Genomic DNA, 112,832 nt, shown 5'->3' with positions numbered 1-112,832 from the left:
AGATAACGAAATAAGCAGTCTCACCAGCACTGCCTTCATATGTACAGATCGAACCTCCGCTGCGGGCATCAATCAACCCGACTCTTTACGGCGGTCCCGTTTACCGGATTCACATAAACTTCCACTTTATGTCCTGCCTTGTCGGTACCATAGATCTCGACGCAATGCTTGACCACCTTGAGCTTTTTGACTTGATACCCTTGGTGCTTTAACTGGGCTCTCAGGTTTGCTTCACTCATCCAGCGCGCACGAGATTCGGATGTGCATTCCGGCGCCGCGTATGCAATGCCAGCCAGACAGGTGGCGATCAGGACGAAGGAAATGGCACGCATGGCAGCTCTCGGAAACAATAGACTGCCACCCATTAAAACGTGCATTTCTTAGCGGAGCCTTAATGCACGCGAAATAGGCATTGTTGTTTTCTGTCCAGGTGCTTCGACCTGTTTGCACCACGGCTGACCGGCTACGCTGCCGCATTGCGGCAACCTAACCTTGCGTGGCCGTCGTAGGCAGGTCGGTGCGGATTCGATAAGCACGACATCATCCGCACTATTTCCGGGCCTCCCTAGAGATAGCGTGAGTGAGCAGCTATGCTAGCCGCAGAGGGAAGCAATGCAACATGGCCCCGCCGTTCGAGCACCGCGGGGAAGACAAGCCCTCGATGCCACGCCCCCGCACCAGCCCCGTTGATGCAAGGAAGGAGCAACCGTGAGCCTGCCGCGTGACCTGATTGCCGATCTGCACCTCTCCGATCTGGCCGCCGAACCCTGCTGGCCTTCGGCCCTGGTTGCCGGCGCGGCACACTATGCTGATGCCAGCTTGCGTGCCATGCGCTCGCCGATCGATGGGGCCTCGCTGGGCAGCTTTGCCCCGGCGACGGCTGGTCTGGTCAATCATGCGGTGGAGGCTGCCCATGGTGCCTACCTGAAATGGCGGACGGTACCCGCTCCCTTACGCGGGGAGCTGGTCAGGCGTATCGGCAGTAAGCTCAGGGAACGCAAGTCGGCGCTGGCAAGCCTGATCACGCTCGAGGTCGGCAAGATCAGCGGTGAGGCAGAAGGCGAGGTGCAGGAGTGCATCGACATCTGTGATTTTGCCGTGGGCCTGTCCCGGCAGTTGCACGGCTTGACCATGGCCAGCGAGCGCCCGGATCACCGCATGATGGAGCAGTGGCTGCCCCTGGGTGCGGTCGGGGTCATCACCGCGTTCAATTTCCCCATGGCGGTCTGGGCCTGGAACAGCATGCTGGGCCTGGTCTGCGGTGATGCCATCGTCTGGAAGCCCAGCGAGAAGACACCGCTGTGCGCCATTGCCCTGCAGCGGCTGGTGGAAGAGACCGTGGACGAGATGAGCGATACGGTCCCGGCGCATGTCTGCCAACTGGTCCTGGGTGAGCAGGAGGCTGGCGAGCGTATTGCGGCCCATCCGCTCTTGCCGCTGGTATCGGCCACCGGGTCCACCCGGATGGGGCGTGCCGTCGCCCAGGCCGTGGCTGGCCGACTGGGGCGTCAGCTACTGGAGCTTGGCGGCAATAACGCCATGATCGTCACCCCCAGCGCGAACCTGGAGCTGGCCCTGCGCGCCATCGTCTTTGCTGCCGCCGGCACGGCCGGCCAGCGTTGCACCAGCCTGCGGCGACTGATCGTGCACGACAGCCTGATCGATAGCCTGACCGCCCGGCTTGCCGAGGCCTTCGACAGCCTGCCGGTCGGCGACCCCAGCGAGGAAGGCACGTTGGTCGGCCCACTGATCGACGCGGATGCCTACTGGGCCATGCAGCAGGCTTTGCAAGCTGCGGAGCAGCAGGGTGGGCAACGCATCACCGGCGGGACCAAGGTGGAAACCGGCGTCCCCTTGCTGGGCAACTACGTGCGCCCTGCCCTGTTGCGCGTGCCAGGCAACCTGCCAGTGGTGCGGGACGAAACCTTCGCGCCGATACTCTATGTCATGCCCTATACCGAGCTGCAGGACGCGATCGACCTCAACAATGCCGTCGGGCAGGGGCTGAGCTCCGCCATCTTTACTGACAGCGTGCGGGAGGCGGAGACCTTCCTTGGTCCTTGTGGCTCCGATTGCGGCATCGTCAACGTCAACATCGGCACCAGCGGCGCCGAGATTGGTGGCGCCTTCGGCGGTGAGAAGGAAACCGGTGGCGGGCGGGAGTCCGGCTCCGATGCCTGGAAATCCTATATGCGCCGCGTCACCAACACGGTGAACTACGGCGAGACACTGCCTTTGGCGCAAGGGGTACGGTTCAGCGTCTAGCTCGAACGCGCCCCCCCGATTCCCCCTGCTACCAGGTCTCGAAGGTCATCAGCCGCGTCAGGCGGCCATCCTCGAAGTTGCTGCCGAATACATTGTCCACTGCGTGGAAGTGGTTGCCCTTGTACAGCACCAGGCGGTTGTATTGCATGGGCACGGTAAACAGGTGCTGCCATTTTTCCCGTTGCTCGGCAAAGCGCTGGAATTCCCGCATTTCCCCCAACGGTGTTTCCCGCCGCAGGAAGGTCTTGAAGTCGGCAAAGCCAGCGGCCCGTACCGTGGCATCGTCCGGTCGCTTGAACCAGCCGGTCTCCCGATGCCGCCAGAAACTGGTGCCGCCCTGGCAATACGGCGGCAAGGTCAGATAGAGCACGGCCGCGTAGCGCTGGGTTTCCACCGCCGTCTCGTCATCCACATGGATATCCGTGCGGGCACGCGCATTGGCATAAGTCAGCCTGACCACCCCATTATCCGGCGATGACCATTTGATCCGCCGCCCGAGGCGGTCGGCAATCCTTTGCATCAGCTCGTCGCAGCGCAGGGGACCGGTCTGGGCGCCCGGATAGTTGCCATTCTGTACGACATAGTCGAGGCCGGCGGCCCATTGCCTGGTCTCATCCGGATCAGGCAGGAAATTGTCCAGGATGACGAGGTCCGCGCCGGCCAGTACCAGCCTGATCTCATCGTCATCCGCCGCGGCATCCCGTTGCAGCAAGGGGTAGGCGTCTGCAACCGACGGGGGCAGGACCGGCTCGGCAAAGCCCAGGTAGGCCTGGTCCAGCGCAGCCGGGTGCTCTGCCAGCATGGCCTCGAAGTACTGACGGGTTTCGTCTACCCGGTTGTGTCGCCAGGCATGGCGGGCCATTGCCAATTGCGTCGCCAGGTGGCCGGGGCGCAACTCCAGTAGCTGGGCCAGCGCAGCCGCTGCGGCGGCGGCGTTACCCAAGCGTTCCTGGACGCGTGCCAGCGCTTCCCAGGCGTGCAGGTTCTGCGGCGCCAGCTCGGCGGCACGCTGAAAATGCCGTGAGGCAGTCTCCATCTGACCGGCCCGTTCCAGCATCAGGCCCAAGTCCAGCCGCAGGGCGGGGTGATCCTCACCGCCGGCCAGCGCCTTCTCTATCATCAGCCGCCCCATGTCGACCATGCCCTGCTGGGCGAGCGACAAACCAAGGTAATACTGGGCCGGGCCGAAGTTCGGCTGCACGCCCAACGCCTGCTGAAAATAGCTGCTGGCCTCCCGCACCTTGCCCTGCTGATGCAACAGTACCCCCTGCTCTACCAGTTGCTGCGCTTTGCTCATGGACATCCCTGTAATGAAAACGGCCCGCGAGACGCGGGCCGTTCGACTACCAGATCAGATCATTCCCACTCGATGGTCGCGGGCGGCTTGCCCGAGACATCGTAGACCACCCGGTTGATACCGCGTACTTCGTTGATGATGCGGTTGGACGCGCGGCCAAGCAAGGCGTATGGCAACTCGGCCCAGTGCGCGGTCATGAAGTCGCTGGTTACCACCGCACGCAGAGCAACCACCCACTCGTAGGTACGGCCATCGCCCATCACGCCGACCGACTTGACCGGCAGGAACACCGCGAAGGCTTGCGAGGTCAGTTCATACCAGGTCTTGCCGCTATGTTCGTCACGGGTGTTGCGCAGTTCTTCGATGAAGATCGCGTCCGCGCGTTGCAGTAGCTCGGCATATTCATGCTTGACCTCGCCCAGGATGCGCACGCCCAGGCCCGGGCCCGGGAAGGGATGGCGATAGACCATCTCGTGCGGCAGGCCCAGTGCCACGCCCAGCTCGCGGACTTCGTCCTTGAACAGTTCGCGCAGGGGTTCCAAGAGCTTCAGGTTCAGTGTTTCCGGCAGGCCGCCCACATTGTGGTGGCTCTTGATCGTATGGGCCTTCTTGGTCTTGCTGCCGGCCGATTCGATCACGTCGGGATAGATGGTGCCTTGCGCCAGCCACTTGGCGTTAGGCAGCTTGGCCGATTCACGCTGGAACACCTCGACGAACTCGCGGCCGATGATCTTGCGCTTGGCTTCCGGATCGGTCACGCCGGCCAGGTGGCCCATGAATTCGGCGCTGGCATCGACACGGATCACCTTGACGCCCAGACCGCGGGCGAACATGTCCATGACCATATCGCCTTCGTTCAGGCGCAGCAGGCCATGATCCACGAAGACGCAGGTGAGCTGCTCGCCGATGGCACGGTGGATCAGCGCTGCTGCGACGCTGGAATCGACACCGCCCGACAGGCCGAGGATCACTTCCTGGTCACCCACCTGTTCGCGGATCTTCTTGACCGCTTCGTCGATATAGTTGGGCATGGTCCAGCTTGGCTGCGCACCGGCGATACCCAGTACGAAGCGATGCAGCATGTCGGTGCCGCGCTTGGTATGCGTCACTTCAGGGTGGAACTGTACGGCGTAGAATTTGCGATCTTCGTCCGCGATGGCGGCGATCGGGCAGGAGGTGGTCTCGGCGATCAGCTTGAAGCCTTCGGGCATGGCCGTGACCTTGTCGCCGTGGCTCATCCACACATCCAGCAGGCCGTGTCCGGCTTCGTTGCTGCGGTCCTGCAGGCCATTGAACAGTTGCGAATGGCCGCGGGCGCGGATTTCGGCGTAACCGAATTCGCGCGTGGTACCGGCTTCCACCTTGCCGCCCAGCGATTGCGCCATCCACTGCATGCCGTAGCAGATACCCAGGACCGGCACGCCCAGTTCCAGCAGACCGGCATCGGCCTGATAGTCGCTCTCGTAGACCGAGTTCGGGCCGCCGGAGAGGATGATGGCCTTGGGGTTGAAGGCCTTGATATCCGCCAGCGACATGTCGTAGGGGTGCAGTTCGCAATAGACATGCGCTTCGCGCACACGACGGGCGATCAATTGGGCGACTTGCGAGCCGAAGTCGAGGATGAGGATTTTGTCCATGGGCGAGCGGCTTTCCGTGCAAAAACCGGATTTTACAGGAGCAGCGCCAGCAAGCCCACCCATAGGGTGCTTTCCGTGCTGCCGACTTCGGCATGCGTGCCGGGCAATCAGGCGCCCGCAGCCGCTTCCCGGTAGATTTCGACCCGGTTGCGGCCGGCTTGCTTGGCCACGTATAACGCCAGATCCGCCTCTACCAGCAGGGGTTCCAGGTCGCGATCATGCTCGGCCAGCACGGCGACGCCGATGCTCGTGGTGAACCAGATCGGGCCGCTGGCGGTATGCAGTACCAGATCTTCCACCCGCTTTCGCAAGCGCTCCGCCACCTTGTGGGCGCCAGCTTCCGGTGCATTGAGCAGCACGATGGCAAACTCCTCGCCGCCGAGCCGGGCAAAGACATCGACGTCGCGCAGCTCCTCCCTGACCATATTGGCAAACTGCACCAGTGCTTCGTCGCCCGCAGCGTGGCCGTAGCGGTCATTCAGCGCCTTGAAATGGTCGAAGTCGATGGCCAGCATGGAGGTCGGCGACCAATTGCGGATCAGGCGACGGCCCTCCAGTTGCAGGGCCTCGGCAAAACCGCGCCGATTGAGGCAGCCGGTGAGCGGGTCACGCTTGGTGGCAAACAGCAGGTCTGCCGCGATGCGCTCGTGGATCAGCAGCAGACAGGCCAGCGCCAGCCAGATGCCAAACAGCAGTACCAGGATGAAGAACACCAGTTCGCGTACATCGAAACCGGTGCCGTGTACCGGATAGACAAAGCGGATGAACAGGCGGAACAGATTTACCGCTCCCCAGGCGTAGGCCAGGCCCCTGAGCAGGCGGATACCCAGGCGACGCTGAACCTGCACATGCAGGTTCAGCGCCGAGAGGAAGGCTGCGCTGAAGACGATCTGTACCAGCGAGAACATCACCAGCCGCGCCATATCGTCCGAACCGAAGGCGTTAAGGATGACGACGCCCAGCAAGTGGCAGATCAACACGCCGCAAACCAAGCGCCAGCGCCTGGCACGTTCGGTGAAGTCGTACAAACCGATCAGGAAGCTCGCACAGCCGACGCTGGCCAGGAAGTCGGTCAGGAAGGCGGCTTCCGGAATGTTGTTCCACTCCATGCTCAGGCAGAACTGCGCCAGCGCATAGGAGAACAAGCCCAGCGACCAGGTACGCGGGCCCTGCATGATGTCCTGCACCCGCTGACCGATCAGATAGACCAGCGCCGCGAGCTGCAGCAGCATCAGCGATTCAGCCAGGATCAGGGTCGGGATATGGGGTTGGGTCATGCCGTATCTGGGCAACCGGTTGCGGCACGGCCAAAGAGCACGTGTCCAGCCCCTTTATAGCCAAAAACCCGGGTGGTAGCCGCACGCCGAGCCCCAGAAACGACAACAGCCACCCTGGGGTGGCTGTCGTATCTATCAGGCTGGCGATCAGCGCCGGTTTTTCATGGCCCGCTGGATCTCACGCTGGGCATCCTTGGTGCGTTCGCTGTCGCGCTTGTCGTGCAGCTTCTTGCCCTTGGCGAGGCCGATCTGCAATTTGATCCTGCCCGCCTTGTAATGCATGTCCAGCGGCGCCAGCGTATAGCCCGAGCGCTCGACGCGACCGATCAGCTTGTTGATCTCGGCCTGGTTGAGCAGCAGCTTGCGGCTGCGTGTCGGGTCCGGCAGCACATGCGTGGAGGCGCTGGTCAGCGGCGAGATGTGCGCACCGATCAGGTAGAAAGCCCCGTTGCGCAGGATCACGTAGCCTTCCTTGATCTGCACCTTGCCGGCACGGATGGACTTGACCTCCCATCCTTCGAGGACCAGGCCGGCTTCATATTTTTCCTCGATGAAGTAATCGTGGAAGGCTTTACGGTTATCAACAATAGACATGGCTGGAAACGGAGTGGATGACGCGGTAAAGTCCGGCGGGTCGCGGTACCGACACGACGCAGAACGCTCCCCCTTATATTGGGGCGACATCGTTCTTTTCGAGTGCGGCCGGCCTTTTACATAGCGTTGAAATCAAAGCGCGGATATTACCCTAACATGCCTCAACAGCGTCTCTTCGTCATTTATGCCGGCGGCACCATCGGCATGCAGGCCGGTCCAGGCGGCTATGCCCCTACGCCCGGCTACCTGCCATCCGAGCTGGCCAGGATCGCCGCACGTACGCCCGGCTTTCCCGCCTATACGCTCAAGGAGTACGCGCCGCTGATCGATTCGTCGAACCTGCGGCCCGAGCACTGGAACACCATGGTGGCCGATATCGCCGCCAACTATGCCGATTACGATGGCTTCGTGATCATCCATGGCACGGATACGCTGGCCTATACCGCCTCTGCGCTGAGCTTCATGCTGGAAAACCTCGGCAAGCCGGTGATCGTCACCGGTTCGATGGTGCCGCTCGCCGAGCAGCCGAACGACGCCGAGCAGAATCTGGTGGATGCTTTCCACTGGGCCACCGAACGGGGCCTCAACGAGGTCTGCGTCGCCTTCAACCGGCAGCTCCTGCGCGGCAATCGCGCCCGCAAGCTGTGGGGGGCGGAGATCGGCGCCTTCGGCTCACCCAACTATCCCATATTGGGCCGGGTCCAGGGCCAGTATGAATTCAACCCGGCGCTCTGCCTGCCCAAGCCACGCGCCGAGTTCCAGCATCACCTGATCGACCCTGCGCTTGCGGTGGTCGGCCTCAAGCTCTACCCTGGCCACACCGTGCGCATGATCGAGCAGTTGCTACATGCCGACGGGTTGGCTGCGGTCGTACTGGAGAGCTATGGCGCCGGCAACGCACCGGATGCCGACACAGCCCTGCTGGCCGCCTTCCGCGCGGCAAGCGAACGCGGGGTGGTACTGGTCAATGTGACCCAGTGCATTTCCGGCAAGGTCAGTGACAGCTATGCCGCGGGCTCTGCACTGACGCGTGCAGGACTGATCTCGGGCCAGGACATGACGCCGGAAGCCGCCGTGGCCAAGCTCTACTACCAGCTCTCCCGCCCTGCCGACATACTGGGGCCGGAAGACCTGCTGACCAACAACCTGCGCGGCGAACTCAGCCCACCCTGAGCGCTCGACCGGCCCTTAGGTGGGCCAAGTTGGACACGGATCAGACAGCGCGACTGAAACAAACGTCTGTTTGAACCCACCCCTAGCTGATTCGTATAAAATCAGTAACTGCTTATGTCCAACGTCACCCCCTACCAACTTGATGCGCTACTCGGCTTGCTGGAATCCCATGGTTCCCAGCATGTGGCGCATCACGCCAGCTTCGTGCTGCACAGCCATTTCCAGCCTATCTACAGCTTTGCGCACAAGCGCGTGGTGGGCCATGAAGGACTGATGCGGGCCTGGTCACCGGTGGGCAAGGCGCTCTCGCCCTATACCGTGTTTGCATCGGCCCGCTCGGAAGCCGAGCTGGTCACGCTGGACCGCCTGTCGCGCCTGCTGCATACCCGCAATTTCCTGGACCTGCTCAAGACATCGGGCGAGCAACCGCACTGGTTGTTTCTCAATGCCGAGCCGAATGCGTTCTCCCATGCTGGCCAATACGGCCGTTTCTTCCCCGAGATGCTGGCCCTCCTGGGCATGCCGGCCGAGCGCGTGGTGGTGGAAGTGCTGGAGACCGCGATCGAGAACAACCGGGCCTTGGCGCGGGCGGTGGACTACTTCCGCGAAATAGGCTGCCTGATCGCCATTGACGACTTCGGCGCCGGACATTCCAACGTGGACCGGGTGTGGCGGCTGCGCCCCGATATCGTCAAGCTGGACCGGACCCTGATTGCCGATGCGGCAGAGAACCGCGAAGCCCGGCTTATCCTGCCGGGTCTTGTCAGCCTGCTGCATGAGGCCGGTGCCCTGGTACTGGCCGAAGGCATCGAGACCGAGGCCGAAGCCTTGCTGGCCCTCGAAGCTGATTGCGACCTGGTACAGGGCTACTACTTTGCCAGGCCAGGCCCCGGCCTGGTCGGCTCGGAACCGGTCGACCCTTTGTTCGATACCCTGTGGCAACGGTTCAACAGCCATGTACGGGAAGAAATCGAACATACCCAGCAGCAACTGGCGCCTTACAGCACTGCGCTACTCAAGGGGGCGGCCCGCCTGAGCGATGGTATTGCCTTCGACGACGCGGCGCAGGCCTTCATGGCGGAGACCTCGGCCATCCGTTGCTTCCTGCTGGATGCGGAAGGTCGCCAGGTTGGTGCCAACCTGTCGGGCGTCGCCGGTAGCGATGGCGCCCTACCCCGGTTTTCACCGCTCGACGACGCGCGCGGCGCGGTCTGGTCCCGCCGTCATTACTTCCGGCAGGCCATGAAACGCTTTGGCGAACTGCAGGTTTCCCGCCCTTACCTGTCGATTGTCGGCGAGGAACAGTGCGTCACCTTGTCCCTGGGCCTGATGCTGGATGGCAAGCCCCACGTGCTTTGCGGCGATTTGCACTGGCAGAATTCGACGATCTGAGCGGGCGGTGTTACAATGACCTCGTTCATCGCGCTGGCGGTGAATGTTGTTACCAATGGCGGGTCTCCTCGCATTGCCAAGTCGTGAATCTGGTCAGGTCCGGAAGGAAGCAGCCACAGCGATGCAGGCAAGTGCCGGGGGTCGGGCTCGCCACCTCCCCCCCCTCCTGCCTTACCCAGACACGCCTGCCCTAGCGCAAGACGCTACGCTGCAGAACGTATCTTCCTTATTTGCCGCAGCAATTTAGAGTTCAAGCTCAAGACGTAGTAAACTTACGTCATTCTTACGTATCGACTACGGCCATGAAGACCTACGACCGCATCATCCAGGAAAGCCTGCAGCTCTTTAACGAGCACGGTGAGCGCCCGATCACGACCAATCATATCGCGGCGCACCTCGGCATCAGCCCGGGCAATCTCTACTATCACTTCCGCAACAAGGAAGAGATCGTCTACCAGATCTTCCTGATGTATCTCGAATACATGCGCGAGCATCTGCGTGTGCCGGAACATCGCTTGCTGGAACCGGAAGACCTCGGTCGCTACCTGGATGCCGCCTTTGCGGCCATGTGGCAGTACCGCTTCATGTTCTACGACCTGCCCGGCCTTTTGAGCCGCAGCCCGCAGCTGCAAGAGGACTATCACAGCTATGTGAAGAACGAGCTGGCGCCGATCCTGGCCAAGGCATTGGGGCAGTTCGCCGCCATCGGCTTCATGGACATGAAGCCCAGCGAGATCATGCCGCTGGCGACCAATACCTGGATGGTGGTGAAGTTCTGGTTTGCCTTCCAGCAGACCATCCATCCCGACCGCCCTATCAGCGAGGAAACCGGCAAGCAGGGCGCGCGCCAGGTACTGTCGCTGTTCAAGCCCTATGTGAAGCCCGACTATCTGGCACAATTCGAAGCCATCGAAGCCCACTACAAAACCGTCTGACAGATCGTACGAGGATGATGCAATGCGCTTGTTGATTGCCCTGCTGTTGCCTTGGCTCCTGTTCTTCACCATTGGCCGTCCGATTGCCGGCTTCATCTGCCTGGTATTGCAGATCACGGTGCTGGGCTGGATACCTGCAGCCATCTGGGCGGTGTATTCGCTTTCCCAGTACAAGACTGACCAGAAGATCGAAGCGGCGATGAAGCGGCTCTAACCGCGGTGTAGATCTGAGACTGCATCTGAGCGCCCGGCATAGCCGGGCGTTTTGCTTCCTATGCGGTCTGACGCGGGCTTTTGCTTCTATATCACCCATCCCCCTGCAGGGGAGCCTCGCTGACGCTCGGTAGCGGAGGCTCGAGTTGCTGTATCGACCGGATACGGTATCTGCTGAGGTCGTAATTTCGCACGCGGTCGGCAATTCAGGGATTGCCGCGAGGCATAGCTTTAACCAAAACGCCCGGCAGTACCGGGCGTTTGTTTGTGTCGCGTCAAGGGACCTTAGCTGGCGCTTGCTGGCCAGGGGTTCGGTTTGCCGGTGAGCGTCCGGGCCAGTTGGCTCGCGTTGCGGGCGGTCAGGCCGTAGATCGAGAGCTGGGGGTTGGCGCCGATCGAGGTCGGGAATACCGAACCATCCATGACATGGAGCCCGTCGAGCTGGTGGAAGCGGCCGTCGCCATCCACCACGCCCTGATCGGCCTTGGCGGCCATACCGGCCCCGCCCATCACATGCGCCGAGACCACCTTGGCGCGCAGGATCTCGAGCGGCAGGGACTGAATGCTGGCGCGGGCCTCGGCCCAGCTCGCATAGCCTTCAGCCGGTACATCCTCATGGATGGGCATGACGCGGTTGGCGCCCGCCGCGAACTGCAGCTCGGCCATGGTCAGGTAGGACTGTCGCATGCCCTGCCAGACATAGTCGCTGATCGGGTAATCGAGCAAGGGCGTGCCGTCGGCCTTGAGACCGACCGTCCCACCCTGGCTACCCTCATGGAAACCATCCCGCAGCAGTGCCAGGATGACCTGCAAGCGATCGAAACGGGCCATCAGGTGGCGGTGCTTGTCGCCAAAGCCACTCATGGTGATGCCGGTCAGCACCGGATGCAGCGGTGGCACTTCCAGCTTGTAGCCCATGACGCCGTCGACCGGCTGGGTATCGAGGAAGTGATCGGAATAGATACTCTGCGGTGCGCCGCTCCAGCCTTCGACCTTGAAGGGCATGATGGCGCCGGAAATATTGACCGGGTGCAGGAAGGTACGCCGGCCGATCAGGCCATGCGGGTCCGGCAGGCCGGAGCGCAGCATCAGTGCCGGCGTATTGATCGCGCCGCCCGCCAGCACCACGGTTTTGGCCTTCACCGTAATGCGCTGCGCCTTGGGATGGATGCCACCTGCATCCATCGCCACGCACTCCACGCCGGTGGCGCGGCTGCCCTCGAACAGCACCCGCTCGGCCCGCGCGTGGGTCAGCAAGGTCGCGCCATGGTTCAACGCGGCAGGGATGGTGGTGATCAGCATGGACTGCTTGGCATTGGCGGGGCAACCCATGCCGCAGTAACCCAGGTTCAGGCAGCCGCTGACATTGCGGCGGATCTTGGCCCAATGGATGCCGACGCGATCCGCACCCTTCATCAGGACCTGGTTGTTGATATTGGCGTCGACCTGCCAGTCGATCACGCTCAATCTTTGCTCGGCCTTGGCGAACCAGGGCGCCATGGCGTCCTCGGTCAGCCCTTGCAGGCCAAAGCGGGACTGCCAATGGGACAGGGTCGTGGCGGGGGTGCGGAAGCTGGAGGTCCAGTTCACCACGGTGGAGCCGCCGACGGTGCGGCCCTGCAAGATGGTGATGCCCTTGTCCTTGGTCTGGCGGCCGGCTGATTCCTGGTACAGCGCAGGGTAGGCGTCCGCCTCGCTGAGCTTGAAGTCGCGAGAGGCGTAGTGCAGCCCGCCCTCCTCCAGCAGGACGACCTTCAAGCCGGCCTGGGCCAGTATCTCGGCGCTGACCCCACCGCCTGCACCGGTACCGACGATGACGACGTCGGCTTCCAGCGTCAGATCGGTCGTCATGGTGGCGGCATCGCGCACATCCCAGCGTCCTGCCGCCAAGCCCTCGGCGATGATGTCCTTAGGCATGCCAAAAACCCTTCATGAATTCTGGTGGTCCCTGATAGCCAATCCCGACCCAGGAGCGAGGATTGCCATACCAGGCTGCAAATACGATCTGATGCAAGGCCTGGTAGCCGCTGCGCATCAGGGATAGCGAGGAGTAGCGCCAACGGTTCAGGAAATGCGCGATATCGTCGTCCGTGGCGGTGGACCAGTCGGCACTGATACCCACCAGCCAACGCCGGCTCAGCCGACCGTTCAGCAAGGCCAGCAGATCCTTGACCTCTTCCTGCACGGTGCCCGGCAAGCCGGCGATGGCCCGATCACACCCCTGCACCGCCTCGTACAGCGCAACATCGAATTCCGCCTTACCGGACGGCAAGGCGCCCTTGAGCATGACCCGCGCGATGGCCGCGAGGGCGGTACGGCTGCGCTCATCCAGTACCTGGAAGGCAGCCCCCGCTGGAACGCCATAGCGGGGATCAGGCGTGAACGGCCCGTAGGCCAGCCGGGCGCCCGCCAGCAAGGCGGCACCGGCCACACCTGTTTTCAGGAGTTGGCGACGACTCAGCATGATGGCCCCCTCAGCGCAGCATCAATCGGAGCAAGGCATTGATACGCTTGCCGTAAGGCGGATGAAACAGCTTCACCCCATTGAGGCGGGACTGTGCAAAGACCGGCTTCATCTTCGAGAAGGTCTCGAAGCCTTCCCTTGCATCGCAATTGCCCATGCCCGATGCGCCGACACCGCCGACCGGCAGGTCATCCTGGCCAAAATGCAGCACCGTCTCATTGATGCCGACGCCACCAGAAACGGTGTTGCCGAGCACCTGCGAGATGCGTGCGTTGTCGTAATCGAAATAGTAGAGGGCCAGGGGGCGGGGCCGTGCGTTGACATAGGCTATCGCCTCCTCCAGCGCCTTGTAGCCCAGCACCACCAGGATGGGGCCGAACAGCTCGTCCTGCAGCACCTTCATCTCGTCGGTCGCGCCAAACACCAGTGTCGGCGCGAGCTTGCCGCTGGCCGGATCGCACTCTGCCAAGGGGACGACCCGTGCGCCCTTCTCTGTCGCGTCCTGCAGATAGCCCTGCAGGCGCTCAAGATGGCGCCGGTTGACGACGGCGGTGTAGTCCGGATTGGCGGTGATGCCGGGATAGCATTGCTGCACGGCCTGTTTCGCTGCCGCCTCGAACTCGGCTTCCTTGCCTTCCGGCAGCAATACGTAGTCCGGTGCGACACAGGTTTGGCCGGCGTTGAGGCATTTGCCATAGAGGATGCGCTCGGCCGCTGTTTTCAGCGGGAAGTCGCGGTGGATGATGGTCGGGGACTTGCCACCCAGTTCGAGCGTGACTGGCGTCAGATTGTCCGATGCAGCCCGCATTACATGCTTGCCCACCGCGGTCGAGCCGGTAAACAGCAGGTGATCCCAAGGCAGGGCGGAGAAGGCTTGCGCTACCTCGACGCCTCCGTTGATGACGGCTACCTCGGCTTCGTCAAAATATTCGCTGAGCGCCTGCCGGAACGCCTCGCCAAAGCGGGGGGTGAATTCCGACATCTTGATGATGGCGCGATTGCCGGCCGCGAAGGCCGAGACCAGGGGCCGGGCAGCCAGCAGCAAAGGATAGTTCCAGGGCACGATGATGCCGATCACGCCCAGGGGCTGCGGCACCACGCTGTTGCTGGCCGGCATGAACCAGATGGAGACGCCACGTCGCTGCGGCTTCATCCAGCGGCGCAGGTGCTTTTCGGCATGGCGCAGGCTGGACAGGGTGGGCATGAAATCCAACGCGCGGGTTTCATGGGCGGACCGATGACCAAAATCCGCCGAGATGGCGGTGCAGAAGTCATCCATATGCTGCAGCAGCATCTTGCGCAGGCGGGCCAGCCGATCGCGCCGGATCGCTTCGCCCTGATAAGGCTGCTGCGCGTAGGCCGCTCGCTGGCGATCAAACAGTTCCTGCAGCCTGGCTTTCTCTGCCTGGCTGTCGTGGGGCTCGAATATGGCTTGCATGTCGTCCTCCGCCTACTTTTTGGGCGTTTGTCCTAACAGCCATTCTAAAGCACCCACCCTCGGGCCTGTCGAGCGTTTGCTCGAAATAGCGGAAAGCGCGACAGACCGCTCGCGAACCCAGCCTGGCGGCCGGGCTCGCCGTATCCCTCGCGCAACAGGCTAGCCGGCGCTGGCTGTCTTGCCAAACGCCGCACAGGGGTCCGGCCGCGTTGCGGCGGGATAAACCTGGTCAAGATCGTAGGCTTTGGCATCGGCCTGCTCCAGCAAGCCGACCGACACGGTCCCCGGCAGCCAGCGCGGTACGCCGATGTCGCGCCGGACATGACCATTACCCGCCAGCAGGACCGCGCCCCGGTCGATATAGGGCCGCAACACCTCTGCCATGATCACGTCGCGGGCAATCTGCGCCTTGACCATGCCATCGAGCACGGTGGCCGGCAGTTGGCCGCAATGGCCCTTGTCGATTGCCTCGCGCTGGCCGGCAACGATATCGGCAGACACCGGGCGATCCAGGCCGACACGGCTGATCAAGGCCTCGGGCAAGGCAGCGCCGTAGCCCTGTTTGACCACCTTGCTCGCATCGGCACGCGAGAGGTTGGCCGCGACAATAGGCAGATCGTACTGCAGTGCCAGTGCGATGACGGGCCGATAGTAGGTCCAGTTCCAGCTGTTCTTCGCCGGGGCGGCCTGCTGGATCAGATAGTCGGCATCGCCGGGGCGCTGCTTGCGGGCTTCGTCGATCAAGGCCTGCCGTTCATAGTCGAACTGCTCCATGGCGATCGCCGGTCGCCAGCCCTGCTGGACTGCGCGCTGGATTGCCTCAAAGCGCGCCTGATGGATGCCGGCGTTGTCATGTACCTCACCCAGCAATACCAGCGAGCGGCCCTTCAGGGCCGTGTCGAGCTGCTGGGCCCGGGAGGGCTGGGCCGGGAGGCCGGCACAAGCGGCCAGCAGACCGAGCGCGGGCAGAGAAAGGCAGAGTCGGGAAAGGGGACAGATAGACATGGGTAATGGCAGGTTTCAAATGGAAATAAGTCTCATTATTGAACAATGCCGCCGTAAAGTTAAGCCTCTTGGGCGCGTGCCGGTGACAGCGCAGGACATACCGGCGAAAATGGGTCGCCCCGTCTCACTGTGCCTTCCCCATGCTGATCGATTTTTTCTACCAACTACGCGACGCCAAGCTGCCCGTTTCGGTCAAGGAGTTCCTGACCCTCCTGGAGGCACTCGATGCGCGCGTAGTGAGTGGCAGCCTGGAGGAGTTCTACTTCCTGTCCCGTACGGTGCTGATCAAGGACGAAAAGTACTTCGATCGCTATGACCAGTTGTTCGGCCACTACTTCCACGGGGTGGAAACCCTGCTGGAGAAGCTGGAAACCGCCATACCGGAGGACTGGCTGAGCAAGCTGATCGAGAAGCAACTGTCCGAAGAGGAAAAGGCACAACTCAAGGGCCTGGGCTGGGACAAGCTGATGCAGACCCTGAAGGAGCGCCTGGCCGAGCAGAAGGAGCGCCACCAGGGTGGCAACAAATGGATAGGTACCGGCGGCACCAGCCCGTTTGGCGCCTATGGCTACAACCCGGAAGGCATACGCATCGGCCAGCAGGAATCCCGCCATCGCCGGGCGGTCAAGGTCTGGGACCAGCGCGAATTCAAGGATTTTGACGATAGCCGCGAATTGGGCACCCGTAACTTCAAGGTCGCCCTGCGCCGGCTGCGGCAATTTGCCCGGCAGGCCGAAGCGAACACACTGGACCTCGACGGCACGATACGGGCGACGGCCGACAATGGTGGCTGGCTCAACCTGAAGTTCGCGCATGAGCGGCATAACGCGGTCAAGGTATTGCTGTGCCTGGATGTGGGCGGCTCCATGGATGACCACATCGAGGTGTGCGAGGGCTTGTTCTCCGCTGCGCGCAGCGAGTTCAAGCACCTGGAGCACTGCTACTTCCACAATTTCTTTTATGAATCGGTATGGCGCAACAACCGTCGCCGTCACAGCGAACGGCTGGCTACGCTGGACCTCTTGCACACCTATCCCAGTGATTACAAGCTGATCATCGTCGGCGACGCCACGATGAGCCCGTATGAGATCAGTTATCCCGGTGGCTCGGTCGAGCACATGAACGAAGAAGCCGGCCAGGTCTGGCTACGGCGGCTGCTGGATCATTTTCCCTCTGCCGTCTGGCTCAATCCGGTCGAGGAAAACTACTGGGAATACACCGAATCGTTGCGAATGACGCGGGAACTGATGGGGGACCGCATGTTTCCGTTGACGCCGGCAGGCCTCGATGCCGCCATGCGTCGCCTGCAGAGCGCGGGCTGAGCGCTAGTCCGCCCTCGCCGCCCGCTTCAGGCGCTCACCGGCCTCGCTGCTCCCCTCGGCCAGGTGTTGCAGGCTGCGGGTGGTCAGCTCGCCCAGGGTCTCCAGCCATTCCGCCGTCAGGCTACCGGCTGACGGCCCATGGGCGGCCAGGCGTGCGATCCCTTCCCCATTACCGACACTGAGCCGCATGCCTTGCGTACGCGCCAGCTCGATCAATTCGGTGTTGTAGGGCAGGAAGTACATGACGACCTCGGCCACGCCATCGTTGCGCGCATGCAGGATGGCACGCTTGAGCATGCGGCCGGCAATGCCACGGCGGCGGTAGCCCTCCTCCACGCTCACGCCGATCTCGGCAACGCGGCGCTGCGGATCGACCGCCAGATGGGTCAGGCCGATCAGCGCGCGTCCCTCGTCGCTGGCGGCCCAGACGCCGTAATGGCTATCACGCGCGTAGTCGAGCCGCGCGACGTAATCCTCGATCACGCGGTCACTGACGGCCTGGGCGAAGCGCTGGGTGCGGTCGACTTCATTCAGCCGCAGCAGATGGGCGAGCATGGCGCCCGCATCGACCTCGTGCAACTGGCTGACCAGCAGCAGGTCAGGATTGGCAAATTCATTAGCGGACATGGCGCGCTCCTGGTGATAAGCAGGTGCCGTGTTGCCTCCGTGCAGCGTGGCCTTATGGGCTTTGTGCGCTGCACAATCCACTGTTTATCGTGAGTCGATGACGATTGCAATCGGGGGCGACCGTGGTTGTTGTCGTGTTGCAACCGAGGGGAGGGAATCGCCAATGCAGGCTGTTGATGGGTGTGACGGGAATGCGACAGGATAGTGGGGGTAATGTCGTTTAATGGGGCGGGGCGAGGAATTTCAGCTCGCAGCTCGGAACGGCCGGTGGGCGTCTCATCAACTCTCGGGAGTGACTTTGCATGAGGTTTGTCGAGGGACCCCGTTGGGCTTCGCTGCACTCAACCCAACCTGCCGGCACATTCCATGGGGCGTCGTTGCCGGGTTAGCTTGAGACGCCCGTCAATACGGCGTAATGCCCTTCGGGGATTGCGCCCTACGGTGGGTGTTTTCCATCCCACAGGAAGAGGTGGTGGTTCCTAGGGGACCAGGGGCTTGGCCATCTGCACGGCGGTCGGCGAATAGCCGAGGTTGCGATACAGCGCGGCGGCGGGCTCATTGTAGGCAAACACGTTCAGGCCCAGGCTGACGGCCCCCAGGCGCAAGGCCTCCGCTTCGAACGCCATCATGGCGGCCCGGCCCAGGCCCTGGCCGCGATGGGCTTCGTCGATGAATATCTCGTACACCCAGGCTTGCGGGCCGTTGGCGGTCGGGTTCAACGCGAACCACAGTACCCCGACCTTGCCACTTTCCTCGGTGACGACGTCAAAGAAGTAGTGATGCGGCGTCGCCAGCCCCTGCGGCAGCAACTGGGCAACCTGCGCCGCGGCCTTGGCCGGGGCTTCGGCCTCGGTCCAGCGGCCGGACTTGATATTGCTGACGGCGTAGGCCGGCGTACTCCAGGCCTGGAAAGCAGCGAACCCCGCCTCCTCCATGGGGATCAGGCGCACACTCATGCGGTACCGCCGACGGTCAGGCCGCCATCGATACGGATCGTGGGCTGGCCCACGCCGACCGGCACGCTCTGTCCTTCCTTGCCGCAGGTGCCGACACCGGCGTCCAGCTTCAGGTCGTTGCCTATCATGCCGACGCGGGTCAGTACGTCCGGCCCGTTGCCGATCAGGGTCGCGCCCTTGACCGGGTACTGGATCTTGCCGTCCTCCACCCAATAGGCTTCGCTGGCGGAGAACACGAACTTGCCGCTGGTGATATCGACCTGGCCACCCGCGAACTGCACGGCATACAGGCCGCGCTTGAGGGAGCCGATGATTTCTTCCGGTGTCTTATCGCCATTCATCATCACGGTATTGGTCATGCGCGGCATGGTGATGTGGGCATAGCTCTCCCGACGGCCATTGCCGGTCGGCGCCACGCCCATCAGGCGGGCGTTGAGGCTGTCCTGCAGGTAGCCCTGCAACACGCCGTCCTCGATCAGCACGGTGCGCTGGGTCGGATTGCCTTCATCGTCCACGTTCAGCGAGCCGCGCCGATCCGGAATGGTGCCGTCATCCACCACGGTCACACCCTTGGCGGCCACGCGCTGGCCTACCCGACCGGCAAAGGCCGAGCTGCCCTTGCGGTTGAAATCCCCTTCCAGGCCATGGCCGATGGCTTCATGCAGCAGAATGCCAGGCCAGCCGTTCCCCAGCACCACCATCATCTCGCCGGCCGGCGCGGGACGCGCCTCCAGGTTGACCAGTGCCTGGCGAACCGCCTCTCGGGCGTAAGACTGCAGGACTTCGTCTGTGAAATAGCTGTAGTCGAAACGTCCGCCACCGCCCACATGGGCGGATTCACGCCGGCCGTTCTGCTCGACGATCACCTGCACCCCTACCCGCACCAGCGGTCGTACATCGGCAGCGCGATGGCCGTCATGGCGGGCAACGTAGATCACCTCGTATTCACCGGCGAGGCTCGCCATGACCTGGATCACCCGCGTATCCAGGCTCCGGGCGTAAGTCTCGAGTCGTTCCAGCAGGACAACCTTGTCGGCTTCCGCCAGGCTGGCGATCGGGTCTAGCGGCCGATACAACGACTGCACCGGCGCCAGGGTGCGGGAACCGACCCGACCATGCCCACCTTGTCGGCCGATGGCACGCGTGGCATGGGCGGACGCCTGCAAGGCAGGCAGGCTGATATCGTCCGAATAGGCAAAGGCCGTCTTCTCGCCACTGACCACGCGGACACCCACGCCCTGGTCGATATTGAAACTGCCCGACTTGACGATGCCTTCTTCCAGGCTCCAGCCTTCGGCCCGGCTGTACTGGAAATACAGATCGGCGTAGTCGACCTCATGCGACATGATCTCGCCGAACACGCCATCCAGCGCGGCGTCGTCCAGTTCATAAGGACTCAACAGGAAATGATCGGCAGTCGCGATGGCGCTGTTAGTCATTGTGGGCATCTTCAAGGTAAAGGGGTCAACGCCCGGGCCGTCTTGGCATCGACGTAGCGGGCAAACAATTGTTCGATAGTGCCGTCGCGGCGCAGTTCGCGCAGCAATTCATCCCAATGCTGCAGCGCTTCCGGGCTGAAACGGCGGCGTGCCAGCATCAGGCCGCCGATGACGGCGGGTGCATCTTTCGCCCATTCCCGTACCGTAACACGATCAGTCAACTGGAACTTGACCAGCAGGGCATCCATGACGATGGGGTGGGAAATCAGGCCCTGTATGCGGCCCAATTTCAGCCAGCGATACAGTTGCTCGACATCCGGCGACTCCATGACCCGATCCGCTGCGCGCAGTTGCCGGATCAGATCATCGTAAGGCTCACCGTGAATAAAGCCGCGCACGACACCGAGTTTCAGCGCAGGACGGGCCAGGAATTCGTCGGGCGTATGGACCTCCGCAGACAGTTCTCTCGGCAGGATAAAGCGATTCCGGGACACAAGATAAGGCAGGAAATGCAAATAGGCCTCGCGCTCCCTGGTCGGCAAGCCGGCCGTGGCCATATCCAGTTGGCCCTCCTGCAAGCCCTGGAAAATCAGCACGCGCGACAGTTCCCGCGCAATGAAACGGCAGCCAGTCCGCTTGGTCAGCTCCGCGATCAGATCCACATCGAAACCAAACGGGCGACCGTCGACCTCGGTACCGTACAGAAAGCCAAAGCGCATATAGGCCACGTTCACCGGCTTGCTACATCCATAGCGCGCCGGTGAGGCCGCTTGTGCACCCAGTGCGGTCGCCAGCAACAGGGCGGCGACCACAGCGGGATTCAGCACGTCAGGACCCGATGATTCAAGGCCGGCAGGCTCTGCCGCAATCGTGCCTTGTAGTCATGGTCGAGCTCAGCCACCACCACGCCGGAACCGCGCGGCAGGCGGTCGAGGATGATGCCCCAGGGATCAACGATCATGCTGTCGCCGTGGGTTTCGCGACCATTGCGGTGAAAGCCGCCCTGGGCGGAAGCGATGACATAGGCCAGGTTCTCGATCGCCCGGGCACGCACCAGCGTCTCCCAATGCGCCCGCCCTGTCGTCTCGGTAAACGCCGCCGGCACCACGATCAGGTCGACCGGCTGCATGCGCCGGAACAGCTCGGGGAAGCGCAGGTCGTAGCAGATCGCGAGACCAACACGGCCAAAGGGCGAGTCGAAGACCACGATGTCTTCGCCGGCCTGGATGGTTGCTTCCTCGCGGTACTTCTCCGCACCCATCTCGAAACCGAACAGGTGGATCTTGTCGTAACGGGCGACCTGATGGCCCTGGTCGTCAAATACCAGAGTGGTGTTCTTCACCTTGGCCGGGTCCTCGGTCCATAGCGGCACGGACCCCCCTACCAGCCAGATGCCGAGCTTCTTGGCGATCTTGGACAGGAAATCCTGGATAGGGCCGTGACCGGGTTGCTCACGCACGGCTACCTTGTCGGTGTCCTTCAGTCCCAGGATGGCGAAATATTCGGGCAATACCACCAGTTTGGCGCCTTGCTTGGCCGCCAGCTTGATCAACACTTCCGCTTCGGTCAGGTTGGCCGCCACAGACGGGCCGGAGGCCATCTGCACTGCCGCCACCCTCAAACCGCCCTTGTCGAGGGCGCCGGCGACTGCTTTATGACTGCTATGGGCTCGGGTCGACATGTTGAACTCCTTTGCTCTTGTGGCCCTGATGCGCTGTTACCTGCCTAGCGTGCCAAGCGGTGAACTGACCCGCACCGCCTGCGGATCGTCCCAGCGACCTGTGATGTCGTATTCGTAAGCGATCAATTGACCGAATGGGTCCTTCAGTACCCGCTGCAGCAGGAAGGCCCCCACTGCCAGCGCCGGATTGGCCAGCGCCACCCCGGCACCCACGGCCAGACTGTCGCCCACGGTCGGCACGATACGCACGCGCAATTTCTGCGTCTCCTTGGCGATATCGGCCTCTCCACGGAACAGCACCTGGGCTGCAGGCCCCACGATGACGAGGTTGTCCGTCGAAATCACGCCCCGAACAATCTTACTATCGCCCTCGATACGGTCGAAGGCAAAACCCTCGCTGAAGATGTCGCGGAAATCCAGCGTCAGCCGGCGTTGCAGCGACTGCAGGCTCAAGATGCCCAGCAAGCGGCCTACCCCGGGCTCCACCTTGGCGAACTGACCGTTCTCGGCCTTTAGCGACAGATTGCCGCTCATGCTGGGGTAATCCGGCGAGAGCGGTGAACCGCGCCAGGCCAGTTCACCCTTGAGTGAACCACTGCCGCGGCGCATCGTTTCGGGGTAGCCAAAACGGCCCAGCAGCTTGCCGACGTTGTCGGAATCAATGTCGACCTTGACCTTGGTCGAGCCATCCTCGCCGCCGGCCTGCCAGATGCCCTGCATGCCCAACCGTCCGTCGGGATTCACCAGCGTCAGGCTCTCGATCAGCCAGTTTTCCTTCTGCTGTTGCGCCTTTACGTCAAGCTTGCCCAGGCCGTGGCCCTTGTAGCGGAAGTCCTCGGCGACTACGTCCAGTGCAGGCAGTTGCCGATCCGTCTTACCGCCTGGCCCGATTTCGCCCGGTGCCGCCTCAGGCAAGGGCAGGATCAAACGCGCCAGCCTGGCATGCAGCCGTCCCTTACCTTGTGGTGCCCATTCGGCGCGCCCTTCGATCTGCTTGCTGCTGGCCGTGAGCTGCCAGGCATTGTCTGCCTGCGGTACCGCACGCAGCATCAGGTCATCGAGCTGGTTGCCCGCCACCAGCAATTTGCCGGTACGCAATTCCACGCCGGCCAGGGCCGGGGCATCGGCCGAGGCCTTGCCGCCGTCCAGCAACTGGAGCCAGGGGTCCAGCGCCAGTTCGGGCAGGTTGGCAGTCAGCCACAGGCCGCGGTTGGCGGTGTTGGGCAGGCCGGAGCCCAGGTGGACCTCGCCCCGTTCGATGCGCCAGCCGCTGGCACCCTGGCTGCGCAGGAGGTCGACATTCAACTGGTTGCCGAGCACCACCTTCCACTGCTCGGACTTGTCGGTGGCATCGAGATTGATCTTCAGCAGCCGGGCTTCTCCGGCGCTCTTGCCCAATGGCGCGGGCAGATCAATGCGCGACTCGCGCAGCGGCGCTTCTACCGCCAACTGCCAGCCTTGCTTGGGCAGGCTGACATTGACCTTGTAGTCGCTGCTACCACTCAGGCGATCGGCAAAGGGCACGGCATAACGACGGGCAGCCACATTGCTGTCCATGCGGCCCGTCGCTGCAATCTGTACGGTGCCGCCAGCTACAGTACTCAGGTCCACCCGTACCGGGCCGCCCAGGGCCTGGGCCGTCAGCCCCTTGGCGCTGACGCCATGCTCGGTGAAGGCGACATCGCCTTTCAGGTCGGTCAGCTCAGGCATCGCATCACTGATCTGCAGGCGATTGCCCGCTACCCGGAAGGTACCGGCCACCTTGGTTGCATCGGCATTATCGAAGGGGATATCGAGCTTGAGCGCCAGCCTCCCCTCGCCTGCCGACTTGGCCATGCTGCCCAGGCCACCCAGCGTCTTGTCCAGCGGACTGGCGGCGATAAAGCGGAAGAACTCGGCGCTCGGGCCTTTTACGTCGCCGTCGATATGCACGCTATTGCTGTGCGCCAGATCTTCGATCAGCGCGCCAGCGCGCTCCACGCGCGTCCCCAGCATGGTGCCGGCGGCGGCGATGCTCAAACGGTTGCCCTTGATATGCAGGTCGCCATCCACCTGCTTGAGCGCGGGCCAGCCGGGGCCGTAGTCGAGGGTGACACCCGCGACCTTGGTCGCGACATCCCAAACGCCGGTTTTACCATCGGCAAACGGGAAATCGGCCAGCGGGCCGTTCAGGACAAAGCTTGCGTCGCGCGCTTCGCCCTCGGTCAGGCTGGCCTTGAGCCAGGCTCGCGTCTCGGGGCCGAGTTCGATCGGCAGGTAATCCGCCACCTTGTTGGCTGCGAGGCGGCCAACCTTGCCATTGAGGCTGAGGTTGCCCTGCCCTTCGCCGGCCCAGCGCCAGGTTGCGGTTGCCGCAGCGTCCATATCGACATTGCTGGCGGCAAAATCGCGCAGGTTGACAGTCCAGTTGCTGCCGGCATGGGTCCAGTCCGCCGCGAGACGCAGGGAATCGAACGCCAGCGGGGCCTCAAACACATTCGCCGCCGTCAACCGGAAGCGCTGGCCGCGCACCGACAGCTTGCCGCCTTGGGCATCGAAACTCAGCTCGCCATCCAGCGGCCCCAGGCTGGGCATGGGCGCTGGGGCATTCAAGCCCAGGCTGGTGAAGGCCATCTGCCCTGCATAGCCGGCTGGTTCACGCCAGTTACCCTGCCAGCTGGCACGCAGCTTGTCGATACGGCCGGTGGGCTGCATGCCCTGCAGATGTTGGCGCAGTGCGCGTGGCAAGGGGATTGCCGGTGGCAGGTTGGCCAGCGTGGGCAGCGTCAAGCCATCGATCTCCACGCTACCGCCGCCGGCCTCTTGCAGTTGCAGGCTAGCGTGGCTGCCATCCAATAGCTTGCCACCCTCGGCGCTGAGCTTGATCTCGCTCAGTGTCAGTTGTCGTTTCTTGCCTTCGTTCAGCCAGCGGACGCGCGTTGACAGCGTATCGAGATCCAGCATGGCGAGTTCGGGCGCCAGTCGGAGGCTGGTCTTCTGCAGTGCCAGGCTGGCGTCGATTTCCATCGGCGCCAGCCCGACGAAATCGATGGCGACGCGCAAGGCACCGCGGCCACGGCGCACTTCGACCGGATAGGGAAGCCACTGCCCCCAGGCGGCGAGATCGACATCGGTCAGCTCGGTCGCCAACTTGCCCCGCCATTGGGCGAACTGGGCCATGTCGTCGCCCTGCCAGTTGAGGTCCAACCGGAACGGCGCGGCGATATGGGACGGCGGCGTGGCGGCGATCTGCGCCCGGTGGTGACCGAACAGCTGGTTGACCAGCATCAGGTCCACATGGTCCAGGCGCAGCAGCGGCGCCGCCTGCACGGCGTCCTGCCAGGTCACCGTGCCATCGACGATGGCGATGTCGTGCTGGCGCAGCACCCAGTTGCCCAGCGTGCTGTCCTTGTTGTCCTTCTCGTTCAGGGGCAAGCCTGCCAGGCGGATCATGCCGTCGGTATCACGCGTCAGCGCCAGGGTCGGCCGGTGGAGCGTGAGCCGGGCGAAACGTACTTCGCCGATCAGCAGGGGCCACCAGGCCAGGGTGGCATCCACCTTGTCCAGCGAGAGCGCGGGCCGGCCGTCCATGTGCTTGAGCTTCAGCCCCTGAAAGGCCAGATAGGGCAGGCCCGCGTGCCAGCCACCGTCGATACTGGCGATCTCGATCGGACGGCCTGCGCGTTGGCTCAGTTCTGCGACCAACTTGGGGCGATAACTCTCCAGATGCGGGAAGAACCACCACTGCAACCAGGCGGACGCCCCCAGCCAGACCAGCAGGAAGGCGCCCAGCAGCCAGACCAGTAGCCGGCCGTGCCAGTGCAGCACGCTAAAACACAGGCGGCGCAAGGGCGCGAGGTATTCGGAGTAGGAACGGGGACGGGCTGTCGACATCAAGACGGAACATGCCCGCGGAGGCACACGCAAGGGGATGGAAAGGGCTCGGATTCTAGCGGGGTCGCCATGAGCCGTCTTGGCTGTTTATGCCGGTTGACACTTTTGCCACAAGGCCGCCCTGCCCCCGCTACTCCGCCTTATCAGGATAGACCCGCCATCCGCCGATGCGGTTCCGGGGGCAGATCCCAGTTTGTACCGCTTGCCCCTAGTTATTTATACAAGCGACCTCGACTTCCGTGGCACGACAGTGAGCAGATGGCGGTGTTCGCCACCCTCGTGCTGCCAGGCAACGCCAACCGGGCAATCAGGCACTGCTATCGCAAGTTTGCCAAGAATGAGCACATCGACCGGCTGGACGATATCGACGAGTGAGTAGCCTGACCCAGCGCAGCCAAACGGGGCGTCGCAAGACGCCCTTTTTGCTGTACCGGGCCCTGCGGCAAAGCACGGCCTGCATGCAGTGCTTCCGCAGCGGGTGAGCCTCGCCCTATGATGGAGGTGATTCCAACCAGCGCGGCCGCCTTGATGCAGGCACGCCAGCCCTCCCCATGACCACACGCCTCGCCCCCGCCGTACGCCATAGCCGCTACCTGCAGCGTTTGTTCTCCGCGCAGGCCGGGCTGCAATCGAGTACTGAAGCGCAGATTGACCAGCCTTTCAGCCGTGCGGCGATGGAGGCGATGCTGCCTGCGGGCGCCGATGACGCCACCCTCAAGACCGCCCTGCGCAAGCTGCGCCAGGCTGTGATGGCGCGGGTGTTCTGCCGTGATCTGTTGGGCCTGGCCCAACTGGATGAAGTGATCAGCACCGTTAGCGACTTGGCCGAGGTGGCGATCCTGGCCGCGCTGGAATGCGTGACGCGGCCGGATGAGCGCACCGGCGAGCCGATTGGTGCCGACAGCGGCGAAGTGCAGCGCCTGATCGTCGTTGGCATGGGCAAGCTGGGTGGCCGTGAACTCAATGTCTCCAGCGATATCGACCTGATCTTTGTCTACCCGGAGGACGGTGAGACGAATGGCCCCCGCGCGATCTCCAACCATGAATGGTTCGCCCGTGCCGGCAAGCGCTTGATCGCCCTGATCCATGACGTGACCGCCGACGGCTTTGTATTCCGCGTCGATATGCGTCTGCGGCCCTTTGGCGACAGCGGCCCGCTGGTCTCCAGCTTTGCTGCGCTCGAGAACTACCTGCTGACCCAGGGCCGCGAATGGGAGCGCTATGCCTGGATCAAGGGCCGCGCCATCACCGGTGAAAACGGCCTGGGGGGCGATGCCAACGGCCTGATGCAACTGGTCACGCCCTTCGTCTACCGCAAGTACCTCGACTACGGGGCTTATGCCTCGATGCGCGATCTGCACGGCCAGATCCAGCGCGAGGTGGTGCGCCGCGACTTTGCCGACAATATCAAGCTTGGCCCCGGCGGCATCCGCGAGGTGGAGTTCATCGCCCAGGTGTTTCAGTTGATCCGTGGCGGTCGCCGCCCTGCCCTGCGCATCCGCCCGACCCGGGAAGTCCTGCGCGAGCTGGTGAGCATGGGGCAGTTGGAGGCCATCACCGTGGCGGAGCTGACGGCGGCGTATGTTTTCTTACGTGATCTGGAGCACCGGTTGCAGTACCTGGACGACGGCCAGACCCAGATGCTGCCGAGCAACGAGGCAGACCGCCTGCTGATTGCCGAAAGCATGGGTTTTCTGGGCTGGACTGCGTTTCAGTCTGCACTGGATGGGCACCGGACTACTGTCTCCCGTCACTTTGAACAGGTCTTTGCTCTGCCCCAGGCCGAGGGCGATGCGGTGCATCCGCTGGCCGGCGTATGGCTGGGCATTGCGGAAGGGCAATCCGGCCAGGACAAGCTGGCCGCACTCGGTTACCACCAGCCTGCCGAGATGGAGCGGCTGCTGGCGGCCATTGCCCAGGGTGGGCGCTACCAGACGCTGGCTGACAAGAGCCGGCGCCGGCTCGACGCCCTGATCCCGCCGCTGGTAGAGGTCTGCGCGCGCCAGCCCAACCCGGACGAAACCCTCAGCCGCATCCTGCGCTTTCTTGATGCCATCGCCCGCCGCGAATCGTATCTGGCGCTGCTGGCCGAGCACCCGCAGACCCTGAGCCGGCTGGCCGCGCTGCATAGCGCCAGCCCCTGGGTGGCCGACTATTTGCACCGCCATCCTATCTTGCTCGACGAACTGCTCGATGCCCGCCTGCTCTACACCCCGCCCGATCTGCCGAAGCTGGGCGAGCAATTGCGCGCCGAACTCGCGCTGCACGAGGGCGATACCGAAGCCGAGATGGATGTGTTGCGGCACTTTCAGCACCAACAGGTTTTCCGGCTCTGTGCCCAGGACCTGGCTGGGCAGTTCTCGCTGACTACCCTATCGGACCATTTGTCCGACCTTGCCGACCTGGTGCTCTCTGTCACGCTAGAGCGTGCCTGGGCGGAACTCAGCGGCCGGCATCGCGACCAGGCCCAGTTCGCTGTGATCGGCTATGGCAAGCTGGGTGGCAAGGAGCTGGGTTACGGTTCGGACCTGGACCTGATCTTTGTCTATGACGACGACCACCCGGATGCCGCTGAACTCTACGCCAAGCTGGCACGCCGCCTGATGAGCTGGCTGAGCACCACCACCGCTGCCGGTGCCCTGTATGAAGTCGACCTGCGGCTGCGGCCCAATGGGGCATCCGGCCTGATGGTTTCGAGCACCGACACCTTCGAGCACTATCAGCGCGAGGACGCCTGGGTGTGGGAACACCAGGCTTTGACGCGCGCCCGCTACGCCGCCGGGGACCGGCGCGTGGGTGACCGCTTTGAGGCCGTGCGCCGCACCATACTGAGTGAGCGCCGCGACAGTACCAAGCTGGCTGAAGAGGTGGTCGCCATGCGCGACAAGATGTTGCAGACGCACCCCGCCGCCCCGGATGACGTAAAACATTGCCGTGGCGGTTTGGTGGATGTGGAGTTCATCGTGCAGTACCTGGTGCTGGCCTATGCGCACCGGCTGCCCGAGCTGCTGGCCAATAGCGGCAATATCGCCTTGCTGAAGGCGGCGGCCGAGGCCGGGCTGATCCCCGCCAATCTGGCGCAGGACGCCCAGGAGGCTTACCGGCAGCTACGCAATCTGCAGCACAAGGCGCGGCTCAATGGCACGGCGCCGAGTGCGGAAGCCTTGGCGGCGGTGGCGCCGTCTTGTGAGGCGGTACGGTGTTTGTGGCATTTGGTGTTTGATTGAGACGGGCTTGGCCTGCACAAACAAAATTGAGCGCCGAATATCGCTAGTAAGCCCGATCTCTTGTCTAGGACTTCTCTGGCCCAGAATCGGAAAGTCAGCTCGGTCACGTTGAATGACCGGTGCTTGCTCTTGGTAGCCAGACAACGAAAATGCCACTCCATACCTGTGTCCGCTTTTGGAAATAAAGGCAAATTTTGGGGGCCGGTTGCTCAAGGTTGTCTGATATGAATACTTGGCAAACCCCATGTCAAAATCTAGTGCGTATTCGTCACAAGGGGATGTATGCATTCCAATAGGAGTCAATAGATGAGCATTGCAGGTATTCGTTCCAACCGGGGTGATGGTTATCAGACACTTGTAGCATTTGATTGGGCTTTGACAGTCCTGAACGATCCAGACTTCCTTTGGCTTGAAATCGATTCAATAACGTACTCGGTGGATGATGTAGTAGTCGGCAAAGCCGATGGCACACTGATTGCATGTCAGTGCAAAAAGAATCAGACCGATTTCAAAGCATGGTCAATAGCTGACCTCGCAGACGAGTTGGATAAAGCATCTAGCTTACTAAGCACGAATCAGAACGCCGAGGTGCGCTTCTATTCACGTAACAATTTTGGCGACCTCGCGAAATTGAGAGAGCACAGCTCGACTCAGAATAATGAAGCCAGTTACCAAACGAGTTTAGGCAAGGAGCACCAAGCAACAGATGCGACCTTGGCTGCACGGCTTGCTGCTTCTACCTCAAACCTTTCTGCCTTCGAATTCTTGCAGCGTACTCAATTTGTGGCTACTGATGCATTGGGACGCATGGTCGATTTGCTTAACGAACGCTTGCGCAACATGGCGAGCAATCCGGATGCTGCATTCAGTGCCCTGTGGATACAACTCGATCAACTCGGGGGGCGCATGGGCGGCGGTAGTACATCCGCTACACGGTACCGTTTAACAAAAGACGACATTGAGGCCATTCTTAGTAAGGCTGGAGCCACGTTGGTTCCACCTATGGACCTTACCGAAGTGCGCCTGTCGTTTACCGGCACCTCAGTTATCGGTAGATCGTGGCGAAGAGACATTGCGGGGCAGTGTATTCCCAGTCCGGTGGTGAATGAGCTAGTTGCCGCCATCAATGCAAAGAAGCGTTCCATATTGCTCACCGGGCTGCCAGGTTCTGGAAAGACTTGTGTGATGCTCGCGTTGCAAGAGACATTGGAGCAACGCGCACAAATCTGTTCAGACATTGCGCCGATTTTCATTCAGTCGCGCGAATTCGCCGACTTGGCTACGGCGCAAGATCGACAATCCCAAGGCTTGTCTGAACACTGGGTAGAACAAGCCGCCCGTCTGGCTGAAAGCGCACATGTAGTCGTGATAATTGATTCCCTTGATGTGCTGTCCATCGCTCGCGACCATCGCGTGCTGACCTACTTTTTGGCACAGATAGACCGCTTACTATTGATTCCCAATGTCTCCGTGGTTACTGCCTGCCGCGACTTTGACAGGCATTACGACCGTCGAATTGCCGAAAAGAAATGGGATTGCGAATTGAAGTGCCAGCCTTTGGCCTGGGATGCCGAAATTGTGCCCCTGCTCGGTACTCTGGGGATTGCTACGGCCTCCATCGATTCGGTTACTCGTGAGCTGATAAGGAATCCGCGCGAACTAGCATTGTTCGTCGAATTGGCGCAACGAGAAGGCAGCTTCAACGTGGTGACCAGCCAAGCTTTGTCGCAACGCTATCTCGATACCATCGTACGAGCCAACAAAGCGCTGGGGGATAAGGCAATACAAGCGATCGAAGCAGTTGCCTTAGAAATGCTGAGTTCACGCAGCCTGTTGGTGCCGCATCAACGCTTCGGCGCATCGCATGAAGTTCTACTGGCGCTTTGCAGCCTCAATGTGTTGCAAGAAACCCAGGATGGGAAGCTGACGTTTGGGCATCAGACATTACTGGATGTGCTGGTCATCAGTGCAGCAGTGCGCAGTGGCGTTACGCTAAATGGATTCATTCAGGGGCTGCCGCCCGTTCCTTTCGTTCGGCCCAGCATTCGTAGTTTTGTCGCCCAGTTGGCGCTGGGCGAGCGCCGCGAATTCAGGAAGCAAATACGTACCGTGTTAAAGGGTAACGCAGCCTTTCACATTAGGCGCTTGGTTGCTGAATCATTTGCGGAACAAAAGCCGCAGGATGAGGACTGGTTATTGATACGCGACCTGCTCGATAACCATCGCGACGTGTTTCAGGTGATCTATGGTGCCGGAACAATTGAGTGGCACCACTTCTGGTTAAAGCATCTGGTTCCAGACTTGATGAGTGAACGAAATGCCGAAGGAATGACAAGGCATGTTTATCGAATCGCACAATGGGTAAACGAAGATGCCTCCAGCGTGCTTGCGCTATGGATTGAAGCTCTGTCATTGGATTGGCTGGACAGTACTAGCATTGCTGATCAACTGAGGTTCCAACTGCCTGACATCACATCCGAAAATCTTTCACTGATTGTTCCCCTGCTGGAACGGTTGCTCAAACTATCGCACTCCGAGCACAGTTTCCTTGGAAAAAAGATAGCGAGTTGCGTGGTAGCAGGTGCTGCTGACGATGCCATGCTTTGGCGATATATAGCAGGTGAAATTAGCGATAAAGACCTCTTGGAGTTCGGCTTCGAAAAGAAATTGCGTTGCCATGCACATGAGTTCGGCGATCAGAAGGGTAATTTCATTTATCAACGCATGAAGCAATCCACGGCATTACTGGATTTGGCTTTGGACTCGATTGAACGTTGGAGCAAGGTTCGCTTATCCCGTCATGGCAAAAGCCGCATTGGCTACCGATATGGATTCTTGGACAAAACCTCATTCGAAGTTACTCATAGCCTAAGAGATATTAGGCACACGGACAGTATGAATGTTCTGCTTGATGCAATGGAGGCCGCCATCCATCATCACGCAAAAATAAACTCAGACTGGTGGAGAATTAATTGTGAACATCTGTGTTCTAGTCACGAAGGAGCATTGATTTACTTCGGCATCCTCGCTTGCGCTGCGTCACCTGAAGCAAACGTTGAGTTAATTGGACGCATGTTATGCGATAAAAACTTACTGGAGTTTTCGCTTTCCTACGAATTGGGGACATTGATTCAATCGGCATTCTCGCTCCTTGATCCCGAAAATCAAGACGCTGTGATGGCAACCATCTTGCGTGTGCGGGAAGAAAAACTTGCTAATGAACATCACCATTTCTTGATATTGAAGGAACGAGCAGAGCTGATTGTCACAATTCCGTGCCATCTCCGCTCACCCGCATCTCATGCGGTGATGGATGAATATGAAAGCAAGGCAGGCGCGCTGATTAGGCAGCCGAATATTCATATGCGTGGTGGTGTAGTAAGAGCGCCATTCTCATATGAGATATTCCTAAGTTCAAGTAATGACGGAGTATTGCGCTTGTTGTCACACTACTCCAAGTATGACCGTAATTTCGACGATTTTCTGGTCGGTGGTGAGCGCGAGGTTGGCTGGCAACTGCAAGAGGCCTCTTCTCGTCACCCCATACGATTCCTGAGTTTGTTACCCATCCATTGGGAAGACATTCCAGAACGGTTCCGCGACGACATCATGGATGGTGCCGCTACCTACCTCTCTCATCGTTATGGCAACTTGCAAGCCAACTGCACATGGGAACCGATCGACGAGCCCGACGCTTCTTTCTTGGCGAGGCAGATTCTTGATGAACTGGAAAGGCATCCGAGGTATTGGCAACGCCGACACTCCTCAGCCAAAGCTCTGAAAGCCTGTTCCAACGTCATATACGATGCGCAGAACGCCGAGCGGTTGATTTTTCTTGCTGTGGGCTTTGTAGGTCTTCATGAAGACGATCCCATCAAAGGGGACAACGTCGATTTGATCTCCTTGGGTATCAATATGATGAAGGGTGTCGTTGTCGAAGGCTTGATGATTCTGGCGAATAACCTTTACGAGCACGGAGATAAATTTCCTGAGTTATTAGCGCCCACCTTGCGCCGTTTTGCCAATGACGAGCACCCTGCGATTCGTTCGCTGATCCTGCGCCGTTTGCCGTATTTGCAAAGTAAAGATTTTGATCTGGGATGGAATTTGTTCCACCTCGCCATGCAGGATGCAGACAGGCTTTGGGAAATCGCGGAGCCCTGCCTTTATTACGCCTACCACAGTCACTTTGAAGTAGTGAGGCCTTTACTGACGCGCCTTTATAGCGAGGGAAGCTACAACGACCTAGAGACATGGGGACGCATTTCAGCGCTAGCAACCATGACTCGGCAAATCGACTTTGCCGAATTATTGGAGGACTTAAATGCGCTGAATAAAATGGAGGCTTGGCAGGGGGCGGCCACCGTTTGGACAAATTTGGAAAACATCCAGCAGCACCGGGAACAATGCCTTTCCGGTTTGAATGCGGGTTTGAATGCTGGTGTTACTCATGCCGAAACGGTAGCGGAACAGATGGGGCATCTTTTTCGTGACAAATCAGCAGTGGTTTCAGTTCCAACAGAGCTGATTCGACATTGCTTTGATGTATTCAAAAATAATATCGATAAAGAGAAAAAGCATCATCGCCTCTTCGGATTTCACGCATGGCTTAATGCAACCTCCCAGCATTATCCGGAGCAAGCCTTGGCGGCCACCGAGATTTATCTTGCTTATGTCAGCCATTGTAGGCCATATCTCGATGACCATGAGGATAGCCTTACCCAACTAATGACCCGTCTCTTTGCTGAAGCAGAAGAACGAGAAGAGTCCGACCATGGTGAGATGCTGCAACGTGTGGTCGTCATACAAGACGCGCTACTTTCTTTAGGGGTCAATAGCGTAGCCGATTGGTTGAAGGCCGCCGAGCGGCCGTGACCAAGAGTCATGTGATGCCTGGGGATTTTCACGTAGAAGTGCATTAGTAAAGCGGACATTCAAAATCAAGAATGTATTGATTCTGTGATGGGTCGCTTTGTCCGAAATGCTGCTTGGCTACCGCTCACTCTTAAACCACATGGAGCCGAAAACAACCGCTTCAGATTGCGCAACGTTGACTTATATCGACCCCAACAAAAAACCGCCCTCAGGCGGTTTTTGTTGATCCAAGCGATTACTGCCGCCGCCAAGTCGTCCCCTGCGGCCCATCTTCCAGGACCACCCCTTGCTTCAGCAGTTCGTCGCGGATGCGGTCCGATTCGGCGAAGTTCTTTGCTTTTCTCGCTTCCAGGCGGGCGGTGATCAGCGCTTCGATCTGCTCAGCGCCGAATTCGCCTTCGGCCACTGGGCCGCCTTGCAGGTATTCCGAAGGGTCGCGTTGCAGCAGGCCGAGGATATTGGCCAGGGCCTTGAACTGGCCGGCCAGTTCGGTCGAGCCATTGCGGTTGATCTCGCTGGCCATTTCGAACAGGACGGCCACTGCGTCTGCCGTATTGAAGTCGTCGTCCATCGCGGTCTTGAAGCGCTTGGCATAGTCACTTTGCCAATCGATGGCGACGCGCTCGCTGGCTGGGGTCTTCTTCAGGACGGTGTAGAGGCGGTCGAGGCTGGCCTTGGCGTCGCGCAACAAATCTTCCGAGTAGTTGAGCGGGCTGCGGTAGTGGGCCCGGACGATGAGGAAGCGGACGGCTTCGCCATCGAACTGTTTGAGGACGTCGCGGATGGCGAAGAAGTTGCCCAGGGACTTGGACATTTTTTCGCCGGCAAACTGCAGGAAGCCGTTGTGCATCCAGTAGTTCACGTAGGTGTGGTCGTGACAGCCTTCGCTCTGGGCGATTTCGTTCTCGTGGTGCGGGAACTGGAGGTCTTCGCCACCGCCGTGGATGTCGAAGTGGCTGCCGAGGTGATGCTCTGACATGACCGAGCATTCGATATGCCAGCCCGGGCGACCGTCGCCCCAGGGTGAGTGCCAGTGCGGCTCGCCCGGCTTGGCGGCTTTCCAGAGGACGAAATCCAGCGGGTCCTTTTTGTGCGGGTCTACGTCCACGCGCTGGCCGGCTTGCAGGTCGTCCAGGGATTTGCCCGAGAGCTTGCCGTAGCCTTCGAATTCGCGCACGGCGTAGTAGACATCGCCATTGGCGGCGGGGTAGGCGCGGCCTTTGGCGATGAGTTTTTCGATCATGGCGATCATGCCGCCGACGTGCTGGGTGGCACGGGGTTCATGGGTGGGCGGCAGGAGGTAGAGCTGGCCCAGGTCGGCGTGCATTTCGGCAATGGTGCGTTCGACCAGTTGCTCGGGTGTGATGCCGGATTCTGCGGCCCGTTTGATGATCTTGTCGTCAATATCGGTGATGTTGCGAACATAGTTGACCTCGTAACCCGAGGCGTGCAACCAGCGGTAGATGATGTCGAACGCGCCCAGCATGCGGGCGTGGCCGATGTGGCAGAGGTCGTACACCGTCATGCCGCACACATACATGCGTACCCGGCCAGGTTCGATGGGCGTGAAAACCTGCTTCTCGCGGGCTAGGGTGTTATAGACGGTGAGCATCAACGCAACTCCGAGGTTGGATAGGGCATGACAGAACCGGCGATTGTATCAAGGCCCGCCGGATGCCACCAAAACCGTGAGCAAGCTACCGCCGGAAGTTAGACCCAAATCAATACTGATGTCATATAACCATGTTCTAATTTATACTACTGCGCCGCGAACTTACCTTTACGCGCCACAAGCTGCTGCCTTCCCAACCGGACGGCAACCAGTGACTACTACGCTATATGTACTGAACAAAGGAGACACCCAAGATGAAACTACATTACCTGTTGCCGCTCGTCGGCCTGTTTGCCCTCCCCGCCCTCGCGGATGACCTGGACAAGATCAAGAGCAAGGGTGAGATTGTCATTGGCGTTCGAGACAGTTCTCCGCCTTTTGGCTTCTATGACAAGAAGACCAGTACCGTTACCGGTTACGACATCGAGTTCGCCCTGCATGTTGCGAAGAAGCTGGGCGTGAAGCCTGTCTTCAAGACGCTGGACCCGGCCGAGCGGATTCCGTCGCTCAAGGATGGCCGTGTGGACCTGGTGATGGCGACCTTTGCCAAGACCAAGGAGCGCGAGCGTGAAGTGGATTTCAGCCTGGGTTACTTTGTTGCCACCCAGAAGCTGCTGACCGGCAAGGGCAAGTTCCATGACCTGCTGCAACTGGACAAGATGACGGTGTGCGTGCCGAAGGGTGCGACCAATGCCAGCTATCTGCGCAATGTGTCGACCGGCGTGACCATCCTGGAACTGGCCGACTACACCGAGGACTTCAACGCCCTGCGCGCTGGCAAGTGCGAGGCGGTATCCGGCCCGGAACCTACCTTGCTGGGCAACCTGGCCAAGCTGCCGAACAAGCAGGACTATGAAGTGGCCGATGTACCTATCGCCTCTGAAGTCTATGCAGTGGGTATCCGCAAGGGTGAGAAGCGTCTGGCCAAGGCGGTGAACGATGCGCTGGTGGAATCTGAAACCAGCGGCGAAGCGGCCCGTGTCTTTGAAACCTATTTTGGTTTGAAGTCTGCTGCGCCGATGATGCGTACTTTCAAGATCATGCCCTGATCCCCACAGGGATTGGACGCAAAAAAGCCGGCGATTGCCGGCTTTTGCTTTTTCCTGCCCGGGCTTGATCAGCCCAGCAGGACATCCCTGGAGACGCCTTGCCGGCGCAGGAGGCGCCGCAGGCTTTCCAGTGCTTCGATCTGGATCTGACGGACCCGTTCGCGCGTGAGTTGCAGGCTTGCGGCGAGGTCTTCCAGCGTGCAGATATCGTAGCCGTTCAAGCCGTAGCGGCGTTCGATCACCATGCGCTGTTTGTCGTTGAGCTGCTTGAGCCATTCGCGCACATAACGTTGTACTTCGGCGTTCTGCAGGACCATTTCCGGCCCTTCGTGCTGTTCGTCGGGGATGGATTCCCCGATGGAGAGCATGGGGTCGATATCCAGCGGCGCATCCAGCGAGGCCATGCGCTCATTGAGGTTCATCACCCTGCGGACGTCTTCCACCGGCTTATCGACCTGATAGGCGATTTCCTCCATGGAAGGTTCGCGCCCCATCTGGGCTTCCAGATGGCGCTGGGCACGCAGGTAGACGTTGAGTTCCTTGATGACGTGTACGGGCAGACGGATGGTGCGCGACTGGTTCATGATGGCGCGCTCTATGCTCTGGCGGATCCACCAGGTTGCATAAGTGGAGAAACGGAACCCTCGTTCGGGGTCGAACTTCTCCAGGGCATGCATCAGGCCGATATTGCCTTCCTCGATCAGGTCGAGCAGTGCCATGCCACGATTGATGTAGTGCTTGGCGATGTTCACGACCAGCCGAAGATTGTGTTCGATCATCTTCTGCCGGGCGTCAAAATCACCCTGGACGACCAGCCTTGCCAGTCGTCTTTCCTCATCCGGGGTCAGCAGTGCGCTCTGACCGATATCGTTGAGGTAGATCTGGGTAACATCCCCAGTCGACTCCACTGAATAACGACCAGTCTCTTCCTGCTGCTGGCCTTCTACTTCTGGTTCGCCCTCTTCAACCGCCTCCTCGTCTTCTTCATCAAGGAGTTCTTCGTCAAGCAGCTCGTCATCGATGGTATCCATGGAGTCGTTCATTTTGGAGCTACCCCGCCGTCAGGTATTTGATTGGATCAACCGGCTTTCCAAAACGCCGGATTTCGAAGTGCAGCTTGACCTGTTCCGCATCGCTATTTCCCATTTCGGCAATTCTGTCTCCTTTTTTCACGTTATCTCCTTCTTTCACCAGCAACTGATTGTTGTGCGCGTAGGCGGACAAGTACGTCTTGTTGTGCTTGATGATGACGAGCTTGCCGTACCCACGCAGTCCAGTCCCGGCGTAGACGATCTTGCCCGAGCCGGCTGCAAGCACCGGCTGACCAAGTTTTCCGCCTATATCGAGACCTTTGCTGCTGTCTGAGAATGGCGCCACGACCTTGCCGACCGTGGGCCAGGACCAGGCGATTTCTTCTTCGCCGGTACTTGGGTTGACTGGTTTGTTATCGGCCGGTTTGGCCTCTGGCTTGAGCTCAGGTTTTTCGACCGGTTTTGGTTCGGTCGGTTTGGCCTGTGCTGCGCCTTGAATCGGGCCTTCGGCTTGCCGCGCAACGGTGGCGGCATCGGTACTGTAAGAGAGCTTGAGGGCCTTGGGGTAGCTGACCAGGGCGACGACGGTGCCGGTGTCTGCCTTGACGGGCGTGGAGGGTGCGGCGCCGCCATCGGGCTTCAGGGGGCGTACGACCACGCCGGATGGATCGGACGAGGCATCGGACGAGGTTTCTTCGCTCGGGTCGGTCAGTCGCAATACTTGATCGACTTTGATCAGGTTGGCGTCGGCCAGTTGGTTCCAGGCGGCGACTTCTTTGTAATCGAGGCCGTTTTCGAGCGCGATGCTGTAGAGGGTGTCGCCCGGCTTGACGGTATAGGACTTGCCGCGGGTATCGACAGACGGGGCAGACTTGCCCGCGTTCGTGTTTTGTATAGGTGCAGGCTTGGCAGCAGAACCACCGCCAGGACGCGTACGGTCCACGACGGGTGCGGGGGAACGGGCCGGTTCGGTCGCGCAAGCGGCCAACAGCAAAGCGGACATGACACCGGCGGTACGACGAACGTTCAACTCGTTACTCCCTCGATTTGGAATTGGTGCGTAGCGAGTGGCTCGAAGCCTACAGCGCCACGATGACAGTTATGTTGAAGCTAGGCAAGGCCCGGCAACATGGGCACGAAGCGGACTTTTTCGAGTTTGGTCTCGATAAAAGCTTCTTCTGTGCGTTCGATTATTCGTAATTCCTGATCGACATTGCCGATAGGGAAAACCATGCGTCCCCCAATAGCCAATTGGTTTAGCAGGGCTTCGGGGACGTAGGTTGGGGCCGCCGCCATGATGATGGCATCAAAAGGACCGGCTTCTGCGATGCCGACAAAGCCATCTCCGTGGCGCAAACGGGTGTTGCTTATTCGCAAATCCCGCAGCCGCATGCGCGCCTTGTCCAGTAGCTGTGCAATGCGTTCGACCGAATAGACGGTCTTGAAGAGCTGTGCGAGTACTACGGTCTGGTAGCCGCAGCCGGTGCCGACTTCCAGCACCTTTTCGCGGCGGGCTGCGCCGATGGCGAGCTCCACCATGCGGGCGACGATATAGGGCTGGGAGATGGTCTGGCCTTGGCCGATGGGCAGGGAGACGTCATCGTAGGCGCGATGGGACAGGGCTTCGTCGATGAAGATATGGCGGGGCGTATTGGCCATCACGCCCAGGACTTCTTCGTTCCGTATACCTTGCTGCCGCAAGCGCTCGACCATGCGGCCACGCGTGCGGGCCGATGTCATGCCTATGCCGGGAAAGACATGCTTCATGCCAGCCACCCAGCGAGAAAATCCAGTTGTTTGAATGCCGTCAGGTCTATCTGCAACGGCGTGACGGAGACATAGCCGTTGGCGACTGCCCAGAAATCGGTGCCTTCCACCGCATCCTGCGCCGCGCCGACCGGCCCTACCCAGTAGATTGTCTCACCGCGCGGGTTCTGCGTCTTGATGACCGGTTCGGCCTTATGCCGCCGCCCGAGGCGGGTGACCTGCCAGCCTTTGATTTCCTCATATGGGAGATCTGGCACGTTCACGTTCAGCAGCACGGCGCCCCGGATGGGGTCGCGGCGCAGGCGTTCGACCAGTTCGGCCGCGACGCGGCCTGCGGTATCGAAATGCCGGGCGCCGTGCCGGGCCAGCGAGATGGCGATGGAGGGGATGCCCAGCAGGTAGCCTTCGGTCGCGGCGGCTACGGTGCCGGAGTAAATCGTGTCGTCGCCCATATTGGCGCCGTGGTTGATGCCGGACACGACGAGGTTGGGGCGTTCTTCCAGCAGGCCGGTGACGGCGAGGTGCACGCAGTCTGTGGGGGTGCCGTTGACATAGTGGAAGCCGGACGCAGCGCGCTTGAGGCTGAGTGGTCTGTCCAGGGTCAGGGAGTTGGATGCGCCGCTCCGGTCGCGTTCCGGGGCAACCACGTGAACCTCGCCCTGCTCGCGGAGGGCATCGGCCAGCGCAGCCAGCCCTGGGGCGAAATAGCCGTCGTCATTGCTCAAGAGGAACTTCATGCATCTCCCTCGCGCGGCTTCAGGCCATGGCTGGCCGCTGGATTGGCTTGTTTTGCCGCGTCGTCTGGGATGCATTCTACCCTTTGCCAGTCTGGTCGGAAATCGAGTGTCATAACCGGGGACGGTTCACTACACTTTCAGGGGGATGGCGGGGACGGATTGGCACTAATGGCATTCCCTGGCCTAGCGTCAATAGTGCCGTTTTCGGCCGGGAACCCCGAGGCGGATAATCTCTCCATGCTCCTACCCACTTGAACAGGACACATGCCATGAACACTTTGACTCCTTCCCGCCTGATGATCGGCACCATCGCAGGTATCACCCTGGCTCTGGCCGGTTGCGCGAGCGACCGGTCTGCCAATATCTATATGCCGTCCGAGGCGCTGAACGAGGCGCGGGTGCGTGAAGGCATGGTGGAATCCATACGGCCGGTGAAGATCCAATCCGATAGCGAAATCGGCAAGATCATCGGTGCGGTCATCGGCGGCGTGGCGGTGGGCGGTAATGTCGGCAAGGGCAATGGCTCGATTGTCAGCGGGGTACTTGGCGCTGCGGCGGGTGGTGCCGTTGGCAATGCGCTGGGCAAGGAGGCCAATAGCAAGGATGGCGTGGAGCTGGTGTTGAAGATGGATAACGGTGAGGTGATCGCCGTGGTGCAGGAATCCGATATCACTTTCGTTCCCGGCCAGAAGATTCGGGTCATCACCCGCGGGCGCGTCAGCCGGGTTGTGCCGGCGGGCTGAGGCGGCGAGCAGGTCTTGATCCAATGCAACAGGCGAGTCAGATGACTCGCCTGTTTTTATTGCAGCCTTGCTCCGGTCAGATCAATGGGTCTGATCAGCCTTTGGGTGCTTCGCCGTCCGGCCGGTGGCGCTTGCGGTCCTTGAAGCGCTCGCGCAGGTGATCCATACGGGCGAGCTTGTCCTTGATACGCTGGCTGACAATACGCTTCTGATCGGTATTGAGGCTGGCGTAGATGGCGAGCCATTTCTGCTTGACCGCCTCGTGGGCTGCGCGGCCTTTTTCACGCTGCTGTTCCATGAGCTGGTCGAGCTTGGCGAGGTCGAGCACGTCCTTTTGTTGCTCTGCCTTGATGGCTGCACGGAAGTCGTCGTGCTGCTTGCGCATTGATTCCCTTACGGCCTTGCTGGCATCTACGGCGGCCTGCCAGCTTGCTTCCTGCTCGGGGCTGAGTTTGAGCTCGGCCTTGACGCGTTGTATGTCCCACATCAGGCCCGGTCCCATCGGGCCTTCACCCGGCATGCCGTGCATGGGGGGACGTGGTGGCCTGTGCATATCGCCATCGGGTGCTGCTGCCTGGCCGGCGTGAGCCCCCGCCATCAGGGTAATCAGCGTCATGGCCATGAATCTGGGCATGAATTTCATGGTTGAGTTCTCCGATCTATCCGCCGCACCATGCAGCGTATGCCCATCACTCTAAGGGCCTTGCGTAAGCCAACGATTGCACGCAAGCCTCTGCATGTAAGGGTCTGTAAAGCAGGCCGCATGGCGACAAGCATATTTACACTTGAGGAAGTACCGGCGCTGGATATGAAAAGACGGCATGGTCATCAACCATGCCGTCCGGCGCCCCCGTTTTGCTACCTTGCTATGCGCTCACGCTTAGCCCGCTGCTTTGGCTATCCTGTCCATCGCCAAGCAGGGAAATCACCAGCGCTTGCAACTTGTCCTGCAACGAGGTCTTCTGGCTCTGTGTGCTGGCCTTTGATGAAGTACCGTCGGTTTCCTGTTTCTTGTCTTCATAAGCCAGCAGTTCTTCGATGCTGACCTTGCCGTCCTCGTTGGCGTCTGCGGCGTCGAAGTTCTCCGCGAGATCCGCCAGCTTGGATGAGGCAGTGGGGTTGGAACTGCTGGTGCTCTTGGCAAGGCTGGTGATCGTGTCCTTGTCGAGCCCCTCGCCCTGCCCGCCGGGCGGCGGACCTGGTGGCGGGCCGGAAGGGCCACCCTGGGCACGCATGCTCTCGAACTGGCTGTGCAGTTGTTCTTCCAGCTTCTTGCTGCCTTCGGAAAACTCGCTTTGCGTCAGCTTGCCATCGCCATCGCTGTCGAAGCCGCTGAAGCTGGGTGCTTCAACGCCTTCGGGCAGCTTGGGTGCGTTCTTGGTCAGCTCGGCGAATTCGGTCTCGCTTACACTGCCATCACCGTCGCCATCGAGTTTCTTGAACAGCTTCTGCTGCATGGCGGCCGGATCTGGCCGCTGCCCGGAGGCCCGGGCATAAGGCGGATACGCAGCGGTTCCGCCTCCTGATACGCTTGAAACCATGATGAGGGCTCCTTAACAGGATGTACGCAAATCGCGCACCCTGCCGAAAGTAGCCCCGGTACGTAACTGCTTTGTCAGTGCAATCGGCACAAATGTAAGCGGATGTATCTGCAAAGCTCTACCGTTACATCCACTTACAGCGGCAGCACAGTCTTTCAACACAGCGGCACTTACACTCGACGCCATGAGTAATAGCTACGACCTACTGTTGATCGACGACGACGCGGAATTGCGCGCCATGATCAAGCAATACCTGGAGAAACATGGCCATACCGTTACGGTGATGGCGGATGCCAGCCAGCTTGAACGGCGCCTCAACCGGCAACGTCCGCACCTATTGATTCTGGACCTGATGTTGCCGGGTGATTCTGGCCTGACGGTCTGCCAGCGCCTGCGCGGCCAGGGTGAGGATCTGCCCATCCTGATGCTGACTGCCAGGGGGGACGAAATCGACCGCATCATCGGCCTGGAGATGGGCGCGGATGATTATCTCGGCAAGCCTTTCAATCCGCGCGAGTTGCTGGCGCGCATCGAGGCCATTCTGCGCCGGCATAGCCAGCGTGCGCCTGCCGGTGCGCCGGACCCGGAGGGTGGTGTGGTGAGCTTCAGCGATTGTGAGCTGGATCTTTCCACCCGGCGTCTCTCCCGCGCTGGTGTGCCGATACCGTTGACCAGTGGCGAGTTCAGCCTGTTGGCGGTGCTGGTTCGGCATCCCCATCGCCCGCTCAGCCGCGAGCGGCTAGTGGAGCTGGCCCGGGGGCGTGAGGCAGAGGCTTTTGAGCGCAGCATGGATGTGCAGGTCTCGCGCCTGCGTAAGCTGATCGAGCCCGACCCTGCCACGCCCAGGCTGATCCAGACCGTCTGGGGCTTTGGTTATGTCTTCGTGCCGGACGGCGAAGCCCGATGAAGCTGAAGCTGCCTCGTCAGCTCGACACCCTGCTCGGCCGTACCGCACTGGTCCTGATTGTCACGCTGGCCGCCAGCCACTTTGCTGTGTTTGGTCTGTTCCGCTTTTTTCATGCCGCTGATCTGCACCGACAATTTGCCAACCAGTTGGTGGCGGCCGTGGACACCCAGCGCAGCGAGTACCTGCGGCTGACGCCTGAGCAGCGCAAGGCCTTGCTCGCGCAGCCGCAAGGCAGCCTTAGCCTGCAGTTGCCGCCCGGCGTGGAGGTTCAGCAGAACGAGATGGAAAAGGCCATTACCGACGAGCTGGTTGAGAAACTGGGCGCGGGTACCTGGCTGGGCCATAGCGGTGGCCGGCGCGAAGGCGGACCTGGCCCCCGGCCGGATGCCGATCGCTCGCCGCCACCGGAACCGCCGGATGATCATCGCCCACCGCCCCATGAGCGCGGCATGGGGTTGGAACCCATGCCACCGGGGCCTGACATGGGCTCCGGGCCGGGGCCGCGCGGGCCGCGTCTGTGGCTGCGCTTCCAGCTTGATGGTCAGCAGGTCTGGTTCAGCCAGCATTTCCCGTGGCCGGATCGTCGGCCCGGGGACAATCGCTCGCTGGTACAACTTGTCGTCGTGATGGTCATCCTGGCGCTGGCCGGCACGCTGGCCTTGCTGTGGCCAATCTATCGTCCGCTGCGCCGGCTTGCGGCCGCCCATGCTGCCGTCGGCAAGGGCCAGGCACTGGCACCGCTGCCGGACCAGGGGCCGCGCGAGGTGATCAAGCTGACGGCCAGTTTCAACAGCATGGTGAGCAACCTTGCGGCGCTGGAAGAAGAACGTCGCACGTTGCTGGCCGGGGTATCGCACGATCTGCGTACGCCGCTGGCCCGGCTGCGCATGCGGCTGGCCTTGCTCGACAATGCTGACATCAGTGCGTACGAGCGGGATCTGGATGATATCCAGCGCATCACCGAGCAATTCCTGGCCTATGTGCGCGGCGAAGCCGACGACGCCGAGCGCGAGCGGCTGGATATGGGCGAGCTGCTGCGGGAAGTTGTCGAGCGCTACGGGCACGCAGCTGTGAGCATCCAGCGCATTGATGAAGGCCCGGCACCGGAAGTCGACCGGCTGGCGCTCTTGCGCGCGCTGTGCAATCTGATCGACAACGCGCTGACCCATGGCAAGCCGCCGGTGTTGTTATCGGCGATCCAGGCGGGTGAGAGCTGGCAAATCACGGTACGGGATCACGGCCCTGGACTGCCGCCGGAAGAACTCAACAGTGCCCGTCGACCTTTCCACCGACTGGACCCTGCGCGCCAGGGGCACGGCCATTGCGGGCTGGGACTCGCCATTGCCGAGCGTGTGGCGCGGCGGCACGGCGGTGAGCTGATACTTGCCAATGCGGAAGACGGCGGGCTGATCGCGAGTTTGCGCATCCAGTTGAACCGGCAGGCCTGAGCCGTCGGTATTGATCCGGCAGGGCCAATAAAAAAGGGAGCCAATGGCTCCCTTTTTTTTTGCATTCAAGCCGCCTCAGTGACGCGTGTCGTCGGCCGCTGCGCTCGAATCGGTGACAAACAACTGCGCCACGTCCACGGCATCGAACTCGTAGTACTGGTTGCAGAAGTCGCAATTGACCTCTACATGGCCGCGTTCGGCGAGGATGGACTCGGCTTCTTCCTGGCCCACCATCTTGATCATATTGCCGACCTTCTCGCGCGAGCAGCGGCAACCGAAATGCGGGTGTTCCTCGACCATGACCCGTACTGCGTCCTGATGGAACAGGCGGAAGAGCAGGTCCTCCGGCGGCAGCGTGCTCAGTTCGTCCGGGGTGATGGTTTCCGACAGGGTGGTCAGGTGTTCCCAGGCGTGCGGATCACCCTGCCCTGCCGGCAGCTTCTGCAGCATCAGGCCCGCGGCCTTGCCTCCGCTGCACGACAGCCACAAGCGGGTATCAAGCTGTTCCGAGCTCTGCATGTAATGCTCGATGATCGCGGCCACGCTGCTGCCGGACAGGCCGACGATGCCCTGGTAGGTCTGGCCGCCCTGGCGCGGGTCCAGCGTGATCACGAACTTACCCTCACCCAGCAACTGGGCGAGCGGAAGATCCGGAATGTCGCCGGCTTCCTCATCCCAGCGGGCGGTCGCGCGCAGTGTCAGGTCGGATTCGCATTCGATCACGATCAGCTTCACCAGGCCGGTTCCGTGCATCTGCATGATTAGCGAGCCATCGAACTTCAGCATGGCAGTCATCAATACGGAGGCTGCCATCAGCTCGCCGATGATCTTCTGCAATACCGGCGGGTAGCTGCGCCGGGCCAGCACCTCTTGCCAGCTGTCACCCAACTGGACGACTTCGCCACGCACCGGGGCGGCGTCAAACAGGAAGCGTTGCAGGATGTCTTTACTCATATTCGGTCTTTCAGGATTCGGTATTGATGAGTTCGACCGTGCGCAGGGTCAGCGGCAGGGAGGAGTTGACGTCGAACTCGCAGCCGGTCTCGACGCCCACACGGGCGATGTCTGCGGCCGTCAGGTCGGGGCGTTCATAGACGGCGCGCATGGCGCCGATGGCAAAGTCGCGGCCCGAGCCGATTGCCCAGAACTGCCGGTACTCGTAGACCTCGCGCATTGAGTACATGCCAAAGATGCCGTGCGCATTGGCGATCAGCACTGTCATCTGGCTCGACTCGTAAGGGTCGTCTTCTTCCTCTTCGGTCTTGAGGAAGAAGTCTTCCTTCAGCTTGGGGTGCAGCTTGCGAAAGCTGTCGAAGATCGCGGGGCGGCTGCTGAAATCCAGCGTCCGGCCCTTGGCGAGCGCCGACTGCAACACCAGATCGTGCGCCGCAGCACCGCAGATGCCGAACAGGCTGTGGTGCGACTCGAATATCTTGTCCGGCCGGGCATCATGCAGATGGCCAAGGCGGGTGTCGCCAAAGGTGGACTGGGTGTCCGCCGCGATGGCGACCTGATTACCCTTGCGGACGACGACGATGGTGGTCATGGGTATGGTTTCGATTGATCAGGAATCACAATAGCTTGCCGGCGCGAGGCCGACAGGCACGATTTGGTACAGCCTTATTCCAGCGGCTCAAGCTTGGCTATGGGCCAGCAAGCGGGTCAGCGCCCAGGCGACTGTCTGCGCCCTAACCGAGGCCCGGTCGCCCTCGAAGTGCTGTGTCTCGCTCTGCACCCCCTGGGGCCCCGCCACCGCCAGGCATACGGTCCCGACGGGTTTGGCGGCGGTGCCGCCGGACGGCCCCGCTACGCCGGAGACCGCCACAGCCAGATCGGCGCGGGCGGCGCGCAAGGCGCCTTGTGCCATTTCGCACACGACCGCCTCGCTCACCGCACCATGCTGCAACAGCGTGGCCGGGCTCACGCCCAGCAACTGCTGCTTGGCATGGTTGGAATAGGTCACGAAACCCATATCGAACCAGCCGGACGAGCCGGCGATATCCGTAATCGCACTGGCGATGCCGCCGCCGGTGCAGGATTCCGCAGCGGTGACCCGCCAGGCACGCGCCTGCAAGGCATGGCCCAGCGCTTCGGCCAGTGCGTAGCTATCCATGGGATCAGGCCTTGAGGAAATGCTCGCGGTAGTACTTGAGTTCATTGATGGACTCGTACACATCCGCCAGTGCTTCGTGCTTGCCGGATTTCTTCAATCCCTTTGCCACCTCGGGCTTCCAACGCTTGCACAGCTCCTTCAGCGTGGAGACATCCAGATTGCGGTAGTGGAACCAGCTTTCAAGCTCCGGCATCCAGCGCGCCATGAAACGGCGGTCCTGGTGGATGGTATTGCCGCACATGGGCGATGCGCCCTGCGGGACATGCTCGCTAATGAAAGCCAGCATCTGCTGCACCACGGCGGCTTCATCCAGGGTAGATGCCTTGACCCGGTCGATCAGGCCGGACTTGCCATGGGTGTTCTTGTTCCAGTCGTCCATGGCGTCCAGCACGCTGTCGGGCTGGTGCACAACCAGTACCGGGCCTTCGGCCACGGTATCGAGGTTGTTGTCGGTAATCACCACGGCCAGCTCGATGATGCGATCACGATCGGGCTCCAGCCCGGTCATTTCCATATCAAGCCAGATGAGTCGATTGGGGTCTTGTGCCATACTTCGCCGTTCATCTTTCTGCCACGTACGCAACCAGTTGCTGCACACGGGGTCGTAAGTCCTGTAATCCTCCATTTTCGCATACGCCGGCATGACAGCCCACGCCTTCAGTCTCGTTTTCCTGTTTTTCCTGGTCTTTTCCACCGTATTGCAACTGTGGCTGAAGACCCGGCACCTGCATCACGTGCTGGCGCACCGCGCTGCCGTACCGGCCGACTTTGCCAGCCAGATCGAGCTGGACGCTCACCAGAAGGCGGCCGACTACACCGCGGCCAAGGTGCGCTTTGGCCGCATCGGCATCGTCTGGGAGTCGCTGATACTGGCGGGTTTCACCCTCGGTGGCGGCGTAGGCTGGCTGGATGGCAAGGCGCATGAGCTGGCCGGCAATGGCGTCTGGGCCGGGCTGGCACTGATCGTCGGCCTGACCGTCGTCAATGGCATCCTGTCGTTGCCGTTCTCGCTGTATTCGACCTTTGTGCTGGAAGCGCGCTTTGGTTTCAACAAGACCACGCTGGGCGTGTTCATCGCCGACCTGATCAAGTCCACCCTGCTGGGCGCCGCACTGGGGCTGCCGCTGGTGGCATTGGTCCTGTGGCTGATGGATGCCGCCGGTTCGCTCTGGTGGCTCTACGCCTGGGCCGCCTGGGTCACGTTCGGCCTGGTGCTGATGGCCGTCTACCCGAACTTCATCGCCCCGCTGTTCAACAAGTTCACGCCGCTGGCCGACGCCAGCCTGAAGGACCGGATCGACGCCCTCTTGAAGAAGTGCGGCTTCGAATCAAACGGTGTGTTCGTCATGGACGGCAGCAAGCGCAGCAGCCACGGCAACGCCTACTTCACCGGCTTCGGCAAGACCAAGCGCATTGTCTTCTTCGATACGCTGATCGAGCGCCTGGAGCCGTTGGAAGTGGAGGCCGTGCTGGCCCATGAACTGGGCCACTACAAGCGCCGCCATATCATCAAGCGCATGGTCACCATGTATGGCATGGGCCTGATCACGCTTGCCATCCTGGGTCTGCTCAAGGATGCCGGCTGGTTCTATGCCGGCCTGGGCGTCGCGGTACCGTCCACCGCCGCCGCATTGGTGCTGTTCTTTCTGTCGCTGTCGGTGTTCACCTTCCCCTTCGGCTGGATCGCCAGCCGTGGTTCGCGCAAGCATGAATATGAAGCCGATCACTACGCCGCCGAAGTCAGCGACGCTGAGGCGCTGGTATCCGGCCTGGTCAAGCTCTATCGTGACAATGCCGCCACGCTGACGCCGGACCCGCTGCATTCATTGTTCTACGACTCGCACCCACCGGCCGCGCTGCGCATCGCCGCCTTGCGCGCCACGCAATAAAGGAGAGCCCCTTGTCGCTCGCACATGAGAAATGCCCCGCCGTCGTCCCCAAGCTGACGGATGCCGAAGTCCAGGCCTTGCTGGTGGAAGTCGCTGGTTGGTCGGTGGACGCCGGCAAGCTGACCCGTACCTTTCGCTTTGGCAACTATTACGAGACGCTGGCCTTCGTGAATGCGTCGGCCTTCATCTCCCACCAGGTGGACCACCACCCCGAGCTGCACGTGACCTACAACACCGTCAAGGTTGCGTATGACACGCATTCGGTAGACGGCTTGAGCCGTAACGACTTTGTCTGCGCCGCCAAACTGAATGCGCTGGGCGCATGACTGACACCGCACGCATCATCCAGGCTCACGGCAAATCCTTTCTGGTCGAACTGGAATCCGGTCGGCGCTACAAGGCCACCACGCGCAGCAAGAAAACCGACTTTGCCGTCGGCGACAAGGTCGACATCGGCATCCTGAACGAAGAACAGGCCGTGATTGAGCGCGCCCAGCCGCGCCAGAGCCTGCTGTACCGCTCCGACGAGTGGCGCGAAAAACTGATCGCCGCCAACGTGACCCAGATCATCGTGGTCCTGGCCGCCGTCCCCAGCTTCTATGAAGAGTTGCTGAGCCGCTGCACCGTCGCGGCCGAGGATGCCGATATCCGCATCCTGATCCTGCTAAACAAGGCCGATCTGCCGGAAACCGAATCCGCCCGGCAAGCCCTCGCCCCCTACCGGGCACTGGGTTACCCCATGATCGAACTCTCGGCCAAGGAGAGCGTGGAGACCCTGTGGCCCTATCTGAAAGACCAGACCTCGGTCTTCGTGGGTCAGAGCGGCATGGGCAAATCCACGCTGGTGAACGCGCTGCTACCCGAAGTGCAAGCCCGCACCCGCGAAATCTCCGAAGCGCTGGATTCTGGCAAGCACACCACCACGCACGCCACGCTGTATCGCCTGCCGCACGGCGGCGAGCTGATCGACTCCCCGGGCCTGCAGGAATTCGGTCTACGCCACCTGCCGGCCGACCGGCTGATCAGCTTGTTCCCGGAGCTGCGCCATTACGCTGGCCAGTGTCGCTTCCAGAACTGCCGCCATGAGCGGGAGCCAGGCTGCGCGCTGATCGCGGCGGCCGATGCCGGCACTATCCTGCCGCAACGCCTGCAGCTCCTGCGCAAGCTGCAGAACGAGTGCAAGAAAAGCAGCTACTGATCCTTGGCCCTGATGTTTTGATCGTCGTAGCCGTCGGCAACCGACATCGAAACCGGGCACCGAAGCCGCAAACCCCTTGCAAATCAGGCTTTTATTTGCCAAGCAGGGTTTGACGCTGTTAAAATCCTAGTCCGCAGTATTTTTTTATTAACTTTCTCAGTTAGAAAGCAGGACTGATCTTCATGCCTAACGTACGCGTCAAGGAAAACGAGCCGTTCGAAGTAGCCATGCGCCGCTTCAAGCGCGCGGTGGAAAAAACCGGCCTTCTCACCGAACTTCGCGCTCGCGAGTTCTACGAAAAGCCGACCACCGAGCGCAAGCGTAAGCTCGCTGCTGCTGTGAAGCGCCATTACAAGCGCATTCGCAGCCAGATGCTGCCGAAGAAGTACTACTAAGCAGCGTTTTCCGCGTACCGCACGCGGGGGCTTGCCTCCGTGGTAACGCACTCAGGGCCGCCGGTTTATACTGGCGGCCTTGTGTTTTTCCGTTCCAACCTACTTCTTCGAGCGACCGCCATGAGCCTCAAGCTACGCATTACCGACGACATGAAAACCGCCATGCGTGAAAAGGATACCGCCCGCCTGGGTACGATCCGTCTCCTGCTGGCCGCCATGAAGCAGAAGGAAGTGGACGAGCGCATCGAACTGAGCGACGAGCAGATCGTTGCCATCATCGACAAGATGCAAAAACAGCGTCGCGATTCCATCAGCCAGTACGAAGCCGCCAAGCGCCAGGACCTGGCCGATATTGAGAAGGCCGAGATGGTCGTGCTGGAAGGCTATATGCCGCAGCAGGCCGATGAAGCCGAGATCACCGCCATCCTGGATGCCGCCATCGCCACCCACGGCGCCACCGTTGCCGCCATGGGCAAGATCATGGCCGATATCAAGCCCAAGCTTGCCGGCCGCGCCGACATGAGCAAGGTATCCGTGCTGGTCAAGGCCCGCATCCAGTAACACGCCGCACCCGGCAACTGCGCAGGCTCCGGCCTGCGCTTACGCTGAAAGCCCCATGGCCCGTATTCCGGAAGAATTCGTTCAGGACCTTCTCAACCGCCTCGATATCATCGAGGTCGTTGAGCGCTATCTGCCGCTCAAGAAGGCCGGCCAGAATTATGCGGCCTGCTGCCCCTTCCACAAGGAAAAGTCCCCTTCCTTCACGGTCAGCCATACCAAGCAGTTCTACCACTGCTTCGGCTGTGGCGCGCATGGCTCGGCGATCAGCTTTGTGATGGAGTACGAGGGACTGGGCTTCCCGGATACGGTGGAGAAGCTGGCCGAATCGATCGGCATGCAGGTGCCGCGCACCGAGGGCCGCCCGGATGACGCCCCGCGCCGTGCCCAGCAGATCAGCCTGGTCGAACTCAACACCCGGGCCATGCACTTCTATCGTGAGCAGCTCAAGAACAGCCCGCGCGCGATCGACTATCTCAAGCGCCGGGGCCTGAGCGGGCAGGTTGCCGCCCGCTTCGGCCTGGGCTACGCACCGGACAACTGGCACCCGCTGGCTGAATGCTTTAGCGATTACGCCACCAACCCGCAACTGAATGAAGTCGGCCTCGTCATCGACCATGCCGACTCCGGCCGCCGCTATGACCGCATGCGTGACCGGGTGATCTTCCCCATCATGGACGGCAAGAGCCAGGTGATCGGCTTTGGCGGCCGTATCCTCGACCAGGGCGAGCCCAAGTACCTCAACTCGCCGGAAACCCCGTTGTTCCAGAAAGGCCTGGAGTTGTACGGCCTGCCGCAGGCGCGGCAATCCATCCGGGCGAAGAACCGGGTGCTGGTGGTCGAGGGCTATATGGACGTGGTCGCCCTGGCGCAGTTGGGCGTCGAATATTCGGTCGCGACGCTGGGCACCGCCTGCACACCCGAACATATCAAGAAGCTGACCCGCATGGCCGACCAGGTCGTGTTCAGCTTCGACGGCGACAAGGCCGGCCGCAAGGCGGCCTGGCGCGCACTGGAAAACAGCCTGGCCTTGGCTACGGATGGCAAATCACTGAGCTTCCTGTTCCTGCCGGCCGAACACGACCCCGACAGCTATATCCGCGAATACGGCAAGGATGCCTTCGAAGGACTGGTCGATACGGAAGCCCTGGGCCTCGTGGCCTTCATGACCCGCGAACTGGCCAGCCAGGTCGACATGAGCACCGACGAGGGCAAGGCCAAGTTCCTGCACCTGGCCAAGCCGCTGGCCGCCCAGGTCAAGGCGCCTGCCCTGTCCATCCTGCTCCGGAAGAAACTCGGTGAACTGGCGGGCCTGGATGGAGTCGAAGTGGCGCAACTGCTTGGCGGATCACCCGCGGCGACCAGCCAGCAGACGCACCACCCGCAGCAGGGTGGCGGGCAATCCAGGCAACAACAGCAATATCCCTCCCAGAAAGCGCCCAAGAAAAACTGGGACAACAATCAGGGCGGAGAGAAGCGCAAGTGGCGTGGCAAGAACGAACCCGAGATGGGCGCCCCGCCACCGGATGGGCCACGGCAGGCAAGCGACCTGGGATTCGAGCTCTTGCAGATACTGGTGAGTGCCCCCAAGTATGCCCTTGAGCTGCCACAGAACGAACTACCCACCGTGGCGATGACCCCCTCGATGCGGGCCATCCAGCGCGTGGCGGACTATGTCAGCGAGCTGTCGCAAGTACCGGCAGCCGGACATTTGCTGGATGCAATGCGGGACGACCCGTGCTTTCCCTTGCTGGACCGGGCCTTTGCCAGAAGCCGTGATACCTACGGCGACAGCGAGGATGCCATCCTGGCCCAGACCTGGGATCACGCCCTGCAACGCTACCTCCTGCTGATGGAGAAGCCCAAGGTCCGGCGCAGACAGGCGGAGCTGGACAGCAAGATCAACGCTGGCGGCATGGGCAGCCTGAGCGCCGAGGAGCGTGAAGAGTATGGTCGGTTGATATTGATGGGCAGGTAAATTTTCTCCGCAAAGCGGCCTCGCGCTTCCTAAAATGAAGTCAGGGCCGCTCATGTCGGACCCTTTTAGCAGACACCCCTTCGGGGCCTGCGGATGCCATGGTAGCGAGCGAACCCTCTGTTTTTCTTCGAGGAACAGGTGCTCGCATTAGTAGATCATGGTACAATTCGCGGTTTCCCCGTTCCAAATCGAGATATCCACAGATGGCGGCAGATCAAGAGCTCGACAAGTCCGAAGCCAAGCGCGACGCAGAACCGCGTCTCGACAGTGAAGCGCGCAAAGCCCGCTTCAAGAATCTCATCGTGCTCGGCAAAGAACGGGGTTACCTGACTTACGCCGAGATCAACGACCATCTGCCAGAAGACATGCTGGACGCCGAACAGATCGAAGGCGTTATCAGCATGATCACGAACATGGGCATCCAGGTCTACGATGAGGCGCCAGACGCCGAATCGTTGCTGATGTCCGATTCGGCACCTGCAGCCGTAGCCGATGATGATGTGGCCGAAGAAGCGGAAGCCGCGCTCTCGACCGTGGATTCTGACTTCGGCCGCACGACCGACCCTGTCCGTATGTACATGCGTGAAATGGGTACGGTTGAGCTCCTGACCCGCGAAGGCGAAATCGAGATCGCCAAGCGGATCGAGGACGGCCTCAAGCACATGATCCAGGCCATCACCGCCTGCCCCACCACCATCAGCCACATCATTGGCATGGTGGACAAGGCGCTGGCCGACGAAATCCGCATCGACGAAGTCGTGGACGACTTTATCGACCCCAACGCTGTTGAAGAAGAAGCCGCGCCGCCCGAACTGAGCGATGCCGACAGCGATGAGGATGTGGCGCTGGAAGACGCGTCTGACGAAGACGACGAAGACAGCGAAGGCGCCGCCGCCGCCGCTGCCGCTGCCAACCTTGAAGAACTGAAGAACAAGGCCCAGGAACACTTCGCCGTGATCCGTGAGCTGTTCGACAAGATGATCAAGGCCCTGGAAAAGCACGGCCCGCACAGCAAGCAATACGCTGTGCTGCAGGAGCAGGTCTCGGCCGAGTTCCTGAAGATCCGCTTCTCTGCCCGCCAGGTCGAAAACCTGTGCGACAGCCTGCGCAACATGGTGGACGAGATCCGCGGCTACGAGCGCGAGATCATGGACATCTGCGTGCAGAAGGTCCGCATGCCGCGCGAGCATTTCATCAAGACTTTCCCCGGTAACGAAGACAATCTCGACTGGGTAAAGAACGAAATCGCCTCCGGCAAGCCGTATTCCGCCATTCTGGAACGCTACCAGCACGCCGTGATGGAAAAGCAATCCAAGCTGGCTGAGCTGCAGGCCAACGCCATGCTGCCGATCAAGGACCTGAAGGAAATCAACCGTCAGATGTCCACCGGCGAAGCCAAGGCCCGCCGTGCCAAGCGTGAAATGATCGAGGCCAACCTGCGTCTCGTGATCTCGATCGCCAAGAAATACACCAACCGTGGTCTGCAGTTCCTTGATCTGATCCAGGAAGGCAACATCGGCCTGATGAAGGCCGTGGATAAGTTCGAATACCGCCGCGGTTACAAGTTCTCGACCTATGCCACCTGGTGGATCCGGCAGGCCATTACCCGCTCGATCGCCGACCAGGCCCGCACCATCCGTATTCCGGTGCACATGATCGAGACGATCAACAAGATGAACCGCATCTCGCGGCAGATCCTGCAGGAAACCGGTCTCGAGCCGGACCCGGCCACCCTGGCCGAACGCATGGACATGCCCGAGGACAAGATCCGCAAGATCCTCAAGATCGCGAAAGAACCGATCTCGATGGAAACGCCGATCGGCGACGACGACGATTCGCACCTGGGCGACTTCATCGAGGACCAGAACAACCTGGCCCCGGTGGACGCTGCGGTCTACGCCAGCCTGCGCGACGCAACCCGCGACGTGCTGGACACGCTGACCCCGCGTGAAGCCAAGGTTCTGCGCATGCGCTTCGGTATCGAAATGAATACCGACCATACGCTGGAAGAAGTTGGCAAGCAGTTCGACGTGACGCGTGAGCGGATTCGTCAGATTGAAGCCAAGGCACTGCGCAAGCTGCGCCACCCGACGCGGTCCGAACGGCTGAAGAGCTTCCTCGACAGTCTGGCCAGCGAAGGCTAACCGGTTACGGGCCTGTAGCTCAGTTGGTTAGAGCAGAGGACTCATAATCCTTTGGTCCACGGTTCAAGTCCGTGCGGGCCCACCACAAACAGAGGGACCCAGGCGCTTTGGCACCTGGGTCCTTTTGCTTTGGCTGGCCCATTTCTGGACCAAGCCACTGACTTACAATCCGCATATCCGTGGTTCTAACCTGAGCTGATGGCCGATCAAGCTGCTCCAAAGGGCTCCCCGTATCAGAAAAACCTCCGCGGCCAAGCGCATACATTTGATTTGCTTGCAATTATTAAGCACGGTTGATTTCAAGCCGATACCAACATAGGATGCGGTGGCTGCAAGCCATTCCTGCCCATTTGCGTGCCAGCAAACGCCTCCGAACTACCCGCTACATCAATCAACAGCCTCTATCTCTCTGCAGCCCGAACGGAGAGTTTGGTAGGCTGCGTTAGTACAACGCCAACAGCATGCCATCCATTCTGACCTCCCTCCGCTGGCTCTACCTGTTGGTCACCATCAGCGCCGTAACAGCTTGGGCGCAAGGCAGCACAGTGCGGATGCTGGACTACCATCAGGACGTCTGGACCACCAAACAAGGTGCGCCCAGCGGTATCAGCAATATTGCACAGACCCGAGATGGCTGGATATGGCTGGCCACGGACAGTGGCCTCTACCGCTTTGATGGTGTCCGCTTTGAAAGCTTCAAGCCCCTCCCTGGCGAAGCACTGCTGGGCAGACGGATCGGTACCTTGTTTGCCGCGCCTGATGGCGACCTCTGGATCAGCTATGTCAGCGGCGGCCTCAGCCGCTTACACAATGGCAGACTCGAGCACCATCCCCGACAACCGTCCTCCATTGGTTTGGTCTACGAAATCGCCGTGGATATCGACGGCACACCCTGGGTAGCTGGCGCCGAGGGCTTATTCCGTCTCTTGGGGAAAACATGGGAAAAACTGGGCCCCCATCAAGGCATCCCCAGTGGCTACACCGAGAATATCTTTGTTGATCAGCGCGGTACGCTCTGGGCAGCCAATGGTCAAAACACCTACCGGTATGATCGGGAGGCGGGGCGGTTCCGCGAGCACCCATCAAGCTTGAAGAACAGTGGCCTCATTGATGGCCCCGATGGCAGTGTCTGGATCGGTGACCCTGGACGGGCGCAACGTGTATCGGCACCGACTGCGCCAAGCGCCAGTGTGCGCTCCGAGTGGATTAACGCGTCAACAGGCCATTACAGTTTGTTCGACAGAGAAGGTAACTACTGGGCAGTCGATTGCGGTGGGATGCCCTGCCGCATTCCCGCGAAGTACGTCAAAGACCGGGTAAATTTGCAGCCTGATCGCCGCAACAGCAGCCAGATCGGTCAGCATACGCAAGCAGCCGAGGCAAAGAGCCTGGTCACACTTGAGGATGCTGAGGGGAATATCTGGTTGGTCGCGTGGGACAGACTCGAGCGTTTTCGGAAAAAGAAACTGAATACTTATCCGGCGCCAGGGCTCGCAGGCAGGACCGAACTGGCCGCGGACGGCGACGGCCACCTTTGGGCTTACAACAACCTCAAACAAGAACGATTTTGGCAATTAACGGATGCTGCCGGACCTTTGGCTTATCCTGGCGACCCGCTAGGTATGAGTATTGCCTCCAGCAGAGACGGTCATCTTCTGGTGGCGACAACCAAAAGCCTCTCTCGCCGTAGCGATGGCAAAGTCGAGGTCATCCCCCTGCCTGACGCGGTTACCGTCCACCCCTACTCCCGCCCGGAATACCAGGGCGTAACGACGATAGTCGACGACGGCCGTAGCATCTGGGTCAGAACACTGCCGCCGGCCCTATACCGCTATACGGACGGCGTTTGGGAAAGTGCCGAACAGCTCGGGCTTCCGCCCTCTCCTGTCTCTCTCGCCGCCGACGCAGACGGCTCGGTGTGGTTGGGCTATCGGGACAATCTGCTTATCCGTTACACACACGGCAAGCAGCGGCGCTACACCAAGCAGGATGGTCTGGACAACGGCCTTACCCTTTATCTTCTCGCCGCCAAGGATCTGTTGGTCTCTAGTGACAAAGGTACGTCGGTACTGAAGGGAGATAGATTCTTTCCTATCAAGGCGGATGATCCAGAAGTGTTGATGCATGTCTCCGGCGCGGTGACGACACCCGATGGCGATTATTGGCTGAACGGTACCAAGGGACTGGTGCATGTAAAGGCCGAAGATTGGCAAAAGGCCATCAATGGCACTGACCAGGCATTGAGATACGAGCTGTTCGATGCCCTGGACGGCTACCCTGGTCGCGCTCAAAACCTGACGCTCACAAACTCCGCGCTGCTCAATAAGGACGGAAAACTGTGGGTGGTTGGCAATACCGGCGTTGCCTGGCTGCAACCAGGCCAGCTCCCCCGGAATCCTCGCCCACCGCCGGTGCATTTGCTTGGCATTGAGGCGGACCACCATTACTACCCCAAGCGCGATGCCATCGAGCTGCCTGCGGGTAGCAACAACCTGCAGATCGCCTACACCGCGCTCAGTTACAGCATGCCGGAGCGCGTTCGATTCAAGTATCGACTCGAAGGCGTGGACAAGGAATGGCAGGACGCCGGAACCCGGCGCACGGCCTACTACACCAATTTAGGACCGGGCCAATACCGATTCCGCGTCGTCGCGAGTAACGAGGACGGGGTCTGGAACAATGTGGGCGATACCCAGGCCTTCAGCATAGCGCCAACCTTCTGGCAGTCCCGACTCTTTCTGGTGTTGTGTCTGGCGCTGCTCGTCATGCTGGCTGCCGCACTTTACCAATGGCGAGTTCGACAACTGCTACTGCAGGCGAAAATCCGGCTGGCGGAGCGGGAACGGATTGCACGAGCACTGCACGATACGCTGCTGCAAGGCATGCAAGCCATGGTTCTGCGCTTTCAGCTACTGACCGATCGCCTCCCACTCGACCAGCAGGGACGGGATAGGGCAGAAGCGATTATGGCCCAGGCCGAAGGCATGTTGGTGGAGGGCCGAAACCAGGTCATGGCATTGCGCTCTGCGCATAATCTGGAGAGCGGCCTCGCTGCTGCACTGGCTGAGGTAGGTTACCGTCTGGCGTCGGACGTGCCGGACACATTTTCCCTGCAAATAAAGGGGAAGCCGCGGAACCTGACGACTGAGGTGGCAGAGGAAGCCTACAACATTGCCCGAGAAGCATTGAGCAATGCCTTCCGCCATGCTCAGGCAAGCCAGATCAAGCTGACTGTGGCATTCGCGCCAGAACGGCTTGCGATCCATATCCAGGACAACGGCACAGGCATCCCCGTATCAATCAGAGAGGGCAAGCAACCCTCCGGCCGTTGGGGTATATCCGGCATGCGCGAGCGCGCCGGACAGATCAATGCACAACTGCAAATCAAACAGGATACTACCGGCGGTACCGAGGTCCTGTTGAGCGTGCCGGGCAAGATCGCCTACGCAAAACCGGAGAGCGCCGAGGACTCGCTCAGCCGTCTGCTGAAATGGTGCCGTCGCCGCGAAAAATAGGGCGGAAAATAGGGAATAGCCCACGATTAATATCTAAAAAAATCGTGGTTTATTCCCTATTTTTCCGAGGATGAGGTAGCTCCGCCATTTAAAAGCGGGGCGTCTCCGCCCCGCCTTTGTTAGCCCTGCCGCACGAAAATTCGGCGGGTGTTATCGTTACGTAGCTTCGGGAGTTCGATCCTTAGCACGCCGTCTCGATAACTCGCGCTGGCAGACTCAACGTCGACCGCAGCGGGCAATGGCACCATGCGCTGGAAACTGCCATAGGCACATTCCAGAACGCGATAGTTCTTCTCTGCGCTATTACGTTCGAATCGTTTGGCGCCGGACACGGTCAACATATTGGACAATACCGTGTACGAGAAGTCCTCCCTCGCCATGCCTGGTGCTTCGACGCGAACAACGATCTTGTCACTGTCGTCGTAGACATCCACAGCGAGATAAGCCCAGGATGAAACCGGTAATCTGGTCCCATCGGCCTGTTTGGGGACAGCATCGCGGGCGTCAGGTGAGTAGTAGGTAAGGGCGCCATCCGCTCGTTCGCGGAGTTTTGCCCATCCGTCAGATAGAGATGCCCAGAACTGGCTGAGCCCCTGCTTCCAGTCGTGAACCAGGTTCATCGCACGTCCCTCCTTCACTCACCCGTGCTGGATCGCGATGCGCTTGGGCTGTGCGTGCGCCAGCTTTGGAATTCGCAGTTTCAGCACGCCATCCTTGAGTAGCGCATCGATGTGCTCGGTGTCCAATTCCCGGCTGAGCTCAAGGGCATGCCGATAGCGGGGCACCCTCACCTCGGCATAGGCTGATTCGAGACTGCTTGGTAGCCAGGTGACTACGGCCGCTTCCAGAATCAGATTGCTACTTTCGAGCTTCAATTCCAGCGAGTCCGTATTTGCCCCAGGCACATCTGCAAGCAGGGTTATGCCTGTAGCGTCTTCGAAGACATCAATGCGTGGCTGAATGGCCGGCGCATCGGTATTCAGGACGGTCTTGGCTTGCTTGTCGCTCATGATCGTATCCTCCAACGGTAGATAGGCTCACTTGATGGTGATGTGCTTGGGTTGAGCGGCCGCGCTATGCTTGAGGCTGACCGCAAGTACGCCATCCCGATAGTTCGCCGTCACCTGATCCGTGTCGATATCATCCGGAACCGTGATGGCGCGGCGGAACTTGCCGTGGAATCGCTGGCGGCGGAAAACGCTCAATCTTTCCGACTCTTCAGGAAGGTCATCCGGACGCTCGCCCGCGACTGTCAGCACACCTTTTTCGAGCACTAGATCAATGCTCGCGGGGTCGACCCCCGGCGCAAACACGTAGACTTCGGTACTCGTTGGTGTGTTGCCGATATTCACCGCGGGGAAGGCGCCGCCAGCTGCGGCTCGGATGCCTTGCGACGTGCCCGGCTGGCTAAACATCGCGTCCAGCTCACGGCTGATACGCTCCAGTTCGCCGAAGATTCCGCCGGGAAAGCTCATGGATGTTCCATACATGATATGACTCCTTTCCGAGTAGAAAGTCCTGCGTAGGACAAGGTCGAAGTAGGGATCGCGCTTTGTTTTTTCAAGTACTGGATCAAGTGCTTTTTATCGCCTTATGATCAAGGTATTTGCAGACAAAAAGATGCGGATTCCGGCGAGAACTAATCGCTTCTGGCATACCAAGCTGCTGGTGACCGCTTCTGCCTGGTTTGCTGCCGAAAAGGCCGAAAAGACATGGTCCGCTGGTCGATCAAGAGCAGCCCGTCGACATAGTCGCCTCAAACAACTGCTGATCGATTCAATGCTAGATAACGCTGCCTTGAAGGACTTGCTCGGCCGAAACTGGTGAGCTCACAAGCGCAATGGGAAGCGGTTTCCATCCTCATGTCTGAGGGCGCGGAGGGAACCACACCTGCTTGTGGGTCGGTTGGCCGCAAAGCGATGTCGACACCATCAACCTGACTTTCCTACAATCGCTGCTGACCAACTTCGAGCAGCCCTATCGGCTCGCGTACCATAAATAGCCTCTCGGACGATAAGGGTACAAGGCCTCGGTTTTTGCCCTCACATCAGAACAGATCTATTTTCCCCCGCCTGTCACAAGCACTCTTCCTCCACCGTCTTGCTAGGTATGGATGGTTACACAGTGTCGCCGTCCGTTTACTGACAAAGGACTCGACATGAAAATCGTGATCATCGGTGGTAGCGGCCTGATCGGGCAGAAACTCAAGGCACTCTTACAAGAGGCAGGTCATGAGGTGGTATCGGCCTCTCCTTCCTCCGGCGTCAACGCGGTGACGGGCGAAGGCCTGACCCAGGCGCTGGCAGGGGCGCAGGTGGTGGTGGATGTCACCAACTCGCCGTCCTTCGAGGATGAGGCGGTGATGCAGTTCTTCACCGCATCGACCCGCAACCTGCTCCGGGCCGAGGCGATTGCCGGCGTGCGCCACCATGTGGCCTTGTCGGTGGTTGGGTCCGAGCGCGCGCCGGATGGTGGCTATCTGCGCGCCAAGGTCGCGCAGGAAGCGCTCATCAAGGCCGGCCCTGTCCCCTACACCATCCTGCGGGCCACGCAGTTCTTTGAATTCGCGGCGTCGATTGCCTACGTCAGCACTGTCGGTCAGGCAGTACGGGTGACGTCGGCCAAGCTGCAACCGGTGGCCGCGACCGATGTGGTCGAAACGCTGGCCGATATTGCCGTGCGGCCCGCCCTGAACGGCACGTGCGAAGTTGCCGGCCCCGAGGCTATCCCGCTCAATGATTGGGTAAGCCGCGCACTGCAAGCCAACCATGACCCACGCGAAGTGGTGCGGGATGATGAGGCGCGGTATTTTGGTAGCCGGCTCAATGACCAGACACTTACCGCGGGGCCGGGTGCTCGGATAGGTCGTATTTCGCTGCAAGACTGGCTTGAGCAACAGGGCGCCGCCCGGTAAGGCCATCTTTCAGAAGGCATACCCCTTACAGATTACGCGAATCGGGTATGCCCTCTATCTCGAACAATGGCGACCAGATATTAGCGCCATTCATAGTGCCGAAAATTGTCAATGTCATTGAAAGGCAGGATTTTCGCTGCCATCCTTCTTTTATCGATCGCAATTCAAGCGCTTGATATGTAAATGTAATGTGTAAACCAGTAGTAAATTATTCATTAGTCATTTGTAAATCATGACGCTATCATTTTGGAACCGCTTCCACTCATGGAGGTGCGGCGCATGCCTGATCGGTATTGCGCAAGGGATCCAAGGGGAAAGACATGGGGATGACACAGTTCGGGGAAATTCGACGGCAACCGGGATGGCAGCTACTCGCTACCCTGTTGCTGAGTTTGGCGCTCAGCGCCTGTGGCGGATCAGAAGATCAAGCCAATACGCCGCCCAAGAGCGCCAGCGAGGCAAGACCGCCGGCGAGTGCAGCGGTGGTAACTGCACAGAAGAGTGCCAAGCGCGGCCTGGCCTATGGCGAACATAGCGCGGCCGACCTGGCCGTGCTGGCACCGGGCCTTGCCTGGTGGGCCAACTGGGCACCTAAGCCGGAAGCTGGCGTTGCCGCCAGCTATTCGACCAGCGGTGTGGAGTTTGTACCGATGGCCTGGGGTGGCAACCCTACCCAGGCGGATCTGCTCGCCGCCATCCCGGCCGGTACCCGATACCTGCTGGGTTTCAATGAGCCTAATTTCAAGTCGCAAGCCAATATGGTACCGAGCAAGGCCGCCTCGCTGTGGCCGGTGTTGCAGGCTGTCGCCAAGCAACGCGGCCTGCTGCTCGGTGCGCCGGCTGTGAACTACTGCGGCGGTAATGATTGCGTCAGCGAAAACGGCGTGACCTATACCGACCCGATCGCCTACCTCGACGCGTTCTTTGCCAACTGCAAGGACTGTCAGATCGACTTTATCCCGGTGCATTGGTATGCCTGTGACGTACCGGCACTGAAGTTCATCGTGGATCGCTATCGCAAATACCAAAAGCCGATCTGGATTACCGAGTTCGCCTGTGGTGACAAGCAACCACGCTCGGACATCACGCTGGCGGTCCAGAAGCAGTACATGACTGATGCGGTGGCCTACCTCGAAAGTGAGCCCGCCGTGGCACGCTATGCCTGGTTCTCCGGCCGTGCCAACAATGTACCGAACGTGAACCTGCTCGGCGCCAGCGGCCAGTTGACCGAACTCGGCCAGCTATATGTCAACTTGCCCTTCCAGAGCACCGGTGCCGAAACGGAGTTGACACCCGTCAGCGCCAGCGCCAGTGGCCAGGAACGTGGTGATCTGAGTGCCGACAAGGCCATCGACAAGAACCTGAACACGCGCTGGGGCAGCGCCTTTGCCGACAACCAGTTCCTGACGCTGGACTACGGCAAGAGCGTTACCATTACCCGCCTGCAGATCAACTGGGAAAACGCCCGCGCAGAGAGCTATGCACTACAGGTATCTAACGACGGCAGCAACTGGACGACGGTACGCACCATCACCGGCAGCACCGGTGGCGTGGAAAACCTGCGAGACCTGAGCGCCAGCGGCCGTTATCTGCGCATGCAGGGCATCAAGCGCAACACGCAGTATGGCTACTCGATCTTCGAGATCCAGGCTTATACCGGCTCGCCTAGCAGCGGCCAGCCGACCCAGCCCACGCAACCGACCCAACCCACCGAGCCCACCACGCCGACCCAACCTACGGCGCCCAGCGCGGTGCTGGTGCCCGTTGGTGCGACCTCGTCTGCGGTGGAGAACGGTGGTCTGGGTGCCGACAAGGCCATCGACGGCAACCTGGCTTCCCGCTGGGCCAGTGCCCAGGTCGATAACGCCTGGTTGCAGATCGACCTTGGCGTCAATCGTGACATTGGCTACCTCAAGCTGGTGTGGGAGAACGCGCACGCGACCGAGTATGAGGTCCAGGTCTCAACCGACGGCCAGAACTGGACCGCGGTGCGCCATGTCTATGGCAGCAAGGGCGGTACCGAGGAGTTGTTCAACTTGCGTGCGAAGGGCCGCTACCTGCGTATCCAGGGCGTCAAGCGTTCTACCCCTTACGGCTACTCGCTGTTCGAGGTCGAGGTGCGTGCCCCTGGCGCGGACAACTCACTGCAGTTGCAAACGCCGGTTGCCTACAACGTGCCAACTGGCAACGAGACCCTGACCCCGCTCTATACCCCACAGGACCCGATCGAAACCCTGCAGTTCAGCCTGCCTGACGGCACGCTGGTGACGCGCTTTGGCGTGCGCGGCCTGGCCCGCCATGGTCGCGAACGTGGCGAGGACTGGAACGAGGCCGGCTACGGCCCGAACGAGACGGTCGATGCCGCCGGCAAGCCGGTCGACAAGGGACCGGGTAACTTCCTGACCTTCGTACCCCAGTACTTCAAGAACCGCACCTGGGGTTTCGAGATCATCGACAACAGCCGCGTCGCCGGTGTGACCAAGCCCAAGTTGCGGGTCAACCAGTACTTCACGCAGGCCCAGTTGCCTGGTGGCGTGGCCTGGTTCCGTGCCTTCGACCGGGTTGGCGTCACCGGCTATGGCTGGATGGCCCCAGGTGAGCTGGCGGACAAGAGCCTGACACTCTGCCCTGCCGTGGCCTACCCCGCCAATGGCAAGCTGCTGAGCGCCAATGTGCTCAACAATGGTTGCAGCCTGACCGTGGACGGCTACCCCGGCCATGGCGATATCGGCGCGGATGGCATGCCCAATGGCAAGAATGTGCCGGGCCGTGCGCTGCTCGTTGGTGATGTCATCGAGGTTTCGCCGTCGTTCTTCTCGACCAAGGAGGTCATGCAGAGCATCGGCGACGACGGTGGCATCCGCTACTATGCAGGCGAATGGACCTATGTCGTCGGCGTGGGCCTGCGCCCGTCTTACGGCGTACAACCGCGGTTGATGAACGCCGCGCTGCCGGCGGAAACGTTGTCGGGCGGCGATGGTTCGGTGTCCTACAACTATTCGGACAACGGCAGTTTCATGTTCCAGCAGCCGCATAACAATATCGGCATGCAGAACATGCAGCGCTTTGTCGAAGGCCGTCGCCTGATTCATACGGACTTCTTCACCGGCAAGCACACCGAGGCTGGCAACGATGTGTACACGGCAGCCCAGAACAAAGCGGGGCCTTTCTTCAGCCAGTCGACCTGTGTGGGCTGCCACACCAACAACGGCCGCAGCAATGCGCTTACCGACCTGAACCAGCGTCTGGACAATATGAACGTCAAGACGGCGCAACTGGGCGCTGACGGCAAGCTCTATCCGCACGGCCTGTACGGTGCCAGCATCCAGATGAATGCCAAGTCCGCTACCGGCACCCTGCAGGACTGGGGCAATGGTGTTCGCGTGGTCGGGTTCGATACCCGTTCCGTGCTGCTCAACGACGGTACCCGGGTTGAGCTGCGCAAGCCGCGCCTGGCATTCGATGGCCCCGTACCTGCGCTGTATTCGGTACGTAGCGCCCAACCCATGATCGGTACCGGCCTCTTGGAAGCGATTCCGGAAGCCGACATCGTGGCACGTGCCCGCAGCACGCCCGATGCCGATGGCGTCAAGGGCGTGGCCAACTATGTCTTCGATCCGGAATCGGGCCAAGTGCGCCTGGGCCGCTTCGGCTGGAAGGCATCCAAGGCCACACTGCGCGACCAGGTTGCATCGGCCCTGCTGCACGATATGTCGGTGACGTCGCCGGTCTACCCCAAGAAGTCCTGCCATGCCGGTGTTGCCGGTTGCCGCAGCGGGGTGGGTGAGCCTGGCGTGACCGAGGCCGAACTGCAGAGGGTCACGCAATACATGGCCCTGCTGGCCGTGCCGGCGCAACGCAGCCTGGAGAGCGGCTTCCCTAAGGGGGTGGCGCCGCTACCGGAACACATCGTTAACCCGGCCCAGGTGGCAGCTGGCCGCAAGGCCTTTGCCACCGCCAACTGCGTGGCCTGCCACACCCCGGAGATGAAGACTGGCAACAACCACCCCTTCGCCGAGCTGCGTAACCAGACCATCCGCCCGTACACCGACCTGCTGCTGCACGATATGGGTGACGGCCTGGCCGACAACCTGCCGGAAGGCAAGGCCAACGGTCGTCAGTGGCGCACGCCGGCACTGTGGGGGATCGGCTATACCGCCAAGGTACAGGAAGGCGACAGCAAGGTCGGCTACCTGCATGACGGTCGCGCCCGCACCCTGCAGGAGGCCATCCTGTGGCATGCCGGTGAAGCAGAGAAGAGCCGTCAGCGCTACGAGGCTTTCTCGGCCCAGGATCGCGAAGCCATACTGGCCTTCCTGCGCTCGCTGTAAGAATCCGGCGTATTACTGAGAAATTGCTTTAGGGGGTATCGGTGAATAACCGATACCCCCTCAATTTTCTGGCCTGCTCGTTGGGCGACGAGAGCCCTGATAAGAGGCTACATTAGGCGCTACGTCACTCCAAACGGGTAGCCGGACCACCCCAATCAGGGTGACGCCACTATCGTGAGTTGCTAGTGCTTGCGACGGCAATACAAGACCGTACCAAAGGTATTGAATTCATGCACACGCAAATGATAGGAATAGTCCAGCCCCAAGGCAGCAAGATACATGGGTATCTCGAGCAAATGTCCTGGCAAGTGATATAGCGAGATACATAAGTCGGGGCTGCATTCACGCAGTGTCAGCTCAGCGCCTTTTAATGCTTCCAGCTCAGCCCCTTCTACATCCATCTTGATCAGATTAGGCTTGAAGTCAGGCAGCAAGCTATCGATGCTTGCGCACTGAATCATCATCCCTCCCGCATCGCCAATCGCGCTCCCCATCGTGCCCTGCGCATCAAATCTCAACTGGATGTTTGACGACCATACACCCAAGGGGAAGCGAATGATCTCTGCCTGCCCAAAACGTTTCTGACCCAATTTCTCAAAATTCCCCGGGTCCGGCTCGAATACCGCCACGGCATCGAGCTCGTAACCGGCAGATTGCATCTTTTCCACGGCAACGCCAAAGCAAGCACCACAATCTATCAAACGCAGTGGTTCATGATAACGTGGCAAGTCCTCGGGGACATATTCGTCATGAATGCTTGGAACCGGACAATCATTCACTGCCCCGTGAAGGCGATACTGAATGATTGCATCCAGTAATGACTTGCTGTCTTTGTCCGAGAGTAAATCTCTAAACCAGGTCAAGTTCTCGGCAGCGCTCGAATAATCGAAACTGGTATCCAGCCAGTATGAGCTGAACTTCACGGTGGGCACACGCCTGATAAACTGGACCAGTGTTAACAGTTCAGAGAATCCCAAAGCTTTCAGCTCTCCAAACAACTCGGCCATATCCACATAATGGTTATGCAAGGCTACCACGCAGGAAAAATTTGCCTTTGAGCCGATTGCCGAGAATGCATCAGGCGTCAGGACGGGTACGCCTCGATAGCTTTCATCGCCTTTTTTCCTGTCGAGGATAAAGCACACATCGACATCGCTATCGAGCATGGCGTCCACCGTTGCTCTTCCTGCCTGCCCAAACCCATACACCACATACGCCTGGCGATCAGTATCCGGTAAATTCATCATCGACTTCCGCGCTCGTTTCTGATCAGCATAAAGTGCAATATCAACCCAACTCTGGACTCAATCGATCGAGGTAGGTATCTGGCAGCAAGGCGTCCAAATTATCTGGCGCTGTGTGGAGATAGGTGCAATTCTGGCAACTGCTCAATTCATGCCGCTTGTGCTGCAAATGCTTCAACTGGAACTCCCTCAACCGGGTGCCTCGCCACATTTCCTGCAAGGACTCTTCGCGCAGGTTACCTATCACGGCTTTCTTATCCCAATCCACACAACATACGCTTACATTGAGATCTGAATGGATGACCAATGTATAAAATGGAAATGGGCAAACCGCTTTCTTGTGCGCAAAATATTTTGTCTGCAGCAAGGAAGCTGTTTCCGTAAAGGCAAGATTACCCTCCTGCGGATCATTCCAGTTCATGACCGCTTCCAAGCTCAACTCATCGCCAACATTTTCAAAATACCGAAGAAAGTCTTCATTTTCCGCCACGACCTTCGACTCTATCATCTTGACATAAATATATGGGGTCGCCTGCCCCAAGCCATCCCGGAACGATTTCAATCCAGAAACATTCTCCCGTATTTTCTCAAGACGATACGGGCTCTTGGTATTGAATTTATGCGCCGTCTCGTTGCCGCCATATATAGAAACTCTCAGATAGTCGAGTCCACTGGCGCATATGGCCTCATATCGCTCAGGCCGAATCAACGTTCCATTCGACGTAACGATGACACGCTCTGCAATATTGATCAGTTTTGCATGTGATATAAAATCAATGAGTGATTTATTAGCAAAGGGTTCACCCATCATATAGAAATTCAGGGTTTTCACCGTTCCAAATGCCTTGATCTGACCGGCAATTGCCTTGAAATCATCCAACCCCATCTGGAACAACCCTCCCGCCTTCTCTTTGTAGTTATCGAAGGACTCAGGGCAAAAAATGCATTTGAAGTTGCAGATATTGGTTGGTTCGACGTAAATCGCCATCGGGCCAGAAAGCGGCACCGCATTGACCAGATTTATTCTCCCGCTCTCTCTCAGAGAAGAATATGGCGTAGCGACATTATCGGTATTCATGGCGGACTTCTTCATACAGGTAGCGATCAAGATGGCATGAATTCTACGCAATACACCCTGTTCCACCTAGCATGCCCAGCATCTAGACGCTGCGATCCCAGGCGTCCCAGTACGGCGGATCGCCAATGGCCGCCCGCAAGCAATCGGCAAAGGCTCGCAATTTGACCGAGGCATTGCGGCCCTCCGGATGGGCGATGTAGATCGACTCGACCGCTGCCTGTACACCCACATCGATTAGCTGCAGCTTGCCTGCCTGTATATCGGCCCCGCAGATGAAGGTCGGCAGTAGCGCGATGCCCAGACCCGCGAGGGCAGCGTCGCGCATCATGTCGCCGTTATTGACCCGCAGCGCCACCGTGGCACGCGCCACCGTCACACCTTCGGGGCCAAGAAAGCGCCAATCGGCTGCTCCCCGGTTCAGATAAAAGATCCCACGATGATCGCGCAGCGCATCCAGCGTGCGTGGCAGGCCATGTCGTACCAGATAGGCGGGCGAGGCCACCAGCACGCGCCGGCTGGGCGCCAGTTGCCAGGCGATCAGCCGGGAATCGTCCAGCACGCCACTGCGCACGACGGCATCGTAACCCTCTGCCGCCACCTCCACCCGCCGGTCGTCCAGGTCCAGTGTCAGCGCGAGCTCGGGGTGCTGTGCCAGGAAAGGATAAAGCGCCGGCCCCAGATGCATACGCCCAAAGGTAACTGGCGCGGAGATCCGCAGGGGGCCAATCAGGCTGCCACGCCGCTCGGCCATGTCGGCTGCCGCCTCTTCCACTTCGCGCAGGATGCGTGTCGCCCGCGTGAGGAAGGCGCTGCCATCCTCGGTCAGGCCCACCTTGCGGGTCGTGCGATGCAACAGGCTGGCGCCCAATACCTGCTCGATATCCGCCAGACGCTCGCTGACGACCGATTTGGACAAATTGAGGCGCCTTGCTGCCTCGCTGATCGAGCCGGATTCCGCGACGGCCACGAAGCTGGCGATGCCATCGAGCTTGAGCATTGTTCGGCTATTCCGAAAAGTAGTTCCGATATTTGCACTCTACCGCGAACGGATGGAGAAAACGATACTGGCTTCACGGCGAGCAAACGGATGCGGCGGTTCCCTCCCGACATCAGCGCTGCCAAGACCTACTTCAATACACCATCGCGCCTCAAGGCGAATCACGCCCGGCGCTTACCAAGGAGCTACACCATGGAACGCTTGTCAGGAAAAGTTGCCCTCGTCACCGGCGCCAGCGCAGGCATTGGCTACGCCACCGCCAAACTGTTCGCGGCCGAAGGCGCCAAGCTCGTTGTGGGCGCACGCCGCCAGAACGAGCTGGATGCACTGGTCGCGGAGATCAAGGCAGTTGGCGGTGAGGCGGTCGCCCTGGCCGGCGATGTACGGGACGAGCGCTACGCCCAGGCGCTGGTGGCATTGGCGGTAGAACGCTATGGCAAGCTTGATGTTGCCTTCAACAATGCCGGTACCCTGGGTGAAGCCGGCCCCAGTACCAATGTATCTGAAGCCGGCTGGAACGATACGCTGGCTATCAACTTGACTGGTTCCTTCCTCGGCGCCAAGCATCAGGTCGCCCAGATGCTGAAGAACGGTGGCGGGTCGGTGATCTTCACCTCGACCTTTGTCGGCCACACCTTTGCCTTCCCCGGTGTGGCGGCCTATGCCGCCAGCAAGGCCGGCCTGATCGGCCTCACCCAGGCGCTGGCGGCCGAGTTTGGCCCGCAGCAGGTACGTGTGAACGCCATCCTGCCTGGCGCGGTCGATACCGATATGTACCGCAGCATGAACAACACGGCCGAGTCGCAGGCGTTCATCACCAACCTGCATGCACTCAAGCGCGTCGCAACGCCGGAAGAGCTGGCCCGCTCGGTGCTCTACCTCGCGTCGGATGATTCGGCCTTCGTCACCGGCACCGCATCGCTGGTCGACGGTGGTGCTTCCATCACCCGGACCTGAGCATGAAAATCGCCCCGGTCGCGTAGCGTACCGGGGCGTAACGTGATGGCAGCGGATCGCGGCAGGTCGGGTAGATCAGCCGTGGCCGTTCGTCCCCGTCGCCAGTTCTGGCGCAAAGCGCTCCAGCACATGGCTGGTCATGCCCTTGGCCAGTTCTTCCTCACCGAAGAAGACGGTCCCGATTCCTTCTCGCCGCAACAGGACCGATTCATCCTCGCTGTGGGTACGCAGGATGATCTCGATCTCCGGGTTGAGCGTACGCGCGGTATCTGCCATCTGCCGTACATGCAACGTATTGGGCGTGGCGATCACCAGCATGGCGGCATCGGCAATGTGCGCCTGGATCAGCACCGCCGGATCGGCCGCATTACCGGAGACCGCGGCCTTGCCTGACTTGCGCAGGGCCTCGACCAGCTCCCGGTTCTGCTCCGCCACCACATAGGGAATTCCGCGCGCTTCCAGCGCCTGAGCGATACGACGCCCTACCCTGCCGTAGCCCACCAGCACCACCTGGCCTTCCAGATACTTACGTTCGGTACTCATGGGCAACTCGGCAAACGGGTCCTGCCGCAGTTCCAGATTGCGGGCAAGATCCGAGTGCTTGAGCACCCAGCGGCGGAACGGCTCGATCGCCGTGAACAGGAAAGGGTTGAGCGCGATCGAGATCAGGGCGCCGGCCAGCACGAGGCTCATGCCCTCCTGTGGCAGCAAGCCGAGCGTCACACCCAGACCAGCAAGGATGAAGGAGAACTCGCCGATCTGCGCCAGGCTGGCAGCCACCGTCAGCGCGGTATTGAGCGGGTAGCGGAACGACAACACCAGTACGGCAGCGGCCAGTGCCTTGCCCAGGATGATGACCGCCACCACGCCCAGCACGTGAACTGGCTGCTGGATCAAAATGGCCGGGTCGAACAGCATGCCGACCGAGACAAAGAACAGCACCGAAAAAGCGTCCCGCAATGGCAAGGATTCCTCGGCCGCACGGTGGCTGAACTCGGACTCGCGCATGACCATGCCGGCAAAGAAGGCGCCCAGCGCGAACGAGACATTGAACAGATGAGACGCACCATAGGCGATGCCGATGGCCGTGGCGATCACGGCCAGCGTGAACAGCTCGCGCGAACCGGTACGGGCAACATGCCACAAGGCCTTGGGCAGCACGCGGCGGCCCACCACCAGCATGAGGGCGATAAATGCGCCGACCTGCAGCAAGGTCTGGCCGATGGTCAGCCAGAGTGATTTGTCTGCACCGACTACTGCGTTGCTACTACCCAGCACACCGGCCAGCGGTGGCAGCAGCACCAGTACCAGCACCGTCGCCAGATCCTCGACCACCAGCCAGCCGACCGCGATCCGGCCGTTCATGGTCTCCAGCACGCGCCGCGCCTCCAGTGCCTTCAGCAGCACCACGGTACTGGCGCAGGAGAGCGACAGGCCAAACACCAGCGCACCACCCAAGCCCCAGTCCCACCACAGCGCCATGGCCATACCCAGTGCGGTTGCCAACCCCATCTGCACCACAGCACCCGGTACCGCGATGCGCTTGACCGCCATCAGATCGCTGAGAGAAAAATGCAGGCCCACTCCGAACATCAGCAACATGACGCCGATCTCGGACAGCTGGGAGGCGATATGGACGTCCGCCACAAAGCCCGGTGTTGCCGGGCCGATGATGATGCCGGCCACCAGGTAGCCGACCAGGGCCGGCAGTTTGATGCGTTCGGCGATAAAGCCCAGTATCAGTGCGCAGCCGAAGCCCGCGGCGATGGTCGTGATCAGCGAGATATTGTGGTCCATTCAGCTCCCTTTATTAGTCATGCTTGCCGGCATCGGGGGTCGGCAATTTGTATTTGGACAAATGAATGAACTTCGACAGATACCAAAGTTCCGGCCTGGCCGCAAATTGTGCTGTGGCCTGCATAGGACAGCCGATAAAAAAGGAGGCCATCCGGCCTCCTAATTCGTGGTCCTGCGTTCATGGTTCACCGGGCAGGCTGTTCCGTCAGTTCGGGCTGTGCTTCCGGTGCGGGTGACGCGCCGAGCGACCAGACGCTGTTCAGTTCGCCCTGCCGGCCGCGACGCAAGGTCGAGACAGCCAGACGCCAGAACAGGAAGGCCGCCAGTAGCGCAACGGCATCGATGCCGAAGAGCACCCAATGGCCCTGCCACAGGGTATGCAGCAGATGATCACCGGTAAACCATGCATTCACGACAGGAATTCCCGCTGTCAGTACGGCACAGGCCAACAGCAGCTCATGGCCGGCGCGTGCTGGCGGGCGGATGAACGCCCAGGCGACAGCCGCCAAGAAGACGACGTAGTAGACATACTGTTCCCACTGCGAACGCTCGGCCAGGCCGGCGGGCAGCAGCTTGTTGGCCAGGAACAAGGCGGAGATGGCCGCCATGCAACCCAGGCAGACGCCCAGCGTCAGTTGCGCCATCAGGCGGGTGCGGCGCGGCTGCTCGGCCACATGGCGCTTGCGACGGGCCTCTACCCATAGCAGGTTGCCGCTGTAGAACAGGAAAGCACCGGCCAAGCCCAGCAGGAAGTACAACCACTTCACGGCATAGTGGCCGAAGTTGCCGAAGTGGAGGTTCTGCATGCCGCGCAGCATGCCCATGCCGGCCGAGAAGTTGACCGGCTCGACCACCCGGATCAACTGGCCGGTGGCGGCATTCATGCCCACGCCTGCCATATTGTTCAGGTGCTTCTGGTCGATCGGGCCGTAGACCTCCGCCTGACCATTGGCATCGCCATAGTCGTGGAAGGAAAGGCGTTCGGCCTCCATGCCGGGGCTGGCTACCCGGGCACGCGCCAGCAACTCGCTCACCGGCAGCATGCCGGCGGGTTTACCGGCGGCCTCGATATGCGGTGCCACCGAGAAATCCGGCTCCAGTATCTTTAGCAGCTTGCCATCGAACACCAGGAACTGGAACGGCGCGAGCAGCAGCGTACCGATACACAGCACGGCCCCACTCCAGGCAAAGATGACGTGGAACGGTAGCGACAACATGCCGACCACGTTGTGCGCGTCCTGCCACATGCGCTTGAGGTTCTTGCCGACACGCAGGGCGAACAGGTCCTTCAGGAAAACCGGCGCGTAGATGACCACACCGCTGACCAGGGCCAAGCCGTACAACAGGCTGATGACCCCCAGTACGTAGATGCCCCAGCTATTGGGCAGGCCTGCGGTGTAATGCAGCTTGTAGATGAAATCCACGAACTTGGAGCGTGGTGGCGTTTCGTCCAGTTGGCCGTCCGCCGTCAGGCGGAATTGGTGCATTATCTTGCCACCCGACTTGTCCCGCTCATACCAGTACAGGGTCGCGTATTTGCCATGCTCACCCGGCAAGGTGACAGAGAATGACTCCGCCGCTTGCGGGTAGCGCTTGAGTACGGCGTCGATCAAGGGTTGGGCACGCTCCGGTGCCTCGAATGGGACGCGGCGCGCTTCTGTCTGCTCCCATTCGATCAACTCGTGCGTGAAGACGGTGACGGCGCCGGCGTAGAACGCGATGAACAGCCCCAGGCCTGCCACAAGGCCCACCCAGGTATGGATGGACAGGAATGTCCTCAAGGTTGCGGCCTTCATACCGTTATCTCCACCCATTTGAAGGCCTTGATCAAATGAATCAGCCCGAAGCCGATGATGGTGACGGCCCCCATCCAGGCCCAGGCGTGCCAGGCCCGCTTGAACAGGAACGGCAGCACCATGGCGGCCACCCAGGCGGGCAGTACCATCAGCAACAGCGGCAAGGTATGGACGCGGATATCGCCTGGCCAGAGCAAGATGATCAAGCCGACGATGGCGATCGTGAGCGGGAAGCTGAGCAGACCCGCGGCAAACGACTTACCCCACATGGTTACGTCTCCAATAGGCCTGCACATACGGCAGCGTGACAGCGACCAGCATGAAGGCGGACAGGGCGGCAAAGCAGCCGGACCACGCGCCCAGCAGTTCGGCTGCCAGCCGGACAGAGGCCAGCAGGCACAGGCTGGCGCCCCACCGGACACGCCGCGCCTGCGGGCGCGATAGGGGCCAGCGCAACTGGTGCACGGATGCGAGAAAGAAGCCGCCGCCGGCGACCGCCGCCAGCAACAGGTACAGCAAGGTAAAGAGGATCTGCAGAAGCATCATGACGACGCAATCACCTTCTGGTTGCAGGCAAACGGGGTTAAATATGGCGCAGCGCGAAGCGGGAAAAAAGCTGCGGTGAGGCTGGGCAGAGCATAGTTGTGGAGCGGCGTACGCACGCAAATCCCCCGGGTCTTGTTGAATTTATAAGGTCGCCGGCCGTCAAGGCTTGTATAGGCCCCATACATCGAATGAAAATTATAAATAAAAGTAATTATTATTATCAATAAAAGATCAACCCTACCCTTCTCACCTCTGCATGACCTAGAGCGCCTCCGATCAAATCCACCTTGGAGACAGGGCCAGGCTGCCAAAGACTTTGGCGCTTTAGTGCCTACAACCTGTGCTTAGAGCGATCCGGGAACCGCAGGGGCTCGGCATCAATCAACGAGAAGTCGTTGAGATTCCGATGCCAACCGATGTCCTTTCAGGGACAACCTAAATAAGGCAAGTATGGTTGTGTGCGATCGACGATGTTGGTGCCATGCACGCGAGCGCGGTACTGGAACACCATGAGCGCTTTGCTAGCTGCCGTCCGAGCGTCAGTTTTACGCCCCGAAAACGAACAAGCCCGACCAGAGCCGGGCTTGTTGGTATCGGAGAGTCAAAGACTCAGGCGCCGCCACCGATCTTGAAGAAGCGAACCAGCGGGGCCGTGGTATCCGGGCCGAACCAGCGCTGGAATATCTTTGCCGCTTCGCCATTCTGCTCGGCTTCAATCAGGGTTTCGTTCACCAGCTTGAGCATGCGGGCCTCGCCCTTGCGGACCGCCAGGCCATAGGCCTCGGTCGACAGCGAGTAGCTGGAAATCTCGTACTGCTGCTTGTTCTGCATCTTGGCCTGCAAGCCGGCCAGGGCCGGTTCGTCGGCAGTGATGCCATCCAATTTGCCCGCCTGCAGGAAGTTGGCGGCAGCCTGGGTATCGTCCATCGATACCAGCACAGCCTTGGGGAACAGCTGCTTGAACTGGGTCTCCGACGTCGTTCCGCGGGCTACGCCGATATTGCCGGTCTCCAGCGACTTGAGATCCGGGAAGCGCCCCTTGCGGGACAGCACGCGTTGCCCGGTGACGAAGTAGCCATAAGAAAAGTCCACCAGACGCTCACGCTCGGAGGTCTTGGTCAGCATGGCGGCCACCAGGTCGATCTTCTTGGCGCGCAGGAAATTGATGCGCTCGGCCGGGTCCACGTTCTGCACCACGAACTTCACGCCCAGCTTTTTGGCGACAAGCGCGGCCATGTCCACATCGTAGCCCGAGATGGTCTTGTCCTTGTTCTGGAAACCGAAGGGAGGGGCATCGGCATTGGTGCCGACTACCAGTTGGCCACGGGCCCGGATATCGTCGACAAGGTCGGCCTGGGCCACGAGTGGCGCCAGGGCCAGCAGCACAAAGGAAATAAGTAGTCGCATCGTTATAGAGCTTTCAGTCTAGCAGTCCAAAAATGAAAAACGGCCACTAGACGATGCATCGTCCAGGCCGTTTATACCATCAGCATGCCAGTATTCCTTTGGCATGTATGCTGCCGTTTACCCTGAATAGCCGGGGTTCACGCGCGGGATATCAAACGCCCTGTGGGCCACCCTGCTTCCTCGCCCCCTCATCCCATCCCGCTTTCCAAAACACTTAAACCACGCCGGGACTCATCATCAACCACCCTGCATTCAGGTGCCCATTTTTTAAAAGCATAGTGCAGAGAAACGCAGAAGAGCGGCGATTTAGCATCTAGCTGACGGATAACGCAGCCGGTAACGCTCTGCCGTTAGAAAACCCAGCATAGATAATTGATATTAAAAGGAATACCCTGAGAGTAGAGTAGATTTCTGGCAAGCCGAAGTTCAGTCTAGGGAACCGGGTAAGCTCGACGAGAGCCTGCGCAGGCTTGCCATCCGTGCTGTGTGATACGAGGGCGGATTGCGCCAGCGCGCCTCCCTATCGTCATCACCATAATTATTCAGGAGAAGGGGAATTATTTTGGACAAACAGCCAGACTGGATAGAAAAGCGGCATTCGCTAAGGACTGAGGCAGAGATCATGCTGTCCAGCCTTACGCCGCCTTCCACCGATACCAGGCCTGCAGAAGCCTTGCTGCATGAACTATTGGTACACAAGGTCGAGCTGGAATTACAGATCGACGAGCTGCAAAAAGCCCAGAGTGCGATGGAGGAAGCGCGTAATCGTTATGAAGACCTCTACGACTTCGCACCCGTCGGCTATATCACGCTTAGCCCGGAAAACCGCTTGAGCGAGATCAATCTGACCGGGGCAAGCTTGCTTGGCTTCAATCGTAACATCATGATCAATCAGCACTTTTCAACCCATGTCGCACCCCGTGACCGGGAGCGATGGAGCAACCTTTTCATGTCGATGATGAAGTCTGACGATAATGAAAAAAAGACAATTACACTTGAGATAACACGAGCCGATGCCAGTACGTTCAGCGCCCGTCTGGACTGCCAGCGGCGAGAGGCGCGGGACATGTTGCCAACCTTGCGGCTTGCCTTGATCGATATTGACGGTCTCAAAGCCAGCGAGGAGCGAAGTACCTAGCAGGCTGCCGCAAGCCCATTTGTTACGCAAACATCTGCCGAGCAGTACTACACCTGCCGCCCTTCCAGCTTGGCTTGCAACAGCCTTATCTCACTGATATCCGTAAATGTGATCACCACACCATCGATCACATTTTCCATTGTGCGATAAGGCATGATCCTTACCCTGTACCAACGGCCATCTCTGGTCCCTGCTTGCATCTCCTTGAAAATCAGCGACAGCAGCACCTCATGCGCATCCGCTTGCAGCGAAGGATAGTCGAGCTCGGTTACAACATCGGACAGTGGCCGTCCGACATCGCCCGGGATCAATTTGAACAATCGGGTAGCGTGCGAGGTGAATCGCCGTAGCTTGAGTTCACCGTCAAGAAAGACCGTGGCAATCTCCGTGCTATTGAGAAGGTTCGCCATGTCGTTCTTTACACCGGACAGATCTTCCATTTTCGATTGCAGCTCGGCATTCACTGTCTGCAATTCTTCATTGAGGGACTGCATCTCCTCCTTGGAAGTAGTCAGCTCCTCATTGGTCGATTGCAATTCTTCGTTGGTAGATTGGAGCTCTTCATTGTTGGAGCGAAGCTCTTCCATCGAGGCCTGCATCTCTTCATGCGTTGCCTGCAATGCCTCCCGCGCCCGCTGTAGCTCTTGCTGCAGTATTTCATGATCGGTTGAAGGCACGGTACCGCTACGCTTGCGGGTGGTCTTAGGGACGGCAACATCCTGAAACACGACCAATACTTGCCCCCGCAGCAAGTCTGGCTTCTTCAGCGCCTGTATGGTCACATCGATGGTATGTACGCCACCGTCGTAGGGTATTTGCAAGCTCTGGAGCTTGATTGCCTGCTCCTCCTGCAGTGCCTTGCGAATGACACCGGGCAAGGCCTCGCGAAGGCCTTCACGGGCCATGGCGTGGATATTGACGTTCATCTTGCCAGCCGCTGGCTCAAGATACTTACCAGTGCGGCCGCTGATATACAGGATATCGCCGTCACTGTTGACCAGCACCGCGGCGGGAGAAAAGTTCTGTTGGATCAATTGATCCGTCAGTAGACCAATGCTTTCCGTGTTTTCCAACCGCTCTACGGGCAGCGATTCACTGTTAAGCGGGGCATGCGTCATGGGTCTTCCAGGAAATATCATGTCCGACGAGGGGATAGGCTGATCTACTCGCCGGAACAATCGAGCCTTGCTATTGATAGGTGTGAACAGCATGTTGCCGGAACCACTGGATTCCGCACTGCCAAGTAAAAGCAGGCCACCGCGGTTCAAGGAAAAATGAAAGAGCGGCAGGAGCTTCTTCTGGAGTGCGCTCCCGAAGTAGATCATGAGGTTACGGCAACTCAGGATATCGAGCTTGGTAAACGGCGGATCGGAGATGATGTTCTGCGTTGCAAAGACGATCATCTCCCTAATCTCCTTCCGGATTCTGTATCCACCCGCTTCCTCGACAAAATAACGGGCGAGCCGATCCTGGGAAACATCTGCCACGATGTTGCCTGGAAAGAACCCCCTGCGCGCCTTTTCGATTGCGTCCTGATCCAGATCGGTGGCATAGATCTGCAATTCGAAGCGCCCTTCTGGCTTGATGCTCTCCAGTACCTCCTTGAAGACAATCGCAAGCGAGTAGGCCTCCTCGCCGCTGGAGCAGGCAGCAACCCATGCACGTAAATGCTTGCCACCGGGATGCGCCGCCAACAAGGCAGGGATCGCTTCGTTGCGCAGGCACTCCCATACATCGGGGTCCCTGAAAAAATTAGTCACCCCGATCAAGAGCTCCTTGAACAGCAGGTCTATTTCCTGCGGATTGGCTCGTAGATACAGGACATATTCCGCGATCCCATTCAGCCTGTGCAAGGCGATGCGTCGCTCTATCCGTCGCGCCAGCGTATTGGATTTGTAAAGATTGAAATCGACATGACACCGGTCACGCAGCAGGCTGATGACTCTCTCCAGACCGGCCTGAAGCTCTGCTTCGGGCTCAGGATCGACAAGGATAGGTACCACATCTACGGGGTACTGGAGATGATCTGCAATCGCCACGGCCAATTGCTCTGGCAAGGCAACGATGTCTGCAACACCCGCGGCGATCGCGCTGCAGGGCATGCCATCAGCCCCCGCACTAGCTGGTTCCTGGACGAGGCACAGCCCCATGCCCTCCTTGATGGCGCGTAGGCCCAATACCCCATCCGACCCCATGCCCGACAACAGCACGCCGATCGCTCGTTCAGCCTGTTCCTCTGCCAGCGTCCGGAAAAAGATGTCAATCGGCAGGCGCAGTCCCTGCTCTGCCAGTTCAGGCAGATAGAGCGTCCCATCCTTCAGTATCAAATTCTTGTTCGGCGGTATGACGTAGACCCGATTTGGACTGACCTTCAAGCCATCCGTCACTTCATTTACCGGCATGGTGGTGGCCCGTTGCAGCAAGGCCGGCAAGGCGCTCACATAGCTGGGCGCCAGGTGTTGAACAACGACAAAGGCCATGCCGCTTTCGGCAGGGACATGCGCCAGGAATTTCTCCAATGCTTCCAGCCCGCCCGCCGAGCAGCCGATGCCCACAATGGGAAACTTCATCACATTGAACCCGCTTACCTGAAGGACCTCGCCCTCCGCTTTATCTGCATGCCCGCTCTTTGCGAGTGAATCAGACTTGTGGGGATCGGACATTGGGTTCCTTGGCGAAGCGGGAATTGAGGGGTGAACAACGATAGACCGTTCGCCGTGGAATGCAATCCCAACGGGATTTCCCGTCGACAGGTGCCGGATCAAACCCGTCACTGTAAACCGGTGTATCAGACAAACACCGCTAAGGTCAGGCCGCCCGCCAATGTCCCGCCCGTACCGGCTGCAAATGCCTACGCGGCCGCCCAGCTGAAAGTATTTATTTATGGGCACTATTTTCGGTAACGCACATAAAAGCCTGGCCGAGGCGCGTACTGTCTCAGCCCAGTTTATGGTCATGCGCAGAGAGACCCGCCAAGTCCGCCCACCCCTGGAGCGCCGTGATGACAACTGCTTTCTTGGATCCCCGACAAAACCACTTGCTGGATTCACTATCCGAACGGGAACTGGATTGTTGGCGATCCCAATTGGTACCTGTCGAACTGGCCTCCGGCGAGGTGCTACATGGGTCGGGCTCCCGCATAAGCCATGTCTTCTTTCCAACCACGGCCGTGGTTTCCCTGCAATACGTGCTGGAATCTGGTACTACAGCGGAAATTGCCATCATCGGCAATGAAGGCATCGTCGGCACCGCCTTGTTCATGGGCGGTGAGTCCACACCCAGCAGGGCAGTCGTACAAATAAGCGGGCAGGCTTTTCGGCTCAGTGCCAAAGCCGTACAGGATGAATTCAACCGCGTAGGGCCTGTCAGCTGTCTGTTGCTGCGCTACACCCAGGCCCTGATCGTGCAGATGACGCAAACCGGGCTATGCAATCGCTTCCACTGCCTGGATCAGCAACTATGCCGGTGGTTGCTGCTGAGCCTTGATCGCCTGCAGCACACCGAACTGCATATGACACAAGCGTTGATCGCCAACACGTTGGGCGTGCGCCGCGAAGGCGTGACAGAGAGTGCGTTAAAGCTGCAGCGAGCCGGTCTTATCTCCTATTCGCGCGGACATATCTCCGTACTGGACAGAAGCGGTCTGGAGCAACGGGCCTGCGAGTGCTACGCCGTGGTGAAAAGCGAATATGCACGGCTGCTGTCAAACAACCTGGCCAGTCCCTGACCCAACCTCGTAGCCCAACCTGCCATTCCGAATAGCCCGCCAGCAAGCTTTTCAGAGGAGGAGTACCCATGTCGATTCCGCAAGAGGGCCAGATATTCGAGGCGACCAGATGCAACACCGGACAGCGCATATCCATCGTTGAACTCAATATCTTTGCCAGGGACTGTTTTCTGGTCAGTTACACCGAGGTCGGTAAGGAGTTTGACCTGAGTATGCCGGCCATCGAGCTTGATGCCCGTGAATGGCAATCCAGCGTCAAAAAATTCGGCTTGCGCTTGATTACCGACTGAATGATCGCCAAGGCCGGGCAAGTGATCAGGGGGAAGTAGCCTGGCGGACCTTGCCTCGCGGCTTCGTCGACGACGTGGTGCCACCCGCCACCCAGTCGATCAATGCATCCAGCACCTCGCGCCCCCGCTTGGCATCGGGCTGGTTGATGATGCCGACGAGGATCCAGGGCTTGTCATCGGCATCCCGTACATAACCGGCGATGGCGGCCGTGTCGTTGAGCGTACCGGTCTTGATACGGGCGCGGCCTGCGGCGGCCGAGCCGTGCAGGCGCTTGCGCATGGTGCCATCCAGCGCCGCAATGGGCAGGCTGGCGGCATACTCCGGTGACCAGTCGCTCAAGGCGCCGGCCTTCAGCACCGCGGCCAGTTGCGCCGGGGTGATGCGCTCCCGCCTGGAGAGACCGGCCCCGTTCTCCAGCACCATGCCCCGGCTGTCGATATGGTGTGTGTCCAGCCAGGCCTGGATCGCCGCGGCCCCGGCTTCCATGGTGTTCTCGCCGCCTTGTCGCGCCATACGCTCCGCGCCCAGCGTGAGATAGAACATCCGGACCATGGCGTTGTCCGAGCGCTTGTTGGCGGTCTTGACCAGATCCGCCAGGCTATCGGACCGGTGCTCCACCAGCAATTGCGCATCCGGTGGTACCAGGCCGTCCCGTGCCTGGCCTTGCCAAACCCCACCCATCTCCTGCCACAGCGCCTTGAACAGCCGTTCGATATAGAGATTGCGATCGAGTGCGTTCAGTTCGGTCAGGCCGCTGCACTGGCGTGGAAAGCTGCCCTGCAAGCGGACATGGATCGTTCCGTCCTCGTCCTTGCTGGTGAGTGGCAAGGGCCAGTCGTCTTCCCAGTCTTCGCAGGCCTGATCGGTCAGTTCCAGCTCGCTTTCCACCATGATGCCGGCCAAGGGCGGTTGTACGGTGACGGTTACGGCATCGGCCGTGGAACGCAAGGCCAGCTCCAGCAGATTGCTATGTACCAGCAGGGCGTCCGGTATCACGTTGTAGTAGGCACCCGGTGTTTCATCGAACGGTGGTGCGCCCAGATCCGGCCGGCTGGGGGTGAAGTAGCTGCGATCGAGCACCAGATCGCCCTTGATCTCGCGTATGCCCTTGGCACGCAGCGATCGCAGCATCAGCGCGAGCTTGTCCCAGCTCAACGCCGGGTCAGCGCCGCCACGCAGATAGAGGGGGCCTTGCAGCACCTCACCCTGCGGTGCCGTACCGCTGAGCAATGCAGTCTTCCAGCGGTAGTTCGGGCCGAGCTGCTCCAGGCTCGCCAGCGTGGTCAGCAGCTTCATGGTGGATGCCGGGTTCATGGGCCGGCCGGGGTAGCGTGACAGCTTGGGACGGCCACCTGCAACCGGGATGACCAGCACGCCCAGGTTCTGCTCGGCAATCCCCTGCGCCTTCAGCACGCGGCCGAGCCTGGCTGGCAATGCATCCTGCGCCCACCCATTGACGGCCAGCGCCAGCAGTACCACCAGACCATATGTCTTGACCATGCCATCCCTTTTCCAGACCCGGCCTTGAGCAAGGCCCCGCGTAAGCCGCACACTACCGAAACAGATTGCCGTCGGCGAGCCCACGCTCTCCCTTACCTGCGGGTCCGAGCGAGGCCTGCCCTGCAACTGGATAGGCCGGCACAAGTTCCCGTATCCTTGCCGGCCTTGTTGCAATGCGGGCTGCGGGTGCCATGGACAACCCCTTGCAGACTGCCAAACCCGAAGGAAGCGCCATGTTGAACGTAGCATCCCGGCTCTTGCCCCTGTGCGCGGCCCTCGCCCTGCTTGCAGCCGGCCCGGCCGCCCTGGCCAAGCCGCTGATCTACTGTGCGGAATCCAGCCCAGAGGGTTTCGACCCCGGCATGTGGGACTCCGCCGGCACCAACAATGCCGTCGCGCAGATGTTCCAGGGGCTGCTGGAGTTTCGCCGTGGCGGTACCCAGCTGCAACCGGCCCTGGCCACGCAGTGGCAGATCTCGCCCGATGCAAGGACGTTCACGTTCACGCTGCGCCAGGGGGTACGCTTTCATCACACCGCGTATTTCACACCCACGCGGAATTTCAATGCCGATGACGTGATCTTCACCTTCGGCCGCTTGCTCAATCCCAAGCACCCTTTCAACGAAGCGTTTCCCGCGACGTTTGTCTTCCCGCAGAATTTTGGCCTGGCCGAGATGATCGAAGCGGTGGAGAAGGTGGACGACCAGACGGTCCGCTTCCGGCTCAGGCAGCCCAATGTGGCCTTCCTGCCCTACTTCGCCATGGCGTTTGCGGGTATCCAGTCCGCAGAGTATGGCGCGCAGTTGCTCAGGAACGGCAAGGCCAGCAACATCAACAATTATCCGGTGGGTACGGGTCCGTATCGCTTTGTCTCCTACAAAAAGGACGACGCCATCCGAATGGAGGCGAACCCCGACTACTGGGGCAGGAAGCAGCTCACCGACAAGCTGATCTTCCTGATCGCCAACGATCCCAATGTGCGGGTGCAAAAGCTCTTGGCCGGCGAGTGCCATATCACCGCCGCGGTACGCGACAACGATATCCAGGCCATCACGTCGCGCAAGGACCTGGTGCTGATGAAGACCCAGGCGCTGAACATCTCCTATCTCTCTTTCAACATGAAGCGCGGCCCGACCAGCAAGCGTGAGGTGCGCGAAGCCCTGGACATTGCTGTCGATCGCCATGCCATCTTCAAGGCCATGTTCCCTCGCGGAGACGCCTTGCAGGCTGCGGGGGCCTTCCCTCCCAGCATTCCCGGCTACAACCGGAAACTGAAGAACGAGTTCGATCCGGCGCGGGCCAGGAAACTGCTGGCCGAAGCCGGCTTTGCCAAGGGGATGGAAATCTCGCTCTGGGCCTTGCCGGTAGCGCGCCCTACCAACCCCAACGGCCAGTTGCTGGCGCAGATGCTTCAGCAGGACTGGGCCAAGATAGGCGTGAAAGCCCATATCAAGACTTATGAATGGGGCGAGTACCTCAAGCGCGCGAACAATGGCGAACACGATGTCTATATGAGTGGCTGGTCCGGCGAGACCGGGGACGCCGATGAGTTCCTGACGCCCAACCTGACCTGCGCGGCGAGCCCGGCCGGTTACAAGTTCTGCAATGCCGAGTTCGACAAGCTGGTGGATACCGCTCGAGGCACGACCGACAACGCCAAGCGTTTGCAGCTCTATGAGAAGGCGCAGGAGATCTTCAAGCGCGAACGGCCCTGGATTCCACTGGCGCATTCCACCGTCTACATTCCCATGAAGCAGGAAGTAAAAGGCTTCGTGATGTCGCCCAACGGAGGTGTGGACTTTGAAAACGTGTATCGCTAACCGACCTCAAGGCCACCGCCCGTGCCTCTGACCCTGCCTTGCGAGGCGATCGCCAGCCACCCGGACTTTCGCCGCCTGGACTCGATCACGGGCATACGCACCGGGCTGCGCTATGCGGGACCGGACAATTTCGTCGGTCGTCCGCTATATGGCGACCTCGACTGTGCCTGGCTGCACCGGCATGCCGCTGCCGGCCTGGAGGCGGCTGTCGCCTGGCTGGCCAGCCGGCACCCTGGCTATACCCTGCTGGTTCTGGATGCCCTGCGGCCACATCGGATCCAGCAGCAGTTGTGGGACCATCTGGCCGGAACCGAGCTACGCCAGTACCTCGCCGATCCGGCACGCGGCTCGATCCATTCCTTCGGCATGGCCGTCGACGTCACGCTGCTGGATGCCGACGGCCACGAGGTGGACATGGGCACCGGCTTCGACGACCTGAGCCTGCACTCCCACCCTGCCCTGGAGATGCAGCAGTTGGCCGCCGGTGAACTGCTGCCTGCACATATCACCCACCGCCATATGCTGCGGCAGGCCATGCTGGATAGCGGCTTTCACGGCATCCACAGCGAATGGTGGCATTTCGACTTTGGCGATCGCGAGGCAGTACGCCGTCACTATCTGCGTATCGACTGACAGGGTCGCCATGATCACGGGATACCCGCCCCGATCAAGGAGCGGGTTCTGGTCACGGCACTAGGGGAAGATGGCGAAGAAGAGAAAGGTGGCGAACAAGACCAGGTGGATCACCCCTTGCAGCATCGTGGTGCGGCCCGTTGCCAGCGTGATGGAGCCGATCAGCAGGGTCAGTGCCAGCAGTACCATGTCCTTGGGTGCGACACCCAATACCAGCGGTCGTCCTGTCAGCACAAAGATCAGGGCCACGGCCGGTATGGTCAGCCCGATGGAGGCGAGGCCCGACCCCAGCGCGAGGTTGAGGCTGGTCTGCAGCCTGTCTGCCCGAGCCGCGCGCACGGCAGCCAGACTTTCCGGCAGCAACACCAACGCGGCAATGACGATACCCACGACGGCCTGCGGCGCACCTGCCGCAGCCACCACGCTTTCTATCGTAGGCGACAGCACCTTGGCGAGACCAACGACGGCGACCAGGCAAACCAGCAGCAGGCCGGCACTGATCCACGCCACCTTGTTGCTCGGGGGCGGCGCGTGCTCGCTCTCGTCGCCGCCAGGCGGCAGGAAATAGTCGCGATGCCGTACCGTCTGCACGAACACAAAGGCCCCGTACAGCACCAGCGAAACAATGCCGGTAAAGGCAAGTTGCCGGGATGACAGCGAAGGGCCTGGCAATGCCTCGGCATAATTGGGCAGGACCAGGGTAAGGATGACCATGGTGGTCAGGACAGCCATGGCGGCACTGGCACCCTGCAACTGAAATCCCTGCTCCCGGTGGCGCAAGCCCCCGACCAACAGGCACAGGCCGACGATCCCGTTGCAGATCAGCATCACGGCGGCATAGACCGTATCACGCGCCAGTGCTTCTTTCTCTGCACCACCCGACAGCATCATCGAGATGATCAGGGCCACCTCGATCACCGTCACGGCCAGGGCAAGGACCAGGGTACCGAAAGGCTCCCCGACGCGATGGGCAACGACCTCGGCATGGTGTACAGCCGCGAATACCGTCCCGGCCAGTATCACGGCAACGAGCGCGATAAACATCCCCCAGGCCGCCCCCCAGGGCGACGCCAGCAAGGTCAGCCAACCGGCCAGCGGCAATATCCAGGTCCATCTTGGCGACGCGTGATCAGGCATGAACGGCTAGTCTCCTCTTGCATATCGTAGTCCGGGCCTGGTGCACGGTGAGATTGACAACAGCGCCGTACGCCACCCCTCCGGCAGGCAGCATAGGGGCGGGGAAAGTTCTTCCGCAAGCCTTGATTGGCAAATCGAGGCAGCAGGAGACCCGTCAGATCAGGCCGCCTTGAACGCGGCAACCGGCATGAGTTCGGTCACGATGGGCTGGGCAAAGTGTCGATCCGCGGTCAGTGATGCGATCTGGCGCCGTGCCAGTTGCTCCTGCAGCGGTGTATGGAAGTAGATCGCCGATCGCACGCGTGACGGTGCCTGCGCGTGCACGGCGGTTGGATCGTGGCTGGCAAAGAAGGCGGCGAGCACGTCGGCATACCCGACCTGGACCGGGTTGTAGCTGACCTGCACTACGCCTTCCTGGCACAAGCCACGCCGGCCGCTGGGTGCCTCGTCTGCTTCGTAGCACATCTGCCCCAGCGCTACTTTCTCAACGCCGGGCAAGGCTGCCAGGGTGGCTGCCAGGGCGTCGGCATCGCCACCTGCGAGCGTGGCCATTTCTGTGGTTGTCTCCATGTCCATCCTGATTCTCCTTTTTTGCCGGCCCGTTCCCCTGCGAGCGGGTTACAGGCATGCAGTTTGCCGAGGATTGCTCCGAGTCCGCTGTTGCCTCTCACCTTCACCAACCTACTCTGGAGCCAAAGATGAAAGCGCTATCCAACCCGATACACCCCTTTACGCTGGCCGTACTCTGCAGCCTTGCCTGTCAGGCCGATCCGTCCCCGGCGCTTGATCGCATTGGCATCTCGCTGGGGGCCTTTCAGCCCAGCAGCGCGGATACCACCTTTGATCTGACAAGCAATTCTCAGTCCTTGAGTACTGGCGAACTCAATCTCGGCAAGCAGAAGAACATCCCCCGTGCCCGGATTGACCTGCTGATCGGGGATAGCCAGGGCTTCTCGTTCGATTACTACCAGGTGAAGCGGGATACCCGGCTTGCCGACAACCGCAGCTTCCAGTTGGGTGGGTTGACCTATGACGTCGATGCCAATCTTCATCCGGAGTTCAAGCTGGACATTGCCAACGCTGCCTACCGCTGGTGGTTGGGCAAGGGGAATACGGTAGCGGGCCTGGGCCTGGGCATCGCCTACTACAACCTGCGTGCGGGGGTGGAAGCCAGTGCGACGGCCAATGGGCAGACCATCACCGGCAGCGAGTACTATCGTGACGATGCCTACGCGCCGCTGGTCACCCTGGGGGTGCGCCACGCGGTATCGGACAATGTGCGGCTCTATGCGGATGGATCTGGCGTCTACAAGCGGGGCGGCAAGACGCGTGGGCATATCTACAACGCGGCGATCGGCGCCGAATGGTTCCCGGTCAAGCATATCGGGGTCGGCGCGGAATATGGGTTCACCAAGGTGCGGATACATCATGACTATGACGATCGCCGTGCCAATCTGGATGTCCATCTGGAAGGCCCTTCTGCCTTCCTGCGCATGCGCTTCTGAGCGCACGTGGCCGAGGCCCTCCGTTATTACAAAACCCATGTAAAAAAGCGCCGCGTATCCCGCGGCGCTTTTTCTGGTGGCCGTGCCTGACTGGCACGGCGAATCATGGGCTACTGGTTGTACTGGATCTTGGCCTTGGATACACAGGCGTCCTTGGCATCACCCGATAAGGCATCGCATTTTTCCTTTGCCACCTTGTAATGGGCCGCACGGACATCCTCATTCGCCTCGGCCTGTGCCTTGGCAGTCTTGTTGTTCGCCTTGGCCTGGGCCTTGGAAGACTTGTAGTCGGCCTTGGCCTTCTTGACGCAGACATCCTTGTCGTTGCCGCTCAAGGCATCGCACTGCTTCTTGGCAGCATCATATTCGGCCTCGGCCGCTTCCTTGTTCTGGCTGTAATTGGCATCCGCCGTACTCTTGTTCGCCTTGGCGATTTCATCGGCGCTCACCGGGGCGAGCAGGCCAAGACCAAGTGTCACGGCCAGCAGGGGAATCCATTTGGTTTGGGTCATGGTGGCAATTCCTTTTTCATTGGATTGAAGTCGTAGCCAGGGCGACACCTTGCCGCACCTGGGGCACTTGCACCCGGTGTGGGTCAAGCGTTGACCTGGGCGCGATAGCGGTTACGCAGCGCCTTGATTTCGTCGTGGTTGTGCAGCACACCCAGGTTCTGGCGATTGACCACCGCGCGCACGGATTCCGGCAGTTGCTGGCCCAGGGCCTTGCGGTACTGCGCCTTGGCGGTGTCTTCACCGCGCTCGCATTCTTCCAGGATGGTCAAATCCTCGTTGCCGGTCACAGCACTCCGCACGCTGACCCAACCACGATGCAGGGCACCAGATACGGTACCGCCGGTATCCGGCTTTCCGCCGTGGGCGGTGACCAGTTCGGCCAGTTCCCTGGCAGCCTGCTGGCACTCATTGGCACGCATGCGGAACAGGTTCTTCAGCTCGGTGGCGCTGGCGTATTGCGCGCACTGGTCAAAACCATAGGCACCGTCGTTACTGGTTTCTATCAGGTCATTGAGGGTATCGATGATGTCGTCGTTACTCATGGTCGGTCCTTTCTAGGTAAGCAGATCAGGGGATACCGTATGGCACGGTCCTGAGCATCCATCTGCAAACCGCGTACCCGCCCAAGCTAAGCCATTGCAGCAAAAGACATTTCTTGAAAATCCACCCCGCACCGTTGTTCGAACACCAGCGATGCATTGGCCCGCTATTGGCTGTGGGCATGCGGCTTGCCGCAACAATACGAGCCAGACAAACGGAGACACGACGATGACCAGGCCATCCACCTCGCACACCCCGCACGCGCAGCTGCCCGCCTTGCTGCTACCACCGCGCACGAGCAGATCCCAGGAGGCGCCGGGGATATCTGCGCACCAGCAGAAGGACGAACAGGCGCGGGAAAGACTCTGGCGCAAAGAAGAGGGACAAACCAGAGCAGACGAATCGAGGATTGGCAGATCTTGAGCTACTGTTATAAATTAAACATTGCTTTAACTATTTTATAAGAACTAAACCTTGCTTTAATTTTTAATTATTAGTTAAAGCTAAATTAATATTTACTAAATATTTTGATGTTAATCATCATGTAAAATTGACACGCCACGTCATTTCGACAAAAAAACAGGCCGAGACCCCAAAAAGAGGGGCTCAAAAAAAGGCCGGGGCAGGTATCGCAACGCGATTCCTGCCCCGGCATGGTCAGGACCAGGTTCAGAACCTGGTGCTGAACAGACTTAGTCCTTGCTTGGCGGGCGGACTATCACGTTGTTATGCACACCCTTTACATCAGGCACTGCGCGCGCAATCTCGGCCGCCTTGCTGCGCTCGTTCTCGCTGACAGCGAAGCCGGAAAGCTCGACGGTACCCTTCAGGGTTTCCACCTTGATACGGGTGGCCGCGACTTCCTTGTCTTCGGCAAAGCGGGCCTTGACGCGTGTGGTGATCGTTGCGTCATCCACATACTCACCGACCGTGCTTTGACCGCTACTGACAGCACATGCACTCATACCTAACCCGGTTGCCATTGCGAGGCTCAGGGCGATTAGCAGTTTTTTCATGGATCGAATCCTCTTCTTGGTTAAACAGTGATCGCGCCTAGGGCACGTACTGTTCAACTTGGCAATTGGCATGCCAGTCCTGCCATATCGGGCTCGACAAGCATCTCTTCCCCGCTGAAAGTCCGGCAGTACCTTGCTGTCGTGACATCCCGCGAGGAGCCTGGCTTGCATCAGTGAAACTGGCGGTAGCGTGCCGGTGGGGCCGGCATATCGTGCAACCCTTGCAAGGCCGGCGGTAATTTGTACAGACGGGTACGCGATTTGCCCTTGCCTTGTATACCGCCATGCAGGCAAGGAGAACGTCATGCCCGTCCCCCACTTCTCACTGAACCGTCGCCGGAAACGGCGCATCCTGGTGGCGCAGCCAGAAACCCCTGATACGACAAGCGCCCCACTTCAGTTGCCACATGAACATGATCAATCGCCAGACAGCCAGTCCGGCGGCCCGCACAGGGTGATCAAGCAGGCCAAGGAGGACATCGACCGGGGCATTGTCGATACTGACAGACGCAGTGCTTATGGGCTGGGAGAGGACCGGGGACTCAAGTCGCGCCCCCCCAAACTACCGGTTCCAAAGCTCGGCACAAAATAGGCCCGAAGGCGATTCCTGGACTGGTTCGGCCAAACAGGCATGGGCCTTGCGTAATGGAACCATCTTTCCATTACCAACCAGGTACCGTCCCCATGCGCATACTTATTACCGGTGCAACCGGCTATCTTGGCACTCACCTTTCCCTCGCCCTGTCAAAAGCCGGCCATACAGTTATCGGTCTCGACAATTTTTCAGCCAGCGACCGGGCTGTCCTACCTGCCTTGCGACAGCTCGCCGGACCTGCCTTCCAATTCGTCGAGGGAGACCTGAAAGATACAGCCTGCTTGCGTAGCCTGTTCCTGCGCTACCAGCCGCAATCGGTCGTCCATCTTGCCGCGGCACATGCCGGACCGGATGGGGCGCCAGTCCCGGTGATCGAGGACAACATCAGCAGCCTACTCAGCCTGCTCGGCGTCATGGAGCGCTATGAGGTCAAGCGCCTACTGTCATGCTCATCCGCCTGTATCTATGGCCAGCCGGCCAAGGTCCCCGTCGATGAACAGACACCGCCAGCGCCACAGGATGGCTTTGCCCGCAGCAAAGTGTTCTGCGAGCAGATCCTCAACGATCTCTGTCGCGCCAACCCCGACTGGCATGTGATTCAGTTCCGCCCTTTCAACATAGTGGGAAGCCATGTCAGTGGTCGCCTACCCATGGGGGCGAGACCGGAGTACGGGCTTTTCCCCGCATTGATCCGTGCAGCGCAGGACGACAAGGCACCACTCAGTATCGAAGGCGACGACCACGCCAGCTACGACGGTACCGCGCTGCGTGACTACCTTCATATCAATGATTTCAGCGCTGCATGCCTTGCGGCACTCCCGCTGCTCGCCACCCGGCAGAACATCACCGTCAATATCGGTACCGGCCGTGGGCACAGCGTTTACGAGGTACTGCGGGCATTCGCCCGCACCAGCCAGCGGGCCATTCCCTTCCGGATCACGGCCGCAAGACCGACCGGGCCATCCGCCCTTTATGGTTCCTGCGAACTGGCACAGCAACTGTTGAACTGGCGAGCCCAAATGAGTCTCGCCGACATCTGCGGCGACAGCTGGCGTACGGCCGCTCCAGCCCGCCCCCTACAAGCAGGCAGCCATCCCAACCGCCACGCCAGCCAACCACGCTAGGCACTTGCAAGGACATCAATTCCCACGCAAGCAGGACCCTTCTCGGGTTGGGCAATGCATATACGTCCAGGAGGACCCATGAACGCACCCGGCTTTCATCTTGAACAGCGACAGAACCAGACGCTAACGCCACGCCTGCAGCAGGCGGTACGGCTGCTGCAACTTTCTTCCATGGACTTTGGCCAGGAGCTCCAGCAAGCCCTGAGCACCAATCCCTTCCTTGAGCTGGAGGACTATCCCGCCGACGACGAAGCCATGCCGGATAACGATGAGTCCGGCAACGAGGCGGAAGAGAGTACCCCAATGGAGCGGGACAACCAGGACCAGGATGACGGCCTTCTTGATCCCTTCCCGGACCAGGAGCCCTGGGGCCAGTCCGGCACGGTTGCACCGGCATCAGGCGGCAGCGCGCTGGACCTGATGGATCTCACGCCTGTCGATATCACCCTGCATGACCATCTGCATGGGCAGCTCAATCTGCTGAACCTCTCGCCAACAGACAGGATGCTGACTGGCGTACTGGTCGAAGCGCTGGATGAGGATGGTTATCTGCGTACCGGCCTGGATGAGCTGATCGGCCAGGTGCAGGATGAAACGGTGGGGGTGCCGGAACTGCAATTTGCCTTGAACCTGGTGCAATCACTGGAGCCTGCCGGGGTTGCCTGCCGGGATGTACAGGAGTGCCTGCTGCTGCAATTGCGGGAGCAGACAGAGGAAGAGGGAAGCGATCTTGCCTTGCGGATCATCACGGAGCAATTTCAGCGCCTGGTACGCCACGATATTCCCGGCCTGGCCCATGCGTTGCACACCGGCACCGCCGAGATCGAGCGGGCCTGTGCCCATATCGGCAAGCTGGACCCCCGGCCCGGCTGGCGGTTTGGCAAGCAGGCCACGGCCTACCTGACCCCGGACATCATCGTTCGCAAACAGGGTGAACGCTGGGTGGCCAGCCTGAATCAGGCTGCGGTGCCCAAGGTCCGCATCAACCAGGTCTATGCCGACCTGTTCCACCGCCACCGCGAGGCCCACCATGGTGAGCTTGCCTCGCATCTGCAGGAGGCGCGCTGGACCGTGCGCAATATCGAGCAGCGTTTCCATACCATCCTGCGGGTGGCTGAAGCGATTGTCGAGGCACAGCAGGCCTTCTTCGAGCACGGCACGCTGGCCATGCAGCCCATGGGGCTCAAGGAGATCGCGGAGACGCTGGAACTGCATGAATCCACGATATCCCGGGCCACTTGCAACAAGTACATGGCGAGCCCCGCCGGGGTGTTCGAGTTGAAGTACTTTTTCTCTCGCTCGCTATCGACCAACGCTGGCGACAGTTGCTCGACAACGGCCATCCGCGCGGCCATCAAGGAGATGATCCATGCCGAGTCGCCCACCCAGCCACTGTCGGATGCCGAGATCACCCGGCGTTTGACCCAGCTGGGGCTCAAGGTGGCGCGCCGTACGGTCACCAAGTATCGGCAGATGATGCACATTCCGGCCGTCGAGATGCGGCGGCAATTCTCCTGACACCGATGCCGCGAGCCGGATAGGCCTGTCAATCCTCCGGCTCTCGCCCCTGCGTCGATGGCAGACGCAGTGTGGTCTTCGCGGCGATATTGAGGGCAGCGTTCCGCTTGCGGCGCCACAGGTTGAAGTCCTCGAAGGACTCCTCATAGCGCTCCGCCCGGAAGTGCCGATAGTCATCCTGCAGCCGCTCGATCTGGGACTTGCGCCAGGCCTTGGCCTCGGGACTCTCCTCCGCCTGGATCTGCTTGTCTGCAACCTCATTCCAGCCGGATGGCAGCTCCGTTTTAGCGGGCCACAGGGCAGGCTCCTGCGGGTGCTCCAGCGACATCAGTGCCTGATAGAGCTCGCGATCGGCATAGAGGCTGTGGAAATAGGCATCCGGGTCCGGTGCCGGGCTGTTTTCTACTTCGGCGTTGCCGACCTGAGACGGCAGGGTATCGCCCGTCCTTGGGGACAGCGATGGGCTGGTGCTCCAGGACGAACGTCCCGTCACGCCTGCGTCCTGGCCCGAACCCTGAACAGCTGGGCTTGCCGTAAGGACAGTGGGTAGCGGCACCAAGACACCAGGAGGGGATACGGGCACGCTGGCAGGCATGCTGCCGGAAACAGCCGGCGTAACACGCCGGCGTTCGCCCACTTGTCGTCGGCCATACGCATCCTGATTCATCGGCTCTCCTTTCAATCGCCAGATCGGGCGTACACACGCGAGCAAATCGTATTCCTGCCAGTGCAGCCGCCCCCCGCTCTATCACTCAAAACGCCATCCGGGCTGGTAGCGGGCAAGAATTACCGATCGTACGCAGGAATTACATCCGCAAAGTCCGAGCAGGCCAACTGGATACACGCGCTTCCTTGTCCAGGCGCGCAGCCACACCGCACCGTCAGCCCAGATGCAGCTGACTCGGCACGGTGGTTGCTGACATGGAGGATGTACCGAGGTTGTCGCTCGGAACTCACTCCAGGAGGACAAGATGAAACGCTCGTTTATTCTCACCGGCCTCGCCGCCATGCTGATCGCCAGCATCGGGTTGAACGCTTGCAGCAAGAAGGAACAGGACGAAATCCCGCCGCCGGCCAGCGAGAGCAGCCCGCCACCCATGAGCGATGTCGCGCCGGCAACGCCAGCGAACGAACCACCCGCCCCCCGGGCCAGTAATGACGAGCCAGGTAATGCCACCGTCGGGGAGAAGATAGGCAACTCGGCGCTGACCGCGAAGGTGAAGACCGCGCTGGCCGCCAATGCTGGCCTCAAGACGCTGCCACTCAATGTCGACAGTGTCGACGGTGTGGTTACCGTTAGCGGGGAGGTCAGCTCACAGGCGCTCAGTGACGAGATCACCAAGGTGGTACAGGGCGTGGAAGGGGTGAAGACGGTCATGAACAATGCATCCGTCAAGGCCAAGTAGCGTTTGGCCTACCTTGCCGTTACCGACGGGACTGGCCGGACAGCGTGGCTTGCACACTGCCCGGCCGCTGCCGGGCTTGTCTTCCCGGCAAGCCGCCATCACCCACCGGATACCAGGCGCGGCACAAGCACAGCTCACGGCGCGACATCGCCTTAAGTCCGCCAGCGACCTGAGCCCAAGCAACCTGGTTGGATAAACCGGAGTAGCGGGTCACTAATCGGATCCGGGCCACTCCCTACCAGGCCAGATGCCATGAGACGCCCGCAGCCCTTGCGCTATGCCCTGCTCGCCGGAGGCTTCCTGCTACCCTGCCTGCTATCGTGCGCCTCACCGCCTGACCTTCAGGAAACGATGCAACAGAACGGGTCGGCATCGACGCAGCTGAAAACGGCGCGCGGCCTGCTCACACCGGCGCAAAGCGCCGCCATCCTGGATCGTCTGCGGCGCGAGGGCCGAGACAATATCCTCGATCGCCATCTGGCATTCGAAGAAGCATTGCTCGACAAACCCATCACCACCGGTAACAAGGTCACCTTGCTACAGGACGGGCCCGCGACCTACCAGGCCATGTTCACGGCCATCAGGGCAGCGCGCGACCATATCAACCTGGAAACCTATATCTTCGAGGAAGACGAGGTCGGCAAGCAGTTTTCCGACCTGCTGCGGCAGAAGCAGGCACAAGGGGTACAGGTCAACCTGATCTACGACAGCGTCGGCTCCCTCAATACCGGCCGCCCCTTTTTCGATCACCTCAAGGAAGCCGGCATCCAGGTCCTGGAGTTCAATCCGGTCAACCCCTTGAAGAGCCGGGGCAAGTGGCTGCTCAACAACCGGGATCATCGCAAGCTGCTGGTGGTGGATGGCAAGCAGGCCTTTCTCGGTGGCGTCAATATCAGCCGCGTGTACTCGCGTGGCTCGCAACCTTTCAAGCAACGCCAGGGCAATGATCGCCCTACCCCGTGGCGGGATACCCATATGCTGGTGGAAGGCCCTGCCGTCGCCGACTTTCAGCGTACCTTCCTGGAGACCTGGAGCCAGCAGGCGGAGCATCCCTTGCCCGAACGGCAGTACTTCCCGGCATTGGCACGCCAGGGTGGTGAGCTGGTACGTGCCATCGGTGGGCGATATGACGAGCCCTACAGCCAGATTTACCTGAGCCTGGCGTCGGCTATCAGCCACGCAGAAAAGCAGGTCCTGCTGACCAATGCCTACTTCGTTCCGGATCCCCAACTGCTGCAACTGCTGTGTGACGCGGCCCGTCGGGGCGTCGATGTGCGGCTGATACTGCCAGGCAGTACCGATTCCTGGGCGACGCTGCAGGCGGGTCGCTCCCACTATCAGCAACTGCTTGATGCCGGCGTGAAGCTGTACGAGCGAAAAGGCGCCCTGCTGCACGCCAAGACCGCGATCGTGGACGGTGTCTGGTCCAGCCTGGGCTCGACCAATCTGGATTGGCGCAGCTTCGTGCACAACAACGAACTGAACGCCGAAATCCTGAGCACTGATTTTGCGGCGCAGATGCTGCAGATGTTCCAGCGCGACCAGGCCGAATCAGTCGAGATCGGCAGCAAGGACTGGTCGGATCGATCGGTCGGCCAGCGTATGAAGGAATGGACCGCCCGACTCCTGGCCTATTGGCTTTGATACCCGCGGTAGCTTTTACACCCGACGCCGGAAAGTCTTACCCGGGCCGACCGGCCAAGCAACAGAGAAAAATACTAAGTAGTTGTTTTTAAAAAACAAATAGGCTGGCACGCACCTTGCCAGTATGAAAGTACCGCGCCACTCCGGTGGCGCAGTTCTCTCAACCCGCAAACCAAGGAGCCCACCATGAACTGGGATATTGTCGAAGGAAACTGGAAGCAATTTACCGGCAAGGTCAAGGAACGTTGGGGCAAGTTGACCGACGACCAGATCGATCAGATTGCAGGCCGTCGTGACCAGCTGGCTGGCCGCATCCAGGAAAGCTACGGCGTCACCAAGGACGAAGCCGAGAAGCAATTGAAGGAATGGGAATCCAGGCACTAAGTGCTGATATCCGGTGGGCCCTCTCCACCGGATCTGCAAACAATCCACCCTACTGTAAGGAGCACATCATGGATACCACCAAGAAATTGCTGCCTCTGCTGCTCTGCGGCTTCTTTATCGCCAGCGCCCCGCTTTATGCGGAAACTTCGGGCAAGGAAACGACGGGACAGTATGTTGACGATACCGTCATCACCACCAAGGTGAAGGCCGCAATCCTGAAGGACACCAAGCTCACCGAGGTCAAGGTCGAGACTTACAAGGGTGTCGTCCAGCTCAGCGGTTTCGTGAAGAACCAGGCCGACATCGAGCAGGCCGGAAAGATCGCCCGCGGCGTGACCGGTGTGAAGTCGATCAAGAATGACCTGCAACTGAAGTCATGATTGATCCAGCGCGCGGGTACCTGCCCAGGGCGTAGGGCATGGTGCCCCACCTTGCCCAAGGAGTACCGTCATGGAGCATAACGGTCGACAGCTTCGCCTTTCATGGGGCCGTAGTGCACGGCCCGGCCTCGTCAGTTGCTGCACCTGGCTATTGCTGCTGGGCGCGTGTGGTCGCCTAGAGCCAGAACCCCTAGCGCCACCGGAACCCAAGATTGCCACATGGCAATCAAGCGCAGGTCCAGCGGGGAGCAGCCCCCCTCCAGCCAGCGCGGCTCACCTGTCGACGGCCTTGTATGCCGTACCAGGCCACCAACATCGTGCCTGGCGCCAGACGTGATCCCTATTCCGCCCAGCCCACGGCCATCCATCCGGGCTATTGCTAAGGAGCTACATCATGTTGCACTACGCAGCCGTTTTCTTTGTCATTGCCCTGATCGCCGCCTTGCTGGGCTTTACCGGCATCGCAGCCGGCGCCGCCGAGATCGCCAAGATACTGTTTTTCATTTTCCTGATCGTATTCGTCGTCACCTTTGTGCTCGGCCTGATACGCAGGTAGTCCCGGATAGCAGGACGCCACATACCGAAAGGAGCACGTCATGAATGAAGGCAACGCAAGCAGCAAGCTGGCTGCAAATCTGGGTCAGGCGGGTCAGAAAGCCCGTGTCGCACTGGCCGACGCCGCACGCTCGACCAAGGAGAAGCTGGGCGAAGGCGGGCGCCAGGCGCGTGACTATTGCCACGCCATGGAAGACAGCAACTACGACTATGTGACACGCCACCCTGCCGCCAGCCTGGCAGCCGTCGCTGCCGTCGGCGCCGCCGTCGGCTATCTGCTGGGTACGCGTTCGCGCTGACGGGCCTAGTGCCATTGCGCCGGCACCCCGTCGACGGCGGTGACGATACCCGTGAAGGAGTTTGATCATGACCATGAGCAATAACCCGCCGACACCGGTCAACACCGTCGCGGGAAACCAGGCGTGCCATACCTTGACCGATATCCCGACGCTACGGCGACGGGCACGCGAACATCTTGAACGCGGTGCCGTGACCGAAGGCTACGGTGCAGACCGGGAAGCCGTGGTCACCATGCTCAACGAAGCACTGGCCACCGAGCTGGTCTGCGTGTTGCGCTACAAGCAGCATTACTTCATGGCATCGGGCCTCAATTCCGAAAGCGTCGCCGCCGAGTTCGAGGAGCATGCCATGCAGGAAATGCAGCATGCCGATTCGCTGGCTGCCCGCATCGTCCAGCTCGGTGGCGTGCCCGACCTGTGCCCTGATCGCCTTTCGACCCGCAGCCATGCCGAATACATCGAGACCAGCTCGCTCAAGGACATGGTCCGCGAGAATCTGGTGGCGGAGCGCATCGCCATCGACAGCTATCGGGAAATGATCAACGTGATCGGCAGCGGCGACTCCACGACCCGTCGCCTGCTGGAGGAAATCCTGTCGGTCGAGGAAGAGCACGCCGACGATATGGCCAGCCTGCTCAATAACTTCCAGGCCAGCAATGACCAACCATCCCCATGGAGGACAACATCATGAAACGTAGCGCCATTGCCGTAGGATTGAGCACCGGGCTTGCCCTCTTCATCGCCAGCGTATGGAATGCCGAGCGTCGTCAAAACAGCCGCGGTGGTTTGCCCAAGGCCAGAAAGCTGCCCCAGGAGCAGGTGCATACCTGGGAAGGTGAAGGTGGCAATCTGGCCGGCGTCGCACCGCCGCCGACACAGCAGGACGCCCCCGTGCATAGCCGTAGTACCCATTGACCCGGATTTAGCCGTGGTCAATGGAAAGACGCCCAGCCTGCCTTGCAGACTGGGCGTCTTGCTGATGATCGATCGCCGCGACAGATTACCGGTGCATCAGGGCACCATTGCGCAACTCGACCCGATCTCCCTCCCGAAAAGAGCCATCCGCCATCGTCAAGGTGCTGTATTCCCCGCTATTGAGGCGGACTTCCACCGCGTACACAACGCGTCGCTCCTCATTGCGTTGTACCTTATCGCCGACGTAGGCGCCCCCCAGTGCGCCGGCAATGGTCGCGGCCGTGTTGCCACTACCCTTGCCCACCTGATTGCCTACAACGCCCCCTACGACGCCGCCGATCACGGCACCGGCCCCGAGCCCCTTGCTACCTGCTGGCTCCACGGCCGACACGCCCGTGACAACCCCATAATGACTGCTCGCCAACGTATCCATGGGTGTCGTACGCTGCGTCAGCGTCCCACAGCCCGCCACGCCGATCAGCAAGGCCACACCCGCTACCAGACGCTGGTTTTTCATGTTGATACTCCTGTGTTGATGAAGACGACATCGATGGCGTGGCATTTTTTGTGCCTTCCCGGCTCAATGGACGCCAAGCAGGCGTGACCGCCACGGCGGAAAGAAAGGCGGGGAGATTGTATCGAGCGGTCAGCGATCAGCCGCCAGCATGCTGGCCGGCTTGCTGCGCACTTGCTGCCTGGCCTGGGCGGCGAGACCATCGCAATGCTGATCATCACTGCTACCCAGTTGCACCAGGGGAATCAGCGCCAGTGGCCCGGTCACGCCCGCCAGCAGGGCGGACAAGGTCAGGCGGCCAGCCGCCTGGCCAAGTTGCGGTCGTATGCTCGGCTTGGCGAAGCTACCCTTGACCGCGATCGGACCGCGCAGGGCGGCCAAGCTGATGTCCTTGGGCTTGGCCTTCAGCAGCAGATCCAGCTGCTCGCTACGCAGGTTCACATGGCCTTCGCCCACCACCAGCTGCTTGTCGGTATCGAGCAACAGCGTGCGTACCTGCATGTCGCCAGCCTTGACGTCCATATCCGCCACCATGCAGCGCACCGGCACCTGTTCATCGCCCGCCAGCAACACGACCAGGGTATTGGCCACGTCCAGGTTGGCCAGCCGCAGCAGCAACTTGCTGACTGCGCCGCCGTTCATCAGCAACGTGACGTCACCATCGGCCTGACCCAGCATGCTGGCGATCGAATTGCCCCGCATGCTGAGTTTGGCACGCCCGCCGATCAAGCCGACGTTCGCTTTCTGTATTGACAGCTTGGGAAACAGTTGCCGGAGTTGGACGCGTTTGAGCGTGACGTCTGCACGGGTCACGATCTGCGCCGACCGTGCGTCCATGTTCAAGGTACCCACCACACTGCCGCCAGCCAGCCCAAGCTCGATGGGCGCGAGTGACAACTGGCTATCCTTGATCAACAGGTTGGCCTGCAGGGTATCGAAAGGCCAGGCATCGGTAATGATGCGCTGCCCCTTGAAGCGCACGTCCATGTCGGCCGCGCGCAGCTTGTCGAGATTAAATTGGCCATGGGGCAATACCTTGCCTGGAGGTTGCGCGGCCTTCTCCCCCTCCTGGTTACGTCCACCGACGAAGCCGGACAGATCCTTCAGGTCGAGCCGCCGGGAGACAAGGTCCGCGGTAATGAACTGGGGTTGGCGCGCCTTGTCGACGCTGAAATTCCCCGCCAGATCACTTTGGCCTACGCGGCCGGAGAATTCCTGCAGGGCCCAGACGGCTTGCTCGTGATGCAGACGCCCCTTCAGTTGATACGGGGGTGTTGGCGGCAAAGGCAGATTGAGGATGCGATACAGCTCCGCCATGCTGCGGCCTTGCAGGCTGAAGTCGACCGACAATCCCTTGAGCAGCAAGGGATCGGTGACCGTACCCTTACCCTGGAAGCGGGTTGCGCCGATCTGGCCTTGTGCAGCCAGCGGATAGGCTGCCTTGCGATTCCTGAGACTCAGGAGGGAGCCGCCTTGCAATTGAACCTCGGTGCTCAACCCCCGATAGCGACCGCTCACACTACCGCTGACCGGCATGGCCATGCTACTAACCGTCTCGACATGCAAGGCAATATCGGTCCGCTCACCAGGATCGAGGAACCTCAGCCGGCCCCCCATGACCTGCAATTGGCCGATTTCCAGCGGCCAGCCCTTGCCGGAAGGGGAACGGTTCCCGAATTGCCAGTTATTACGCTGCTGCTCATCCCGCTCCAGCAGCACTTCCGCCCCCGTCAAGGTAATCCAGGGGAAGGCAATGGTGCCGCGGAACAAGGATGGTAGGTCCAGTGCCAGATCGAGCCTGCCCAGTCGCGCCATGGTGGGTTCGCTGCTCCAGCTGGCGTTACCGAGCTGCACATCGCGCATGGTCACATGTGTCTGCCAACCCAGGTCCACCTCCAGCGGGCCGCGTATTTCGACGGAACGCCCCGTAGCACGACTGGCGCGTTCGGCAATATAGGGGCGCAGTTTGTCCCAGGGGAAGAGAATTAGCAGCAGTGCCGCCGAGACGAGAAGCAGCAGGAAGCCACCAGCCAGCCATTGCAGCGCACGCACGGTACGTCGGCGATGAGAAATCGATCGCGGCATGGTCGGGTAGTCTCCTGGGGATCATGGGTGAGGCAGGGCGAAGGCGACAACGGGCCCATCGTCGCCCCCGCCGAACGTTAACGGCGATGCAGCAGATACCCCACGACCGCTCCTACGCCAAGCGCAATGCCGACCGATTGCAAGGGCCGATTACGGATGTAATCCTGCGCGAAACCAACGGCCTGCTCGGCCCCCTCTTCAGTCCGCTCACCCAGATCGACCAGTTGGGTCTTGACGCTGGCCATCCGTTCGCTGAGCTCCGCCTTGGAGGCGGCGAGTGCCTCCGCGGACAGACTGCTCCCTTGCCCCAGCAAGCTTTCAACTTCGGTGATGAAGCTCGACAGATCCTCCTTGAACATTTCCTGGGCGGTGGGCTTGGCCTCGGTGTTCGCCTTGCCACGCGCAGCGGCTTCCTTCCAACGCTGGGTGCCATTGGCACGCTTGTCGGTGTCGGCCACCAGCGGGGGATTGGCGGGCTTCTTGTCGGTGGTGGAATTCAGGTTGGTATCGTTCATGATCTATGCTCCGGTAGGCGAGGAAAGAGAAGGGAGGACATGGACCGGCCCTGGCAGCGCCACGAGTCCTGCCAGCTAGCGCGGCCAACCCATGCCCATACCTGTTCCCTCTGCACATTGCGTGCCCGCCCTATTGCGGCCGTCGATACACTGATCGGCAGGATGCACCGCCAAAAAATGGAGGAATTACACCCGGCCATGTAAAGGCTGCAGCTGGCGGGAACACACGGTGACAGCGGATGTCTTTCTGAGGGACCATGTCGTTTGCATATACCGCCGAACAGACAAACCAAGGCGGCCTGATCGGCCCTACCCGGTTTGCTGGCACACTCACCCATAAGGAAAACGATGAGCCGGCTCAGGCGTAGCTTCACCACTGCCGTATTTGTTGCACTGGGCGTTTGCTTTTCAGCAACCTTCCTGGTGGTCTCCGAACTCGCCAACCGCAGGCTGACCAGCGCGGCGGAACAATTCGGCCTGTCCATCGAGGCTAAGGGGCTGCTGCGGGAAGTCAGCGCTGTCGTTACCGACGCCGAAGCCGCACAGCGCGGCTACTACCTCACTGGGCAGACGGAGTACCTCGCCGCCTGGCGGATTGCGCCAGAGCGCATCAAGGGTCTGTTCGCCCGGTTACATGAGATCTGGGAGCATGAACCGGAACAGTTGCAGCAGCTCATCCTGCTGCGCAGCAGTGTGGACAAACGCATGCAGGGCCTTGAAGCCAGCTTCAAGGCGGCCAAGCCCCAGGACCGCAATAGTGTCCGCAACAGCCTGGGCCGGGAGCAAACCGAGCAGCTCAAGCGGGAAATCGACCTCGCCATCGGCAGGACATCACGGCTGTACCAGGACGATATGCGGCAATGGAAATCCGACGTCATGGTCACCCGCCTGGGCGTGGGTATCCTGACTACCGTCAATCTGTTGCTGCTACTCCTGCTGTACACTCGCTCCCAGCGCGAACTGCGTAGCGACAGCCAGGAAATGCGCACGGCGGAAGCCCGGCAGCATGAACTGGAGCGCCTGGTTGAGGAGCGGACTGCCGTGCTTTCCGAGCTGTCTTCCGACCTGCAGAACGAGCAGGAACGCGAAAAGGCCAAGATTGCCCACGATATCCATGATGAACTCGGCAGCCTTGTGATCTCGGCACGGATGGATGTCACCTATGTCCTGTACAAGATCCGCGAGACGGACCCGCAACTGGCCGAGAAGCTTGAGAACGCCATCCAGAATCTCGATGCCAGCGTCGACATCAAGCGCCGCATCATCGAGGAGCTGCGACCGTCCGCACTCGATACACTGGGGCTGGTGCCGGCACTGGAATGGCAGGTGCAGCAGGTCTGCGAGCGCGCCAACCTGGTACCTATCCTGGAACTGAGCGATGCCTTGCCCGACTTGCCTGAGCAGGTTGCCATCACGCTGTTCCGGGTGACGCAGGAGTCACTGAACAATATCGTGAAATACGCCAAGGCCAGCCAGGTATGGGTCAACCTGCATGTCGTCGGCGACCACTGCCAACTGACCATCAAGGACGATGGGATCGGGCTGACCGATACCGCCATCACCAGCCCCCTCTCCCACGGCCTGTCCGGCATGCGGCAACGCGCGGTCAGCCTGCGCGGCAGCTTCCGCATCATCAGTACGCCGGGCGAGGGCACAGCGATTCAGGTTCGCCTGCCGCTGGGTAGCCCGGATACGGCGTCCTCCTGACATTTGGTTCCACGGCCGGTGACACAGGCATGGTGCTTGCATCTATCCAGCGTCCCCGCCACTGGAGTCCGCCATGTCGCAGCCCCACGATATCCCGCTTGCGGGTGCCAGCCAGGATACCGATGCGGTCCTGCAGACCCTGTTGAGCCAGGGCAAGGTGCTCTACCAGCAGCTCGGCCCTTTGTGCGAGGAATCCGCCACCTTGCTCAAGCAGGAGGGTCGCCTGGCGGTGCAAAGCGTGGTGGTGGGCAGCCGCTGGCTGGTCGCCACCGTGATCGCCGCGATCACCAGCTGGCTTGGCCTGAACGTGGCCGCCGTGGCCGCACTGCATGCCGCAGGGCTACCGCTCTATCTGGCGATACTCCTGATCAGCGTGGCCGATGCACTACTCGCGGTACTTGCCCATAGACTGGCGACCCAATGTCTCGCCGACATGCGCTTCAGCCGCAGCCGCGAACTCCTGGGAAGCCGCCATGCGCCGCGCTGAACTCAGACGGGAATGCGATATACTGGCAGCCCGGATTGCTACCCGGCGGGCCATGGTCGGTGACGCTTTGCAAACCGGGCAGCAAGCGCTGTCGAGCTTGCTGCTACGTCCCCCGGTCCTGATCGGTTTAAGCCTGCTGGGTGGCTTGCTGATTGGCAGCAAACGTAGCCGACAGAAGCTGGCCGGCCTGCGCCCCTTGCTGCCGGTACTGCTACGCTTCCTGCGCGGCTACGCCGCCCAACACTTCGGACCCGCCCAGCCAGAAGATCCGCCCGGCGCATCCGGCCACACCGATACGCCTCATTGATACGAGGCCTGCCCTTCGGCCCGCATCAGGGCCATCTGCCGTGACAGTTCGGCCCCGTACAGAAAAACCTGGGCGGAGTAGTAGATCCAGAGCAGGATCAGCACCAGGGCGCCAGCGGCGCCATAGGCCGAGGCCAGCGCCGTGGTGCCGAGATAGACGGCGATCAGGCTCTTGCCCAGCATATAGAGGCAAGCGGTCAGCAAGGCTCCTCGCCATACATCCCGCCACGCGACCTTTTCCTCCGGCAGCAACTTGAAGATGGCCGCGAACAAGGCAGTAACGACCACTGTGGTGCACAGATTACTGACCAGCTTGAGCAACCAGGTCGATGAACCGAGCAAGCTCCCGTAGCGGGCTTCGACGGCAGCGACGACGGCCGACAGCAACAGGGAGGCCAGCAGGATGAAGCCCACCCCCAGCACCACGCCGAAGGACAACAAGCGGCTACGTATCAGAAATGGCCAGTCCTTCCGTCTATTGGGCGGTAGCTCCCAGATCACATCCAGGCTGTTCTTGAGTTCACTGAACACCGTCGTTGCGGCAAACAGGCTGGTGAGGACCGCGAGTGCTGTGCGCCAGAGGGTATCGCCTGGCAACTGGGTACTGGAGATGATGGCGCCCACGGCCTGGGCCGCATTATGGCCCAACAGCGTCTGTACCTGCGATAGCAAGCCTGACTGCGCTACTTCGTGGCCGAAGGCATAGCCGGCAATGGTGATGGCGATGAACAGCACCGGCCCCATGGAGAACAGGGTATAGAAGGCAATGGAGGCCCCCATGGTGGAAGCGCGGTGCGCTTGCCACGCGGTGGCGGCTCGCACCAGCAGGCGCACAGTGCGGTGCAGGGCAAGGGGAATGAAACCAAGTCGGCGCATGGCTCGTCTCAGTAGGCGGGATACCCGATCCAATGCAAATGTCGGGCCTGCTTGCCAAGCCGAAGGGCATGGCAGACTATTCAACCGTCGCAGCAGCTTTTACATTTCCAGCGTAGCCAGGTAAATCCATCCATGATCAGGGTACTTATAGCCGACGACCATGCCATCGTCTGTGCAGGGCTCAAGCAGTTCCTCGCGGACGATCCCGAAATCGAAGTGGCGGGTGTCGCCTCGAACGGCGAAGAAGCCGTGCAACTGGTGCGTGACAATCAGCTGGACGTGGTGCTGATGGACATCTCGATGCCCAAGAAGACCGGCATCGACGCACTGAAGCAGATCAAGGCGCTCCGACCGGAGCTGCCGGTACTGATGCTCAGCGGCTATCCGGAATCCCAGTACGCACTGAACCTGATCAAGGCCGGTGCCAGTGGCTATCTGAACAAGGAATGCGTACCTGAGGACCTGGTCACCGCAGTACGTTCCCTGGCCGCCGGCAAGCGTTACGTCAGCGCCGCCATTGCCCAGAAACTGCTGGAACAGTTCGGCATGCCCATGCCGGAGAACCCGCACGACCTGCTATCACAACGCGAATTCCAGATCATGTGCAAGCTCGCGACCGGTGAGTCGATCAGCGCGATCGCCGATACCCTGTGCCTGAGCGTCAAAACCGTCAGCACCTACCGTACACGCCTGTTCGAGAAGATGGGCTTCAGCAGCAATGCGGATGTCACCGCCTACGCGCTCAAGAACCAGTTGATCGACTGAGCGGGCGATATCAGCCTTCCCCAACGAGGTTTGAGGACGGCCGCGGCACGTTGGCGCCGAGCACGCCCGCCAGCAATGCCAGCAACAGTGAACCACTGACGGCCGCCAGCATCGCGCGGCTCGCCTGGTCCAGCATCAAGAGATTACGCTTGGCGACCTGCCGTGCCTGCTGGGAGGCCCGCTCGGGATTACCGGAGACGATCAGCGCCTGATCGACCAGCACCGTGGCGCGACTGTGGGGGAAGCCCAATACCCGGACAAGGTAGTTGATCGCCTGTTCGCGATCGCCGGATTCGATCTGAATCTGCCATTCTTTCGTCGCCTGTACGGTCGCGCTGCTGAGTACCAGCTCACGGGCCGCGTTCTTGAGCATGACGTCGAGTTGCAGACCGGCAGCTTCGCTCTTGGGTGGTGCCTCCAGCACGTTGGCGCGGCTGACAAAGCCGCTGGCATTGTGAAACACGCCACCCAGGAACAGGCTCGATGGCGTGCACGAAAAGGCCGCCAGCAGTACCGTGATCGTCGCCCACACCAGCAAGCCATGCAGGGCCCCCTGGAGCCTGCGCAGGGTGCCACTGACACTCACCGTCAGGTAACTGCCGATAAAGACCGCCACGCAGCTGCAAAACGCCTGCCAGAGCGAGACCGACATGGGCAGCACCACAACGCCCCCTTCATCCAGGCCGACCTGCCCGACCGACAGCCCCACGACCAATCCGAACAGTACCCCCAACAACTGAATGGCGAGCCCGGCAGCCACACCGGCGGCGACGGCGCCCCATTGCAGAACACGACCCTCGGTATCGGACCTCGTTACCATTGCGAAGCTTGTCTCCTGCAGCATCCGGTCCCTCCTTTCTTGTCAACATGCATCGTTCAAGGCAGACGCTTACACGCCGGCGGGTAATTCCTGCATGGCGGCGCCGCCATGCAAGGTCAACAGCCATCTCGACCACAAGCCGGGCGACAAGGCACGAAGTTTGCAGAGTCCAGGGGGTCGGGCTCCCATTTTCCTGCGGTCTACCTTGTGGCAGGCCTTATTGAGCCCCTACCCCATAGTCACGGTCAAGGAGATGCACCATGGTATATCCCACGCCCAAGTTCGACTTCGATCACACCGACTTCAGCGAGGCTGAAGCCAGCAGGCTACACCCTGGCGATGTACGCATCATTCGCAACCAGGAAGCGACCAACCAGGCCCAGGGCCCAGGCCCCTTCCTGTCCCTCGCCGACCATCTGACAGGCAACGAGGTGGTGAATCTCAGCGATGAAAAGCTCGGTGAGATCAAGGGCATCATGCTCGACGTGCAGCGCGGCCGTATCGCCTACGCGGTACTGAAGGTCGGCGGCTTTCTCGGCATGGGGGACCATTTGTTTGCCGTTCCCTGGCTTGCCCTTGAAATGGACATCGACGAGAAGCGTTTCATCCTGAATGCCAGCAAGGAAAAGCTGCAGCATTCACCGACCTTCAATAAGAACAACTGGCCCAGCATGGCCAATGTGTACTGGGGGCAGCAGGTCCATCTTTACTATGGCCTGCGCCCCTATTGGGAATAGTTGAGCGCTGCCCGGCTATGGCAGCTGCCATAGCTGTGGCCCCACTGCCTCTGTCCGCTTTCCTTCAGCCGACAGCAGGGTATCGAGCGCCTTCGCAAGCATGGCCAGCGTATAGGGCTTGGCCAACACATGCAGGCCCGCAGCGACAGCGTCGTCGAGCTTGGCGGCGTAGCCGGTGACCAGCAGAACAGGCAATGCCGGCCGCAAGATACGGACTTCCAGTGCAAGGTCGATGCCGTTGAGCCCCCCGGGCATCATGACATCGCTGACCAGCACATCCCATTGGCGTTCGTCCTTCGCCAGCAGGGCGATGGCCGCATCGGCGGAGGTGAGCACGGTCACCTCATAACCCAGATACTCGAGCAAGGTCGCACTGGATTTTGCGACATCCTCATTGTCCTCCACCAGCAGCGCCTGGCCCCCGGGGAGGGAAAACAGGGCCTGGTCCGGATGGGCCGCTTCATGCGCCGTCTCCGCCACCGGCAGGCAAAGCTGCACACAGGTGCCGACGTTCCGCGCGCTCTCGATGCGCACCGTGCCGCCCGCCTGCTCGCAAAAGCCGTAGACCTGGGACAGACCCATGCCGGTATTGCCCGGCCGAGTAGAAAAGAAGGGCTCGAACACCCGATCGAGATCTTCCGCAGCAATGCCATGACCGGTATCGCGCACATGGATACAGACATGCAATCCGGTCGGCAGGTCGACGCGCGTGGCGCTGATTCTGAGCTCTCCCCCGTCCGGCATCGCCTCCCGTGCATTCAGCGCCAGGTTCAACAGGGCCAGTTCGAGCTCGGCACCATCTATCCACACCGGCGGCAGATTGGTCGCGATATCGATATCGAGCGCGATTCTTCCGCCGACCGAAGCCTGCAACAGCTCCGCAAAATCCTCCATATGCTCGGCCAGATCGATGGACTCCGGTCGCAGCGGCTGCTTGCGCGCAAAAGCCAGCAACTGGCGCGTCAACCGCCGTCCCGATTCGACGACCCGTTCCAGCGTCTCCAGACTGGGCAGCAAGGGGGGATCGGTGACCCGCTTGCGCAGCACCAGGGCGCTGGTGGAGACCACCATCAACAGGTTGTTGAAATCATGTGCCACCCCGCCGGTCAGGCGCCCCAGTGCTTCCAGCCGATGTACCTGCCGTAGGGCATTTTCCCGTAGCGCCCGGGTCTCCATCTCCTGTTGCCATTGCTGCAGGACTGCGGCCTCCGCGCGCAGGCGCCGCTGCACGGCGCGCAAGGCCAAGAGCAAGCCCAGGGTGGGAATGAAGGTAAAGGCAGCCACCATGAACATGTAGCTCAGCCATTGCCCAACCCAGATATGGGTGGCGTAACGGACACTGACATACATCGGGTAGTCCCCGACCTGTCGAAAGGCGAAGTATTGCTCCACGCCATTGACGGTGGCCTTGTGCAGGGCCGCCTGGCTCTCACTGCCAGCCAGGCCTTTACCCAGTTCCAGCCTATCCATCTGCTGAGGGTCGGCTGGCACAGCCGGATAGCGCGCGAGTATTGCGCCACGACGCTGGCTGAGCGTAACGACCAGCCCCGGGTAGCTTGAAGCCAGTTTGGTGTAGTAGTTGGCGAAATACTCCGGCTTGAGAGAAACCGATACCAGGCCGGCAAAGCGGCCATCGGCGTAGCGCCGCGGTACGCTGATGTTGAAGATGGGTTGACGATTGATCCTGCCGATCAACACACCGGACACATATTTTTCAGCACCCTGACGGATGGCCTGAAAGTCTTCCCGGTCTGCAATATTGATGGACTCGGGAAACGGATAGGTCCGGCTACTGGCGATTACCGTGCCCTCCTCCGCCACGATGGAGATGCCCGCCAATTGGGGCATGTCCCCGGCAAAGGCAGCCAGACGCCGGTTGAGGAAGGCTTCATTGGCAACCAGTTCGGCATTGGAGCGGACGCCCGCCGTATCCAGGACACGTGCCAGCAACTGCTGGTTGGTCTCGGCCGTCTTGCGTGCGTGCTCCTCGACAATATCGGTGAGGCTGATCACCCGGGCAAAGGCATCTTGCCGGGCTTGCCAGTAGCTGGCTGCCAGTAGGTAGAGAAAGAAGGCCGATGGCAAGGCGATCGAGACCCCCATCAGGATGCGCAAGGCACGATGGGTCGCCTCCAACCCTTGCGAGCCGGTAGCTGGTGCTTGGTCAGCGGGAGGGTGCGCCTCCTCTTCTGCTTGTTCCCTGGACACTGATGAACTCCGGCTCTACTTCCCTGCATCGCGGCGGGCGCCAATGTGGCGCCCTGTAATCCGCTCCCGGTGATAGACCGGCCTTCAGGCCAACCACCGTTCTACTCGTCTGGCCGCTCAACCGGCCTTGTCGTCTGCGGCATCACCGCCTGCGCCATCCAGGCTTGATGCATCCGCCATGTCCGGCAGGGTGATCCAGGCTTCCATGCCCAGACATTCGTGACCCTCTACTTCGATCTCCACCGCGTCGATGGCGTCCTTGTTTCGTTGTAGGGCAAACATGGCAAACCTCCACTCTTGTTGTCAGGAGAGGATGGCGCGTGCAGCCGGCCTCCCCGATTGTTGATTCCTTCAAACCTTGGCCACCTGCTCGGTGGCATCCAGCCGGCTATCGATCACCGTTGCGAGTTTTTCCAGTTGGTTGGCGGCATCACCCGGCACCAGCACCGTCGCCACATGCAAGGTCTGCCCCGGGGTGGCCAGCTGTATCCCCTCCGTGTCCAGCCGTTCGAGCAAGGCGAGATTGATGCCTTCCTGTGCCGCCACAAACAGCTTGTAGGCGGGCTTGAGCATGTAATAGACGACTTCAAAGTCGATACTGCCCGGCTTGAGCGCCTGCAGATGCGCGCGGTCGAAACGGGTCTCTGGCTGCGAATCGATGATGTCCTCGAGCAGAGCCGGTAGCCGACGCAGTTTTTCCACTGGCGTGCCGTATGCCACGCCAAAACTGAACAGCGCGCGACGTTCATCCATGCGCTTGTAGTTGCGGATACGGCTCTTGAGGAGATCGGCATTGGCGAACACCACCTCCTCCCCGGAATCGGACTGGACCCGCGTGGTCTTGAGGCCGACGTGCTTGACCGTGCCCGAGATGTTGTCCACGACGATGGCGTCCCCCGCGACGAAAGGCTTGTCGAGCGCGATGGACATGGAGGCGAACAGGTCACCGAGGATGTTCTGCACGGCCAGTGCGACCGCCACACCGCCAATGCCGAGCGAAGCGATCAGGGCGCTGATGTTGAAGCCCATATTGGCGAGGATGGACAGCACCACGACCACCCAGACGAGCAGGCGCAGGACAAAGCCGGCCAGGGCGAGGTGGGTCTGCATTGCCTGGTCGTTGCGATCAGCACCGGCCTGCGCCTTGTAGCGCAGCCAGCCCAGCAGTGCATGGGTCAGCCACAGGCCGCCTTGTACCATCAGGGCCACCATCAGCAGCCGGTCCATCAGCGTATCGAGCGCCGGGTTCAGTTCCAGCTGATTAGCACCAAGATGGACGGCAACCACGACCAGTACCAGCGTGTGGGTAGCGGCGACGATATCGACCAGCAGGTCATCGAGCCGGGTACTGGTACGTGCTGTCCAGACCTTGACCCGGCGAAGCACCACACGCTTGAGCAACAGCAAGGCGGCCAGGCAGGCGACCATCACGCAGGCTGCCGCGAGGAAAGACTCCCAACCATTGTGCTGAAGCAGATAACGTAGGGTCTGCATGCTTATCGCTTCCCGTGCTGGAACAGCTTGCTCATCGAACCGGGCAGGCTGTTGGAGGACAAGCCCTCGTCACGACCAAACCGGTCGTGACGAGGGTGAGAAGTGCTAAGCGGCCAGGGCCACTTCGGCGTCAAGCAGACCGCGGCTGGCATACTCGTTCAGGCGGTTGTAGAGCGTCTTCAGGCTGACGCCCAGCACCTCGGCCGAACGGCGCTTGTTACCCTGAAAACGATCCAGCGTGGCGAAGATCACCTGCCGCTCCACTTCCTCGATGGACACCCCTACCTCGAAGGCCAGGGCGCTCTTGCTGGCGGTGCGTGCAGCCGGCTTGAGCGGGTTGATGGTGTCGAGCGTGACTTCCTGTTCGGCCATGATGTAGGCGCGTTGCACGCAGTTCTTCAGCTCGCGCACATTGCCTGGCCAGTCGTAATCGCGGAGGCGCTGATCGATATCCTCGGCAAACTGCTTGTCGGTGCCATATTGCTGATTCAGGCCGTCCAGGAACAGGCGGGCCAGCAACATGACATCACCGCCCCGCTCGCGCAGCGGCGGGAGTTCGATCGGGAACACGGCGAGGCGATACAGTACGTCCTCGCGCAGATGGCCTTCCTGGACAGCCTGCATGGGTTCGCGGTTGGTCGCGGCGACCACGCGTACATTGCAGCTGATTTCATGATCCCCACCCACACGGGTAAAGGTGCCGGTTTCGAGCACGCGCAACAGGCGGACCTGCATTTCCAGCGGCATCTCGGTGATTTCATCGAGGAACAGGGTCCCGCCCTCGGCGCGCTCGAAGAAACCCTGGTGGGTCTTGGCGGCTCCGGTGAAGGCACCCTTCTCGTAGCCAAACAGCTCCGCCTCGATCAGGTTTGCCGGCAGCGCACCGCAGTTCAGCGCCACGAAGGGAAACTCGGCGCGCAGACTCTTTTCGTGCAAGGTCTGGGCGACCAGTTCCTTACCGCAACCACTCTCACCCACCACCATCACGCTCGCGTCGGTAGGGGCGACACGCTCGATCAGCTTGAAGACTTGGCGCATGGCATCGGACGCGCCATACAACTGGCCGAACTTGTCGGCACAATCCACAGAGAGGCAAGGTGACTGGTTGACCCGGCGCTTGTTGCCTGCGGGGCGTGCAAAGGACAACACGGTGGAAATGGCGGGGTCGGTCGACTCGTGGCGGAAAGTTTCTTCGAACATGGCCAAGCTCCTTTTTGATCGGCCCATAGTTGGAATGATGGCGGGCCGATAGTTGCTATGGCTGCATTGTTGTTCTTGCACGGTGATGCGGCAATTTGTGCACGCCCGATTCTGCTGTAGGCATCAGGCGCAACCATTTGTAGGCATTTTCCTACAAGGAAGCGTCAGCCCGCTGCGGACTCGCGCCCCGTCTGTACGACGGTCAGGGTTTCGATCTCGCCACCGGAATACACATCGAGCGAGATTGCCGCCGCGACCGCGCGTACCGCATCTGCCCCGACGGCCAGCGCCCCCATCGCGAAATTGCGGCCCGACCCGATCGCCCGGAACGGCTCCAGTACGGGAAGCAGCACCAGCTTGTCCTCCATGGTGTAGGCGTGGCCGTCCGGGCAGATCAGCAGCGCCACGAAGCCGGATGAAACAACGGGCTTGGGCTCGGGTTGCCCGCTATCGAGCCAGCTATAGACCACCCGGCCATCCTGTATTTCGCCGGTAAAACCGTAGGTACGCCCGTCCGAGAGGCGGAACAGCTTCTTGGTGCGCGAGCGCAGGCCACTATTGTTGGCCTGCGTATCGGCGGCGACGGTTTTTCCATCCCATGCAATGGTGGTCATGAGCTTGCCCCGGCTATGGATCGATACCACAGCAAACGCAAACGGCATGCCAGCGCACTCGCTGGCCGGGACGACACGACCGGATTTGTCGGCAGGTAAAGCTTACACGCAAGCACAGCAGGGCTTACCGGGCGCCGCGATTGCCCTGCGCATCATGACGCCATCACTGGAAAAACAAAAAAACCAAACAATAACAGCAGCTTAAGAGAAAAGACCGCCTTGTCATCCGCCTGCGGGCATGCGCGTTGCCCTTACTCACAGGGCTGACCCAACCTGTTCGCATTGCCACGAGGGAGCAATCCACCGTCAGCTTGCTTCATATGCGAACTGCACAACCGGAAAGGAAGCAACATGCCAACGAACAACCCCAACAACCAGGCCGATTCCAACAAGCGGGACCAAGCCTCGACGGCCAGTAGCAATCAACGTGATGACGCAGCGCGTCCGCAAAATCAGCAAGGCATCGAAAAGAGCACGGCAACA

103 protein-coding genes, 1 tRNA gene and 1 other RNA gene (1 of these 105 running past the window's edge) are annotated in these 112,832 nt (G+C 60.5%); 50 read left to right on the top strand and 55 right to left on the bottom strand.

Going from position 1 to position 112,832, the window contains the following annotated elements; all coding sequences use genetic code 11:
• Positions 1-68: 68 nt before the first annotated feature.
• Positions 69-332: a PepSY domain-containing protein gene (locus ACYVHK_RS05235; protein ID WP_460528322.1), complete on the bottom strand. Its 264-nt coding sequence runs from the start codon at positions 330-332 to the stop codon at positions 69-71.
• A gap of 376 nt (positions 333-708) precedes the next feature.
• Here ACYVHK_RS05235 and amaB point away from each other — a divergent pair, with 376 nt between their 5' ends.
• Entirely contained in the window at positions 709-2,265 is a 1,557-nt protein-coding gene (gene amaB, locus ACYVHK_RS05230; RefSeq protein ID WP_460528320.1) for an aldehyde dehydrogenase family protein, read from the top strand.
• 28 nt (positions 2,266-2,293) lie between these two features.
• On the opposite strand, the gene ACYVHK_RS05225 is transcribed toward amaB, so the two are convergent.
• From ACYVHK_RS05225 to smpB, 4 genes are all read right to left on the bottom strand, one after another.
• Positions 2,294-3,562 carry a DUF6445 family protein gene (locus tag ACYVHK_RS05225; protein ID WP_460528318.1) on the bottom strand — a complete coding sequence of 423 codons (1,269 nt, stop codon included), beginning with the start codon at positions 3,560-3,562 and terminating at the stop codon, positions 2,294-2,296.
• Positions 3,563-3,621: 59 nt separating this feature from the next.
• The gene (gene guaA, locus ACYVHK_RS05220; protein ID WP_460528316.1) at positions 3,622-5,199 is read right to left on the bottom strand and encodes a glutamine-hydrolyzing GMP synthase; all 1,578 of its coding nucleotides are present in this window, start codon (positions 5,197-5,199) and stop codon (positions 3,622-3,624) included.
• A 107-nt stretch (positions 5,200-5,306) separates the two neighbouring features.
• Positions 5,307-6,476 carry a GGDEF domain-containing protein gene (locus tag ACYVHK_RS05215; RefSeq protein ID WP_460528314.1) on the bottom strand — a complete coding sequence of 390 codons (1,170 nt, stop codon included), beginning with the start codon at positions 6,474-6,476 and terminating at the stop codon, positions 5,307-5,309.
• Positions 6,477-6,623: 147 nt separating this feature from the next.
• On the bottom strand, positions 6,624-7,070 hold the full coding sequence (gene smpB / locus ACYVHK_RS05210; protein ID WP_460528312.1) for an SsrA-binding protein: 447 nt from the start codon (positions 7,068-7,070) through the stop codon (positions 6,624-6,626).
• Between the two features lie 156 nt (positions 7,071-7,226).
• Between smpB and ACYVHK_RS05205 the strand changes: the two genes are divergently transcribed.
• The 5 genes from ACYVHK_RS05205 (at position 7,227) to ACYVHK_RS05185 (ending at position 10,784) form a co-directional block, all read left to right on the top strand.
• Positions 7,227-8,243, top strand: coding sequence for an L-asparaginase family protein (locus tag ACYVHK_RS05205; protein ID WP_460528310.1), 1,017 nt, complete (start codon positions 7,227-7,229; stop codon positions 8,241-8,243).
• Positions 8,244-8,357: 114 nt separating this feature from the next.
• Complete coding sequence (locus ACYVHK_RS05200; RefSeq protein WP_460528308.1) at positions 8,358-9,635, top strand: sensor domain-containing phosphodiesterase; 1,278 nt, start codon at positions 8,358-8,360, stop codon at positions 9,633-9,635.
• Positions 9,636-9,692: 57 nt separating this feature from the next.
• Positions 9,693-9,790: signal recognition particle sRNA small type (gene ffs / locus ACYVHK_RS05195), an RNA gene on the top strand.
• 147 nt (positions 9,791-9,937) lie between these two features.
• Entirely contained in the window at positions 9,938-10,570 is a 633-nt protein-coding gene (locus ACYVHK_RS05190; protein WP_460528306.1) for a TetR/AcrR family transcriptional regulator, read from the top strand.
• Positions 10,571-10,592: 22 nt separating this feature from the next.
• Positions 10,593-10,784: a YqaE/Pmp3 family membrane protein gene (locus ACYVHK_RS05185; RefSeq protein ID WP_460528304.1), complete on the top strand. Its 192-nt coding sequence runs from the start codon at positions 10,593-10,595 to the stop codon at positions 10,782-10,784.
• Positions 10,785-11,068: 284 nt separating this feature from the next.
• Here ACYVHK_RS05185 and ACYVHK_RS05180 read toward each other — a convergent pair whose 3' ends face one another.
• The 4 genes from ACYVHK_RS05180 to ACYVHK_RS05165 form a co-directional block, all read right to left on the bottom strand.
• On the bottom strand, positions 11,069-12,700 hold the full coding sequence (locus ACYVHK_RS05180; RefSeq protein ID WP_460528302.1) for a GMC family oxidoreductase: 1,632 nt from the start codon (positions 12,698-12,700) through the stop codon (positions 11,069-11,071).
• A complete protein-coding gene (locus ACYVHK_RS05175) occupies positions 12,693-13,247 on the bottom strand; it encodes a hypothetical protein (RefSeq protein WP_460528300.1) in 555 nt (184 codons plus the stop codon). The genes ACYVHK_RS05180 and ACYVHK_RS05175 overlap by 8 nt, the downstream gene beginning before the upstream one ends.
• 10 nt (positions 13,248-13,257) lie before the next feature.
• Positions 13,258-14,685, bottom strand: coding sequence for a coniferyl aldehyde dehydrogenase (locus tag ACYVHK_RS05170; RefSeq protein WP_460528298.1), 1,428 nt, complete (start codon positions 14,683-14,685; stop codon positions 13,258-13,260).
• A 159-nt stretch (positions 14,686-14,844) separates the two neighbouring features.
• Positions 14,845-15,690 (bottom strand): ChaN family lipoprotein, encoded by an 846-nt coding sequence (locus ACYVHK_RS05165; protein ID WP_460528296.1) that lies wholly within the window; start codon positions 15,688-15,690, stop codon positions 14,845-14,847.
• A 140-nt stretch (positions 15,691-15,830) separates the two neighbouring features.
• Here ACYVHK_RS05165 and ACYVHK_RS05160 point away from each other — a divergent pair, with 140 nt between their 5' ends.
• Entirely contained in the window at positions 15,831-17,012 is a 1,182-nt protein-coding gene (locus ACYVHK_RS05160) for a vWA domain-containing protein (protein WP_460528294.1), read from the top strand.
• A gap of 3 nt (positions 17,013-17,015) precedes the next feature.
• Here ACYVHK_RS05160 and ACYVHK_RS05155 read toward each other — a convergent pair whose 3' ends face one another.
• From ACYVHK_RS05155 to ACYVHK_RS05130, 6 genes are all read right to left on the bottom strand, one after another.
• A complete protein-coding gene (locus ACYVHK_RS05155; protein WP_460528292.1) occupies positions 17,016-17,639 on the bottom strand; it encodes a GNAT family N-acetyltransferase in 624 nt (207 codons plus the stop codon).
• Positions 17,640-18,118: 479 nt separating this feature from the next.
• The gene (locus ACYVHK_RS05150; protein ID WP_460528290.1) at positions 18,119-18,595 is read right to left on the bottom strand and encodes a GNAT family N-acetyltransferase; all 477 of its coding nucleotides are present in this window, start codon (positions 18,593-18,595) and stop codon (positions 18,119-18,121) included.
• Complete coding sequence (tldD, locus tag ACYVHK_RS05145; RefSeq protein ID WP_460528288.1) at positions 18,592-20,034, bottom strand: metalloprotease PmbA/TldD family protein; 1,443 nt, start codon at positions 20,032-20,034, stop codon at positions 18,592-18,594. The genes ACYVHK_RS05150 and tldD overlap by 4 nt, the downstream gene beginning before the upstream one ends.
• An 11-nt stretch (positions 20,035-20,045) precedes the next feature.
• Complete coding sequence (locus ACYVHK_RS05140) at positions 20,046-20,861, bottom strand: substrate-binding periplasmic protein (protein ID WP_460528286.1); 816 nt, start codon at positions 20,859-20,861, stop codon at positions 20,046-20,048.
• Positions 20,855-21,715, bottom strand: coding sequence for a carbon-nitrogen hydrolase family protein (locus tag ACYVHK_RS05135; RefSeq protein ID WP_460528284.1), 861 nt, complete (start codon positions 21,713-21,715; stop codon positions 20,855-20,857). Before ACYVHK_RS05135 ends, ACYVHK_RS05140 begins: the two co-directional genes overlap by 7 nt.
• A 36-nt stretch (positions 21,716-21,751) precedes the next feature.
• Positions 21,752-25,588 (bottom strand): YhdP family phospholipid transporter, encoded by a 3,837-nt coding sequence (locus ACYVHK_RS05130; protein ID WP_460528282.1) that lies wholly within the window; start codon positions 25,586-25,588, stop codon positions 21,752-21,754.
• A gap of 551 nt (positions 25,589-26,139) precedes the next feature.
• Here ACYVHK_RS05130 and glnE point away from each other — a divergent pair.
• The gene (glnE, locus tag ACYVHK_RS05125; protein ID WP_460528280.1) at positions 26,140-28,815 is read left to right on the top strand and encodes a bifunctional [glutamate--ammonia ligase]-adenylyl-L-tyrosine phosphorylase/[glutamate--ammonia-ligase] adenylyltransferase; all 2,676 of its coding nucleotides are present in this window, start codon (positions 26,140-26,142) and stop codon (positions 28,813-28,815) included.
• Positions 28,816-29,121: 306 nt separating this feature from the next.
• Positions 29,122-33,690, top strand: a complete 4,569-nt coding sequence (locus tag ACYVHK_RS05120) for an NACHT domain-containing protein (RefSeq protein WP_460528278.1) — start codon at positions 29,122-29,124, stop codon at positions 33,688-33,690.
• 235 nt (positions 33,691-33,925) lie between these two features.
• Here the strand turns inward: ACYVHK_RS05120 and cysS are convergent, their stop codons facing one another.
• The gene (gene cysS / locus ACYVHK_RS05115; protein ID WP_460528276.1) at positions 33,926-35,302 is read right to left on the bottom strand and encodes a cysteine--tRNA ligase; all 1,377 of its coding nucleotides are present in this window, start codon (positions 35,300-35,302) and stop codon (positions 33,926-33,928) included.
• Positions 35,303-35,556: 254 nt separating this feature from the next.
• On the opposite strand from cysS, the gene ACYVHK_RS05110 reads away from it, so the two are divergent.
• Complete coding sequence (locus ACYVHK_RS05110; protein WP_460528274.1) at positions 35,557-36,351, top strand: type 2 periplasmic-binding domain-containing protein; 795 nt, start codon at positions 35,557-35,559, stop codon at positions 36,349-36,351.
• A gap of 68 nt (positions 36,352-36,419) precedes the next feature.
• On the opposite strand, the gene rpoS is transcribed toward ACYVHK_RS05110, so the two are convergent.
• The 4 genes from rpoS to surE all read right to left on the bottom strand — a co-directional run bounded on the left by rpoS (position 36,420) and on the right by surE (position 39,886).
• Positions 36,420-37,382, bottom strand: coding sequence for an RNA polymerase sigma factor RpoS (gene rpoS / locus ACYVHK_RS05105; RefSeq protein ID WP_460528272.1), 963 nt, complete (start codon positions 37,380-37,382; stop codon positions 36,420-36,422).
• A 19-nt stretch (positions 37,383-37,401) separates the two neighbouring features.
• The gene (locus ACYVHK_RS05100) at positions 37,402-38,412 is read right to left on the bottom strand and encodes a M23 peptidase family protein (RefSeq protein WP_460528270.1); all 1,011 of its coding nucleotides are present in this window, start codon (positions 38,410-38,412) and stop codon (positions 37,402-37,404) included.
• 80 nt (positions 38,413-38,492) lie between these two features.
• Positions 38,493-39,149 carry a protein-L-isoaspartate O-methyltransferase family protein gene (locus tag ACYVHK_RS05095; RefSeq protein WP_460528268.1) on the bottom strand — a complete coding sequence of 219 codons (657 nt, stop codon included), beginning with the start codon at positions 39,147-39,149 and terminating at the stop codon, positions 38,493-38,495.
• Positions 39,146-39,886, bottom strand: a complete 741-nt coding sequence (gene surE / locus ACYVHK_RS05090) for a 5'/3'-nucleotidase SurE (RefSeq protein WP_460528266.1) — start codon at positions 39,884-39,886, stop codon at positions 39,146-39,148. The genes ACYVHK_RS05095 and surE overlap by 4 nt, the downstream gene beginning before the upstream one ends.
• A gap of 269 nt (positions 39,887-40,155) precedes the next feature.
• Here surE and ACYVHK_RS05085 point away from each other — a divergent pair, with 269 nt between their 5' ends.
• On the top strand, positions 40,156-40,629 hold the full coding sequence (locus ACYVHK_RS05085) for an outer membrane lipoprotein (RefSeq protein WP_460528264.1): 474 nt from the start codon (positions 40,156-40,158) through the stop codon (positions 40,627-40,629).
• Between the two features lie 94 nt (positions 40,630-40,723).
• Here ACYVHK_RS05085 and ACYVHK_RS05080 read toward each other — a convergent pair whose 3' ends face one another.
• Both ACYVHK_RS05080 and ACYVHK_RS05075 read right to left on the bottom strand, forming a co-directional pair.
• On the bottom strand, positions 40,724-41,272 hold the full coding sequence (locus ACYVHK_RS05080; RefSeq protein WP_460528262.1) for a Spy/CpxP family protein refolding chaperone: 549 nt from the start codon (positions 41,270-41,272) through the stop codon (positions 40,724-40,726).
• A 223-nt stretch (positions 41,273-41,495) separates the two neighbouring features.
• Positions 41,496-42,086 (bottom strand): EF-hand domain-containing protein, encoded by a 591-nt coding sequence (locus tag ACYVHK_RS05075; protein ID WP_460528260.1) that lies wholly within the window; start codon positions 42,084-42,086, stop codon positions 41,496-41,498.
• A 268-nt stretch (positions 42,087-42,354) separates the two neighbouring features.
• Here ACYVHK_RS05075 and ompR point away from each other — a divergent pair, with 268 nt between their 5' ends.
• Both ompR and ACYVHK_RS05065 read left to right on the top strand, forming a co-directional pair.
• Positions 42,355-43,077, top strand: a complete 723-nt coding sequence (gene ompR / locus ACYVHK_RS05070) for a response regulator transcription factor family protein (protein ID WP_460528258.1) — start codon at positions 42,355-42,357, stop codon at positions 43,075-43,077.
• On the top strand, positions 43,074-44,525 hold the full coding sequence (locus ACYVHK_RS05065) for a two-component system sensor histidine kinase family protein (RefSeq protein WP_460528256.1): 1,452 nt from the start codon (positions 43,074-43,076) through the stop codon (positions 44,523-44,525). Before ompR ends, ACYVHK_RS05065 begins: the two co-directional genes overlap by 4 nt.
• Before the next feature lie 75 nt (positions 44,526-44,600).
• Here the strand turns inward: ACYVHK_RS05065 and hslO are convergent, their stop codons facing one another.
• From hslO to orn, 4 genes are all read right to left on the bottom strand, one after another.
• A complete protein-coding gene (gene hslO / locus ACYVHK_RS05060; RefSeq protein WP_460528254.1) occupies positions 44,601-45,479 on the bottom strand; it encodes an Hsp33 family molecular chaperone HslO in 879 nt (292 codons plus the stop codon).
• Between the two features lie 10 nt (positions 45,480-45,489).
• Positions 45,490-46,071 carry an MFS transporter gene (locus ACYVHK_RS05055; RefSeq protein WP_460528252.1) on the bottom strand — a complete coding sequence of 194 codons (582 nt, stop codon included), beginning with the start codon at positions 46,069-46,071 and terminating at the stop codon, positions 45,490-45,492.
• A gap of 87 nt (positions 46,072-46,158) precedes the next feature.
• Positions 46,159-46,638 (bottom strand): CinA family protein, encoded by a 480-nt coding sequence (locus ACYVHK_RS05050; RefSeq protein ID WP_460528250.1) that lies wholly within the window; start codon positions 46,636-46,638, stop codon positions 46,159-46,161.
• Between the two features lie 4 nt (positions 46,639-46,642).
• Entirely contained in the window at positions 46,643-47,188 is a 546-nt protein-coding gene (orn, locus tag ACYVHK_RS05045) for an oligoribonuclease (RefSeq protein ID WP_460528248.1), read from the bottom strand.
• A 91-nt stretch (positions 47,189-47,279) separates the two neighbouring features.
• On the opposite strand from orn, the gene ACYVHK_RS05040 reads away from it, so the two are divergent.
• From ACYVHK_RS05040 to ACYVHK_RS05000, 9 genes are all read left to right on the top strand, one after another.
• Positions 47,280-48,527 (top strand): M48 family metallopeptidase, encoded by a 1,248-nt coding sequence (locus tag ACYVHK_RS05040; protein ID WP_460528246.1) that lies wholly within the window; start codon positions 47,280-47,282, stop codon positions 48,525-48,527.
• 11 nt (positions 48,528-48,538) lie between these two features.
• A complete protein-coding gene (locus tag ACYVHK_RS05035; protein WP_460528244.1) occupies positions 48,539-48,853 on the top strand; it encodes a 4a-hydroxytetrahydrobiopterin dehydratase in 315 nt (104 codons plus the stop codon).
• Positions 48,850-49,725: a ribosome small subunit-dependent GTPase A gene (gene rsgA, locus ACYVHK_RS05030; protein ID WP_460528241.1), complete on the top strand. Its 876-nt coding sequence runs from the start codon at positions 48,850-48,852 to the stop codon at positions 49,723-49,725. The genes ACYVHK_RS05035 and rsgA overlap by 4 nt, the downstream gene beginning before the upstream one ends.
• Positions 49,726-49,907: 182 nt before the next feature.
• Positions 49,908-50,120: a 30S ribosomal protein S21 gene (gene rpsU, locus ACYVHK_RS05025; protein ID WP_072427461.1), complete on the top strand. Its 213-nt coding sequence runs from the start codon at positions 49,908-49,910 to the stop codon at positions 50,118-50,120.
• A gap of 120 nt (positions 50,121-50,240) precedes the next feature.
• Positions 50,241-50,681 (top strand): GatB/YqeY domain-containing protein, encoded by a 441-nt coding sequence (locus ACYVHK_RS05020; protein WP_460528239.1) that lies wholly within the window; start codon positions 50,241-50,243, stop codon positions 50,679-50,681.
• Positions 50,682-50,736: 55 nt separating this feature from the next.
• The gene (dnaG, locus tag ACYVHK_RS05015; RefSeq protein WP_460528237.1) at positions 50,737-52,656 is read left to right on the top strand and encodes a DNA primase; all 1,920 of its coding nucleotides are present in this window, start codon (positions 50,737-50,739) and stop codon (positions 52,654-52,656) included.
• Between the two features lie 203 nt (positions 52,657-52,859).
• Positions 52,860-54,800, top strand: a complete 1,941-nt coding sequence (gene rpoD / locus ACYVHK_RS05010; protein ID WP_460528235.1) for an RNA polymerase sigma factor RpoD — start codon at positions 52,860-52,862, stop codon at positions 54,798-54,800.
• An 8-nt stretch (positions 54,801-54,808) separates the two neighbouring features.
• A tRNA-Ile gene (locus ACYVHK_RS05005) sits at positions 54,809-54,885 on the top strand.
• A 376-nt stretch (positions 54,886-55,261) separates the two neighbouring features.
• Entirely contained in the window at positions 55,262-58,315 is a 3,054-nt protein-coding gene (locus ACYVHK_RS05000; RefSeq protein ID WP_460528233.1) for a sensor histidine kinase, read from the top strand.
• Positions 58,316-58,434: 119 nt separating this feature from the next.
• Here ACYVHK_RS05000 and ACYVHK_RS04995 read toward each other — a convergent pair whose 3' ends face one another.
• From ACYVHK_RS04995 to ACYVHK_RS04985, 3 genes are read right to left on the bottom strand one after another with little or no spacing between them, the layout of a single operon-like run.
• Positions 58,435-58,935, bottom strand: coding sequence for an Hsp20/alpha crystallin family protein (locus ACYVHK_RS04995; protein WP_460528231.1), 501 nt, complete (start codon positions 58,933-58,935; stop codon positions 58,435-58,437).
• Positions 58,936-58,953: 18 nt separating this feature from the next.
• On the bottom strand, positions 58,954-59,325 hold the full coding sequence (locus ACYVHK_RS04990; protein WP_460528229.1) for an Hsp20/alpha crystallin family protein: 372 nt from the start codon (positions 59,323-59,325) through the stop codon (positions 58,954-58,956).
• Positions 59,326-59,352: 27 nt separating this feature from the next.
• Complete coding sequence (locus ACYVHK_RS04985; protein WP_460528227.1) at positions 59,353-59,805, bottom strand: Hsp20/alpha crystallin family protein; 453 nt, start codon at positions 59,803-59,805, stop codon at positions 59,353-59,355.
• A 103-nt stretch (positions 59,806-59,908) separates the two neighbouring features.
• Here ACYVHK_RS04985 and ACYVHK_RS04980 point away from each other — a divergent pair, with 103 nt between their 5' ends.
• The 3 genes from ACYVHK_RS04980 to ACYVHK_RS04970 all read left to right on the top strand — a co-directional run bounded on the left by ACYVHK_RS04980 (position 59,909) and on the right by ACYVHK_RS04970 (position 65,560).
• Complete coding sequence (locus ACYVHK_RS04980; RefSeq protein ID WP_460528225.1) at positions 59,909-60,142, top strand: hypothetical protein; 234 nt, start codon at positions 59,909-59,911, stop codon at positions 60,140-60,142.
• 331 nt (positions 60,143-60,473) lie between these two features.
• Positions 60,474-61,229 carry an SDR family oxidoreductase gene (locus tag ACYVHK_RS04975; RefSeq protein WP_460528223.1) on the top strand — a complete coding sequence of 252 codons (756 nt, stop codon included), beginning with the start codon at positions 60,474-60,476 and terminating at the stop codon, positions 61,227-61,229.
• A gap of 326 nt (positions 61,230-61,555) precedes the next feature.
• A complete protein-coding gene (locus ACYVHK_RS04970; protein ID WP_460528221.1) occupies positions 61,556-65,560 on the top strand; it encodes a di-heme oxidoredictase family protein in 4,005 nt (1,334 codons plus the stop codon).
• Between the two features lie 182 nt (positions 65,561-65,742).
• Here the strand turns inward: ACYVHK_RS04970 and ACYVHK_RS04965 are convergent, their stop codons facing one another.
• From ACYVHK_RS04965 to ACYVHK_RS04955, 3 genes are all read right to left on the bottom strand, one after another.
• Positions 65,743-66,804 (bottom strand): FkbM family methyltransferase, encoded by a 1,062-nt coding sequence (locus tag ACYVHK_RS04965; RefSeq protein WP_460528218.1) that lies wholly within the window; start codon positions 66,802-66,804, stop codon positions 65,743-65,745.
• Between the two features lie 43 nt (positions 66,805-66,847).
• A complete protein-coding gene (locus ACYVHK_RS04960; RefSeq protein WP_460528216.1) occupies positions 66,848-67,882 on the bottom strand; it encodes a radical SAM/SPASM domain-containing protein in 1,035 nt (344 codons plus the stop codon).
• An 82-nt stretch (positions 67,883-67,964) separates the two neighbouring features.
• Complete coding sequence (locus ACYVHK_RS04955; RefSeq protein WP_460528214.1) at positions 67,965-68,879, bottom strand: LysR family transcriptional regulator; 915 nt, start codon at positions 68,877-68,879, stop codon at positions 67,965-67,967.
• Positions 68,880-69,071: 192 nt separating this feature from the next.
• Here ACYVHK_RS04955 and ACYVHK_RS04950 point away from each other — a divergent pair, with 192 nt between their 5' ends.
• Entirely contained in the window at positions 69,072-69,836 is a 765-nt protein-coding gene (locus tag ACYVHK_RS04950) for an SDR family oxidoreductase (protein WP_460528212.1), read from the top strand.
• A gap of 75 nt (positions 69,837-69,911) precedes the next feature.
• On the opposite strand, the gene ACYVHK_RS04945 is transcribed toward ACYVHK_RS04950, so the two are convergent.
• The 5 genes from ACYVHK_RS04945 to ACYVHK_RS04925 all read right to left on the bottom strand — a co-directional run bounded on the left by ACYVHK_RS04945 (position 69,912) and on the right by ACYVHK_RS04925 (position 75,382).
• Entirely contained in the window at positions 69,912-71,633 is a 1,722-nt protein-coding gene (locus tag ACYVHK_RS04945) for a cation:proton antiporter domain-containing protein (protein WP_460528210.1), read from the bottom strand.
• Between the two features lie 185 nt (positions 71,634-71,818).
• Entirely contained in the window at positions 71,819-73,429 is a 1,611-nt protein-coding gene (locus ACYVHK_RS04940; RefSeq protein WP_460528208.1) for a PepSY-associated TM helix domain-containing protein, read from the bottom strand.
• Entirely contained in the window at positions 73,426-73,698 is a 273-nt protein-coding gene (locus ACYVHK_RS04935) for a hypothetical protein (protein ID WP_460528206.1), read from the bottom strand. The genes ACYVHK_RS04940 and ACYVHK_RS04935 overlap by 4 nt, the downstream gene beginning before the upstream one ends.
• The gene (locus ACYVHK_RS04930) at positions 73,688-73,975 is read right to left on the bottom strand and encodes a hypothetical protein (protein ID WP_460528204.1); all 288 of its coding nucleotides are present in this window, start codon (positions 73,973-73,975) and stop codon (positions 73,688-73,690) included. The genes ACYVHK_RS04935 and ACYVHK_RS04930 overlap by 11 nt, the downstream gene beginning before the upstream one ends.
• 609 nt (positions 73,976-74,584) lie before the next feature.
• Positions 74,585-75,382: a type 2 periplasmic-binding domain-containing protein gene (locus tag ACYVHK_RS04925; RefSeq protein ID WP_460528202.1), complete on the bottom strand. Its 798-nt coding sequence runs from the start codon at positions 75,380-75,382 to the stop codon at positions 74,585-74,587.
• A 622-nt stretch (positions 75,383-76,004) separates the two neighbouring features.
• Between ACYVHK_RS04925 and ACYVHK_RS04920 the strand changes: the two genes are divergently transcribed.
• Complete coding sequence (locus tag ACYVHK_RS04920) at positions 76,005-76,520, top strand: PAS domain S-box protein (protein ID WP_460528200.1); 516 nt, start codon at positions 76,005-76,007, stop codon at positions 76,518-76,520.
• Positions 76,521-76,567: 47 nt separating this feature from the next.
• Here ACYVHK_RS04920 and ACYVHK_RS04915 read toward each other — a convergent pair whose 3' ends face one another.
• Positions 76,568-79,183: a chemotaxis protein CheB gene (locus tag ACYVHK_RS04915; RefSeq protein WP_460528198.1), complete on the bottom strand. Its 2,616-nt coding sequence runs from the start codon at positions 79,181-79,183 to the stop codon at positions 76,568-76,570.
• Between the two features lie 338 nt (positions 79,184-79,521).
• On the opposite strand from ACYVHK_RS04915, the gene ACYVHK_RS04910 reads away from it, so the two are divergent.
• Together ACYVHK_RS04910 and ACYVHK_RS04905 are read left to right on the top strand one after the other, a co-directional pair.
• Complete coding sequence (locus ACYVHK_RS04910) at positions 79,522-80,247, top strand: Crp/Fnr family transcriptional regulator (protein ID WP_460528355.1); 726 nt, start codon at positions 79,522-79,524, stop codon at positions 80,245-80,247.
• 68 nt (positions 80,248-80,315) lie between these two features.
• The gene (locus ACYVHK_RS04905) at positions 80,316-80,537 is read left to right on the top strand and encodes a hypothetical protein (protein WP_460528196.1); all 222 of its coding nucleotides are present in this window, start codon (positions 80,316-80,318) and stop codon (positions 80,535-80,537) included.
• A gap of 25 nt (positions 80,538-80,562) precedes the next feature.
• Here the strand turns inward: ACYVHK_RS04905 and dacB are convergent, their stop codons facing one another.
• Positions 80,563-82,038, bottom strand: a complete 1,476-nt coding sequence (dacB, locus tag ACYVHK_RS04900; RefSeq protein WP_460528194.1) for a D-alanyl-D-alanine carboxypeptidase/D-alanyl-D-alanine-endopeptidase — start codon at positions 82,036-82,038, stop codon at positions 80,563-80,565.
• A 233-nt stretch (positions 82,039-82,271) separates the two neighbouring features.
• Between dacB and ACYVHK_RS04895 the strand changes: the two genes are divergently transcribed.
• Together ACYVHK_RS04895 and ACYVHK_RS04890 are read left to right on the top strand one after the other, a co-directional pair.
• Entirely contained in the window at positions 82,272-83,858 is a 1,587-nt protein-coding gene (locus ACYVHK_RS04895) for an ABC transporter substrate-binding protein (protein WP_460528192.1), read from the top strand.
• A gap of 21 nt (positions 83,859-83,879) precedes the next feature.
• Positions 83,880-84,491 carry a M15 family metallopeptidase gene (locus tag ACYVHK_RS04890; protein WP_460528190.1) on the top strand — a complete coding sequence of 204 codons (612 nt, stop codon included), beginning with the start codon at positions 83,880-83,882 and terminating at the stop codon, positions 84,489-84,491.
• 60 nt (positions 84,492-84,551) lie between these two features.
• Here ACYVHK_RS04890 and ACYVHK_RS04885 read toward each other — a convergent pair whose 3' ends face one another.
• Together ACYVHK_RS04885 and ACYVHK_RS04880 are read right to left on the bottom strand one after the other, a co-directional pair.
• Positions 84,552-85,628, bottom strand: coding sequence for a calcium:cation antiporter (locus ACYVHK_RS04885; protein WP_460528188.1), 1,077 nt, complete (start codon positions 85,626-85,628; stop codon positions 84,552-84,554).
• A 159-nt stretch (positions 85,629-85,787) separates the two neighbouring features.
• Positions 85,788-86,198, bottom strand: coding sequence for a peptide-methionine (S)-S-oxide reductase (locus tag ACYVHK_RS04880; RefSeq protein ID WP_460528186.1), 411 nt, complete (start codon positions 86,196-86,198; stop codon positions 85,788-85,790).
• A gap of 128 nt (positions 86,199-86,326) precedes the next feature.
• Between ACYVHK_RS04880 and ACYVHK_RS04875 the strand changes: the two genes are divergently transcribed.
• Positions 86,327-87,133: a hypothetical protein gene (locus ACYVHK_RS04875; protein WP_460528184.1), complete on the top strand. Its 807-nt coding sequence runs from the start codon at positions 86,327-86,329 to the stop codon at positions 87,131-87,133.
• 110 nt (positions 87,134-87,243) lie between these two features.
• Here the strand turns inward: ACYVHK_RS04875 and ACYVHK_RS04870 are convergent, their stop codons facing one another.
• The 3 genes from ACYVHK_RS04870 to ACYVHK_RS04860 form a co-directional block, all read right to left on the bottom strand.
• The gene (locus ACYVHK_RS04870; protein WP_460528182.1) at positions 87,244-87,645 is read right to left on the bottom strand and encodes a hypothetical protein; all 402 of its coding nucleotides are present in this window, start codon (positions 87,643-87,645) and stop codon (positions 87,244-87,246) included.
• 83 nt (positions 87,646-87,728) lie between these two features.
• On the bottom strand, positions 87,729-88,187 hold the full coding sequence (locus ACYVHK_RS04865; protein ID WP_460528180.1) for a ferritin-like domain-containing protein: 459 nt from the start codon (positions 88,185-88,187) through the stop codon (positions 87,729-87,731).
• 690 nt (positions 88,188-88,877) lie between these two features.
• Entirely contained in the window at positions 88,878-89,201 is a 324-nt protein-coding gene (locus ACYVHK_RS04860) for a BON domain-containing protein (protein ID WP_460528178.1), read from the bottom strand.
• 304 nt (positions 89,202-89,505) lie between these two features.
• Here ACYVHK_RS04860 and ACYVHK_RS04855 point away from each other — a divergent pair, with 304 nt between their 5' ends.
• From ACYVHK_RS04855 to rpoN, 3 genes are all read left to right on the top strand, one after another.
• On the top strand, positions 89,506-89,793 hold the full coding sequence (locus ACYVHK_RS04855; RefSeq protein ID WP_460528176.1) for a hypothetical protein: 288 nt from the start codon (positions 89,506-89,508) through the stop codon (positions 89,791-89,793).
• Positions 89,794-89,885: 92 nt separating this feature from the next.
• Positions 89,886-90,920, top strand: coding sequence for an NAD-dependent epimerase/dehydratase family protein (locus ACYVHK_RS04850; RefSeq protein ID WP_460528174.1), 1,035 nt, complete (start codon positions 89,886-89,888; stop codon positions 90,918-90,920).
• 78 nt (positions 90,921-90,998) lie between these two features.
• Complete coding sequence (gene rpoN / locus ACYVHK_RS04845) at positions 90,999-92,438, top strand: RNA polymerase factor sigma-54 (protein ID WP_460528172.1); 1,440 nt, start codon at positions 90,999-91,001, stop codon at positions 92,436-92,438.
• A 28-nt stretch (positions 92,439-92,466) separates the two neighbouring features.
• Here the strand turns inward: rpoN and ACYVHK_RS04840 are convergent, their stop codons facing one another.
• A complete protein-coding gene (locus tag ACYVHK_RS04840; protein ID WP_460528170.1) occupies positions 92,467-92,931 on the bottom strand; it encodes a hypothetical protein in 465 nt (154 codons plus the stop codon).
• A 478-nt stretch (positions 92,932-93,409) separates the two neighbouring features.
• Between ACYVHK_RS04840 and ACYVHK_RS04835 the strand changes: the two genes are divergently transcribed.
• From ACYVHK_RS04835 to ACYVHK_RS04800, 8 genes are all read left to right on the top strand, one after another.
• Positions 93,410-93,844: a BON domain-containing protein gene (locus tag ACYVHK_RS04835; RefSeq protein ID WP_460528168.1), complete on the top strand. Its 435-nt coding sequence runs from the start codon at positions 93,410-93,412 to the stop codon at positions 93,842-93,844.
• 252 nt (positions 93,845-94,096) lie between these two features.
• Positions 94,097-95,488, top strand: a complete 1,392-nt coding sequence (locus ACYVHK_RS04830; RefSeq protein ID WP_460528166.1) for a phospholipase D-like domain-containing protein — start codon at positions 94,097-94,099, stop codon at positions 95,486-95,488.
• Positions 95,489-95,674: 186 nt separating this feature from the next.
• Positions 95,675-95,872 carry a CsbD family protein gene (locus ACYVHK_RS04825; protein ID WP_460528164.1) on the top strand — a complete coding sequence of 66 codons (198 nt, stop codon included), beginning with the start codon at positions 95,675-95,677 and terminating at the stop codon, positions 95,870-95,872.
• A gap of 68 nt (positions 95,873-95,940) precedes the next feature.
• On the top strand, positions 95,941-96,252 hold the full coding sequence (locus tag ACYVHK_RS04820; RefSeq protein WP_460528162.1) for a BON domain-containing protein: 312 nt from the start codon (positions 95,941-95,943) through the stop codon (positions 96,250-96,252).
• 394 nt (positions 96,253-96,646) lie between these two features.
• A complete protein-coding gene (locus ACYVHK_RS04815; RefSeq protein ID WP_460528160.1) occupies positions 96,647-96,808 on the top strand; it encodes a DUF1328 domain-containing protein in 162 nt (53 codons plus the stop codon).
• A 40-nt stretch (positions 96,809-96,848) separates the two neighbouring features.
• A complete protein-coding gene (locus tag ACYVHK_RS04810; protein WP_460528158.1) occupies positions 96,849-97,106 on the top strand; it encodes a hypothetical protein in 258 nt (85 codons plus the stop codon).
• 67 nt (positions 97,107-97,173) lie between these two features.
• Positions 97,174-97,797, top strand: coding sequence for a ferritin-like domain-containing protein (locus ACYVHK_RS04805; protein WP_460528156.1), 624 nt, complete (start codon positions 97,174-97,176; stop codon positions 97,795-97,797).
• Entirely contained in the window at positions 97,794-98,021 is a 228-nt protein-coding gene (locus ACYVHK_RS04800) for a hypothetical protein (protein ID WP_460528154.1), read from the top strand. Before ACYVHK_RS04805 ends, ACYVHK_RS04800 begins: the two co-directional genes overlap by 4 nt.
• An 85-nt stretch (positions 98,022-98,106) precedes the next feature.
• Here ACYVHK_RS04800 and ACYVHK_RS04795 read toward each other — a convergent pair whose 3' ends face one another.
• The 3 genes from ACYVHK_RS04795 to ACYVHK_RS04785 all read right to left on the bottom strand — a co-directional run bounded on the left by ACYVHK_RS04795 (position 98,107) and on the right by ACYVHK_RS04785 (position 101,135).
• Positions 98,107-98,538 carry a glycine zipper 2TM domain-containing protein gene (locus tag ACYVHK_RS04795; protein ID WP_460528152.1) on the bottom strand — a complete coding sequence of 144 codons (432 nt, stop codon included), beginning with the start codon at positions 98,536-98,538 and terminating at the stop codon, positions 98,107-98,109.
• Between the two features lie 129 nt (positions 98,539-98,667).
• The gene (locus tag ACYVHK_RS04790; RefSeq protein ID WP_460528150.1) at positions 98,668-100,620 is read right to left on the bottom strand and encodes an AsmA family protein; all 1,953 of its coding nucleotides are present in this window, start codon (positions 100,618-100,620) and stop codon (positions 98,668-98,670) included.
• A gap of 77 nt (positions 100,621-100,697) precedes the next feature.
• Positions 100,698-101,135, bottom strand: a complete 438-nt coding sequence (locus tag ACYVHK_RS04785) for an ElaB/YgaM/YqjD family protein (protein ID WP_460528148.1) — start codon at positions 101,133-101,135, stop codon at positions 100,698-100,700.
• A gap of 348 nt (positions 101,136-101,483) precedes the next feature.
• Between ACYVHK_RS04785 and ACYVHK_RS04780 the strand changes: the two genes are divergently transcribed.
• The 3 genes from ACYVHK_RS04780 to ACYVHK_RS04770 all read left to right on the top strand — a co-directional run bounded on the left by ACYVHK_RS04780 (position 101,484) and on the right by ACYVHK_RS04770 (position 103,636).
• A complete protein-coding gene (locus ACYVHK_RS04780) occupies positions 101,484-102,842 on the top strand; it encodes a sensor histidine kinase (RefSeq protein WP_460528146.1) in 1,359 nt (452 codons plus the stop codon).
• Between the two features lie 73 nt (positions 102,843-102,915).
• On the top strand, positions 102,916-103,329 hold the full coding sequence (locus ACYVHK_RS04775) for a hypothetical protein (protein ID WP_460528144.1): 414 nt from the start codon (positions 102,916-102,918) through the stop codon (positions 103,327-103,329).
• The gene (locus ACYVHK_RS04770) at positions 103,316-103,636 is read left to right on the top strand and encodes a hypothetical protein (protein WP_460528142.1); all 321 of its coding nucleotides are present in this window, start codon (positions 103,316-103,318) and stop codon (positions 103,634-103,636) included. The genes ACYVHK_RS04775 and ACYVHK_RS04770 overlap by 14 nt, the downstream gene beginning before the upstream one ends.
• On the opposite strand, the gene ACYVHK_RS04765 is transcribed toward ACYVHK_RS04770, so the two are convergent.
• Positions 103,630-104,511, bottom strand: a complete 882-nt coding sequence (locus ACYVHK_RS04765) for a YihY/virulence factor BrkB family protein (RefSeq protein WP_460528140.1) — start codon at positions 104,509-104,511, stop codon at positions 103,630-103,632. The two genes, ACYVHK_RS04770 and ACYVHK_RS04765, sit on opposite strands and share 7 nt — an antisense overlap.
• Positions 104,512-104,643: 132 nt before the next feature.
• Between ACYVHK_RS04765 and ACYVHK_RS04760 the strand changes: the two genes are divergently transcribed.
• Positions 104,644-105,276, top strand: a complete 633-nt coding sequence (locus tag ACYVHK_RS04760; protein WP_460528138.1) for a response regulator transcription factor — start codon at positions 104,644-104,646, stop codon at positions 105,274-105,276.
• A 10-nt stretch (positions 105,277-105,286) separates the two neighbouring features.
• Here the strand turns inward: ACYVHK_RS04760 and ACYVHK_RS04755 are convergent, their stop codons facing one another.
• Complete coding sequence (locus ACYVHK_RS04755) at positions 105,287-106,096, bottom strand: hypothetical protein (protein ID WP_460528136.1); 810 nt, start codon at positions 106,094-106,096, stop codon at positions 105,287-105,289.
• Positions 106,097-106,356: 260 nt separating this feature from the next.
• Between ACYVHK_RS04755 and ACYVHK_RS04750 the strand changes: the two genes are divergently transcribed.
• The gene (locus ACYVHK_RS04750) at positions 106,357-106,833 is read left to right on the top strand and encodes a PRC-barrel domain-containing protein (RefSeq protein ID WP_460528134.1); all 477 of its coding nucleotides are present in this window, start codon (positions 106,357-106,359) and stop codon (positions 106,831-106,833) included.
• Positions 106,834-106,848: 15 nt separating this feature from the next.
• Here ACYVHK_RS04750 and ACYVHK_RS04745 read toward each other — a convergent pair whose 3' ends face one another.
• The 5 genes from ACYVHK_RS04745 to ACYVHK_RS04725 all read right to left on the bottom strand — a co-directional run bounded on the left by ACYVHK_RS04745 (position 106,849) and on the right by ACYVHK_RS04725 (position 112,349).
• Positions 106,849-109,041 (bottom strand): hybrid sensor histidine kinase/response regulator, encoded by a 2,193-nt coding sequence (locus ACYVHK_RS04745; protein WP_460528132.1) that lies wholly within the window; start codon positions 109,039-109,041, stop codon positions 106,849-106,851.
• Positions 109,042-109,158: 117 nt separating this feature from the next.
• Positions 109,159-109,323, bottom strand: coding sequence for a hypothetical protein (locus ACYVHK_RS04740; protein WP_460528130.1), 165 nt, complete (start codon positions 109,321-109,323; stop codon positions 109,159-109,161).
• 69 nt (positions 109,324-109,392) lie between these two features.
• Positions 109,393-110,535: a mechanosensitive ion channel family protein gene (locus ACYVHK_RS04735; RefSeq protein ID WP_460528128.1), complete on the bottom strand. Its 1,143-nt coding sequence runs from the start codon at positions 110,533-110,535 to the stop codon at positions 109,393-109,395.
• A gap of 105 nt (positions 110,536-110,640) precedes the next feature.
• Positions 110,641-111,735 (bottom strand): sigma-54 interaction domain-containing protein, encoded by a 1,095-nt coding sequence (locus ACYVHK_RS04730; RefSeq protein ID WP_460528126.1) that lies wholly within the window; start codon positions 111,733-111,735, stop codon positions 110,641-110,643.
• A gap of 164 nt (positions 111,736-111,899) precedes the next feature.
• On the bottom strand, positions 111,900-112,349 hold the full coding sequence (locus tag ACYVHK_RS04725; RefSeq protein WP_460528124.1) for a hypothetical protein: 450 nt from the start codon (positions 112,347-112,349) through the stop codon (positions 111,900-111,902).
• Here ACYVHK_RS04725 and ACYVHK_RS04720 point away from each other — a divergent pair.
• Both ACYVHK_RS04720 and ACYVHK_RS04715 read left to right on the top strand, forming a co-directional pair.
• A complete protein-coding gene (locus ACYVHK_RS04720) occupies positions 112,348-112,554 on the top strand; it encodes a hypothetical protein (RefSeq protein ID WP_460528122.1) in 207 nt (68 codons plus the stop codon). The two genes, ACYVHK_RS04725 and ACYVHK_RS04720, sit on opposite strands and share 2 nt — an antisense overlap.
• Before the next feature lie 146 nt (positions 112,555-112,700).
• A protein-coding gene (locus ACYVHK_RS04715; protein WP_460528120.1) for a hypothetical protein crosses the window boundary here: on the top strand, positions 112,701-112,832 show its start. The gene runs 201 nt beyond the window's last position; only the first 132 of its 333 coding nucleotides appear in the window; its start codon is at positions 112,701-112,703; its stop codon lies off the right edge, out of view.

The organism is Chitinimonas naiadis (genome assembly GCF_054780835.1).
This window is presented reverse-complemented; position numbering and strand designations above follow the sequence as displayed.

What these genes read in the sequence shown, in the direction of transcription:
- ACYVHK_RS04880 (WP_460528186.1), bottom strand. Translation starts at nt 86,198, where the DNA reads ATGGAGACAACCACAGAAATGGCCACGCTCGCAGGTGGCGATGCCGAC.
- ACYVHK_RS04825 (WP_460528164.1), top strand. Translation starts at nt 95,675, where the DNA reads ATGAACTGGGATATTGTCGAAGGAAACTGGAAGCAATTTACCGGCAAG.
- rpoD (WP_460528235.1), top strand. Translation starts at nt 52,860, where the DNA reads ATGGCGGCAGATCAAGAGCTCGACAAGTCCGAAGCCAAGCGCGACGCA.
- ACYVHK_RS04875 (WP_460528184.1), top strand. Translation starts at nt 86,327, where the DNA reads ATGAAAGCGCTATCCAACCCGATACACCCCTTTACGCTGGCCGTACTC.
- rpoS (WP_460528272.1), bottom strand. Translation starts at nt 37,382, where the DNA reads ATGGATACCATCGATGACGAGCTGCTTGACGAAGAACTCCTTGATGAA.
- ACYVHK_RS04935 (WP_460528206.1), bottom strand. Translation starts at nt 73,698, where the DNA reads ATGTGGGGTAAGTCGTTTGCCGCGGGTCTGCTCAGCTTCCCGCTCACG.
- ACYVHK_RS04895 (WP_460528192.1), top strand. Translation starts at nt 82,272, where the DNA reads ATGTTGAACGTAGCATCCCGGCTCTTGCCCCTGTGCGCGGCCCTCGCC.
- ACYVHK_RS04760 (WP_460528138.1), top strand. Translation starts at nt 104,644, where the DNA reads ATGATCAGGGTACTTATAGCCGACGACCATGCCATCGTCTGTGCAGGG.
- ACYVHK_RS05150 (WP_460528290.1), bottom strand. Translation starts at nt 18,595, where the DNA reads ATGAGTGTGCGCCTGATCCCCATGGAGGAGGCGGGGTTCGCTGCTTTC.
- ACYVHK_RS04960 (WP_460528216.1), bottom strand. Translation starts at nt 67,882, where the DNA reads ATGAATACCGATAATGTCGCTACGCCATATTCTTCTCTGAGAGAGAGC.
- ACYVHK_RS05225 (WP_460528318.1), bottom strand. Translation starts at nt 3,562, where the DNA reads ATGAGCAAAGCGCAGCAACTGGTAGAGCAGGGGGTACTGTTGCATCAG.
- ACYVHK_RS05160 (WP_460528294.1), top strand. Translation starts at nt 15,831, where the DNA reads ATGCTGATCGATTTTTTCTACCAACTACGCGACGCCAAGCTGCCCGTT.
- ACYVHK_RS05200 (WP_460528308.1), top strand. Translation starts at nt 8,358, where the DNA reads ATGTCCAACGTCACCCCCTACCAACTTGATGCGCTACTCGGCTTGCTG.
- ACYVHK_RS04915 (WP_460528198.1), bottom strand. Translation starts at nt 79,183, where the DNA reads ATGTCCGATCCCCACAAGTCTGATTCACTCGCAAAGAGCGGGCATGCA.
- ACYVHK_RS04870 (WP_460528182.1), bottom strand. Translation starts at nt 87,645, where the DNA reads ATGACCCAAACCAAATGGATTCCCCTGCTGGCCGTGACACTTGGTCTT.
- ACYVHK_RS04795 (WP_460528152.1), bottom strand. Translation starts at nt 98,538, where the DNA reads ATGAAAAACCAGCGTCTGGTAGCGGGTGTGGCCTTGCTGATCGGCGTG.
- ACYVHK_RS05185 (WP_460528304.1), top strand. Translation starts at nt 10,593, where the DNA reads ATGCGCTTGTTGATTGCCCTGCTGTTGCCTTGGCTCCTGTTCTTCACC.
- surE (WP_460528266.1), bottom strand. Translation starts at nt 39,886, where the DNA reads ATGAAGTTCCTCTTGAGCAATGACGACGGCTATTTCGCCCCAGGGCTG.
- ACYVHK_RS04730 (WP_460528126.1), bottom strand. Translation starts at nt 111,735, where the DNA reads ATGTTCGAAGAAACTTTCCGCCACGAGTCGACCGACCCCGCCATTTCC.
- ACYVHK_RS05040 (WP_460528246.1), top strand. Translation starts at nt 47,280, where the DNA reads ATGACAGCCCACGCCTTCAGTCTCGTTTTCCTGTTTTTCCTGGTCTTT.
- ACYVHK_RS04800 (WP_460528154.1), top strand. Translation starts at nt 97,794, where the DNA reads ATGAAACGTAGCGCCATTGCCGTAGGATTGAGCACCGGGCTTGCCCTC.
- ACYVHK_RS05110 (WP_460528274.1), top strand. Translation starts at nt 35,557, where the DNA reads ATGAAACTACATTACCTGTTGCCGCTCGTCGGCCTGTTTGCCCTCCCC.
- ACYVHK_RS05130 (WP_460528282.1), bottom strand. Translation starts at nt 25,588, where the DNA reads ATGTCGACAGCCCGTCCCCGTTCCTACTCCGAATACCTCGCGCCCTTG.
- ACYVHK_RS05190 (WP_460528306.1), top strand. Translation starts at nt 9,938, where the DNA reads ATGAAGACCTACGACCGCATCATCCAGGAAAGCCTGCAGCTCTTTAAC.
- ACYVHK_RS05000 (WP_460528233.1), top strand. Translation starts at nt 55,262, where the DNA reads ATGCCATCCATTCTGACCTCCCTCCGCTGGCTCTACCTGTTGGTCACC.
- ACYVHK_RS05075 (WP_460528260.1), bottom strand. Translation starts at nt 42,086, where the DNA reads ATGCAGCAGAAGCTGTTCAAGAAACTCGATGGCGACGGTGATGGCAGT.
- ACYVHK_RS04920 (WP_460528200.1), top strand. Translation starts at nt 76,005, where the DNA reads ATGCTGTCCAGCCTTACGCCGCCTTCCACCGATACCAGGCCTGCAGAA.
- ACYVHK_RS04790 (WP_460528150.1), bottom strand. Translation starts at nt 100,620, where the DNA reads ATGCCGCGATCGATTTCTCATCGCCGACGTACCGTGCGTGCGCTGCAA.
- ACYVHK_RS04930 (WP_460528204.1), bottom strand. Translation starts at nt 73,975, where the DNA reads ATGATGCTTCTGCAGATCCTCTTTACCTTGCTGTACCTGTTGCTGGCG.
- ACYVHK_RS04865 (WP_460528180.1), bottom strand. Translation starts at nt 88,187, where the DNA reads ATGAGTAACGACGACATCATCGATACCCTCAATGACCTGATAGAAACC.
- ACYVHK_RS05020 (WP_460528239.1), top strand. Translation starts at nt 50,241, where the DNA reads ATGAGCCTCAAGCTACGCATTACCGACGACATGAAAACCGCCATGCGT.
- guaA (WP_460528316.1), bottom strand. Translation starts at nt 5,199, where the DNA reads ATGGACAAAATCCTCATCCTCGACTTCGGCTCGCAAGTCGCCCAATTG.
- ACYVHK_RS05080 (WP_460528262.1), bottom strand. Translation starts at nt 41,272, where the DNA reads ATGAAATTCATGCCCAGATTCATGGCCATGACGCTGATTACCCTGATG.
- ACYVHK_RS04835 (WP_460528168.1), top strand. Translation starts at nt 93,410, where the DNA reads ATGAAACGCTCGTTTATTCTCACCGGCCTCGCCGCCATGCTGATCGCC.
- orn (WP_460528248.1), bottom strand. Translation starts at nt 47,188, where the DNA reads ATGGCACAAGACCCCAATCGACTCATCTGGCTTGATATGGAAATGACC.
- ACYVHK_RS04830 (WP_460528166.1), top strand. Translation starts at nt 94,097, where the DNA reads ATGAGACGCCCGCAGCCCTTGCGCTATGCCCTGCTCGCCGGAGGCTTC.
- dnaG (WP_460528237.1), top strand. Translation starts at nt 50,737, where the DNA reads ATGGCCCGTATTCCGGAAGAATTCGTTCAGGACCTTCTCAACCGCCTC.
- ACYVHK_RS05095 (WP_460528268.1), bottom strand. Translation starts at nt 39,149, where the DNA reads ATGAAGCATGTCTTTCCCGGCATAGGCATGACATCGGCCCGCACGCGT.
- ACYVHK_RS05135 (WP_460528284.1), bottom strand. Translation starts at nt 21,715, where the DNA reads ATGTCGACCCGAGCCCATAGCAGTCATAAAGCAGTCGCCGGCGCCCTC.
- ACYVHK_RS05120 (WP_460528278.1), top strand. Translation starts at nt 29,122, where the DNA reads ATGAGCATTGCAGGTATTCGTTCCAACCGGGGTGATGGTTATCAGACA.
- ACYVHK_RS04995 (WP_460528231.1), bottom strand. Translation starts at nt 58,935, where the DNA reads ATGAACCTGGTTCACGACTGGAAGCAGGGGCTCAGCCAGTTCTGGGCA.
- ACYVHK_RS04955 (WP_460528214.1), bottom strand. Translation starts at nt 68,879, where the DNA reads ATGCTCAAGCTCGATGGCATCGCCAGCTTCGTGGCCGTCGCGGAATCC.
- ompR (WP_460528258.1), top strand. Translation starts at nt 42,355, where the DNA reads ATGAGTAATAGCTACGACCTACTGTTGATCGACGACGACGCGGAATTG.
- ACYVHK_RS04750 (WP_460528134.1), top strand. Translation starts at nt 106,357, where the DNA reads ATGGTATATCCCACGCCCAAGTTCGACTTCGATCACACCGACTTCAGC.
- ACYVHK_RS04805 (WP_460528156.1), top strand. Translation starts at nt 97,174, where the DNA reads ATGACCATGAGCAATAACCCGCCGACACCGGTCAACACCGTCGCGGGA.
- ACYVHK_RS04775 (WP_460528144.1), top strand. Translation starts at nt 102,916, where the DNA reads ATGTCGCAGCCCCACGATATCCCGCTTGCGGGTGCCAGCCAGGATACC.
- ACYVHK_RS05235 (WP_460528322.1), bottom strand. Translation starts at nt 332, where the DNA reads ATGCGTGCCATTTCCTTCGTCCTGATCGCCACCTGTCTGGCTGGCATT.
- ACYVHK_RS04740 (WP_460528130.1), bottom strand. Translation starts at nt 109,323, where the DNA reads ATGTTTGCCCTACAACGAAACAAGGACGCCATCGACGCGGTGGAGATC.
- ACYVHK_RS04785 (WP_460528148.1), bottom strand. Translation starts at nt 101,135, where the DNA reads ATGAACGATACCAACCTGAATTCCACCACCGACAAGAAGCCCGCCAAT.
- ACYVHK_RS04735 (WP_460528128.1), bottom strand. Translation starts at nt 110,535, where the DNA reads ATGCAGACCCTACGTTATCTGCTTCAGCACAATGGTTGGGAGTCTTTC.
- ACYVHK_RS04910 (WP_460528355.1), top strand. Translation starts at nt 79,522, where the DNA reads ATGACAACTGCTTTCTTGGATCCCCGACAAAACCACTTGCTGGATTCA.
- ACYVHK_RS04725 (WP_460528124.1), bottom strand. Translation starts at nt 112,349, where the DNA reads ATGACCACCATTGCATGGGATGGAAAAACCGTCGCCGCCGATACGCAG.
- ACYVHK_RS04860 (WP_460528178.1), bottom strand. Translation starts at nt 89,201, where the DNA reads ATGAAAAAACTGCTAATCGCCCTGAGCCTCGCAATGGCAACCGGGTTA.
- ACYVHK_RS04810 (WP_460528158.1), top strand. Translation starts at nt 96,849, where the DNA reads ATGAATGAAGGCAACGCAAGCAGCAAGCTGGCTGCAAATCTGGGTCAG.
- ACYVHK_RS05155 (WP_460528292.1), bottom strand. Translation starts at nt 17,639, where the DNA reads ATGTCCGCTAATGAATTTGCCAATCCTGACCTGCTGCTGGTCAGCCAG.
- ACYVHK_RS04980 (WP_460528225.1), top strand. Translation starts at nt 59,909, where the DNA reads ATGATCAAGGTATTTGCAGACAAAAAGATGCGGATTCCGGCGAGAACT.
- rsgA (WP_460528241.1), top strand. Translation starts at nt 48,850, where the DNA reads ATGACTGACACCGCACGCATCATCCAGGCTCACGGCAAATCCTTTCTG.
- ACYVHK_RS04820 (WP_460528162.1), top strand. Translation starts at nt 95,941, where the DNA reads ATGGATACCACCAAGAAATTGCTGCCTCTGCTGCTCTGCGGCTTCTTT.
- ACYVHK_RS04925 (WP_460528202.1), bottom strand. Translation starts at nt 75,382, where the DNA reads ATGCGACTACTTATTTCCTTTGTGCTGCTGGCCCTGGCGCCACTCGTG.
- ACYVHK_RS05215 (WP_460528314.1), bottom strand. Translation starts at nt 6,476, where the DNA reads ATGACCCAACCCCATATCCCGACCCTGATCCTGGCTGAATCGCTGATG.
- ACYVHK_RS04755 (WP_460528136.1), bottom strand. Translation starts at nt 106,096, where the DNA reads ATGGTAACGAGGTCCGATACCGAGGGTCGTGTTCTGCAATGGGGCGCC.
- ACYVHK_RS04855 (WP_460528176.1), top strand. Translation starts at nt 89,506, where the DNA reads ATGCCCGTCCCCCACTTCTCACTGAACCGTCGCCGGAAACGGCGCATC.
- ACYVHK_RS05175 (WP_460528300.1), bottom strand. Translation starts at nt 13,247, where the DNA reads ATGCTGAGTCGTCGCCAACTCCTGAAAACAGGTGTGGCCGGTGCCGCC.
- ACYVHK_RS04940 (WP_460528208.1), bottom strand. Translation starts at nt 73,429, where the DNA reads ATGAAGGCCGCAACCTTGAGGACATTCCTGTCCATCCATACCTGGGTG.
- ACYVHK_RS05165 (WP_460528296.1), bottom strand. Translation starts at nt 15,690, where the DNA reads ATGTCTATCTGTCCCCTTTCCCGACTCTGCCTTTCTCTGCCCGCGCTC.
- smpB (WP_460528312.1), bottom strand. Translation starts at nt 7,070, where the DNA reads ATGTCTATTGTTGATAACCGTAAAGCCTTCCACGATTACTTCATCGAG.
- ACYVHK_RS05085 (WP_460528264.1), top strand. Translation starts at nt 40,156, where the DNA reads ATGAACACTTTGACTCCTTCCCGCCTGATGATCGGCACCATCGCAGGT.
- ACYVHK_RS04815 (WP_460528160.1), top strand. Translation starts at nt 96,647, where the DNA reads ATGTTGCACTACGCAGCCGTTTTCTTTGTCATTGCCCTGATCGCCGCC.
- ACYVHK_RS04905 (WP_460528196.1), top strand. Translation starts at nt 80,316, where the DNA reads ATGTCGATTCCGCAAGAGGGCCAGATATTCGAGGCGACCAGATGCAAC.
- ACYVHK_RS04985 (WP_460528227.1), bottom strand. Translation starts at nt 59,805, where the DNA reads ATGTATGGAACATCCATGAGCTTTCCCGGCGGAATCTTCGGCGAACTG.
- ACYVHK_RS04850 (WP_460528174.1), top strand. Translation starts at nt 89,886, where the DNA reads ATGCGCATACTTATTACCGGTGCAACCGGCTATCTTGGCACTCACCTT.
- ACYVHK_RS05170 (WP_460528298.1), bottom strand. Translation starts at nt 14,685, where the DNA reads ATGCAAGCCATATTCGAGCCCCACGACAGCCAGGCAGAGAAAGCCAGG.
- ACYVHK_RS04975 (WP_460528223.1), top strand. Translation starts at nt 60,474, where the DNA reads ATGAAAATCGTGATCATCGGTGGTAGCGGCCTGATCGGGCAGAAACTC.
- ACYVHK_RS04770 (WP_460528142.1), top strand. Translation starts at nt 103,316, where the DNA reads ATGCGCCGCGCTGAACTCAGACGGGAATGCGATATACTGGCAGCCCGG.
- ACYVHK_RS04945 (WP_460528210.1), bottom strand. Translation starts at nt 71,633, where the DNA reads ATGGACCACAATATCTCGCTGATCACGACCATCGCCGCGGGCTTCGGC.
- hslO (WP_460528254.1), bottom strand. Translation starts at nt 45,479, where the DNA reads ATGAGTAAAGACATCCTGCAACGCTTCCTGTTTGACGCCGCCCCGGTG.
- ACYVHK_RS04780 (WP_460528146.1), top strand. Translation starts at nt 101,484, where the DNA reads ATGAGCCGGCTCAGGCGTAGCTTCACCACTGCCGTATTTGTTGCACTG.
- ACYVHK_RS04990 (WP_460528229.1), bottom strand. Translation starts at nt 59,325, where the DNA reads ATGAGCGACAAGCAAGCCAAGACCGTCCTGAATACCGATGCGCCGGCC.
- ACYVHK_RS05205 (WP_460528310.1), top strand. Translation starts at nt 7,227, where the DNA reads ATGCCTCAACAGCGTCTCTTCGTCATTTATGCCGGCGGCACCATCGGC.
- tldD (WP_460528288.1), bottom strand. Translation starts at nt 20,034, where the DNA reads ATGACTAACAGCGCCATCGCGACTGCCGATCATTTCCTGTTGAGTCCT.
- ACYVHK_RS05180 (WP_460528302.1), bottom strand. Translation starts at nt 12,700, where the DNA reads ATGCCTAAGGACATCATCGCCGAGGGCTTGGCGGCAGGACGCTGGGAT.
- ACYVHK_RS04765 (WP_460528140.1), bottom strand. Translation starts at nt 104,511, where the DNA reads ATGCGCCGACTTGGTTTCATTCCCCTTGCCCTGCACCGCACTGTGCGC.
- ACYVHK_RS05065 (WP_460528256.1), top strand. Translation starts at nt 43,074, where the DNA reads ATGAAGCTGAAGCTGCCTCGTCAGCTCGACACCCTGCTCGGCCGTACC.
- ACYVHK_RS05055 (WP_460528252.1), bottom strand. Translation starts at nt 46,071, where the DNA reads ATGACCACCATCGTCGTCGTCCGCAAGGGTAATCAGGTCGCCATCGCG.
- ACYVHK_RS04720 (WP_460528122.1), top strand. Translation starts at nt 112,348, where the DNA reads ATGAGCTTGCCCCGGCTATGGATCGATACCACAGCAAACGCAAACGGC.
- ACYVHK_RS04965 (WP_460528218.1), bottom strand. Translation starts at nt 66,804, where the DNA reads ATGAATTTACCGGATACTGATCGCCAGGCGTATGTGGTGTATGGGTTT.
- rpsU (WP_072427461.1), top strand. Translation starts at nt 49,908, where the DNA reads ATGCCTAACGTACGCGTCAAGGAAAACGAGCCGTTCGAAGTAGCCATG.
- glnE (WP_460528280.1), top strand. Translation starts at nt 26,140, where the DNA reads ATGACCACACGCCTCGCCCCCGCCGTACGCCATAGCCGCTACCTGCAG.
- ACYVHK_RS04970 (WP_460528221.1), top strand. Translation starts at nt 61,556, where the DNA reads ATGACACAGTTCGGGGAAATTCGACGGCAACCGGGATGGCAGCTACTC.
- ACYVHK_RS04885 (WP_460528188.1), bottom strand. Translation starts at nt 85,628, where the DNA reads ATGCCTGATCACGCGTCGCCAAGATGGACCTGGATATTGCCGCTGGCC.
- dacB (WP_460528194.1), bottom strand. Translation starts at nt 82,038, where the DNA reads ATGGTCAAGACATATGGTCTGGTGGTACTGCTGGCGCTGGCCGTCAAT.
- ACYVHK_RS04950 (WP_460528212.1), top strand. Translation starts at nt 69,072, where the DNA reads ATGGAACGCTTGTCAGGAAAAGTTGCCCTCGTCACCGGCGCCAGCGCA.
- ACYVHK_RS05050 (WP_460528250.1), bottom strand. Translation starts at nt 46,638, where the DNA reads ATGGATAGCTACGCACTGGCCGAAGCGCTGGGCCATGCCTTGCAGGCG.
- cysS (WP_460528276.1), bottom strand. Translation starts at nt 35,302, where the DNA reads ATGCTCACCGTCTATAACACCCTAGCCCGCGAGAAGCAGGTTTTCACG.
- rpoN (WP_460528172.1), top strand. Translation starts at nt 90,999, where the DNA reads ATGAACGCACCCGGCTTTCATCTTGAACAGCGACAGAACCAGACGCTA.